Genomic DNA, 114,768 nt, shown 5'->3' with positions numbered 1-114,768 from the left:
ACGCCTACGTCGCGGCGTACGCGAGCGCCTACCGCAGCCGCGACACGCAGGACTTCCGCCGCTCACTGGCCGCCCGTCTCGCGTCCGAGCCGCGACTGGACCGGTACTGGGAACTCACCGCCGTCGTCCTGACCCGGCCGGGCAGCCGCCCACAGCCCACCCCGGGCTCCACGGACGCCTGGCTGCGCGCGGCACTGAGACGGGACAACGCCCGGGCGGCGTGAGCCGGGGCGCCGAACGGGGGCCGGACGACCGGGCCCCGGGACCGGGCAGGGCCGGCAGGCGGTAGCCCCCGCCTGCGCAAGACCGCTGAAGCCGGTATCCCGTAGTCTCCCGGCCATGAACGACGGGGAATCCGGCAGACGGGTCGTAGACGGGCGCTTCGAACTGCAGGCGCGACTCGGTGGCGGTGGCATGGGCCTGGTGTGGCGCGCTCGCGACCTCATCCTCGACCGGGCAGTGGCGCTCAAAGAGGTACGGCCGTCCGACCCCGGCCTCGCCGAATACGATCCGCAGGCCGCGGCGATGCTGCGGGCCCGGGTGCTGCGCGAGGCACGGGCCCTCGCACGCGTCGACCACCCCAACGTGGTGACGATCCACCACGTGGTGGACGGCGAGGAACACGCCTACCCGTGGCTCGTCATGGAGTTGGTGACCGGCGGATCGCTCCAGGACCGACTGGACAAGGGGCCGCTGGCACCCGTCGAGGCGGCCAAAATCGGCCGCGAGGTGCTGACCGCGCTGCGCGCCGCGCACGACGTCGGCATCCAGCACCGGGACGTGAAACCCGCCAACGTTCTGATGAGGCCCGACGGGCGTCCCGTCCTCACCGACTTCGGCATCGCGGCCATCAGGGAGTCGACCGTCCTGACCGCGACCGGCTCCCTCATCGGCACACCCGACTACATGGCCCCGGAGCGCATATCCGGGGGTGAGGGAGGTCCGGGCTCCGACCTGTGGTCGCTGGCGATGATGCTGTACGTCGCCGTCGAAGGGCATCATCCGCTGCGCAGGGGCACCACCCTCGCCACGCTGGCGGCCCTCCTGAGCGAGGAGCTGCCGCCGCCCGCCCGGGCCGGAGTGCTGACCGGCTTCCTGAACGCCGTGCTGGTCAAAGACCCGGCCGAGCGGGCGGACGTGGCAAGCGCCGACCGGATGCTCGCGGACGCGGCCGACGGCCGTGACGGGGCTCCGAGCGTTTCCGACGGGGCGGGCGCGGCGACCTCGTATCCGCTGGCGCCTCCGCTGCGGCCGACTCCCGCACCGGCCGGGTCCGGACCGCCGTCGAGCGTCGGACCGCCGAGCGGCTTCGGACCGCCGACGGGCTTCGGACCCTCGACCGGCGTCGGACCGACGGCACCGCACGACGCCGTGCCCGGTCCCGCCGGATCGCCCACCCCGTACCCGGCAGGCCCCACCTACCCGGCACGCCCCACGCAGCCGGCAGGCTTCACGCGGCCGGTGCCGCCGCGACCGACAGGCCGCGCGAAGAGCCGCGTCGCGATCGCCTCGTCCGTCGTCGCGACGGTGCTGGCAGGCATCCTGATGTGGACGCTGCTACCGCACGGGGGCGACGACAGGAAGGCAGCCGATTCACCCGGCTCGGCCACGACGAAGACGAAGGAAACGGCTTCGGCACCGCCGAGAGCCACACCATCGGCATCGGAATCCCGAGCCGGCACGAAGGCCGACCTGCTCACCCCGGACGGCCTGCGGGCGGCGGTGAAGGAGCTCAAGGCCGCCACCGGCACCGACCGCGCCTGCGACCTCACGATCTACCCGGGCTATGTGTCCGCGAACATCATGGTCGAGGGAAGTGCCACCAAGTACGACAGCTACACCTACCGCTCGGACCAGGGCGTCGAGAAGGGCATCATCAGCAACTCGATCATCGGCGGCAAACGCCCCTTCAGCCTGGACGACTTCGACTGGGACGTTCTTCCCCCGTTGCTGGAACGGGCGGAGAAGGACCTGAACGTCAAGCGCCCGACCACGCGTTACGTCCTGGTCCGCCCCGCGGATGACACGTTCGACACCCCGCTGGGACTGGCCGTCTACCTCGGCGACGGCCACGCCACCGGCTATCTCGAGGCCGACCTGAAAGGCAGGGTGACCCGGGTGATGCCGGCCCGGGACTGACGGCCTGCCGACAGGACTGGGTAGCGTCCCTCTGGTGAATGTCCATCTCATCGACGACCTACCCGGTGGCCTGACTCGACGGGCTCGATCGTTCGTAGGCGTGCACGGCGTCAAGGTCGACGTACGGCCGGTCGAGGATCACAGGCAGTGGTGGCTCGAGCGAGACGTCCCCGCCACGGTGATCGACCGGATGGCGGCCTACCAGAAGCGATGGGGTGGTCTGCTCCTGCCCCCCGCGTCGCAGTACGACGGAGGCCCGAAATACCTCGATCCGGACTCACCCGAGTCGGACTCCGCAGGATGGTGGTTCGAAGCGGGAACGCAGCGGACCGCGGTTCCCTACTCGTTCATGATCAGCCCGTCCGGTGAGTTCGGTATTCACGCGGGCAGGTGGGCCCCGCTCCACGCGACCGTCGAGGGCTGGGTGGAATCGCTGGCACTGGCCCACCACGCGTCGATGTGGGCCAGGCGGGTCACCAAACTGGTCGGTGATGAGGTCGACGACATCGAGTGGGACGGCTACGAGCCGGTCCGCGAGGTGAGGGGCCTGGCGGACACCTGGTGGAGGGGGCCCGACTCGCTGGTGGCGCTCCATACGGGCGAGGCCACGGCACTCGACGCCCCGAGGGCCCGTGTCGCGTTGATCTACTCCCGGCTGGACGAGTGGGGCCTGCGAGGAGGCGTCGAAGCCGGGGACGGCTGAACTCGAGGAGGCCCCGAAGGGAGCGCCCGGAGTCGTGTGGACGAGCTGCTTGTTGGCGTTGCACATCCTGGCCTTGATGCCGCGGGACTGGTTGTTGTACCAGGAGCCACCGGCCTGGCCGCGATCGGCTGGGCTCCCTCGCCTTCAGCAGCGACGGCGCCATCCTCACCGTCCGCGGGGACCACACCCCACCGCGCACCTGTCCCGTCGCCGTTCCGCGCTCGTCCGGCCGCCGCCGGTCCTGGTTCCAAGGTCAGCGTTCCGTGACCCAGCCCTCCAGGGACTCCATGAACGCGTCGAAGAAGCCGAACCAGACGCAGTGGCCCGCTCCCGGTACGGACCGTACGGTGAACCCCTGTGCCAGCATCTTCGCCACCACGTCGGACGTCACGTACTGGCTCGGATGGGCTCGCACCACGAGCGACGGTATGCCGGTCGTGGGAGTGAGATCCCTCCCCGCTGACGACAGGCACAGGCTGACGGCTGTCGTCACATCGAACGCCTTGACCGCCTCCACCTCCACGGTCATGTCCTGTTCGCTCCACCAGGACCGCTCCCGCAGCAGGTACTCGAGGGTGCGCTCGTTCTTCGCCGTCGTGTACCACCGCGTCAGCGCGGCCCGGTCCGGATCGGAGTCGCCCTCGAAGGTGGTGTCGACGTACACCGCACGCTCGGGCCGCAGCCGGTCCGCCGCAGCCGCGAGGATCACGCCGCCCATGGAGTGGCCGATGGCCAGTGCGGGCGCGGCGGGAACCGAGTGCACAAGCGCCGCCACGAAGGACTCCACGGTCGCGTCGGCACAACGCGGGGACGCTCCGTGGCCGGGCAGGTCGACCGCGATCACCCGATAGCCGCGTGCGGCCAACGCGGGGCCGACACGCCACCACGCCCGCGAATCGGCCATCATGCCGTGCAGCAGCACGGCGACGCGGCCGCCCGTTCCCCACGCACGGGTATGGAGCTCGACGCCGTCCACCGGATCCATGATCGCCCTTCGTCTGCCGCACCCCACCCCGTCCAGGGAGTGGAGAAAGCGCTGGGAGCGAGACGTGAGCCCCACTCGGCGCCTTGGTCAGTCTTGCGTCACTCGGATGATCGTCTTGCCCGGGCCCCGCCGCCCGGGCGCGAAGGCGGCGGGCGCTTCGTCGAGCGCTCGCACCTCTCCGATGATCGGCTGGAGCCGCCCGTCCCTCAGGCGCCGGGCCAAGTCCACGAGCCGCCCGCGATCGGGTTCGACCACGAAGAAGACGGCCCGGCCGTTCCCGGGCTGGATCCGAGGTGGCTCGGCGATGGTCACGAGGGTGCCGCCGGCGCGCACCAGTGCGGTCGAGCGGTCGAGAATCTCACCGCCGAGCACATCGAAGACGAGATCAACTTCGCCGAGGTCCTCCAGCCGGTCGTTCTGCAGGTCGAGGAACTCGTGTACGCCCAGCCCGAGTGCCGTCTCCTTGGCCGCTGCCCTGCCGGTGCCGATCACTCGGGCTCCGGCCTCACGGGCGAGCTGCACGGCGATCGACCCGACTCCGCCCGCCGCGCCGTGGATCAGGACGGTCTGCCCCGTCCCGAGATGACCGTGGTCGAACAGGCCCTGCCACGCTGTGAGTCCGGAGATCGGCAGTGCGGCCGCCACCGTGTGGTCCAGGTCCGCCGGGAGGGGGGCGAGGTTGCGTGCCTCCACGGCGACGTACTCGGCAAGTGAGCCGTCGCGGGCCCAGTCGCTCAGCCCGAACACCCGCTGACCCACGGTGATTCCGGTCGTGCCGTAGCCCAGTTCCACGACCACGCCCGACAATTCGTGCCCGGGGACACTCGGCGTACGGTCACGGCCGGCACGGTCGGTCCAGGTCGCCGGCCAGTCGAGCTCACCAGGTGTGAAGCCGGCGGCGTGCACCCGCACGATGACGTCGTTCTCGGCTGCGTGGGGGTACGGAAGATCCGTCAGGGACAGTCCGGCCGCTCCGGCGGCACGGTCTCGAACGACGATGGCCTGCATGGCGCTTCCTCACCTCGGTCATGACATGTCCCCTTGGCCTTACCGTCCCTGCCTGCCCACGCCGGATTCCCCTCCCATGCTCCTCCTCGTCAAGGTGCCGCGCACCATCGAGGCGGCCGAACGCCGGAACGCCAAGGGACGGCCTGGCCGACGAGGACGACGCATGCGGTCGCGTTAGGCTGCGGCGGTGCGCACGGTCGAGCTGTTGTTAGACGAGGCGACAGAGCGAGCGGTCGAGGAGGCCTGGCGGCGGCTCGCGGACGCGGGGCTGCCCAGTCAGGCGCGACACAGCTCACCGACCAACAGGCCCCATCTCACGCTCGCCGCCTGCCCTGAGCTGACCGCCCCGATCCGCTGGGAGCTCGCCGAGGTGGCCGCTGCCCTTCCGCTGCCGGTGCGGTGCACCGGTGTGATCCGCTTCGAGCGGCCCACCTCGGTGCTGGCCTGGGCGCTGGACCTCGACTCCGCGCTGGCCGCACTGCACCGGCGGGTGTGGGAAGCGGTGGCCTCGGACAGCCCGCATGAGTCCCTCAACCCTTTCCACCGGCCTGGGCGCTGGGCCCCGCACATCACCCTCGGCCGGACCCGCCGTGCCGGCGCCTTCGCCGACCGGCGCATCCCTGACCTGCTCCCGGCCCCGCCGCAGAGCGCCCGACTGACGACCCTGCGCAGCTACGACACCGAGACCGGCTCCTTGGAGACCTTTCAGGGACCTGACCTGCCGCGATGACCGGGACGCCCACAGCCGGCCACGTGGCCGACAATGAGCCCATGGATGTCACCGAGCTGCTCGAATCGGCTTCCCTCCTGGTCCCGGAAAGGATCGCCACCGAGCACGACATCACCGTGCGAGACGTCTGGGACTACCTCGCCCACGACGAATGGCAGGTCGCCCTGAGCCTGCTGGAGGAGCTGGGGGATGGTCAGCCGCTGCCCTTGACGTTCTGGGAGCGGCTTGCCGAGGCAGCTGAGCAGCTCCACCTCGAACGGAGCGCGGCGTGGTGCCACTGGCGGTGTTCCGAACTCCGCAACGGCATGATCCGGGCGGATCTGACCCTCCATCCGGAGGCGCGGCGCAGGACGCCCATCTCCGGGCACGGTGTGCTGCGACCCATGTGGGACATCGGGAACCTCTCACCCACGGGTGCTGTTGCGGTCAGCATCGCCGGGCTCTGGGTCGAGGACATGCCCTTCCTGGAACCCGGTGGCCGGGCCACCGTCCGCCTCGTTCCCCTCACGCCCTCTCACTGGACGCATGTCGAAGCCGGCCAACGGATCCGCATGCACGAAGACCGGAGCGTGGCCGGTACCGCGCTCGTGCTGGAGGTGCACCTCCCCGCCGGACTCATGTCACGAGGTGGCGCCGACCGCCGGTCCTGACGGTCAGGCAGGTGCGGGCTGCGTCCGGTCGCGGGTGGGTTCGAGGCGGACGACGATGCCCTTCGACGTGGGCTGGTTGCTGATGTCGGCGACGCTGTCCAGCGGCACCAGGACGTTCGTCTCCGGATAGTAGGCGGCGGCCGAGCCCTTGGCGGCCGGGTAGGGCACGATCTCGAAGTTCTCCGCCCGGCGCTCGGTGCCGTCCGCCCAGACGCTCACCAGGTCGACGCGATCACCTTGGGCGAGACCGAGTTCGTTCAGATCGGCCGGATTGACGAGTACGACCTGACGGCTGCCGTGGATGCCCCGGTAGCGGTCGTTGTCGGTGTAGGGGACGGTGTTCCACTGGTCGTGCGAGCGCAGCGTCTGCAGCAGCAGGTGCCCCTCGGGTGCCCGGGGGACCACGAGCTCGTTGCGGGTGAACAGGGCCTTGCCGACCTTGTTGTTGAACACGCCCTCGTTGACCGGGTTGGGCAGTTGGAAGCCTCCGGGGCGGGTCACGCGTGCGTTGAAGTCGTGAAAGCCCGGCACGATGCGGGAGATGCGGTCCCGGATGGTGCCGTAGTCGCCCTCGAACGTGTCCCAGGGGATGTCCGCCTTGCCGTCCAGGGTGCGGCGGGCGAGCCGGCACAGGATGGCGACTTCGCTCAACAGCAGCGGTGAGGCCGGTTCCAGGCGGCCCTGGGAGGTGTGCACCTCGCTCATGGAGTTCTCGACGGTGACGAACTGCTCGCCGTCGGCCTGCACGTCACGCTCGGTGCGCCCCAGGGTCGGCAGGATCAGCGCGGTGTCGCCGCAGACGGTGTGCGAACGGTTGAGCTTGGTGGAGATGTGGGCGGTCAGCCGGCACGAACGCATCGCCTTCTCGGTGACCTCGCTGTCGGGAGCGGCGCGTACGAAGTTCCCGGCCAGGGCGAGGAAGACCTTGACGCGGCCCTCCAGCATCGCCTTGATGGAGTTCACCGAGTCCAGACCGTGCGGGCGCGGCGGGTCGAAGCCGAACTCCGTGCGCAGGGCGTCGAGGAAGGTGTCCGGCATCTGCTCCCAGATGCCCATGGTGCGGTCGCCCTGGACGTTGCTGTGGCCGCGCACCGGGCAGGCGCCCGTGCCGGCGCGGCCCAGATTGCCGCGCAGCATCAGGAAGTTGACGATCTCCCGGACGGTGGGCACACCATGCTTGTGCTGGGTGATGCCCATCGCCCAGCAGACGATGACGCGTTCGCTGTTCAGGACCTCGTCGCGGACCTTCTCGATCTCCTCGCGGGTCAGTCCGGTCGCCGTGCGCACATCGTCCCAGTCGACGGTGCGGGCGTGCCGGGCGAACTCCTCGAAGCCGGTGGTGTGGGCGTCGATGAAGTCGTGGTCCAGTACGGTGCCGGGCCGGGCGTCCTCCGCCTCCAGCAGCAGGCGGTTGAGGGCCTGGAACAGGGCGAGGTCGCCGCCGGGCTTGATGTGCAGGAAGCGGTCGGCGATCTGGGTGCCGCGTCCGACGAGCCCACGTGCCTTCTGCGGGTTCTTGAAGCGGCGCAGCCCGGCCTCCGGCAGCGGATTGACCGCCACGATCCGGCCGCCGTTGCGCTTGGCCTCCTCCAGGGCGGAGAGCTGGCGCGGGTGGTTGCTGCCCGGGTTCTGCCCGACCAGGAAGATCAGGTCGGCGTGGTGGAGGTCGTCGAGGCTGACGGTGCCCTTGCCGGTGCCCAGGGTCTCGCTCAGGGCGAAGCCGCTGGACTCGTGGCACATGTTGCTGCAGTCGGGCAGGTTGTTGGTGCCGAAGGCGCGGGCGAAGAGCTGCAGGACGAACGCGGCCTCGTTGCTGGCGCGGCCGGAGGTGTAGAAGACGGCCTCGTCGGGGGAGTCCAGCGTCTGGAGTTCCCGCGCGAGGACGCCCAGGGCGTCGTTCCAGCCGATGGGCTCGTAGTGGTCGGAGCCGGGCCGCTTGATCACCGGTTCGGTGAGCCGGCCCTGCTGGTTGAGCCACATGTCGGAGCGGGCCGCGAGGTCGCGGACGCTGTGCTCACGGAAGAAGTCAGCGGTGATCCGGCGCGTGGTGGCCTCGTCGTTGATGTGCTTGGCACCGTTCTCGCAGTACTCGTTGCGATGGCGCCGGCCCGGGGCGGGATCCGCCCACGCGCAGCCGGGGCAGTCGACCCCACCCACCTGGTTGATGGTCAGCAGGTCCACCCCTGTCTTGCGCGGGGAGGTCTGCTCCAGGGAGTACTCCAGCGCGTGCACGACGGCGGGGACTCCGGCCGCCCACTTCTTCGGCGGTGTCACGGACAGAGCGGTCTCCCGCTCCTCGTCGGGCGGGTTCTGCATCGGTTCGCCTTTCTCTTGCCGTGTCCGGCACGCGGGTCAGCCGACGGGCCACTGGGCCACGCGGCTCCTGGGCGGTTCCGGGTGATCGGGCTGCACCCGGCCGTTGCGGATGGTGCCGCGCCAGGCCCCGCCCTCCTGCCCTATCCCCTCGATGAACTGCTTGAAGTTCATGAGGTCGCCGCGCACCAGCCGGGCGGTGAGCCGTGCGGCCCCGGACGAGCGGGTGAGGATCCTCGTGGCTCCCCGCGGTGTGAGGAGTATCCGGACGGTGATCGCGGTGCCGCCGGACCCGTTCGGCCTGAACTCGACCTCGCCCCGGTGGGAGGGGTGCTGCTCCACGCCGCGCCAGGCCAGGTAGGCGTCGGGGTCCTGCTCCACGATCTCGACCGCGAAGCGGCGGCGGAGGGGCCCGTAGCCCATACTCCATTCGATCACGGTGGGCCTGACCTGCTCGACGCCCCGCACCACCGTCGAGAAGCGCGGGAAGGTCTTGAACTGCGTCCACTGGTTGTACGCCGTGCTCACCGGCACCGCGACCTCGACCGTCTCCTCGACGTGCCGCTCCGGCAAGGGACGGCGGCGCGTGACGCCGTCGCCGTCCCTGTGCGTCCCCGGCGCGGCCGGCGCGGGCTGCTGAGCCTGGGCGTGGTCTTCGTGCGCCATCGTGGTCTTCCTTCCGGTGAGGGAGCCGGGCGGGCGGACCCCTCGCCTCCCCTCGTACGTCAGGGTTTCTCTTCCGGTTCCCCCATCGTGCGCTTCGAGTCGCCTCGGCGCCTCCGCGTCCCGCGCGACCCGGTTACGGCAGGGGCGAGGTGGCCGTCGGGGCCACGTGAGGCCACTGAGGCGGTCGGCGGTGGCCGTGCGGGCGGTGCGACGCGCCGGTCAGGCCGGCTGGAGTTCGTCGAAGAAGGCCAGGGCGGTGGCGGGATCCGGGCTGACAAGGCGTTCCAGACCGGAGGTCGTGATCTTCGCCCACCTGCCGGCCCGTGTCCACATCTGTTCCTCGAAGGCGCGGACCGCCGCGTCCCAGTCTCCCGGGCAGGTGGCGAGGGACTCGGCGAGTTCGGCACCTTCCAGCATCGCGAGGTTCGCGCCCGCGCCCAGGGGAGGCATCAGATGGGCGGCGTCACCCAGGAGCGTCACCCCGGGCACGTGGGTCCAGGTGTGGGCCATGGGCAGGACGAAGAGAGGGCGATGGACGAAAGCCGTGCCGTGGCCGAGGAGGTCCAGGACGGGAGGGGCCCAGCCGTGGAACAGCGCCAGCAGGCTCGATCGCACGGCCCCGGCGTCGGCCAGGTCCAGGTCCGTGTGCCAGTCCAGCGGCGCGCGGAACTGGGCGTACACCTTGACGTGGCCTCCGCTGTTGCGCTGGGCGACGAGCGCGCGGTTCACGCCGTACACGGCCACGGAGCCCTCGCCGATCAACCGGGCGAGGTCGGGATGGCGGGTGTCCACGTCGTCGAGTGAGGTCTCGACGGTGGTGACGCCGGTGTAGTGCGGTGTCACCGACGAGACGGCCGCGCGGGTCCGTGACCAGGCGCCGTCCGCGCCGACCACGAGGTCGAACGTCTCCCGTCGCCCGTCCGCGAAGTGGACCTGTACGCCGTCCCCGCTCCCCGGCACCACGTGCGTCACGCCCCGGCCCCACTGGACGTCGAGGGGGCCGAGCAGCAGGTCCCGGAGCTGTCCGCGGTCGATCTCGGGATTGGCTCGCTCGTCCGGATGGGGCCGCCAGTCACGCAGAACGGCTCCGTCCGTGTCCAGGATCCGCATGGCCTGCCCCTCGGGGCGGGACAGTGCCTGGAACTCCTCCAGCAGCCCGGCCTTGTCCAGCGCCCGCTGTCCGAGTCCTTCCTGCAGGTCCAGCGTGCCGCCCTGAGCGCGCGCGTCGGGGGCGGGATCGCGTTCGAAGACGGCGGCGGGGTAGCCATGGCGGTGCAGGACACGGGCGAAGGTGAGGCCGGCGGGACCGCTTCCGATCACGGCGATACGATGTCTCAGGCCGATACACCGTATTGACGCCCTACCATGTAGCGCAACAGGAGGGTGTGACCATGACCGTGTGGGACCGGCCGGAGCCGTCGGCTCGCCCCGTGCCGCTCGACCGCGATCGGATCGTCGCCGCCGCCGTCGCGTTGGCCGACGAGGGCGGGCTTGAGGCGGTGTCCTTGCGCAAAGTCGCCGCCCGGCTGAACGCCGGCCCCATGCGGCTGTACGGATACATCGCCACCAAGGACGAGCTGTTCGACCTCATGGTCGACGAGGTCCAGGCCGAGATCCTCCCCGAGGAACAGCCCGGCGACTGGCGGGACGCCCTGCGCGCCCTCGCCCACCGCACCCGGCAGGCCGCCCTCCGTCACCCATGGCTGGCCGACCTGCTCGGTGGCCGCCCCACCCTGGGCCCGAACGGCCTCGCCGTGACGGAGGCCAAGCTGGCCGCCCTCGACGGCCTCGCCGACGTCGACACCGTCATGCGCGCCGTGGAGACCGTCAGCGCCTACTGCACCGGCGCGATCAGGCGGGAGATCGCGAACCTGCGGGCCGAGCGCGCCACGGGCCTGTCGAAGCGGGACTGGCAGCGCGCCTCCGGCCCGCATGTGACCAAGATGCTGGCCACCGGCCGCTTCCCGGCGCTGGCCAAGGCTGTCCACGACGGCACGGACCTGGACGCCGAGACATCCTTCGCGACCGGCCTGGACTGGGTCCTTGACGCCGTGGCCGCCAAACTCACCCCGCCGTCGACATGACACATGCCCCTGGGACGCCAGCCCCTGATCTCGGGTGCGGTCCCGGGCGGGCCGCAGGCCGCCTCCGCCGATCGCCTCTGTGCTTCAGGGGCTCGGCATCCAGCGGCCTGCGGCAGGAGCGGGCGGGGACGGTCAGTGCTCGCAGAGGGAGAACTCCCGCTCGTAGAGCTGCTCGTTGTGTTCGTCGACGAAGAACTTGCGCTCCTGCATGAGTTGTTCGCGGTAGTTCTTGGCCTGTTCGAGCGTCATGGTCGAGGTGTCGGACCAGGGCTGCTGCGGTGGCACGTCGGACGTCGAGACGAGCGTTTCCGACGGGTCGACCAGGAAGAACGCGAGAATCTTGCGGTGCCCCGGGCGGGTGGGGTCCGTGAGGCGGAACGAGCCGACACGGTGTTGCAGGACGTTCGGGAAGGCCAGGCAGCGGCCCGCCGGGGTCGACGCCGATCCCAGCGTCTGGTTCAGTGCGTCCTCGTCCTCCAGGCCGTAGACCTCGCGCACACCGTTGTCATCGTTCTGTTCGTAGCTGGGGTCGTCGAGCGCCGCCCGGAAACTCAACCGGCTCTCGGTGATGTTCTCGCTGTCCCAGTAGTAGAGGGCGGTGGAGACGATCCGCTCGTTCAGCATCCCCTCGACATGCCAGGAACCACCGGCGTACTCGGGCTTGTCCGGGGTGAGGTGGATGGTGGCGAGCTTGACGATGACCTGAAGACGGCGGCCGCGCAGGTCGAACCGGGCGGATTCACCGGGCCGCTCGGGCGGGGTGAAGACCGGAGCGTCCGGGATCACCGGGCGGCGGTTCTCCCACCAGGCGTCGTGGGCCACTTCCCACGCAGTTCGGGCCTCGGCGTAGGACTCGTCGTCGCTGTAGTCGGACCTGTTCGGATATTCCGGCTCCGAGTCGTACCACCCATAGGGATCGGCCTCGATCCGCAGGGGCCGCGGATGGAGCAGATCGGTGAGGACGTTCTCCAGCAGCGGGCGCATACGGGCGAACAAGTCCGGCAGGACGGAGGCCAGTTCGCGATGCGTTTCGGGATGGACGTTGTTGACGTACGAGCGGAAGACGACTTTGCCGTCCTCGGTGACGTCGACATCGGTGGGAAGCCACTGGAACTTCTCCGAGAACTCGTACTTGGAGTAGTGGTTCGTCGGGTTCTGCCAAGCCCGCTCGGGCCCGCCGCTCACCTCTCGCACCAGGCAGAACAGAGAAGGATGCACCAGATCGAGGACCTGACCGCCGGATCCGGGATGCCAGTCCTGTACCGCTTCAGGAACCTGCTCCAGAACGCGAACCGCGCTCCGCAGCCTCGATCTGAGCTCGTCGTCGACCAGTGCGTCCGACTGCCACACTCCGTCGACGGCGGACACCTCGATGCCGGTTCGCTCGTCCCGCAGCGCGGCATAGTGCTCGAGTTCGGCGAGGACGTAACGAACTTGCGCTTCGGTGAGGCCCTGCGCGACCGCTTCTTGCGTCCACTTCGCGACGATGTCGGGAGCCTTCATCTTCTCGACCCACCCGGGCTTCGCCCGAATCTGAGCGCTGCACTGCATCATCTGCAGTTCCCGAAGCGTTCGGGGCGTCGCGAACGCCAGGGAACGGGAGGCGTGAAAGGGCAGAGGGAAAGCAGGCGAACTGGTCAATTCCGTTGATCCTCGCAGTGGGTGAGCGGTGGCGGGAAGGATACTTCAGCCGACTGACACCGCAGCCTTGGTCGCGATGATGCGCACCCCGGACGGTCACGGCAGGCTGGAACTGACGGAGTTCCACGCCCCCGCGGCGATCGTCGCCGAACCGCTCGACCCGGCCCCCAACACCCGGGGCCTGCACCGTGTCATGTTCGCCGTCGACGACATCGAGGACACGATCACCCGCCTGCGGCGGCACGGCGCCGAGCTCCTCGGCGAGGTGGTGCGGTACGAGAACGCCTACCGGCTCTGCGATCTGCGCGGCCCCTCGGGAATCATCGTCGCCCTGGCCGAACGGATCGGCTGAAGACCGAACCGGAGATCGTCGACGACCGGGTCGGCGTCCCTCCGCACGGCCCGGGGCGCCGCCCCCGCCTTCGTACCCGGCGGCTCCCTGTGCGCCGCGGGCGACCGGCCCGGCCACCCTCTCGGACGGCCGCGAGCGGGGAGGGAGCCGACAACGGGGGAGTGGTCGCGGCGAGGTACGGCAGGCGGGCCGGTGCACGTTGAGTGGCCGCCTCGGGGGGAAGCGGGGAGGCTGGATACAGACGGTGATCCGTGTGCCCCGGCAGTCGTGCCGGGTCCCCGTGAGAGCGGGAACGCACCGGGTGCGCAGCGGATGGGAGAGGGCCCATGAAGGTCGGAGTGCTGACCGGCGGCGGTGACTGCCCCGGCCTCAACGCCGTGATCCGCAGTGTCGTCCGCAAAGGCGTCCAGACCTATGGATTCGACTTCGCCGGAGTGCGGGACGGCTGGCTCGGTCTGCTCAAGAACGACGTCGTTCCCCTGGATATCTCCAGCGTGCGGGGGATCCTCCCCCGCGGCGGGACCATCCTCGGATCCTCCCGTACGAACCCGTTCAAGCACGATGACGGACTGCAACGGGTACGGGACACTCTCGCCTCGCACGACATCGACGCGCTCGTCGTGATCGGCGGAGAGGACACCCTGGGAGTTGCCACGGAGCTCAGCCGGCAGGGAATCAACCTGGTGGGTGTGCCGAAGACCATCGACAACGACGTCTCGGGCACCGACTTCACCTTCGGCTTCGACACCGCCGTCGGCATCGCGACGGAAGCCATCGACCGCCTCCACACCACCGCCGAGTCACACATGCGGGCTCTCGTGGTGGAGGTGATGGGGCGCCACTCGGGGTGGATCGCCCTGCACGCCGGCGTCGCGGGTGGCGCCAACGTGATCCTCATCCCGGAGCGTCCGTTCGACATCGATCAGGTCTGTGAGCTGGTGAAGCGCCGGTTCGAGATCAACTACGCGCCGATCGTCGTCGTGGCCGAGGGGGCTGTGCCCAAGGAGGGTCAGATGATCCTCAAGGACCAGTCGCTCGACGAGTACGGGCATGTGCGGCTGTCCGGCATCGGTGAATGGCTGGCCCAGGAGATCTCGGCGCGGACCGAGAAGGACGCGCGCACCACGGTCCTCGGTCACATCCAGCGCGGCGGCACGCCCAGCGCCTTCGACCGGTGGCTGGCCACCCGTTTCGGTCTGCACGCCATCGACGCCGTCCACGACGGGGACTTCGGCAGCATGGTCGCCCTGCGCGGTACACGGATCATCCGGATCCCACTCGCGGACGCCACCGCGGAGAACAAGGTGGTGGACCCGTCGCTGTACGACGAGTTCGAGGCGTTCTACGGCTGAGCCGTCACCGCCCGTGCGGTACGACCGCCACCGGACAGCGGACGTGGTGCAGCACGGCGTGCGCGACCGGCCCCAGCCGGCCGTCTGCCGTCTGCCGCTCGGTGCGACGCCCCACGACGAGCAGCTCCGCGTCCCGGGAGGCGTTCAGGAGCGCCTCGGCGGGGTGAAGCAGCATGGAGTCGCTGCCGACCGTCACCCCGGGATACTTCTCCCGCCACGGACGCAGCAGGTCGGACAGTCGCAGGACCTCCTGGTCCTCCCAGCCCGCCCGGTCCTCCTCGGTCACCACCAAGGTCCGTGAGGAGACGGACTCGGCGGGCAGAGCCCAGGCGTGCACCACGTGCAGACGCGCCGCCCGGGCCTCGGCGGCCGCGAACGCGAAGTCGGCCACGTCACCGGCCGGCCGGTGCGCGTCGAATCCCAGGACGACCCGGCCGGCGCTGTGCCGTGCGGCCACCCCGTTCGCGAAGACGCCGGGGCGGTGGGGGACGAGCACGGTGGGGCAGGGAGCCGCTGCCGCCGCCCGCAGGGCCACCGAGCCGACCGCCAGCCCCTCGAATCCTCCGGTCCCACGGGTGCCGACGACAAGGATGTCCGCTTCGCGTGCTGCGTCGAGGAGGGCCCCGGGCGGGGAGTCGTCCGTCTGCGCCCCCTCCACTCCGAGGTCGGGATGGCGGTCGGCCAGGTCCGCGACCGTCCGCCGGAGCAACTGTGCGCCCATGTCACGCAATCGCTCCGCTGCGAAATCCGGGACGCCGGAACCGGGAAGTCGCGGAGAGGCGTGGAGCAGCCGCAGCGGAACACCGCGCAGCGCCGCCTCACAGGCCGCCCACTCGGCTGCCGCAGCCGCGTTCCCGGACCCGTCGACGCCCGCCAGCACAGGGGAACGCATCGCGGCCTCCTTCCTCCGGCCCGCGACCTCACGGGGCCGGGGCCCGTGCTTTCCTCCACTGTTCCACGGCGGAACCGCTCCGGCGCTCGGACCGGAGCCGCACCCCCACAGGCCTACGGATTCCCGGCCCGTCCGGTCGGGAGGGGCCGAGGGAGGCGGTCAGGGGCAGTCGTACGTGAAACCGGCGGTGGCCGTGCGCTCGGCGGGGGACAGGAGGCGCAGTTCGGCGCGGGCCGCCTGGTGCCCCGGGCCCTCGAAGGTCCAGCGCAGATGGAGGCGTGCCTGCTTCTGTCCCCGGACCATCGGTTCTTCCAGGACACCCGAGGCGGACCCGTCACTTCTGACCCAGCGGTAGGACAAGGTGCCCGGGCGGCCGTTCGTGGTGACCAGGGCGACGATGTGCGCGGTGCCGTCGCAGTGGAGTACCGCCGGCCGGGCCGTGACCGTGGCCGAGCGGACGGCGAGCGGTGGTCCCAGGCGCTGCCAGGCGAGGAGCGCGAGGACGCCGAGCACGACGAGCGCGGGCAGCGTGTGTCTGCGCAGCCGCCGACGCGGGGGTGGGAGTGGTGGTACGGCGGCGGGCATCCGGTCGGTGCGCGGCGCGACGGTGGCGGTCACGCCCGGGCCGAAACGCAGCACGGTGCCCTCGACCCGGTCGGGTGGCTCCGGCCATCTCTCCGCATCGCGCTCGACGAGGGTCTCGTCCTGTCCGGGGCGCCGGATCCAGTGGCTGGCCAGCGCGGTGGCGCTGTACTCGGCGTCGGCCGAGCTCGGCGCGTCGCCCGGGGGCCTGCCGTCGGGGGGTCGCAGGTCGCGCGTGGCGGTCGGCAGTTCTCCGGTGGGCACGCCCGTGGCAGCCGGAGCTTTCTTGACCTCGTGGGCCGACGAGGATTTGTCGGCGTCGTGATGTGCGGTCATCGGAGGTCGCACCGCCTGGTCAGGAGCTGCTGTGTGGCGCCTCCGCCGACCGCGGCCGGGGCGGTGGTGGCCTGAACGGCCCAGTAGCAGCCGAGGCCTTGGAAGGCGTGGTCGACGGTGAGCGTGTACTCGGTGGCGCCGCTGCGTTCGAAGGTCTGGGGCGCACCGTCCGCCGTGCCCGGCTGTCCCGCCGTACCGCCCGTGAACCAGGAGACCGTGACGGAGATCGGCCCGGTGCCGTCCGTGGTGATGCCGACGGTGGCCGTGGCGGTCGTGGGGCCCGTCTGCCGGAACGCCGACACCACGATGTCCTTGACCGTGGGGGCGGCGGGCGGAGCGGGCGCCGTGGTCGTGGCGGTCGCGGCGGTGACCGGGCCGCCGGGGGTGGTGGTCTCCGGGTCGGCGGCCGGGGTGGCCGGGACCGGGGGGTCACCCGACTCGCCGGCCGCCGGGCCCGAGGGCGGCATGGTGGGTGACGGTGACGGACCGGCCGACTCGGTGGGCGTGGCCGACGCGGACGGGGCGGAGGCTGCGGGTGCGGGTGGAGCGGCCGTCCCCTGGCCGGACCGCACACGGGTGGTGGCCAAGGCCTGCGCCTCCCGGTGTGCCGCGGTTCCCGGGTCGAAGGGGATCCCGGAGACGAGGAGGGCCGCGAGCAGGGCGGCGGCGCAGACGAGCAGTCCGGGCCGGCCGGGCAGCCAGGACTGCGCCCGCCCGCGTCCCGGCCGCCGGTGCAGAACCGTGCGGGCCGTGTCCGTGGCGCTGTGCGGCGCCTCATGACACGAGGGCAGGAACAGCGGCAGCAGGGCCACCAGCGCGGCGAGCCGGCTTCGGCCGCGTTCCTCCCAGCCGGGGCCGTAGGCGGTGCCTGCGGCGGCTTCCAGCTCCACCACGAGATCCTCGGCCCGTGCGGGCCGCTCCCCGGGGTTCTTGGCCAGACCTCGGCGCACCAGGTCCCGCACCGGCTCGGGGGCCTCGTCGGCCGGCACGGGCGCGTCGACGTGCTGGAGGGCGAGTTCCGCGAGGTTGTCACCGCGGTACGGCTTGTGCCCCGTCAGGCACTCGAAGAACGTGGCGGTGGCCGCGTACACGTCGGCGGCGGGGGAGGCGGGAGCACCGGTCCACTGCTCCGGGGACATGTAGGAGGGGGTTCCGGCCACACCCGCGCTGGTGCCCGCGTCCACCGCGATGCCGAAGTCAGCTTGGAGCGTCCGTCCGGTGTGACGAGGACGTTCTCCGGCTTGTAGTCACGGTGGACGACGCCGACCCGGTGCGCGTCGGCCAGACCGAGCAACGATCCCTTGAGGATGACGAGCGCGGCCTCCGGTTCGAGCGGGCCCTGCCGCTTCAGCAGTGCGCGCAGTGAGGCGCCGTCGACCAGTTCCATCACGATCGCGGCGCCCTCCGGGCTCTCCACGTACTCGTACAACCCGGCGACGTGCGGGCTCTCCAGTCCGCCCAGCAGACGCGCCTCCGCTCGGAACTCGTGCACGAAACCCGGCCGGGTGCGCAGGGACTCACTGAGGTACTTCACCGCGACCTCGACGCCGGTCTCCTCGTGGACGGCCAGGACGACCCGCCCGCTCGCCCCTGCCCCGAGTTCCAGCGACCCGGTGTACCCGGGCACTTCCCACGTGCTCATCGCATCCCCCCTGGGCCGCCGTTCGACAGCGGCGGGCCCCCGCGCTCGAAGACACATCTTTCGGCCACCGCGGTTGCGTGGCCAGAAGGAGACGCCGGACGTGCCCGGACCGTGACAGATCGCGGAGGAACGGGCTGCCTCCCCGGCGGGCCCTACTGCGCCGTGCCCGGCAGGCCGAGCAGGAGCAGCGTCACGTCGTCGTCGTGGGCGGCCGTGTCCGGGACGAGGGTCCTGAGCAGCCGCCCCGCGGCCCGGTCCAGCGTCTCCGGGTCCGCGGGAGCGTCCTTCAGCACGAGCCCGAGCGTGTGGACCAGGACGTCGATCTGGGCCTCGATGTCGGTGCCGGGACGTTCCACCAGCCCGTCCGTGTACAGCGCGAGTGAGGAGCCGGGCGGCAGCGGATGACTGGCGTCCTCGAACGGCAGCGACAGACCGGACAGGTCGTTGACCCCCAGGGGCACGCCGACCGGCGCTCCCAGCCGGCGGGCCGGTCCGCCGGGCGGCAGCGCGATGACCGGGAGGTGCCCCGCCGAACACAGGGTGACCTTGTTCGCCTCCTGGTCGATCACCAGATAGACGCAGGTGACCAACTGGTCCGCCAGATCGCTCACGAACGCGTCAAGTCCGGTCATGAGGACATCGGGCGCGGCGCCCGTACGGGCCAGGGCGTGGGAGGCGGCGCGCAGCTGTCCCATGACGGCGGCGGCCTCCAGACCCCGGCCCATCACGTCACCGACCAGGACGCCTGTGCGGTGCTCGTCGAGGGGGATGACGTCGAACCAGTCGCCGCCGACCCCGGGACCCTGGACGGATGCCAGGTACCGGTGGGCGCTGGGCAGGTGCGCGAGGCGGGGCGGCTCACCCATGAGGCTGTGCTGCAAGGTGTAGGCGATCCGGCGCTGCTGCTCGTAGCGCTCCGCGCGGTCGCTCTCCAGCCGCCTTCGCTCGGTGATGTCCCGGACGGTCAGCACCACGAGGGTCTCCCGCTCGGACTCGAGGCTGCTGACGCTCACCTCGACGGGGAACTCGGAGCCGTCGCCGCGCACGCCGTACAGGTCCCGGTCCAGGACCACGGGCCTCGGATCACGCAGACGGAGGTAGGCGCCGAGGAGAGCACCGTGCCGCCGGCGCCGCGGGCCGGGCGCCAAGTGGACCACATCGGTACCGACGAGCTCGCCCGGCGCCCGGCCGAAAAGCCGCTTGACCTGCGTGTTGGCCATGACGACGCGGCCGTCGCCGTCCGTGATCACAGTGGCGTCGGGCGCGGACTCCAGCAGCGCCCGGAACCTCCGGTGGGACCGCTGGGCCTCACGCTGTGCCGCGACGCGTTCGGTGATGTCGGTGACCACCCCGCAGACGGCGTAGGGCCTGCCGGAGGCATGGGTGAGCGGGAACAGAGTGGACAGGAACTCCCGCGGACCCCCCGGCAGGGCGAGCCGTTCCTGGCGTTGCACCGGTTTGCCCTCCGCCAGCATGGCGAGATCGGCGGCCCGGGCCGAACGCGCGAGAGCGGACGGCAGGACGTCCTGGTCCCTGCGGCCGAGAACCTGCTCGCGACGCAGGCCCAGGCTCTGCTCGAACGTCGTGTTCACCGCCAGGAAACGGCCGTCCAGGTCCTTGATGAACACCACCGCGGGCGTGTGGTCCATGAAGGCCTGCAACAGTTCGTTCTGGCGCACCTGCGACTCCAGCCGCGCGTGGGCCACTTCCACGCGGCGGCCCACCGCCAGGGTCGCGAAGATCACCGAAGTGAACACGGCCACATGAGCGCACACCAGCAGCGCGGTTCCCAGCCGCGGCCCGAACGCGTCCGCGTCCTCACCCGCGAGGACGGCCCAGCCCAGCAGTGGAGGCACCACCGCGACCGTGACGAACAGCCATCGTCCCAGTGCTCCCGTCGTGCCCGCGTTCCACAGCAGCCCGGCGGGATCCTCGTCCGGACGCGCCAGGAAAAGCGCCGTGCCCAGCAGCACCAGAGCCAGAGCGGTGTGCAGGGCCATGCCCGTATAGGCACCGAATCGCTCCAGTTCGGGCACCGCGTAGGCGGACCCGTACAGCCGCAGCATGCCCAGGGCCGCCACGACCAGACCCGGGATCTGACTCACCCACGCGGGGATCCGGGCCACCCCGGCGCACAGGGCGCCCGCCGCAGCGAGCGTCAACGCCGCGGCCGTGTTCGGGGCCATCCGCCCCGGGGTTCCCGTCCCCACCCCGGCGGTGTCGTCCCGGAAGAGCAACTCGTCGATGCCCAGGCGCGCCCCGGCCGCATACTCCGCGAGGGTCAGCACACCGAGCAGTGCCGCTACGACCGCCGCCGCCCGGGCCGCTGCGATCGCCCGCGGGCGGGCCGCGCCGCGGGTGATCACCCACAGGGAGAAGCCGAGCGCCATGAGGGCCACTGCGGTGTTGGGTTTCATGGACACCGACACACCCGGCAGCACGCTCTTCAGCGTGTCGCTGCCGGAGGCCCATCCGGCCAGGCTCACCAGCCCGAGCAGGCCACCCGCCGCAGCCGCGGCCCTGGCCAGGGTGCGTACGGCGCCGAGAGCAGGGGGGTGGAACGGCAGGCCGTCGGCCCGCTCCGCGTGACGCGCGCCGGGCAGCCCCGGCGTCCGCTGCTCCCTTGTCACCGCATTCTCATCCCTGCCCGGGGTGACCGCCCAAAGCGTATGAATCAGCCTGAGTAATAGAAAAGGGTATGACACCGGCCGTTATCCGACGTAAGGGAAACGTTCGGGGAGGGCCCGCGGCGTGCCCGTGCTAGCGTTTCCTGTTTGCTGTGTGCCGCTGTGCCGGGCTCCGCTGGAGTCCCGGGCCGTGGCCGCGTCCCCGCCGCGCCTTCCTCGGTACGGTTCCCTCGGAGGAAGGCCTTCTGTGAGCGACTCAGTACGTGGCGATGCCCGGCCGCGCGATGCGGTGTCCGGGGCCTCGGATGCCGCTTCGGCGCAGCCCGCGGTGACGTCCTTCGCACAACTGGGCCTGCCGGCCGCGGTGCTGCGGACGCTGGACGAACGCGGCGTCACGGTCCCCTTCCCCATCCAGTCGGCGGCGCTGCCCGACGCGCTCGCCGGCCGGGACGTCCTGGGCCGGGGCCGCACCGGATCCGGCAAGACGCTCGCCTTCGGCCTGGGCCTGCTCGCCCGGACGGCCGGACGGCGCGCACAGCCCAAGGAACCCCTGGCGCTCGTCCTGGTGCCGACGCGGGAGCTGGCACAACAGGTCGGTGAGGCGCTCACCCCGTACGCCGAGGCGCTGCGGCTGAGGCTCGCGACGGTGGTGGGCGGAATGTCCATCGGACGGCAGATCGCCGCCCTGCGGGACGGCGCCGAGATCGTCGTCGCCACCCCCGGCCGGCTGCACGACATCATCGAGCGCAAGGGCTGCCGCCTGGGACAGGTGCGCATCACGGTCCTGGACGAGGCCGACCAGATGTGCGACCTGGGGTTCCTGCCCCAGGTCAGCGAGATCTTGGACCAGGTGCGTTCCGACGGGCAGCGGATGCTGTTCTCCGCCACCCTCGACCACGACGTCGACCAGCTGGTGCGGCGGTACCTGCGCGACCCCGCCGTCCACTCCGTGGACCCCTCGTCCAACGCGGTCACCGCGATCGACCACCACGTCTTCGTCGTGCACGGTCCGGACCGGTACGCCGTCACCACGGAGATCGCCGCCCGGGACGGCCGCGTCCTGCTGTTCCTCGACACCAAGCACGGCGTCGACCTCCTCACGCGGCATCTGCGGGCCAACGGGGTGGCCGCGGCCGCCCTGCACAGCGGCAAGTCCCAGCCGCAGCGCACCCGGACCCTGGCCCAGTTCAAGGACGGGCAGGTCACCGCGCTCGTGGCGACGAACGTCGCCGCACGCGGCCTGCACGTGGACGACCTCGACCTCGTGGTCAACGTCGACCCGGCCACCGACCCCAAGGACTATCTGCACCGCGCGGGCCGCACCGCCCGGGCCGGCGGCTCCGGCACCGTCGTGACCCTCGCACTGTCGGGTCAGCGCCGCGAGACGAGCCAGGTCATGGCGGACGCCGACGTGGCCTGCAAGGTCACCACCGTGCGCTCCGGCGAGGCGGAACTCAGCCGGATCACCGGCGCCAGGACCCCCTCCGGCAAGCCCCTCGACGGCGAGCCGGCCGCATCGCGCCCCAAGAACCACAACGCCCCGTTCCGCGGTCTGGGCAGCACCAAGGACCCGAAGAGCGGCTCCGGAGGCAGGCCGTCCCGCAAGACCGGCGAGGCCCGCAAGCTCGCGGAGGCCCGCAAGGCGGCCCGGGTACGACGCGGCGGCTGAGCCCGGCTCCGGGGCGGCGGCCGGACAGCTCACCGTCGTCCGCCGGGCGCTCATCCCAGCACGACGAACACCGCCAAGGCCCCCACCAGGGAGTCGACACGGTCGAGCAGCCCCCCGGCTCCCGCCAGCCACTGGCCCGAGTCCTTGATCCCGGCGCCGCGTTTGACGAGCGATTCCAGCAGGTCGCCTGCCGGTCCGCCCACCGCCACCGCGGCCGCCGCCGGCCAGCTCCACGCCGAGAGCAGCGCGAGCACGGCGAGGCCGGCCGCGGCACCGCACAGCGTCCCGCTCCACCGCTTCGCCGGGGACAGGCGCGACAAGCGGGGCCCGCCCAGCTGCCGGCCCGCCACATAGGCCACCACGTCGGCGATCGACACCGCGGCGAACAGCGCCAGGCCGAGCGTCCCCAGCGGCGCCAGCACGGCCAGCACACCCAGCCACACCAAGCCGAGCAGAGCGGTGGCGAGCCGCCCCAGGCCGTCCTCGGCACGGCCCGCCGTCATCGCCACGGCGGCCAGGACGAGGGCCCCGACGGCACCCACCCGCCACACCTGCTCCGGCATCCACGCGGCGGCGACGACCAGCCCCGTCACGGCGGCGGCCAGCACCGCCCGATCGATGCGAGGCAGCCGGGTCATCGCGCCGAACTCCAGTACCACGACCACCGCGACGACGACGGCGAGCACGGCGATCCCCGGCCGCCCCCACCAGAACGCGGCGGTCACCACCGGCACGCCCACCGCCCACGCACACCAGCGGACCATGATCTCCCGCCGCCGCGCCGCTCCCGCCACGACACCGCTCAGCAGCAGCGCGCCGCCCAGCCACGGCGCCAGCCCGGCAACCGAGGTCACTGCGCCACCCCGAGACCCGACAACACGACGGAGTCCGCGCGCAGTTCCGCCAGTGCGGCCCGGTAGGCGCCCACGATGCGCGCGTTCTCGTCGGGGGCCCGCACGGCCACACGCACGGTCCGGCCCTCGTACGACGTCGAAAGCGGTGACAGGTCCCGCAGGTACACCCCGTGGCCTCGGCACTCCGCGACCAGCGACGCGGCGCTCGGCCCGCCCGGCGGCAGCGTGAGCGTCAGGAAGTTGGCCACCGACTCCTCGACCGCGACCGAGGCGTCCACGGCCGCCAGGTCGGTGGCGAGCCTGCGGCGCAGCTCGTGCGTGCGCCGCAGCATGCCGGTGTAGTACGCCGGGTCGCGCAGTGCCGCCACCGCCGCCAGCTGGGCCGGCAGTCCGAGGGCCCACGGCGGCGTCCATCGGCGCAGCTCCGCCGCCGTGTCCGGCGCGGCCACCAGGTACGCGGCCCGCACTCCGGAGAGCGCGTATGTCTTCGACATCGAGGTGCAGACCACCACGCGCGGGTCCCGCGCGGCGAACGGGGCGAGCGACTCCGCGGGATCGACGTAGCCGAGGTATGCCTCGTCGATCCACCACCGGGTGCGGGCCGGGGAGGCGGCGATGACCGCGCGCAGCTCGGCGGCCGGTGCGTGGCGGCCCGTCGGGTTGTTCGGGTTGACCACCACCACGAGGTCGTAGGCCCCGTCGGCGACCACCGCCGACAACCGGGCCGCATCGATGCGCCAGCCCTCCTCGCGCCGCAGCCGGAACCGGTCCACGCGGCAGCCGATCACCCGCTCCGTGACATGGGCGTACTCGCCGTATCCGGGGTCCATCAGCAGGACCCGGCTCGCCGACGTCAGCCACCGTCCGAAGGCCCGGAAGATCAGGTCGGAGGAGCCGGCGCCGACCGCGAGCGTCTCCGGGGGCAGGCCGCGGACGGCGGCCAGTTCGGCGAGCAACCCCTCCGCACCGGTCGGGGGTGAGGTGCGGGCGACCCACCCGGCATCCTCGGCGAGCACGGCCCGGGCCCCGGGGGCCGGCGGGAACCAGGCGTCGAGCACATCGGCCGCGACGACCTCATGACGTCGATCCAGCGTGCGGAAGTCCGCGCCGATCGCGGTGAACGAGGCCCCGCCGTGCTCGCAGCCGTCCGGCCGGGGAGCGAACGACGCGTCCAGCCGCCAGTCCACACCGGCCGCCAGCCGGGCGAGGGTCGAAGCATGCCGCCCCGCCGCCCCTCCCGACAGCTCCGCCACCTCCCCGGTCAGCACTTCGAAGTCGACCGCTCCGCTGCGGACGGTACTGCCCACGGGACGCAGGCCCGCCGCCCGGTACATGCCGACCAGGTCGGAGCGGCCCATCGCCACCACCCGCCGCCCGCCCCGGGACGCGATCCAGCGCAGCGCCGCGTACATCAACAACGCGCCAGCGGCGCCGGACCGCGCCTCGGGCGCGACGGTGAGCAGCCGCACCTCGAAGACGTCGGCCTCGTCCAGGAGCGGAAGCTGATCCCGGGTCAGGTACTTGTCCAGCCCGTACCGGCCCACCCACGGAGGCGTCACACTCACGAACCCCACACGGTCCGCACCCCGCGCGGCGACCAGGTAGACGTTGTCGCCGTCCAGCCCGTCGGCCAGCCGCCCCTGCGCATTGGGCGTGTGCTGGCCCAGCTCCTCGGCGTAGACACGGTGGCGCAGTTCATGGATCCAGGCCATGTCATCGGCGACGGCGGAACGCAGGGTGAGCGGACGGTTCATCAAAACCTCTTCGTACGGGATCAAGGCGGCCAGTGTGGCGGCCTTCGGTCGGTGGGAGCAGGGGCGGACAGCTCGGGGTGCCTGAGTACGCGTACTCAGGCGGTTCCGGTCGCCGGAGTCCAGGCTGTTGCGGTCCCGTGTCCTTGGGCCCGGGCCCTGTCACCTGTGGGCATTGCCCGCGACAACTCCCGTGTAGCCGCCCGCCTCGTCCAGATCTCGCACGGACCCGAGGAAGACTCCGCGGGACGCACACAGGACGAGTGCGCTGTCGCAGCAGGCGTGCACGTCCTCCATGAGGTGGGTGGCCAGGACGACGGTCGTGGTGGCGCTCAACTGCCGGAGCAGGGCGTGGAAGCGGTCCCGTTCGGCCGGGTCGAGGCCGGTGGTGGGTTCGTCGAGCAGAAGCAGTTGAGGGGTGTTCACCAGAGCTTGGGCGATGCCGACCCGGCGTCGCATTCCGCCGGAGAGGGTGCGGTACTTGGCGTCCATCCGGGTGGTCAGGCCGACCTGCTCGACGGCGCGTTCCACCGCGTCGAGGGCGCCCCGGTTCGGCATGTCCTTCAGCCACGCGGCGTACGCGACGCACTCCCGTACCGTGAAGCCGCGGAACATGCCGAACGTCTGGGGCAGGTAGCCGAGTCGGCGGCGGATCTCCAGGCGTTCGGCGGGACGCCGCGGATCGCGCCCCAGCAGCGTCAGTTGCCCCTCCACCGCCGCCGCGGCCGTGGCCAGGACGCGCAACAGATCGACCGGCAGGACACTCCCTCTCGGGCCGCTGTCGTCGCGACCCAGCCGGCGTCGTCGCGTGCCTCCGCCCCGCCCTGCCACCCGGCGAGCAGCACCGCACATCCCACTCCCACGGTTCGCACGGCCAGTTGGCGCATCTCCTCGATGTGCACCCAGCCGGTCTCCCTCCACATGCCCCGGGCGTAGAGCCCGTCCCAGGTCACGGCCACGAGGACACCGGCCATCACGAGCGCGACCAGCGGGCCGGCCTGACGCCGCAGGTTCGCCCGGAGCACGATGACGAACGGTGTCCGACGCCACAGGGACATGCCTGTAGGAAGACGTGCGCAGGCGTACGGTTCCTGATGCCCAGGGGTGTGAAGGGGCAGCGGGGAGCGCGTGGGGCGCACGGGCGGTGCAGAGCACCGAAGGACCGCACTCCGAGGGTCCGGGGTACGGTCCTCTAGGGGGCGCGGGTCAGGGGACCGCTAACCCCCGGACGGGGCGCCGGAGGTGCGGGACCCGGAGCCGCCCGGCTTCGGCGGCACCCACGTGGGCTTGGCCGTCGCCTCGGCCGGGTCCGGCTCGGCGAGGGTGAGGCCCCAGGAGTCGTCCTCGCCGATGCGCGCCTCGATCTCCTTGATCTGGCCGCTCTTGGCGAAGTACAGGACCACGACCTGCCGCACGGAACCCTCGTCGTAGAAGTCCGCCGTCACGTCCCCCTTGGCGGCTGCGCCGAAGGCCTTGACCCAGTTGCGGGCCGTGGCCCGAGCGTGCGTGTCGTCGACGGCGAGCGAGGCCAGCCCGTCGGTGTCACGGTCGGCGAGCCGCCACACGGCCTTCTGCACCGTTTCGAGACTTCCCGCGGAGGGGTAGCCGACGGCCCGCAGGGGCCGGTGGTTGCTGTAGTCGGTCTGATAGCCCAGGGATTTGTCGTCCGACGCGCAGCCCGTCACAAACCCGCTGCCGACGACGACGGCGGCGGCCAGCGCGAAGCGGGTGGGCCTTGTCTCCTGTGCCATGGTCAGGACCTCGCCTTCGGGCGGAGGATGGTGACCCGCTCGATGTAGTCGGGCGCCGGAGCGAGTTCCTCGACCGGCAGGCCGTCCGCGTCGAGCGCGATCGGCTCGTGAACGGGCGGTGCTGTGTGCATGGTGTGCATTCGCCCCTTGGTCAGATGGTCATGAAGCGATGAAGAAGTCGTCAAGCTAATGCCTGGCTGGTGTGCGCACATCATCGAGACGGATGTTTTGCCCACCTATGATCATGAACGGGCCGCGGTGGGCTTTGTCACGGAGAAGTGAGGGAACCCCGACCTCTGTCTCACGCTCACTCCGGCGTCGACACCGTCGATCCGGGAACAGCGAACGTCCCCGTCTCCCGGAGGTCAGGACAGACAACGGCTGGGCTACTTGACCAGCCGGAAGGCGGGGTGCCCGGCCCAGGCCCGCAGGAACTCCGCCGTTCCCAGTGCCATCCGGTCGTCGTCCGCGATCCCCCACACCCCTGGAAGGCCGGCGACGACCGACGCCTGCCCGTCCAGCAGCTCAGCCTTGGCGACGCCCCCGATGACGTCCATGACAGCGGCGGTCAGCAGGGCCGTGGCCAGGTGGTCGATCTCGCGATTGCAGCAGGCGCCGACATTGACCGCATGGGTGGGCCTGAAGCCGAGGACGGTCTCCACCCCGGGCTCATCCGCGTGCTCGGCCTCGAAGATGCCTTCATCGCCGATCCCCGGCCCCATCAAGTAGACCAGGAAGGGCCGACGCCGGTCCTCGCGCCGCGGATCGAACCCCACGAGGGTCCTGAGCTCCTCGTCCCCGGAGGCGCTGCCGGCCAGCGGAAGCGGGAACGACTTTCGCCGGTCTCCCTCTCGTCTGTCCTCGACGCCCAGTCGCTCCACGGGCACGCTGACGTCGAAGGACCCGGGCCGCTCCTCGGAGAAGTGGGAGGAGAGCCCCACCATCAACGCGCGGAACTCCCGTAGCCCGTCCGGGGAGAGCGGCTCCGCCAACTCGATCACCAACGTCGGACCAGACATGGCGGGAGCTTAGTCCGATCAGCTCGGCGACCGCTCGAATCGTCCCCGTACCGTGGCGGGTGTTGGCCGGCCGCAGGACCGGTTTCGGGAGGGCGTACTTTCCCGAATGATTCGTAAGGTCTCCGAGTGGACCCGCGTTGCAGCGCGGGTCGGGAAGGCACGCCCGTGCTCAGCGTAGGCACCGACGACGGCTCCACCCAGTCCGGCTCCCTGATCGACGAGATCGTGCGGGAGGGCGCCCGCCGAATGCCGGCCGCCGCACGGGCAGCGGAAGTCGACCAGTGCATGGCCGAGTCGGTGGCCGAAACCGACGGGTACGGCCGGTGTCTGGTTGTCCGCAACGTCCACCACCGGCCCCGGACGGTGATCACGGCCGCCGGGCCGGTCGAGGTTGGCAGCCCGGCGGCCGCCCTCGCGATGGTGGTGTCCCTGGCCCGCGCCGGTACACGGTTCGAGAACGGCGTCCTGGCCGAGCGCGAGGAGCAGGCAGCATGAACGTCCACGACATCCCGCAGAACCCGGACGAGCACGTCCGCTTCGCGGCCTACCTCGACAAGCTGGCGCACGTCGGCGACCCGGACGAGGTCGACCTGGTCAGCCGCGTGCTCACTGATCCGGACCGGACGATGGCCCAAGCCGCCGTGCTGCGGCACCTGGACCGTCGAGCCGCCAGCCTCTGCCTAGGTCCCTCCTACGAGGAGTGGGCGCAGACGATGTCCCAGGCCACGATCGACCGCCCCTTCCTGGTCCAGCGCCTGCGGGAGTGGTCGCTCTTCCGCGCCATCACGCTCGAGCTGCCCTGGCAGCCGGACGACCTGCTCGCGTCATCCAACTGGCTCCAGCTCAAGACGGCCGCCGGGACGAACCCCGAGGCCGTCGAGATCCTCGCCGAAGCCGGCCGCACCAAACGGATCCGCAACACCGCCAGGACCAGCCTCAACCACCGCCGCGAGAGCTGAAACCAGCTCACCCACACCTCTCGACTAGTGTTCCCGTCCGGCCGCCGGATCGCCGTCTCCCAGACCGAGCCACCAGTGTCCGCCGTCCTTGACGAACAGCAGCGTCTGCCGCTGACCTGTCTCCTCGTACACCACAGTCGCCTGGTTGAAGTAGTCGACGGACCCCTCCAGCACGGTGACCTCGACGTGCCCGGCCGCTGCTTCGCGGTAGTCGCGCACAAGCCTGGCCGCGGTCGGTCCAGGCTGCTCGTAGGCGGGCCCGGCGAGCTCGGTGAGACCCCGGGCATCGCCCGCTGCGAGCCGCTGTACATACACGCGGACGAGGGTGTCGACGTCCTCAGCCGTCTCCCGGACGTCCGGGTACACGGACTTCTCCGCGCGCACCGTCACGTCCACCTTGGGAGCATCGGCCAGGGCATAGGGGGGTCGCAGCCAGTTCCACCACACGGTGACGGCGATCCCGGCCACGACGAGTACGCCGCCGCACAGGAGCACGCCTCGCTTCTTCATGCGCACCTTCCCCTCAGCATTCATTGCGCTGACGTGAAAGGCCGAGTGGTCGGTTCCCTGTCGGTCTCATCCCGTCCCCCAGACGTGGTCGCCCCTCTGCGGCGGACTGCTCACAGAGATGCCTGCCGTCGTTGTGGGGCAGGGGGACAGCCGGGCGTGACAGAAAGTCTCTGATTTGTATGATCCTTCCTCATCGCGAGGAAGCAGGGTGAGCAGTGACGCGGAACGGTCAGCGCCGGAAGACGAACGAGGACAGCGAGGATGAGGGCTGCTGCGCCGCCACGCTCGACACGCTGACCCACCCGTGCTGCTGCGGTGGCGTGTGGTCACAGGCGGCCGCCTTGTGGCTCGCGCTGCTGCGCCCCTCGCTGACCACCGGTCACGGAGCCGACCCGGCCGCACCCCCGCCACGGGGCCGGTTGGCCATCGCGATGTACCGGTCCGTGCGCCATTACCGCGTCGCGATCAGCCCGACCCGGCCACCCTGTTGCCCGTACACCCCGAGCTGCTCCACGTACGCCGTCCAGGCACTTCACCATCACGGCGCCCTCCGCGGCGGCCGGCTGATCCTGGCGCGCCTGCTGCGCTGCCGCCCCGGCGCGGCCCGCCGCCGCTCCTACCGGGACCCGGTACCCGCGCCCCGCCGCTGACGGACACCAGGACTCCGGCGGGTCGTAGGCACTGGAGACACGTGATCCGTGAGCCCCATGAAGGACCAAGCACGGCCGGTGCTGCTCACACGCGCCGTGTCCCCGGTGCCTGCAACAACCGCGGCCTTCCCGGCCTGCTCCCGCCCACCCTCACAGTCCCGCGATCTGATTCCACCGCTTGCCGAACTCCACACGCTCATTCGAGGTGATGTCCCGTGCGACGGCGAGCCGGCTGCGCAGCTCCTTGTCGGGGAAGATCAACGGGTTCTCGGCGAGGGCGGCACTCTCCTCGTCACCGGCGGAGGCCAGGACGTCCCGGGCGGCCGGTACCGGGCAGACGTAGTTGACCCAGGCGGCCAGCTCGGCGGCGACCTCGGGATCGTAGTAGTAGTCGATGAGCCGCTCCGCATTCGCCTTGTGGCGGGCGAGGTTGGGAATCATCAGCGACTCGGCCCACAGCTCGGCGCCCTCCTCGGGTACGACGAACCGGATGTCCGGGTCGTCGGCCTGGAGCTGGATCACATCTCCCGAATACGCCTGGCAGGCCAGGACGTCACCACTGGACAGGTCCTTGATGTAGTCGTTGCCCGTGAAGCGCCGGATCTGTCCCTTCTTCACCTGCTCCTCCACCTGGTCGCAGACGGTGTGGAAGTCGTCGGCCGTCCACCGGGTGATGTCGACGCCTTTGCCCTGCATCAGCAGTGCGAACGCCTCGTCCAGACCGGACAGCAGGGTGATCCGGCCCTTCAGGTCGCTCGCCCACAGATCCGAGACCTGCCGTATCTCCCGGCCGGTCCTGCGCCGGTTGTACGCGATGCCGGTGATGCCGGACTGCCACGGCACCGTACAGGTGCGGCCGGGGTCGAACGCGGGCGACCGCAACTGCGGGTCGAGGTACCGGGTCACGTTCGGCTGCCGGGTTCGATCCATCTCCTGCACCCAGCCGAGCCGGACGAACCGCGCGCTCATCCAGTCACTGACGACGATCAGATCGCGGCCTGTGGGTTGATGGTTCATCAGCGCAGGGCTGATCTTGCCGAAGAACTCGTCGTTGTCGTTGACCTCCTCGACGTACTCGACCGAGATCCCCGTGCGCTTCTCGAAGGCCTCCAAAGTGGGCCGCCGTGAGGGGCGATCGTCATCGGTGTCGATGTACAGCGGCCAGTTCGCCCAGTTCAGCCTCCGTTCGGTGGAGGACAGGTCGGCGGCGGCGCGGTCGCCGGGCCGTACATACGCGGCCGGGACACCACACCCGGCGAGTCCGCCGAGCACCGCGCCGGAGCCCAGTGCGCGCAGGAGGGTGCGGCGGGGGAGCGGAGGGGTCGTGTTCAGGGGCATGGGGGCAGCATGCCGAGTCCGTCAGCCGCCGGGCAATGGACGACGGCACCCCCTGCTGGAGCGGCGGGAGGTCGTCGCCGCAGAAGCGGGCGTTGTCGGCACCGTGGCGCTGAATTCGTTCACGAAGGGTTCCGAGGGACCGGCCGTAGGCCGCTGCCGACGGACGTGGTGCAGCGGAGTCCGTCGCCGTTCTCCCGGTCCCTGCCGACGAGACATGAGCGCGCTACGGAGCCTCATCTTCCGTATATGGGGTCACTTGTGGCGGCATGCCGCATCACCCCCGGGGAAATCGAAACGTCCCAGAGGCACACTCCCACATCCCGGAGGACAGGGCGATGACCTCACACAACACGCCGCAGCAATCGGAACTGGGGAGGCTCGAACCCGGGACCAGACAGCGCGCCCAATTACCCGGCCGTATCGCCGATATCGCTTGGACCTCACTGTGGGTCCTCGTCGCCCTGTGGGCCGTCTGGGCCTCCGTCGGCGTCGTGCGCGGGGTGACGGCGTGGGGTTACTGCGTCGGAGCCTGGACGCTGCTGGCCGTCGCACTGGCCATGCGGGTCGTGGTCATCCGCCGCCGCACCCGGATGTAGGCCAGGAGCCGCTCATGGAACGCATGAATTCCTACCTCGGCAAACACCTGTGGCTTCAAGTCCTTCTGTCCCTCCTCGCCGCGTGCGTGGCGGTCCCGCTGTTGTACCCGGAGCGCTCGCTCGTCGAGGCCGTGCCCCGCATCGGCGGCGCGGCCCTCGCCGGTGTCGCGGTGCTGCTGGCCGTGCGCAGGAAGGAGAAGCGCGCCACCGGTGGCTCGGTGGACGACCTGGTGTCACTGGACCGGATGCTGCGCCGGGGCGAGGTGCCCGACCAGCCGCACGCCCGCGAGGCCATGCGGGAACTGGTCGATCACCGTCTGCACCGCACCCGCCACCGCGTCGCGGCCCTGGTCGGGCTCACCGTCATGTGGTCCGCCATCGTGGTTTTCATGGCTCTGACCACAGGCCTGCGCCAGACCCTCGGCATGACCGTGCTCGCGGCGGCCTTCCTGACCTGGCTCGTCCTCTACGGCAACCTGCAGCACCGACGCCTGCGCACCATGCGCGAGGAACTCCGGGCACGCGACTGATGCGCCACGCCTGCTGTGCACAGACATGGCACGGCGGGCTGGGGCGCACCCAGGCGCGATCTTGGCGGTGGTCGCGTCCGACAAGCGTGACCGGTGATGAGTACCGAACAGTCGGGTACCCGGCGCCGGATCTCATGGCACCCCCATGACATGGCCGCGCTGGCCGTGGCCGGTCGAACGCGGAGGAACGATAACGATGAGCCAGCCCAATCCCCTCAAGCGGGCGGCGGACAAGGTCACCGGAGCCATCCAGGGCACCGGCACGGGACCGGAGGAAGGAATTCCAGGCAAGCCGGCCCCGGAATCCCCCGGTGTCGCGGAGCCGACGGAACCGCGCGAGCCCCTGCCGCCGAAGCCCGACCAGAGCGGTCCGGACACGATGTCACCTACGGGGCAGGCCACCGGCGCGACCCAGGCACACATGGCCCAATCGGGTGCCTACCTCACCGATGCCCAGGGCACACGGCTGTACGACACCGACCACTCGCTCAAGGCGGGCCCGCGCGGACCGGTGCTCCTTCAGGACCACCACCTGCGCGAGAAGATCATGCACTTCGACCACGAGCGCATCCCGGAGCGGGTCGTCCACGCACGTGGCGCGGCGGCGCACGGCGTCTTCAAGAGCTACGGCACCGCGGCCGCCGTGACGAAGGCGGCGTTCCTCGCCCCGGGCGCCGAGACTCCGGTGTTCGTGCGCTTCTCCACCGTGCTGGGCTCCCGAGGCTCCTCCGACACGGTGCGGGACACCCGCGGGTTCGCGACCAAGTTCTACACCGAGGAGGGCGTCTTCGACCTGGTCGGCAACAACATCCCGGTCTTCTTCATCCAGGACGCCATCAAGTTCCCGGACATCATCCACGCCGGCAAACCGCACCCGGACCGGGAGATTCCCCAGGCCCAGAGCGCGCACGACACCTTCTGGGACTTCGTCACGCTGCACACCGAGGCCGCCCACCACACCTTGTGGAACATGTCCGACCGAGGCATCCCGCGCTCGTACCGGATGATGGAGGGCTTCGGCGTCCACACCTTCCGCCTGGTGGCCGCCGACGGATCCACCACGCTGGTGAAGTTCCACTGGAAGCCCAAGCTCGGTGTGCACTCCCTGGTGTGGGAAGAGGCGCAGATCGCAGGAGGCGTCGACCCCGACTTCCACCGCCGTGACCTCGCCGACGCCATCGAGGCGGGCGCCTACCCGGAGTGGGAGCTGGGCATCCAGACCTTCCCCGACACCCCCGAGCAGACCTTCGAAGGCATCGACCTGCTCGACGCGACCAACCTCGTCCCCGAGGAACTCGCCCCCGTCCAGCCGATCGGCCTGCTGACACTGAACCGGAACCCCTCGAACTACTTCGCCGAGACCGAGCAGGTCGCCTTCCACGTCGGTCACCTCGTACCCGGCATCGACATCACCGACGACCCGCTCCTCGCCGGGCGGCTGTTCTCCTACCTGGACACCCAGATCACCCGGCTGGCCGGCCCGAACTTCTCGCAGATCCCCATCAACCGGCCGCACTCGCCGGTGAACGACATGCAGCGGGACGGCTTCCATCAGGACGCCGTCCACCGGGGCGTCGCACCGTACCGGCCCAACTCGCTCGACGGCGGCTGCCCGTTCCTGGCCGGTGCGGACACCGGGGCGTACATCGAGACGCCGGTGCGGGTGCCCGAGGCGAGGAAGGTCCGTGAGGCGCCCGAGTCGTTCTCGGACCACTTCAGCCAGCCGCGCCGGTTCTGGCTGAGCATGAGCCCGGTGGAGCGGGAACACATCATCTCCGCCTACACCTTCGAGCTCGGCAAGTGCTACGAACAGGCCATCAAGGAGCGGGCCCTGAACGTACTGGCCAACATCGACGGCGAGTTGTGCGCACGCGTCGCCGAGGGCCTGGGCCTGCCGGCGCCCGAACCGACGGTCCCGCTCTCCGACGTCGAACCGAGCCCGGCGCTGTCCCAGGTCGGGCAGGCCTGGCCCACGGACGGCCGCCTCATCGGCATCGTCACCGGTCCGGACGGGGACCTGGACGGCGTGCGGGCGGTGCGCGAGGCGGTGCTCGGCGCGGGCATGGTGCCGTTGGTCATCGCCCCCACGGGCGGCAAACTGGGCACAGGTGACGACGCGGTCACCGTCCAGCGGACCTTCCTGACCGCCCGGTCCATCGAGTTCGACGCACTGCTGGTGGCAGGGGCTTCCGCCGCCGGCAGCGACGCCTACGGCTCCCGCGACGCCAAGGCGCGGCCCGCCGGTGCGCCCGTGGCGATCGACCCGAGGGTGAGTTTGCTCCTGTCGGAGGCGTACCGCCACGGCAAGGCGATCGGCGCCTGGGCGGGCGGCGACGCGGCCCTGGAAGCGGTCGGGATCCCCGCCGACGGACCCGGCATCGTCGTCGGCCACACCGGTACCTCGGTACTGGAGCAGCTCCAGGAACTGATGACCTCCCACCGCGTATGGGAACGGTTCATCACGACCGCCTGAACCCGCGAAACACCGCCCCGCGGGGCGGCCCGGCTGCTGCCCCACGGCGGGCAGCAGCCGTACGCCACGTTGCGGATGTGGCAGGACCGGCGACGACGACTCACCGACGTCGCCGACCCTTCCCGAGCGCCCAGGCGGCACCGCCTGCCAGCAGGCCGCTGAGCGATCAGCCGCGCTATGGCGTCGCGGTCCTCATGAGGTCCGTAGCTCGCTCACGGTGGAGATCCCTGGCTTTCACAAGCTGTGCGGGCGTTAGAGTGACTCGGCGGAGAGGCCGGAGGAGTGCGTGGAGATGAGTCGCGCGGACGCCGTCGCGCTTGTGGAGCGGATCATGCAAGCGGATTTCGCCTCAGGCGAAGAGATGGACAGCTGGCTGGACAGGCTCGACAGAGCGCTGGCGTGCCCGTCCGGTCATGTCAGCGACTTGATCTTCTGGCCGCCGGAGAGGGAACTCTCCGCTGATGAGGTAGTCGATCAGGCCTTGTCGTACCGGCCAACTGCTCTGTGAACAGGGGTTCAACTCCGAAGTATCCGACCACGACCACCTGCGTCGATGGCTCCGCCGCCGGGGCATCCGCCACCGCATCGCCCGCAAGGACGTCGAGACATCGCAGCGGCCGGCCCGCCCTCGCTGGATGGTCGAGAAACCGTGTTTCGGCTTGCCGCTGCCGGCCTGCTCACGGCCTGAGCAGGTCCTGCTGCACGTCGAAGCAGGCCATCCCCATGGACTCCGCCACGATTGCTGCGCAGGCCGAAGCCTCCTCGGCCATGCTCCACCGCAGGAGGAAGTAGATCAGCGGACCGCGGGCCTCATCGATCACAAGGCCTTCTGGCCTGGTCTGTGCCCTGATGGGCGTTGTGATGACGACAGGGTCGGCCCCTGTCGTCGACACGCCCCCGTGATCGAAGCGGAAAGGTCGGATAATCGGCGGCCGACGGGGTAGAACGGTTCGCGGGTGCCTTCCGGTCTCGGACGGCGCCCGCCAATAGACCAGCCGGGACCCCTCGGCAATATCGAAGGACAAGCAGCATGGCCAGCGGCACCGTTAAGTGGTTCAACGCCGAAAAGGGCTTCGGGTTCATCGCCCAGGACGGCGGAGGCCCCGACGTCTTCGCTCACTACTCCAACATCACCGGCAACGGCTACCGGGAACTGGTCGAGGGCGAACCGGTCACCTTCGACGTGACCCAGGGCCAGAAGGGGCCGCAGGCCGAGAACATCGTCCGCGGCTGACGAAGGAAAGGCGTATCGCCCCGCGTGAGCCGCTGCCCACGGTGGCACCTGGCCCGCGGGGCGGAGCAGCTCAGTAGCCTGCTGGGCTCATTACTCAGAGGCCGCAGGTTCACAACCTGTCTCGCTGCGAGAACGAGGGGCCCGGCTGATGCCAGGCCCCTCGTCCTGTCTCGGTAACCCCACCACACAGACGTGAGGGAGGCGGTGGCTTCCCGCCTCCCCGCCTTCCCGGCTCCGGCCCCGGCTCCGGTCCCGGCTCCGGAACGCGCATCAGTCGATGCAGAACTCGTTGCCCTCGATGTCCAGCATCGGGATGCACGACTCGTTTTCCTCATCGGCGTACAGCGTCCGCACATGGGTCGCGCCGAGCGCCACCAGCCGTGCGCACTCGGCCTCCAGCGCGGCGAGGCGCTCGTCCCCGACCAGCCCGGTGCCGACCCGGACATCGAGATGCACCCGATTCTTGACGGCCTTGCCCTCGGGGACGCGCTGGAAGTACAGGCGCGGTCCCTCACCTGAGGGGTCACTGCAGGCGAACCACGAGTCGCGCTGCTCTGGAGGCAAGGTGCTGTTGTAATCGTCCCAGGTGGCGAACCCCTCCGGCGGCGGCGGTGCGACGTAGCCCAACACTTCGCACCAGAAGCGAGCGAGACGCTCAGGCTCCGCGCAGTCAAAGGTGACTTGGAACTTCCTGATCACTGACATCGGCGCACCTTATCGCGTACCAGGGGAACCCTGCCGCTCATTTCCCCAGGCCGATCCGCCTGCCACTCGTGCACCCCGGGCCCACCGGCGTGGGGCTCGGCCGACGGCGGCTCCGGACCGTCCGCTGACCGGAAAGCGCGGGTCCAGGCGATGCGGGTCCCTACGATGCCCTGCGTGGTCACAAATTGACGGACCGTCATACGTCGGCGACAGGCTCGATGGGCTGGAGGACACGTGAACGCTCGGGACACGCAAGCCGGCGCCGCGGCGTCGGAGAGGGCGCAGCACCCCGCGCCGAACCCGGCACATCAGCTCAGGGCCACCGCAGTCGGCGCCGGAGCCGTACTGCTGTGGGCGTCGCTGGCCCTCTTCACCACCCTCACCGGGAACATTCCGCCGTTCCAGCTCACCGCGATGGCGTTCGCGGTGGGCGGCGTCCTCGGACTGCCCCGGGCGCTGCGCGGCGGCACAGCGCTGGTCCGCGCAGTACCGCGCGGGGCGTGGATCCTGGGCGTCGGAGGCCTCTTCGGCTACCACTTCTTCTACTTCGTGGCCCTGCGCAACGCGCCCGCGGTCGACGCCGGCCTCATCGCCTACCTGTGGCCGCTGCTGATCGTCGTGTTCTCCGCACTGCTGCCGGGCGAACGACTGCGCTGGTGGCACGCGGCGGGCGCGGTACTCGGACTCGGCGGCACTCTCCTCCTGGTCACGGGCGGGCACGGCGTCCAGCTCCGTGGGGAGTACCTGCCCGGGTACGCGGCAGCCGCCGTCTGTGCGGTGGTGTGGTCGGCGTACTCGGTGGCCAACCGGCGGTATCCGAAGGTCCCGACGGACATGGTGGCGTTCTTCTGCCTGGCCACCGCCGCGCTCGCAGCCGTCTGCCATCTGCTGTTCGAGGACACGGTCCGTCCCGACGCCGGCCAGTGGCTGGCGGTGCTCGCTCTGGGACTCGGTCCGGTCGGCGGCGCGTTCTACCTGTGGGACCACGGCACCAAGCACGGCGACATCCGACTCCTGGGCACCCTGTCGTACTTCGCCCCGCTGCTGTCCACCGCCCTGCTGATCGCGACGGGACGGGCCGACGCGAGCTGGCCCGTCGCCGCCGCCTGCGTACTGATCACCGGTGGCGCCATGCTCGCCTCGGCGGACGCGCTGCGTGCGGCGCGCCGCCGAGGCTGAGCCGGTCGCGACCGCGTCGCGGACCCGTCAGGCGTCCACGGGCCAGGTCCCGCGGCGGACCATTTCGGTCACCTTGTCGGCGCCGTTGGCCCGCACCAGGAGCTCCAGCCGCATGCGTTCGATGTCCTCCGCGCTCCACCTGTCCGTGGCCATGGTCGCCTTCTCGTGCGACCAGCCGTTGTCGTAGTGCCGTACGACGTAGTCCTTCTGGAAGTCCCACATCTTGGTGCCCGGCAGCGGGGTGACGATGAAGGGGTTGGCGTACGCCATGCCGTGACCCATGAGCGTGACCGCGTAGTCGATGGTCTTCTCGATCTGCTCCAGTGACTCGATGTACGGCTCGCCCCCGGGCCGTTCGGGCGGGTTGACGAAACCGAGCATGAATCCGCCGGTGACCTGGATGCCGTACTCCGTGAACATCTCCACGATCTCGCCGGTGGCCTTCTGGAAGGCGTTGAGCCGGGGCTTGCCGGACTGCTCGAGGCTGTCCTCGTTGGCGCTCTCCACGGCGAGGTAGACGCTGTAGCAACCGCCGTCGGCCATGGCCCTGATGAGGTCGCGGCACGTCAGTCCGGAACGCATCGCGGCGAGGATGTTGCGGAAGTTGGGGTTGCGCCGCTCGGCGTCGTCCATGCCGTTGGCGAACTCCTCACCGAGGTGGAGGAGGACGAGGTTGAACAGGCTCAGGCCGCCCTCCTCCACCCACGGAAGATCGTGCTTGCGCAGCAGTTCGAAGACACGCATCGCGTACAGCGGGTCGTGCAGCAGATGGTCGTCCTCGATGAGCACCTCGGTCACACCCTGTTTGGTGATCTCGGCGAGGTGCAGGTCGAACCAGTCGGTGCCGAGCGCCCGCCAAGGACCGTTCACCATCGGGATGTAGCAGAAGTCGCAGCCCACGTTGCAACCGATGGTCGAGAAGATCTGCGCCCAGGAACCGTGCTCACGCACCCGCTTCCCCGACGAGTGGTACGCCTGTTCGTACATGCGCATGTCCAGCATCCCGAAGTCGGGCAGCGGCATCATGCCCAGCCGCTGGTCCAGCCCCTGCCGCTTCGGCAGGATGCGCATGTACGGCGACTTGGCGGTGGTCCGCACCACGGCGAGGTCGGCCCGCCGATAGGCGACGCCGGGCACCGCGTCGATGTCACCGCCCTCCTCGGTCAGCGCCTGAAGCAGCGCCGTGAAGGTCTGGTCGGCCTCGTTGATGACGACGTGGTCGAAGGGGGAGTCCGGTACGGCGTACTGCCAGTCCCCACTGGGATGGGCGCCGCCCGTGACCGTCACGATCGCCGGGTCGATGTCCTTGACCAGGTCGGCCAGGGCACGAGCGTTGCCCCACTGCACCGTGTAGATGCACTGGACGCCGACCACGTCCGGCTCGAAATCCTCGATGATCGCGCGCAGTTGTGAGTCGTCGAGTCCGTAGCGGACGAGGCTGCTGCCGGAGCCGAGGTCGACGAGCCGGCGTTCCTGCTCCCAGCCGGCGAAGGGCGAGTCGACGATACGGACGTCGAAGCCGGCGAGGCGGGCGTTGGCCGCGATGCGCAGCAGCCCGATCGGAGTGCCGGCGCGCTTCATGACCTCGAAGGTGTCCAGGCCGAGCGCCCGGAAACTGCTGCGCTCGGGGGAGGGTTCCACCACCCGCGTGTAGGAGGGGACGACGAGCAGCACGCGGGGCGCCTCACCACGGGCGCGCCGCCGGGTGCCGGAGACCGAGGTGCGCAGGGAGGGCTTGCCCAGGTGCCGCAGGTGCGGACGCTGGGGGGCGCTGGAGAACTTGACGACGGGTTTCTCGACGACCACGGGTAAGGGAGGTACGGCTTGAGTCACGAGCGCTCCTTCTGACCGGTTGACCAACGGACCGATGCGAACGGGAGTTCGCTGGCTATCGTGGCGCTCCTCACACTGCTGTGAGCGCCATATCCTCAGAAATGGCGTGATGCGGACCCTCGGTCGTGGTCGGTGATCTGTCGTCTACGAGGCTGTCCTGGCCCATGAGCGCTCGGGTGTTGTCAGTGGGGCAGGGCATGCTGGCGGCATGAGCGCCTCTGCGTCCACCGAAGCCGACGGATCCCACACCGCCTCTGTCTGGGTGGAGTCGATGGGCGGTCCGTTGATCGTCGTCCCCGCCTCCGCCCTGGCCGCATGGCACGGATGCACGGAGAGCGGGGTCATGGCGGGAGACGCCACCGCTCCGGACGACTACGACCGGGCCTGTGAGGTGGAGGATCTGGCAGGTGTGATCACCGTCGGCCACACCGGTGCGCAGGCACTGGTGCTGGCGGACGAGCCGGCCACGACCTGCTATCTGCCCCGGCACCGAGCGTTCCTGCGGTGGCTTGCCGCCGGCTCCGAGGCCGCGCTGAAGGCCGCGGCGGAGACTGTCCTCGCCGACCCGGCCACGCCGTGGGAGGAGTGCGGCACCTGGGTGTCGGAGGGCCCGGCCGTCCTCATGGACTCCGCCGAAGCGGGCTCCGACCTGGGCATCGAATATCCGGGTGGAGGGATGCCGGCGGAGGCGCCGGTCCCGCTGCCCGCCGGCCGCTGGAGGGTTCGCGCGGTCCACACCAAGGTCGACGAGGAGCGGGTCGGCCTGGTCCAACTCCTGGCCACTGAATCCTGACCGGGCACTGCACGCAGCCCAGAGCCAGGAGACGGCGGGGGAGCGCACGCCTCAGCCAGTCGAATATGTGTACCGGGCCCGTGGGTCGAGGTAGGGGCGCAGGTACCGTACCTCCGGGTCGGATGGCGGCGACATCGCAACCGACGTACGGCTGGGCGCCTCATGTGCGCTGGGATGGGGGTGGAATGCGCGTCGCGACGACGACGGTCCGTGCGGTGAACGGGTTGACCGCACGGTGGGCGGGTGTCTCTGAGGACGGCACGGTGTTCTCGGCGGCGGGGGTGTGGCCGCTGCTGGCCCACCTGGCCGACGGGGCGGTCGGCCAGGCGCGAGCCGAGTTGGCGGAGGCGCTCGGGCTCCCCGCCGACCAAGCGTCGTACGCCGCAAGTGAGTTGCTCGCCGGCATGGGCGCCATGCGAGGACTGGAAACGGCAGTGGGGCTGTGGACGAAGCGCACTCTGGAGCTGAAGGAGGAGTGGGAGGCGGGGCTGCCGGCCGACGCCCACGGGGTGCTCACCGGGGACTTCGCGGCCGACCACCAAGCGCTGGACACCTGGGCGGTGAAGCGGACCGGAGGACTGATCGACCGTATGCCGGTCAGGCTGACCAAGGACACGGAGATGGTGCTGGCGAGCGCGCTGACCCTGCGCACGCAGTGGCTGAGCCCGTTCCACGAGGTGGGGTTGGAGACGGCGTACGAGCCCTGGGCGACGAAGCCGCGTCTGGGCCTGTGGCGCTCCAGTGTCGTACTGGACCGGGTCGCGGTGGCGGACACACCCGGCGGATACGTCACCGAGTTGAAGGTGCTGGGCGACAACGCGCTGGACGTGCACCTGCTGCTCGGTGAGGAGGACATGAAGCCGGGGCAAGTGCTGAGCGCCGGGGTCGACATCCTCGCCGGCCGGTACGCGGTCGTGCCGGGACCGCGGCTGCCCTACGGGAACGTGGGCCCCGGCCTGCGGGTGGAGAAGGTGCGCTCCACGCGGCCCCGACCACCGTCGTTGGAGGTGACGACCGCGGCGTACGACATGAGCGCGAGCCACGATCTGCTGAAGCAGCACCGGTTGTTCGGACTCACGACGGCACGGGACGCCTCGCGCGGGCACTTCCCCGGCATCAGCGACTCCCCGCTCGCCATCGGGTCGGCCGCGCAGAACACCATGGCGAAGTTCGGCGCGCTGGGCTTCGAGGCCGCCGCGGTGACGGCGTTCGGCGCAGCCGGCGCCGGCCTGCCCGACCTCCGCTACATCACCACAAGGATCAACGCCACCTTCGACCGCCCCTTCGGCTTCCTCGCCCTGCATCGTCACACGCGGCTCGTACTGGCGGCGGGCTGGGTCACGGACCCGTTGCCGTTTCCCGAGTACGACTTCGAGGACGAGTGGTGAGGGCACCATCGCAGGGCTCATTCACTGAAGCACGTGATGCTCTGAGAGGCGTGGTTTCGACGTATTACACGCTGGGCCTCATTTTCCTGACCTGCTGACATGCGCCACTGACAGACAGGGGAGCGCCGCCGCGGCCTTACTTGTGCGCCCTGGGTCGGCACCCTGAGTACCGGGCGACCAGGTCGCCGGAGCAGGTCACCGTGGAGCATTCGTTCCGTTATGAGGCATCCAGAAACCGGCGGAGGGAGTCCCTCAGGTTGGTGACGAAGGTGTCGCGGGTCAGGTCGTCGAGGAGGTTCAGGGACAGGTACGGGTTGAGGTCTTCCAGCTCGACCAGGAGGAGATCGCCGTCCTGGGTGCGGCAGGCGTCGACGCGCTGGATCCCGTGGTCGAGGGTGTTCCAGTCGATGAAACGGCGGGCGAAGTCGAGGTCGGCCTCCGTGGGCAGGTAGGGCGCGAGGGCCCAGCGCCGATCGGGATCGGGTGCGTGGAGTGCGTACTGGAAGGCGTCGTCGACGAAGTAGAACGACACCTCGTAGCGGAAGTCGATCCGGGGCTGGATCAGGATGTCGTCGCGGGTGAGGGTGTCCAGTTGCCGGCGGGAGACGAAGGTGAGGCCGATGGAGTCCGCGCCCGCTCGGGGCTTGACCACGTAGGCGTCGGACTGGGGCAGCGAGCCGAGGTCCTGGGACCGGTCCACGGTGGGGATCACCGGCTGGCCGGCAGCCGTCAAGTCGAGCAAGTACTGCTTGCCGGCCATGTCGGCCCGACCGGACAGCGGGTTGAAGACCTTGGTACCGCGGGCCTGGGCCTGGCACCGGAAGGCGTCGTACGCCTCCTGGTAGTGGAGCACGGGGCCGCTGTTGCGGATCATGACCGCCTCGAAGGCGTCCATGAGAGCGGCGGTATCGAGCGGATGGCACATAGCCACGTCGAAGTCGTTCCGCAGCCGCGACGACAGGAAGATGTCCTCATCGCAGTAGCGCCGCCCCCGGGCCTGGTAGGCGAGATCGGTCACGAACAGAAGGCTGGGGCGGCTGGGCACGGGGGTCTCCTGGGTCGGTGGCCACCAATCTACTGACGCGGCGTGCACCTGAGCCCCCGCCCGCCTCCACGTCTCTCGTGCTGTGACCGCATTGGTTCGCCGGGTTGCCCGTGCGCCGGTCGTCATCCTGGATGGGAGGTCCGGCTGTCAGCCGGCGAGCCCGGCGTTGACGATCGCCTTGATGTACGGGAGGTCATTGCCGACCCCCGTCGGGTTCAGGGAGTACACCACGCGGTGTCGGAGGTCGCGGGTGGCGAAGAAGCCGTTGTCCCAGCCGGGGCGGGAACCGGTCTTGCCCCACGCGTACTCGCCACTTGGGAGCTGGTAGCGCAGGAGTCCGCCGATGCTGTAGCAGGCCGCCTGGCCGACGCAGTTCCTGTTGTCGGTGGCGCTCTCCACGTTCGGTACCTCGAATACCAGCTTCTGCTGGGCGGGTGGGAGCAGGCTGCCCCGGAACAGTGCGGTGATGAAGCGGTCCAGGTCGGCGGCGGTGGAGATCATGCCTCCCTCGGCCCACGGGTACGGGCTCTGCTCGGTCACGTCCTGCCCATCCAGGTACACCTCCGCGTGGGGCGAGGGGATCGTCGGGTCGTCGGCGGCGGGCAGGCTCGTGTGCCTCAGATGCAGCGGCCGGATGATCCTGCGCCGCAGTTCGTCGGTGAAGGAGTGGCCGGTGACTTTCTCGACGATCAGGCCGAGGACGAAAGAGTTGAGTCCGTTGTACTGCTGCTCGGAGCCGGGTGCGGGCGGCGCGTCGGTGGCTGCGGCGAACGAGTCACGCAAGAAGTCTTCGGGCGTCACGGATTTGAGCTGCCACCCGGGTCCGTCGGCAGGGACAGGGGTCGGGGCCGGCTTGGGCAGGCCGCTCGTATGGTCGAGGAGCTGGCGCACGGTGACGCGGTTGTACGCCTCGGGCAGCACTTGGGGGACGTACCTTCGCGCCGGTGTGTCCAGGCCGATCCGGTGCTCGGCGACGAGTTGGAGAATCACCATGTTGGTGAACACTTTGGTGACACTGCCGATCCGAGCATAGGCGTCAGCGGTGACGGGGCCGGCGGTGGCGCCCACGCCGTCCCGTCTGACGAGCGCACCCGCAACGACGTCGTCGGGCAAGTGGTCGAGGATCTCCTGAACGGTGAGGTCCGCGGACGCCGGGGCGCTGGAAGCAGGCGTGGCGGCAGCCGTGGGCAGGGCCGCGCCGGCGGTGAAAGCGGTGGCCAGGGCGAGGGTGGTGACGGCAAGGCGGATGTGCATCGAAGCTTCTCTCCACGGTGCTGATGGGACTTGTCGGCAACGCCAACTCTGCTGCGTGGAGTCGCAGTCGCCCATTAGTGATCACCCTGATCACAACCCTGAACTGCCCCTGACAGATGCGACCTGGTGCCTGCCACCTCATCAGTTCGCCGGGTTGGTCAGGCTGCGGTTGCGAGGGGGCGCCCGCCCCAGCGGATGCCTTCTCGCTGCGGATGCGGGGCCCGTTCCTGCGGTGCGGCGAGTAAGTCGGGGCGGCGCGGATCGGTTTTGCGGATCCACCAGTGGGTGACTGGCTGGCCGATCTGGTGGGGGAGTGGTGGCCGTCGGCCGACGAAGCGCTGTGGCCTATCAGCCCCGCGGTGCGACGCGGATACGGTTCCCGTCGGGATCGGCTGCGAGGAAGGTCAGGCCGAACCCCGCATCATGGGGCTCGTGCAGGATCGTGACGCCCTTGGACTGCCACTGCTTGTAGATCGCGTCGATCTCGTCGGGCCCACCGTCGATGGCCAGGCAAACCTCACTGGTTCGCGGGACGTCCGGTGACAGATCCTCGAACTGGCCGGACCACAGAGCGAGGTCAGCGCCTGGCCCGAGGTCGAAGGTGATGTATCCCGGAGTCTCGAACGAGGGGCTCATGCCGAGGAGGCCACCGTAGAAAAGAGCGGCGGTGGGCGCGTCGTTGACATAGACGATGGACACGACGGATCTGGTCATGGTTGTTCCTTCTCGCAGGCGGTAGGTACGCAGCCACCAGCCTGATCGGAATATGCGCCGTATCGTGTCGTCATTCCTGAAAAACTTGGGGTGTGACCCCAGACCGCTTCTTCTCCCTGATGCTGCTCCTCGATTCGAGGGATGCAGTGACCACACAGGAACTTGCCTCGGCGCTCGGGGTGTCCCTTCGAACCATCACCCGGGACCTGAACTGGCTGCGCGACGCCGGTCTGCCGGTGACCGCACACCGGGGCCGCCTCGGAGGCGTGACCATGCTGCCTGGATCCGGGCTCGATCTCACGCGACTCACGCCGAGCGAGCGTGATCATCTGTCGCTCACCGGGCTGGACGAGAAGCAACGCGCGGAGCTCAACGCATCGGTCGAAAGCCGGCGGGCGCTCTCCAAGATCGTCGCTACACAGTCACCTCGGGGTCATGAGCTCCTGCCGCTCACCGAGGTAGTGCACGTGGACAGCCGCCCCTGGCTCCAGACACGAGCTTCCGGCACGACTCCGGCTTCGCTGATCGGCCCAGTGCGGCGAGGCCGCCGGCTACGGATCGACTACGACAGCCCACGCGAGTCATGCCCACGCGACCTGGTCGTGGACCCCTACGGGCTGTTCGCCAAGGCCGGCATCTGGTATCTCGTCGCCGACTGTGCCCAAGTGCCACGGATGTACCGACTCGAACGGATCACGACGTGGAAAGAAGTCGACCAGCCACGACGGATCCGCGAGAACCAGCCCCTGGCCACCGTCGCTGCGGCCCTCGTTGATCAGTGGGAACACAACCACGCGATAGAGGTCAGCGCCACCATCGACCAGACCCAGATCGAGCGGGCGCGACGGACCTTTGGCCAACGACTCGTCCGGGACGACCATGAGGCATCCGCCACCGGCCACAAGGTGACGATCCGCTTCCTGCGCCTGGAGGACGTGCGAGCACTACTGCCGTTCGGGAGCGCCATCACTGTGCACGGCCCCACCGAAGCCAGGGCTCACCTCCGCGACCTCGCCACCGACCTTGCCCACCACTATGCGCCGTCACCAACCTCCTGACCGCAACAGCCGGCCCACGAAGCGACATCACCGCACATCCAACCGTCGCGCCTGCCGACCCGGCGAACCTACGAGGGCACCACTAGCCGTCCGCGACCAACGCCAGAGCCTCGGTCAAGTGGTGCTCGGCGATGCCCCGCATGAAGTCCCGGTCAGGGAAGTCGCCTTCGAGCAGCCGGAGTGGCCCCGCGGTCAGCGACAGACGCTGAGTGAGGGTATAGAGCGCGAGCCGGCCTTCGTCGAGGCCCTCGACCGCCAGCCGCCGATGGTGCTCCTCCGCGTGCCGGAGCCGGAGGAAGGCGTGCTCCCACTCGACGTCGAAGTACTTGAGGTCCTCGATGTCGATCAGGACGGGGTTGCCGTCCGGATCCACCAGGACGTGGTCGAGTCCCAACTCGCCGTGGACGACCGAGTACGCGGCCCGTGGCCGTACCGCTGCGGTGAGCTCCCGAAGGCGTTCCTCCAGCCGCCCGCGGGCGTCCGCGATCCTCCGGTCGCGCGCAGCCGCCTCCGCCAGGCAGACCATGGCGAAGTCGTGAGCGGCGTTCTCGCACGACTTTGCCCGCGAGGTTCCGCCCCGGTCGATCAGGGCGACCTTGCCGAACGAGGGCGCCCGGTGGCCCCTCATCGCCGCCATGGCCTCCGCGAGACGCGCCATCGTCGGCTCTGCCGCGCGCGGGTCGCGGTGCAGCAGGGTCATCAGGTTCTCACCGGGGAAGTCCTCCACGATGGCGAGGTCGGCCGGGTGGTGGGTCCGGCTCCGGTCGACCAGGTAGACGTCGGGAACCCGCAGGCCCAACGCGTCCAGCCGCCGGTGGGCAGCCTCGAACAGGTCGAGTCCGACACCGGGCGAGAACACGTCCGTGAGGTCACCGTCCGCTTCGGCCGTCGGCCAGTAGTTCTCGGACTCCTCCCAGACGTAGGCGACAGCCGTCGTGAGGTCGTCCATCGTCAGGCGGTACACGCCCTTCCGGCTGCCACCCGCGAGCCGTTCCACCGACTCCAGCCGCCGTCCACCCCCGAGCGCGGCCCGTGCCGCTCCCGCCACCTGCTCCCGCGTCATGATCCGGGGCGCCATGGCCGTGACCCGCCTTTCCGTCCGGTTCGACAACCGGAGCACCCTACGTGAGGCGCCGCCCCCCGGCCGAGCGCATTGTCGGCTCGTGAACCGGCCGTGGCGTGCGGACGCGTCCTCGTTCGGCGTAAGCGGTCTTGGCGCGTCGCCCTCGTGAGCGGTAGCTGTACCGGCATGAAACACGGATCAGTCAGGCTGCTCGGGGTCGTTGCGGGTGTGGTGGCGCTCCTCCTGGGCGGTGTCGACCCGGGACACGCCGTGGCGCGTGAGGGCGGTCGTCCGGCCGTCTCGGCGCAGGACACCTACAGCGGCCAGGCCACGTACTACGACGTCGGCCTCGGCGCCTGCGGCTCCATCCACGAGAACACCGACTTCGTCGCGGCTCTCAACATGGCGCAGTACAGCGGAGACTTGTGTGGCCGCACGCTCCGTGTCACCGGCCCCGACGGCCAGGTGGACGTCACCGTCGCCGACAGCTGTCCGGGCTGTGGCCACGGCGATCTCGACCTGTCACCGGCCGCGTTCCGGAAGATCGCTCCCCTCAGTGCGGGACGGGTCGCCGTGAGGTGGACGTTCCTCTGACGCAGGCACCTGTTCCCGCGCCCACGGCATGTATGGCGGAACCAGGGGTACTGGCACGCCAGACGGGGAGTGAGGGCGAGGCCAGTGGGTTGTGCTGTTGACGGGGACGGATGTACGGCGCCCGAGGGGCATCTGACACGTGTGGGTATCGCCTTGGGAGGCGACGACGGCTGTATCGCGGACGCCCGCCAGCACGCCGTCGCGTTCCTCGACCAGGCCGGTGACGACTACGGCCTGCGGGTGCCGGCGCGCGCGAGGGACCTCACTCAGCTGGTGGTGAGCGAGCTGGTGACCAACTCCTGCAAGTACGCCGACGGTCCCGTGCTGGTGGAATTCGGTCTGACCGTCCGCGCGGTGGAGGTCGTCGTGAGGGACAGCGACCCCGTACTCCCCGCGGCTCGGGCCGCCGATCCCGGCCGGATCGGGGGCCACGGTCTGGAGATCGTCAAGGCGGTGACCGAGGGCCTGTCCGTCGACCGGGAGGCGGCGGGCAAACGCATCACGGCCCGCATCGGCCTGGCCGACGGCCCTGAGACCGTCCTCGCCGGTCGCTCACCGCTGTACAGCTAGCGAGGCGGGCGGCCTCCCGGCGACTGCCGGCGGTGAGGGAGGTCGTACCGCGACAACCCCCTCATGATTCGTCCAGTCGGCGCATGTCCTTCTCCGTCCACGTCCTGGTGTCGCGTGGCTGGGTGTAGGGCTCCTTGTCCGGTCGCAGGCCGCCGGCGATCGCCCGCTGCCGGACGATCTCCGCGTCGAACTCCAGGCCGAGCAGGATCGCCAGATTGCTGATCCACAGCCAGATCAGGAAGACGATGACACCGGCCATGGTGCCGTAAGTCCTGTTGTACGAGGCGAAGTGCGCCACGTAGAGGGCGAAGGCGCCGGACGCGATCATCCAGATCACCAGGGCGAGGAAGCTGCCCGGCGTGATCCACCGGAACCCCTTCACCCTGGCGTTCGGACTGGCCCAGAAGAGCAGCGCGATCGTGAGCGTGACCAGGACCACCAGGACGGGCCACTTGGCGATGGACCACACCGTCAGCGCCGTGTCGCCGATCCCGAGGGCCTTGCCGACCTGGCGGGCCAGCGCGCCGGTGAAGACGACGATCAGGGCGTCGGCCACGGCGAGCACCATCAGGACGACCGTCAGCCCGACCCGCACGGGAAGGACCTTCCAGACCGGGCGGCCCTCCGGCATGTCGTAGACACGGTTGGCGGCGCGGATGAAAGCGGCCACGTATCCGGAGGCGGACCACACCGCAAGGACGATGCCGACGAGCGCCATGACGGACCCGACGCCTGCGCTGCTGCGCAACTGGGTCACGGCCGCGGTGATGATGTCGCGGGCGGAGCCGGGCGTGAACTGCTTGAGGTTGTCCAGCACCGCGTCCGTGGTGGACCGGCCCGTGAGGCCGAGCAGCGACACCAGGACCAGCAGAGCCGGGAACAGCGACAACAGTCCGTAGTAGGTCAGCGCGGCGGCCCGGTCGGTCAGCTCGTCGTCCTGGAACTCACGCAGGCTGCCCTTCAGCACCGCCGTCCACGCCGTCCTCGGCAGCTGCGTCGGCGTGTCCGGTGCGCGCCGCTCCACGGCGGGCCCGGGGCCTACTTCCTCAGGCGGCGGGATCGCGCGTTCCGATGCTTTGTCGCTGCCGTCGTGCTCGCTCCGCCTGGGAAGATGCGGCTTCATACCCGCCGAGTACCCGCGGGCCTCCGCTCAATCAAGCCGGTGAGGGCGGCTTCACGCCGCCTGACCGCGTCGCGGGCAGCCTCACGCCGCCTCACCGCGTCGCGCGGAATGCCGGGCCCGGCCGCGGTCGGGCCCGGCGGGGCCGGTGTTGTGGACCAGCCGCAGATGACGTTTGCGTGCGTGGCGGGCCGTCGACGGGCCGGCCGACAAGCGGTCCTCGACACGGTCCATGAAGTACAGCAGTACACCTATGGCCGGCAGCAGCAGCACGGCGACAATGATCACGGCCCAGTTCCCTCCCGGTCGGTCTCACCCGGGTGCCCTCCTGGCTCCGTTCGCAACGGGTGGGTGTGAAGGTCCGGTGACCGTACGGTGCAGGGGGCGCGAGGCTCGCGGATCGGTGCGCCGGGCGCGCATGGAACGCGGCCGCGGAAGCATCCGAGAGGGATGGAATGCGCGATCTACCGAGAGCGGACGGGCGAGTGCGAGCAGCTCGAGTTCCGGCCGCAGGACGAAGGATGCAAGGTCACCCTCGACCGCCTGGCCGAGCTGGAGCCGGACGAGTTCGCCTGGATCCGGCTGGACGATCCCGACCAGGATGAGGTGCAGCGGCTGGGGGACCACCTGAAGCTGCATCCCCTGGCGATCGAGGACGCCGTCCATGCGCACCAGCGACCGAAACAGGAGCGCTACGGCGATGTGCTGGCGGTCGCGGTGAAGACACTGTGGTTCGTCGAGGAGAGCGCGGATGTGGAGACCGGCGAGGTGATGATCTTCGTCGGGCCGTCCTTCGCCCTCACGGTCCGGCACGGCGCACTCGACCCGACGGTGGAAGCGGCCGGCCGGCTTGAGGCCGCCCCGCAGATGGCGGGGCTCGGGCCGGTGAGCGTCCTGCACGCGGTCACCGATGTGGTCGTCGACGCCTACGCCCGGGCCGCGGCCCAGGTGCGCACGGACCTCACCGATCTGGAGCGGTGCGTGTTCTCACCCGCCCGCGACGACCTCACGGAGCAGATCTACTCGCTCAAGCGGGAGGTGGTGGAGTTCCGCGACGCCGTCCAGCCCCTGGTTCCGGTGGTGCACGACTTCACCTCGCCCCGGGACGGCTGGCCGCGGGAGGTCGTGCCGTACTTCCGCGACGTCGCCGACCACCTCAACCGCACCGACACCGAAGTACGCGCCCTGGACGACTTGCTCGCCTCCGTCCTGGACGCCCATCTGGCGAAGGTGAGCACCTGGCAGAACGACGACATGCGCCGCATCAGCGCGTGGGCGGCCATCCTGGCCATCCCCACCCTGGTCGCCGGGATCTACGGCATGAACTTCGCCGACATGCCCGAACTGGACTGGCGCTACGGCTATCCCTGCGCGCTGGCCGTCATGGCCGTCGGGGCCGGGCTGCTGTACCGGGCCTTCCGCCGCAACGGCTGGCTCTGACGCCGACGGTGTGCGGGGCGCGATCCCGGCGGACGGTGCCGTCGGGAGGGACAGCGGACCGGTGCCTCAATGGGATGGAAGGCTAGTCATCACGTTAGGCCTTGCCTGCACATTTCTCCGTCCTCCCGTGACCTGGCATATTCAGAGGGGTTGTGCTGATGTCACGGGAGCGTCGCGCCCCAGTGCCTTCACATGACTGTCCGGGAGTAATTGTGGGTAACGCTGCGGTTTGGGTGCTGATCGTCAGTGCGTCGGTGTGCGTCTTCGGCTCACTGTTCGTGGCCGATCCCCGCCGGGGGATGCACCGGGCCGACGTCACCGAAATGTTCCGGCGCCATCGCATGGTGGAGGTTCTGCGGGCCAACACCCGGCCGACCGGGCGTCACGGCCGCGCACGGTGAGGGGCGCCGCGCCCCGGCGCGGGACGGTTCAGCTCGCACAACGTGCGGTACAACCCTGCGGGCGGGTGGTGAGTCTTCTCAATGATCACGTTGTGATCGGAGCTACGAGGAGACCATCATCAACCCCATACGCAAGACCCTGACCGCCACCGCCGTCGTCGGTGCAGTCCTCGCGGGCGCGGCTGCCTGCGGAACGGTGGAGCAGCTGTCCGCCGGCAAGAAGCTGGACCAAGCCTTCGAGAAGCTCGGCAAGAAGAAGACCCTCTCCTTCGAGCTCGATCTGAACACCGACGCCGCGTCCTTGAAGGCGCTGGACGCCAAGTCGGACCCCGCGCCCGGTGAGGAGATCCCGGACGAGGTGGCCGGACTGCTCAGCGACGCGAAGATCACGCTGACCGTGCAGTCGAGGAAGCCGCTCGACGAGTCCGGTGAGAAGGACCTCGTCGGCACGGCCATGAAGATCAGCACCCCGGACGGCGAGCTCGTCGAGTACCGGGTGCTCGGCGACTCCACCTACCTCCGTGCCGACGTGAAGGCCATGGGCAAGATGATGGGAGCCCCTCTGCCCGGCGCCGACCAGCTGCCCCCGGAGGCCGGGGCGCTGAAGGACGTCATCGAGGGCAAGTGGGTGAAGTTCAGCACCAAGGAGATGGACAAGGTCGTCTCCGAGGGCCAGGAGGACGAGGGCGGCCCGGCGCCCGCGCCGTCTCTGGACGCCAAGACGCAGAAGAAGCTCGTGAAGGCGCTCCGCGAAGTCGTCGCCCGTGATGTGAAGTTCAAGACGGCCGGTGGCGCCGAGGGAACCGAGCACGTCACCGCCACCGCCCCCTTCCGCACGCTGATCACCGACCTCTTCGGCGAGATCCGCCCGCTGGTGAAGGACCTGCCGCCGGGCGTGGACCTGCCGACGGACAAGGACCTGAAGGAGGCTCCTCAGGCCAAGGTGACGGCGGACTTCACGCTCAAGAACGGCGAGCTCTCCCAAGTGGACCTGGACCTCGCCAAGTTGGCCGAGAGCGCCAAGGTCAAGAAGCTGGGCCTGACGCTCCGGCTGCGTGAGGGGGCCAAGCCCACCGCTCCGGCCGGCGCCACGACGCTGGACTTGAAGGACCTCATGAGCGGCTTCCTCGGCGGCCCGTCGCCGAGCGACAGCGAGTTCAGCGCGAGCGGCCTCCCCGACGAGGACTTCCCGCTGGACTAGGTCCTGTCGTGTGGATCGCCGGGCTGTGAGGCCCGGCTCCTTTCGGCCGACCCGGCGCCGGGATGATCCGAACGGACCCTGTGAGTGAGGCCCCTGCCGACCGTCGACGGTCGGCAGGGGCCCCTTCGGTTCGGGCATCGGTCAGCCCTCGGATTCCGACGACGGGATGGAACGCCGGACGAGAGTCAACCAGCCCCCCGAGGGGACGAGCGGGGTCGCGGCGCATGCAGGCGGGTGAAGCCTGAGCCGCTGTCATCTTCCCGGGGCATGCATGAGGATCTCCGCCGTATCCGGCTGGGTCGGCGGCATCGATGCGCTGGAGGCGAGAGTGATGAACGAACGAGCCGGACGGACGGGCCCCGACACCATCGACGTCCCGGTCCTCATCGTGGGCGGCTCCCTGGTCGGCCTGTCGACCTCGTTGTTCCTGGGACGGCTGGGAGTACCGCACGTGCTGGTGGAGCGCCACGCAGGCACCTCCATCCACCCGCGAGGCCGAGGCAACAACGTCCGCACCATGGAACTGTTCCGGGTGGCGGGGGTCGAGAAGGCGATCCAGGAGGCGGCCGCCACCCTGGCCGTCAACCACGGCATCCTCCAGACGCCCACGCTGGTCGGCGACGCGGGCGAGTGGCTGTTCCGGGACATCGACCCGGGCGGCGGCCTGGCCCGCTTCAGCCCCAGCGCCTGGTGCCTGTGCAGCCAGAACGACCTCGAACCGGTCCTGCTCGACCATGCCCGCCGGCACGGGGGCGACCTGCGGTTCTCCACCGAGCTGACGTCGTTCGACAGCGACCCCGCCGGTGTCACCGCGGTGGTCAAGAGCCGCGAGACGGGGGAGCACACCACCATCCGCGCGCAGTATCTCGTCGCCGCGGACGGCCCGCGCAGCCCCGTGCGTGAACAGCTCGGCATCGGGCAGAGCGGGCCCGGCGACCTGTTCCACAACGTCAGCCTCACCTTCCGCTCCCGCAAGCTCGCCGACGTCGTGGGCGACCGCCACTTCATCGTCTGCTACCTGACGAACCCGGAGGCCGACGGCGCCCTGCTGCCGGTGGACAACCGTGAGAACTGGGTCTTCCACGCTCCCTGGCACCCCGAGGACGGGCAGTCCCTGGACGAATTCACCGACGAGCGGTGCGCCGAGCACATCCGCCGGGCGGTCGGGGTCGACGACCTCGATGTGGAGATCACCGGCAAGGCGCCCTGGCACGCCGCGCAGCGGGTCGCCCGCAGCTACCGCGCCGGACGGGTGTTCCTGGCCGGTGACTCGGCCCACGAGATGTCCCCCACGGGCGCCTTCGGGTCCAACACCGGTATCCAGGACGCGCACAACCTCGCCTGGAAGCTGGCCGCCGTGCTCGACGGCTGGGCGGGAGAGGACCTGCTGGACACCTACGACGCGGAGCGCCGCCCCGTCGCCGAGGCCACCAGCGCGCGGGCCGCGGCCCGGTCGGCCGAGCACAGCCATCCCGGATTCGCCGCGCCGCCCGCGGCGGGCGGCGGTGGCCCTCAGAGGGGCATCCTCAACGTGGCGCTCGGCTACCGCTACCCGCAAGGTGCCGTCGTCGGCGCCGATCCCGAGGTCCCGGTGGTGCCGGAGCGCCTCGACCTGACGGGCACACCCGGCAGCCGGGCTCCCCATCTGTGGGTGCGCCGCGGGGACGAACGGATCTCGACGCTCGACCTCTACGAGCGGTCCCTGGTGCTGCTCAGTGACGCCGCTGAGCCGAACGAGTGGCACGAGGCCGCCCTCCGCCTCGCCGACAAGCTGTCCCTCCCGCTCAGGTCGTACCGGGTGGGCGCCGGGGCCGGTGCCGACCTGGTGCCGGAGGACGCCGTCGACTGGGCCGAGCGTCATGGCACGGGCCCCGGCGGCGCGGTGCTCGTCCGGCCCGACGGGTTCGTCGTATGGCGGTCGCAGGGGCCGGACGCCGACGCCGAAGCGGTGCTGCACCAAGTGCTGAGGACCGCGCTGGCCGTCGCCCGACCCTGACGGGCCCCACCGCGACATTGCCCCCACCGCGACATTGCCCCCACCGCGACATCGCCCCCACCGCGACATCGCCCGCGCGGCGAGGTCGTGCGACGGGCCGGGGCGAGCCGGCCGGCACCGGTCGGCCGCCCCGCCGAGAGGGAGCACCGAGGCGCGCGCCGCGATCGGTGTACGGCGAAAGCACCGGGTGAGCGGACGAACGCCGTCACCTGTGCGGGGGAGTGCGACCGGCAGGCCGGGACAGCACCGATCACCTCCCCCGTCTGCGGTCTTCTCGCCCCGGCCGCCCCGGGCCGTGTCACTCCCGTACGTCGTCCAAGTCGCGCGATGTGCCAGGGCGGCAACAAGATCGAGGAACGCTGACGTCGCATCCCTGCGACCGGCGCTCACTTTCCCCTCCGCGAAGGAGATGTGCGCAGGATGACCACCACGTCCGAACGGGTGGCAGGTTCGCGGGCGCGCCAGGCGTCGCACCATGTCTCCCAGTCCGTGTTCGACGGTTCCCGGCTCCGAGTCGTCCTCCTGGTCGACGTTCACGACGGCGCCCAGCAGGAGTTCCTCGAGGCGTACGAACAGCTCTGCAACCAGGTCGCTTCGGTGCCCGGGCATGTCAGCGACCAACTGTGCCAGTCCATCGAGAACCCCTCCCAGTGGCTCATCACCAGCGAGTGGGAGAGCGCCCCGCCGTTCCTCGCCTGGGTCAACAGCGAGGAGCACGTGCGGATGGTGGAGCCGCTGCACAGCTGTGTGCGCGACACCCGGTCGCTGCGCTTCCACGTCGTCCGCGAGACCGGCGGCCCCGCGGCGTCCGCCGACCAGACCGACCGCCGGCTCCAGGCGGCACCCCGGATCGGCGACGGGGTGATCCGGCACGCGCTCACCTTCACCGTCAAGCCGGGCAGCGAGGAGATCGTCGCCAAGATCCTCGCCGACTACGAGTCGCCCGAGCCGAAGGTCGACGACACCACCCGGCTGTGCCGCACCTCGCTGTTCATGCACGGCAACCGGGTGGTGCGTGCCGTCGAAGTGCGGGGCGACCTGCTGGCCGCGCTGCGTCACGTCGCCCGGCAGCCCGAGGTGCGGGCCGTCGAGGAGGCCATCAACCCCCACTTGGAGCAGGACCGGGACCTGGGCGACCCCGAGTCCGCCCGGGTCTTCTTCACCAGGGCCGCGCTGCCCGCCGTCCACCACGTGACGGCAGGACAGCAGAACGAGCAGGCCGAGCGGTACGCCCTGTACTACCCGGCGCGTCCGGAGCGCGGCATGCAGCTGGCCGAGCTGCTGGCCCACCGGGACGAGACGGCGGCGGACGACCCGCGCAGCCCCGTCCTGCGCAGCACGATCTTCCAGCGCGACGACGTCGTCGTACGGCTGATCGACGTCCAGGGCGGACTCGAGGACGCCGACCCCGGGCTTCTCCTCGGTCTGTCCGACTCGGCGCAGGTCACCGAGCTGACCACGCTCCTGGACGACGCCGCGGACCTGGGCGCGCCCACGTCGAGGGACGGCAGCCTCGCACGCCTCCTCGACAAGGCGCGCATGGACCTTGTCACCGACCGCCGGTCGCCCGACGCCTGACTCGTCATCCGGTGGGAGAGGCGACGCATGCCTCTCCCACATGGGTTCAGCACCTCAACGGAGGAACGCGTGATCACATCTCGTCCCAACATCGTGAACCTGAGCGACGTCGAGCCCAACCGCCGGCGAGGCGGTGACCTGCGCGCCATGCTCACCCCGGCCACGGTCGGCTCCACCAGTGGGTTCATGGGCGTTGCCCTCATCGAGCCCGGTGACCGCATCGGCGAGCACTACCACCCGTACTCCGAGGAGTTCGTGTACGTGGTGTGCGGGCAGCTCGAGGTGGACCTGGACGGAGAGCCGCACCCGCTCCAGCCCGAGCAGGGGCTGCTGATCCCCCTCAACGTGCGCCACCGCTTCCGCAACGTCGGCAAGGTGCAGGCCCGCATGGTCTTCCACCTCGGCCCCCTGGCCCCCAGCCCGCCGCTGGGCCACGTCGACACCGAGGAGACCGGTGCCGAGTCCGCGGTGGTGGGGGCGGAGGCGGCCGACCTGCGTCAGGTCCGGTCATGACCAGACGCGTGGCGGTCACCGGCATAGGCATCGTCGCTCCCGGCGGCATAGGAATCCCCGCCTTCTGGAACCTCCTGGCGGCCGGGCGCACGGCGACCCGTGCCATCACCTTCTTCGACCCGTCCGGTCTGCGTTCGCGGATCGCCGCCGAGTGCGACTTCGACCCGGCGGCCCACGGCCTGGACGCACGGGACGTGGAACGGTGCGACCGCTACATCCAGTTCGCCCTGGTCGCGGGGGACGAAGCGGTGCGGGACGCCGGTCTCGACCTCGGCGCCGAGGACCCCTGGCGCGTCGGTGTCTCGCTGGGCACCGCGGTCGGCGGCACCACCCGGCTGGAGCACGACTACGTCCTGGTCAGCCACGGCGGGCAGCGCTGGGACGTGGACCACCGCGAGGCGGGCCCGCACCTGCACCGCGCCTTCACGCCGGCCACCCTCGCCTCGACGGTGGCGGAGCGGTTCGGGGCGCGCGGCCCGGTGCAGACCGTCTCCACGGGCTGCACGTCCGGGCTCGACGCGGTCGGGTACGCCTTCCACACCGTGCAGGAGGGCCGCGCCGACGTCTGCATCGCCGGCGCCTCGGACTCGCCCATCTCCCCCATCACCATGGCCTGCTTCGACGCGATCAAGGCGACCTCCTCGAACAACGACGACCCCGCCCACGCCTCGCGACCCTTCGACGCGGACCGCGACGGATTCGTCATGGGGGAGGGCGGTGCCGTACTCGTGCTGGAGGAACTCGAGCACGCCCGGGCCCGGGGCGCCCATGTGTACTGCGAGATCGGCGGCTACGCCACGTTCGGCAACGCCTACCACATGACCGGTCTCACCAGCGAGGGCGTGGAGATGGCCCGCGCCATCGAGGACGCCCTGGACCACGCACGGCTCGACCCCACCGCGATCGACTACGTCAACGCACACGGCTCGGGCACCAAGCAGAACGACCGCCATGAGACCGCCGCGGTGAAACGGGTGCTGGGCAGCCACGCCTACAAGACCCCCATGAGTTCCATCAAGTCGATGGTGGGCCACTCCCTGGGCGCCATCGGGGCGATCGAACTCGTCGCCTGCGTGCTGGCCCTGACCCACCAGGTGGTACCGCCGACCGCGAACTACGAGACCCCGGACCCCGAGTGCGACCTGGACTACGTCCCGCGCGTCGCCCGTGAGCGCAAGCTCGACAGCGTGCTCTCGGTGGGCAGCGGATTCGGCGGCTTCCAGTCCGCGGTGGTCATGAACCGGCCGAGGGAGAAGACACGATGAGCGAACCTCGTCCACGGCGCGCGGCCATCACGGGAATCGGTGTGATCGCGCCCAACGGAGCCGGCACGGAGACCTTCTGGAAGTCCACCAGCGAAGGCATCAGCGTCCTGGACCGGGTCACGCGGGAGGGCTGCGAGCACCTCCCGCTGCGGGTGGCAGGCCAGGTGCGCGACTTCGACCCGTCGGCGGCGATCGAGGAACGCTTCCTCGTCCAGACCGACCGGTTCACCCACTTCGCGATGGGCGCGGCCGACCTCGCGCTGGACGACGCCCGGCTCCACCGGAGCGAGACCGACGGCGCGCCGTTCTCCGTGGGCGTGGTCACCGCTGCCGGTTCCGGCGGCGGCGAGTTCGGGCAGCGCGAGCTCCAGCAACTGTGGGGCAAGGGCAGCCGTTTCGTCGGCCCGTACCAGTCCATCGCCTGGTTCTACGCCGCCAGCACCGGCCAGATCTCCATCCGCCGCGGCTTCAAGGGTCCCTGCTCCGTCGTCGCCGCCGACGAGGCAGGGGGCCTGGACGCCCTCGCCCACGCGGCGCGGGCCGTGCGGCGCGGCACCGACGTGATCGTGGCCGGGGCGACCGAGGCGCCGATCGCGCCGTACTCGGTGGTCTGCCAACTCGGCTACGAGGAACTCAGCACGGTCGACGACCCGACCCGCGCCTACCGCCCGTTCACGTCAGCGGCCTGCGGGTTCGTGCCCGCGGAAGGCGGCGCCATGGTCGTCGTGGAAGCGGAGGGCACGGCCCGGGAACGTGGCGCGCGGGTGCGGGCCCACCTGGCCGGGCACGCGGCGACCTTCACGGGGGCCGGCCGCTGGGAGGAGTCCCGGGAAGGGCTCGCCCAAGCCGTCCGCGGGGCTCTGGCCGAGGCGAACTGCGCCCCCGAGGAGATCGACGTGGTCTTCGCCGACGCCCTCGGCGTACCGGCGGCGGACCGCGCCGAGGCCCTGGCCATCGCCGACGCCCTGGGCGCCCACGGCACCCGGGTGCCCGTCACCGCGCCGAAGACCGGGATCGGCCGGGGCTATTGCGCGGCGCCGCTGATGGACGCGGCGGCGGCGGTGCTGGCGATGGAGCACGGGCTCATCCCGCCCACCCCCAACGTCTTCGACATCTGCCACGACCTCGACCTCGTCACCGGCCGGGCCCGTACCGCCGAGGTACGCACGGCCCTTGTTCTGAGCCGGGGGCTCATGGGGTCGAACTCGGCGCTGGTGCTGCGGCACGGCGCCACCGACGCCTCGTAGCGGGGCGTCGCGAAGCAGGAGAGAAAGGGAACGGCATGACTGACCGCATCACTGTGGAAGAGCTGGCCGAACTGATGAAGAAGTGTGCCGGTGCCACCGTCACACCGGAGGAACTCCGCCGCGACGGAGCGGTCTTCGAATCGATGGGCGTCGACTCGCTCGGCCTGCTGGGCATCGTGGGCGAACTGGAGAACCGCTACGGCACCCCCATGCCGCCGGACGCCGAACGCTCCAAGTCGCCCCGGCAGTTCCTCGACCTCGTCAACAGTGCCCTCATGGCAGGAGCGTGACATGGCGGGACACACGCAGAACGAGATCACCATCGCGGCGCCCCTGGACCTCGTCTGGGAGGTGACCAACGACCTGGAGAACTGGCCGCGGTTGTTCAGCGAGTACGCCTCCGTCGAGATCCTCTCCCGCGAGGGCGACAGGACGACCTTCCGGCTGACCATGCACCCGGACGACAACGGCACCGTGTGGAGCTGGGTCTCCGAGCGCGAGCCGGACCGTGACACGCTCACCGTCAAGGCCCGCCGGGTCGAGACGGGGCCGTTCGCCCACATGGACATCCACTGGCGGTACGAGGAGGTACCGGCCGGCACGCGGATGGTCTGGACGCAGGACTTCGCGATGAAGCCGGACGCGCCCGTCGACGACGAGTGGATGACGGACAACATCAACCGCAACTCGAAGGTGCAGATGGGCCTGATCCGCGACCGCATCGAGAAGATCGCCGCGGAACGCGGTGCGAGTGCCGGTCTGACCGACTGAGCCGGACGGAGAACCCCCATGCACCAAGCCCTGATCGTCGCCCGGATGGCCCCGGGATCGGCACCCGACATCGCCAAGGTGTTCGAGGAGTCCGACCGCGGGGAGCTGCCGCACCTGGTCGGCGTGACCCGGCGCAGCCTCTTCCAGTTCGGCGATGTGTACATGCACCTGATCGAGGCCGAGCGCGAGCCCGGGCCGGCCATCGCCCGGATCACCGGCCATCCCGAGTTCCGGGACGTCAGTGAGCGGCTGTCCGCGTACGTCAGCGCGTACGACCCGGACACCTGGCGTTCCCCGAAGGACGCCATGGCGCAGCGCTTCTACCTCTGGGAGCGCGACGCGGCCGGCTGATCACCGCCGGCCTTCGACGGTCGCCGGGTCCGCAGCGTCGCGGACCCGGCGACCGTCGTTGTACGCCCCGGCGGGAGTTCCGGGATCACCGGGTCCCGCCGGGGCGGCCGGTTCAGCCGGGGATGTGGCAGTCGAACGCGTGCAGATAGGGATTGACCGGACTGATGTCGTCGATGATCAGGCCGGCTTCGGTGAGGCGGTCCCGCATGCTCCGGGTGGTGTGCTTCGCGCCGCCCACGTTGAGGAGCAGCAGCAGGTCCATCGCGGTGCTGAACCGCATCGAGGGCGAGTCGTCGACGAGGTTCTCGATGACCACCACCCGGGCCCCGGGGCCGCCGGCCTCGCGGACGTTGCGCAGCGTGCGGGTGGTGCTCTCGTCGTCCCACTCCAGGATGTTCTTGATGACGTAGACGTCGGCCTTCACCGGTACGGCCGTGCGGACGTCGCCCGGCACCACGTCGGCGCGGTCCGCGAGGTCACCGCCCGCGCGCAGCCGCGGCACGGCGTTCTCCACCACCCGGGGAAGGTCGAGCAGCGTCCCGCGCATCTCGGGGTACTTGTCCAGCAGGCTCGCCACCACGTGCCCCTGGCCGCCCCCGATGTCGGCGACCGACGCGCACCCCGTGAGGTCGAGGAACTGCGCGACGTCGCGCGCCGACTGCACGCTGGAGGTCGTCATGGCGCGGTTGAAGACGTCCGCCGACTCCGGGGCGTCCTCGTTGAGGTAGGGGAAGAACTCCTTGCCGTACAGGTCCTCCACCACGTTGCGTCCGGTGCGCACGGCCTCGTCGAGCTTGGGCCAGACGTCCCAGGTCCACGGCTCGGTGCACCACAGCGTGATGGCGCGCAGGCTGTTGGGGTCGTCCTCGCGCAGCAGCCGGGAGACGTCCGTGTGCGCGAACGTCCCGTCCGGGCGCTCGGTGAAGACGCCGTAGCAGGACAGGGCCCGAAGGAGCCGTCGCAGCGGGCCGGGTTCGGTCTTCACCGTGGCCGCGATGTCCTCCACGGCCAGGGGGTCGTCACCGAGGGCGTCGGGGACGCCGAGCCGGGCGGCCGCGCGCAGGGCGGCGGCACACGCCGCCCCGAATGCGAGTTCCCGCAGCCGCATGGACGGAGGTGGAGCGGGCTGAGTGGTCGTCATGTGCCGCCTTCCTGTGGGGTTCCAGCCGGGTGTTGTGCAGCGCGGGGGCCCCTGGACAGCCGTGGGGCTCCCGGGTTCGCGAGGCTCGGCGGTGTGCGGTCAGCACAGTCCGGCGGGCTTGGACGACAGGCAGGAGTTGCCCTGGAACGTGTTGCCCTTGCCGGGGTCCGTGTTGACCAGGTCCGCCGGGGAGTTGCCGCTCAGCAGGTTGTCGCTGATCCGGTTGCGCTCGCTGGTCGTGCCGACGAAGCTCTTGAAGACGACGATGCCGCCCGAGAGCGGGGAGTTGCCGCTGTTGTCCCTGATCACGTTGTGGGTGATCAGGTTGTCCTCGGTGCCCGTCAGGACGATGCCTGATCCCTGGAGGGCGTCCAGCCGGGCGGTCTTCGGACAGGACTTGTTGTTGCGCTCGATGCGGTTGTCGCGCACGGTCACGAGGCCGGCCTTCGGCTTGTTCTCGTCGCCGACGACGAAGACTCCCGCGCAGTTGCCGGTGAGCCGGTTGCCCGCGACGGTCAGGTTGCGCAGCCGGCGGACGGTGACGCCGATCCGGTTGCCTTCCAGCCGGTTGCCCACGACCACCGTGCCGCCGGTGTCCGTGGCCCCTTCCTCCTCCGTCACCGTGTTGGCGAGGAAGAGACCCGCGTCGCCGTTGTCCCGGGCCGTGTTGCCGCGGAACACACTGCGGTCCGAACGCTCCGTGGCGATGCCCCACACGCCGTTGCCGACCGCGGTGACGTTCCGCACGGTCAGCCCGTCGGCCTCCCGGGCGTAGACGCCGGTCTTGCCGAAGCCGGTCACCGTCAGGGAGGCGACGGTGACGCCGTCGACGGCGTGGTCCTTCGTGCCGGTGACGCAGATGCCGTTGCCGGCGGCGGCACAACTGCCCGCGGCCTTCTCGACGCCCGACCGGCTTCCGGCACCCGAGGCGGCGGTGGCGGTGTTCGCCCGCGGTACGAGCACCGTGCCGTGGCCCATGCCACGCAGGGTGAGTCCGGGCGTGGTCACGTCGACGCTTCCGTGGTGGGTGCCGTAGGCCAGCAGCACGGTGTCGCCCGGCCGGGCGTTGTCCACCGCCTTCTGGATCGATTCCCCCGGCTTCACCAGATGGAGCGTGTGAGCGGCGCTCGACGGGGCGGCCCCGAGGCTCGTCCCGAGCAGCGCCGCCGTGCACGACAGATACGCGATATGGCATTTGTTCATACCGCGCAGGTTATGTCCACAAAGGCCCGGAAACGGTGCGATGCGCCATCCGGCGGCGTGGCCCTGCGGACACGTCATCCCCGCGGTGTGGAGTCGGGCCGAGCCGTGTGGTCGGGGTGCCCGCCGGTGCGCCGTTCCTCCTTGAGTTCGGCCTCGTACAGGTGGTCCCTGCCGTCGGCCAGTTCCTGGCGCGCTTCCCGTTCCGTGGCTTTGAACGGCTCGTAGTACGTGGCGTTGTAGGCCTCGACGATCTGGAACGTCCAGTGCCCCGGAATGACGTTGCGGCCGATGACGTCGCGCCGGATCCGTTCCGCCCACTCGGGGTGCCCGGCTTCCCGCATCAGCCTGGTCGCACGGTCCAGCTCGAAGTCGGCCCCGCCCGTCAGCTGATGGAAGGCATAGAGGTGACCTCGCGCGCGCTCGGTCGTCTCCAGGGCCTTGGACAGGGCGCCCAGGGCCTGGACGGTGGTGTCCGTCATGCCGGGCGGTCGGCGATGGGCCGCGTCGGGTCCGTCGTGGTGATCATTCATGTAGGACTGCATGCCCGGTCGGCGCGTGCTCGGATCGCCGTCATTCGGGCGGTGCGCACCCGTGCGCCGGACCTCGGCCGCACAGGGGGTGCATCCGGCACACGGAGTCGCGTCGAAGAGGGAACAAGGGTTCGGGACGGTGTCCCGTTCGAGTGCCCGCCGCACGAGGGATACGGGAGGCGGCGCACTCCCGGGCCCCCTGGCGCGGCGGCGCCGGGGGCCCGGTCCGAGGCGCCTCGCGGCACGCGCTGGTGACGCCGGTCCGCCTCAGCGGCGTTGCCCGCCGAGCAGGGTGCACACCGCGTTCTCCTCGATCGTGCGCAGCCGCTCCAGCAGATCGGGGTTGAGTGTCTTGTTCACCTGCGTGGTGAGCGAGAAGGTGAGGGACGCGCGGCCGTCGGGGGTCGCGGCGATCAGCTGGGTGTAGCCCGGGAAGTTGCCGGTGTGTCCGAGTACGACCCCGCAGCGGGTCTCGTAGCGGAAGATGCCGAGCCCCGCCTTGTTGCGGCCGGGGCCGGCCGGTTCGGAGGCTCCCTCGACCCAGCGGCGCTGCTCGCGCAGCACGTCCGGCGAGGTCAGGCGTCCGGAGGCGTAGGCACGGACGAAGCGCGTCATGTCCGCCGGAGTGGAGACGATCCCGCCCGAGGCCCAGACGCCGGACGCGCTGAGCACCTCGCTGACGTCCTCGGGCGGCTGGGGCGGTTCGATGACGTAACCGTGCATGTACGGCTCGGGCATCTCGTAGCCCTGGGGGAGGCTGGTGTCGCGCAGCCGGAGCGGCCGGTAGACGATCCGCTCCAGCAGTTCCTCGTACGGCCTGTGGGTCACGGCCTCCGCCATCAGCGCGACGGCGATGTTGTCCGAGTTGGAGTACCGGTACCGGGAGCCGGGGCGGAAGCGCAGCGGTTCGTCCGCGACGAAGTCCAGCAGGCGGCGGGGGTCGAAGGTGCGGCGCGGGTCCGACTGCAGCAGCTCCGCGAACTCGGGGTCCTCGGTGTAGTCGGGCAGGCCGCTGGTGTGGTTCAGCAGCTGGCGCAGGGTGACCGACCGCCAGGCGCGCGGCAGCTGCGGCAGGGTGCTGCCGATGGTGCTGCCGAGGCCGAGCGCGCCTTCCTGGACCAGACGCAGGGCCACGGCACCGCTGAACGCCTTGGCGGTACTGGCGATCCGCATGTGGTCGGTCGGTTCGATGGGGCGGCCCGTCTCCAGGTCGGCGACACCGGCGCGCAGAACACGCGGGGTGCCGTCCCGGCGCAGCACGACGATCACGCCCGGGGGTCCTCCGGGCGTGGTGACGAGCTCTTCGAGCTGTTCTCGCAGGGCGCGTTCACCGCCGCCGGAGTGGGTGCCGGGGCCGTCGGGGATGCCACCGTCGGTGGAGCTCGCCGCCGGGGCCAGGAGCAGGCCACCGAGGAAGGAGGCGCCGAGCAGGGCGACGACGGACAGGCGCCGCAGGCGGGCGCGAGGATCGGCACCGGTGCGGACACGGGTGCGCGGGCGGGGGAGGGCAGTGTTCGGCATGGAGGTCCCGGGAGGATCGGAGGGCTTGAGCACCTCAGCATCGGCCGGGACCATGCGCACGCGCTCGGCGAGCTTGCTCTGTCCGGCCGTGCGGCGTCCCCCGCGGGCAGGGGCCGGTCAGCCCTTCCGACGCTCAGAAGGCGTAACGCACGCGCAGCCACGGAGCGTGGCGCTCGATGAGGGTGCGCAGGCCCTGCACCGCCTCCCTCTTGACGGTGTTGCGGTAGCGGAGGTTCATGGCGCCGTTCTCGGACCGCTTGGCCTGCTGGAGTTCCGGTCGCCACAGGACCTCCTCGGCCCGGGGGTGCCAGCCGAGGTTGACATCATGGAGCTCCCGGTTGTGGGTCAGCATGATCACCTCTGCGGCGGCCTGCTGTTTCACCCGCCGGGGCAGCACGTCGTCGAGGTGGATCAGCAGCTCGGCCCAGGCTTCTTCCCAGCCCGGGCGGATGACCACGGGGGAGAGGTTGAAGTGGACCTCGTACCCGGCGTCCAGGAAGTCCGCCGCGGCGCCGATGCGCTCGGCTACCGGCGAGGTGCGCACATCGAGCAGCCGGGCGTCGTCCGGCGGCATCAGCGAGAAACGGACACGGGTGCGGCCACGCGGGTCGAGGGCCAGCAGGTCGGGGTTGACGAACTTGGTGGCGAAGGACGCCTTGGCGGTGGGCCACTGCCGGAAGGCATGCACCAGATCCGCGGTGTTGTCGCAGATCAGCGCGTCCACCGAGCAGTCGCCGTTCTCCCCGATGTCGTACACCCACGCCCGGTCGTCGCACTGGTTCGGCTCGGGCTTGGGCCCCTGCCGCGCCACGTGCCGGGCGAGGTGGGCGATCACGCGGTCGATGTTGGTGAAGACGGTGATGGGGTTGGCGTACCCCTTGCGCCGGGGCACGTAGCAGTAGGCGCAGGCCATGGCACAGCCGTTGGAGGTGCCGGGGGCGATCCAGTCGGCCGACCGGCCGTTGGGGCGTGTGGTGAGGGTCTTCTTCTCGCCCAGTACCAGCGTCTCTCCCTTGATCCGCACCCAGCGCTCGATGTTGCCCTCGTTGCCGTGCAGCCCGGGGATGCGCCAGTGGGACTCCACCGTCGTCACCCGGGCGTCGGGGAACCGGGCGCTGATCTGCCGCCCGCGGGGGGACGCGGCCGCCGCGGGCTCGGCGTAGATCTCCCGCACGGGCAGCAGCCTGCGGGCCGCGGCCGAGGTGCGGAAGGAGGGCCGGTGGTCGGCGGGGGCGGGGGCAGGAGTGAGGGCGTCGAGCCCGAACAGAGCGCCGGAGTCGTCGTCCGGGCCGCCGGACGGGTGGTGCATGGGTGCTCCCGTGCGGTTCGGTGCGAAGGGACGAAGCAGGTCCCCGTCACTTAACTGTACGGGGCACACATCGTCGGCGCGTCCCGCCCGAGTCGCGGGACGGCCGGGCGCGACCAGCCGCCGGGAGCGTGCGGAGCCGCGCTGCTCAGCCGAGGTGCGGCGGGCTCCACTCGTGATGCCGGAGGATCATGCGCACGGCGGCGCGGGAGGGCGTCAGCCGCATCGCAGTGTTGCGCAGGGCGACGGGCACCGGGTGGGCGAGCCGGTGACCCAGCCGTCCGGCCTGCCGGGCGGCGCGTGCGACGGCTTGACTGCGGGGCCGGCGCACGGCGTCGTACCGGGCGAGCGCGGCTTCCGTGGAGGGCTCGGAGGCGAGCGCGGCGACCAGCGAGACCGCGTCCTCCAGCGCCTGGCAGGCCCCCTGTCCCAGGTTCGGGGTCATCGCGTGCGCCGCGTCCCCGAGCAGCGCGATCCGGCCGACCGCGTACGAGGGAAGCGGTGTGCGCAGTTCGTTGACGTCGTGGTGCAGGACGGCCTCGGGCCGGGTCGCGTCGAGCAGGGCGGGGATCGGGTCGTGCCAGTGGCCGAACCGCCGGCGCAGTTCGGCCAGGGGGTCGCAGAACCGCGTTCCCGCCGGAAGGGTCAGGACCGCGTGCCACTCGGCGCGCCCGTCCCGGAAGGCGATGTGCCCGAACTCGGCGCCGCGCCCCCAGGTCAGCTCGAAGTCGGTATCCAGGTCGACGGCCTGTTCCGTCACGGCGCGCAGTACGGTCGAGCCGCTGTACACCGGGCCGGGATGGGAGGGGAAGAGGCGCTCGCGGACCTTGCTGCCGATGCCGTCGGCCGCCACCACCAGGTCGGCCTCCAGGACGGCTTCGCCGCACCCGACGCGAACCACCCCGGGCCCGACCTGCCGGACCGACCCGGCCTCGGAGCCGATCAGCAGGGTCTCGGCGGGCAGGGCCTCGCGCAGCAGCCGGTGCAAGTTGGCGCGGGGTATGCCCATGATGGGCGTGCCGACCGCCTTCTCCAGGGCCGCACCGTCCATCCGGGCCAGCCAACCGCCCCGCGGTGTGCGGGTGCCGCCGCTGTACTGGCCCCGTGACGCCTCGCGCACGGCCTTGCCGACGCCGAGCGCGTCCAGCGCTCGCAGGCCGTTGGCCGCCAGTGAGATGCCGGCCCCCACGTCGTCGAGCACGGACGCGCGCTCGACGACCGTCGCCTCCCAGCCGACGCGGCGCAGACCGATCGCGGCGGCCAGCCCACCGATGCCGCCTCCGATGATCACCGCTGTGTCGCCCATCGCGAACCCCCACTTCTCCTTCTACACCTGTAGAAGGAGGACCCTATCCGAAGCTCTACAGGTGTAGAAAGGAACCATGGCTACCGAACGGCGCACCCTCCTCGCGGACGCGGCTCTCGACGTACTCGCCGACGAAGGGATCCGCGGCCTGACCCACCGCGCGGTGGACCGCCGGGCCGCCATGCCCCCCGGTACCACCTCAGCCTACTTCCGCACCCGTGCCGCGCTGCTCACCGCGCTCGTGACGCGCCTGGTCCAACTCGACCAGCGGGAACTGCACACGACGGCCGAGCGGCTCCCGCCCCTGAGCACCCCCGAGGACCTGGTGAACGGCCTGACGCTGCTGGTACGACAGCGGCTCACCGGCGAGGGCCGCCGCCGCTCACTGGCCCGCTACGCCTGCGCCGTCGAGAGTGTGCGCGACCCGGAACTGCGGGAGATCCTCACCCCCCGCGAGAACGCCGGGCGCGCAGCCGTCCGCTCGTTCCTCGCCGAGCGCGGCGTGACGGACGTCGAGAGCCGCACGCACACGCTGCTGTCCTGCGTCGACGGGCTGGTCTTCGACCGGCTCGTGAGGGGGGGCGAGGTGCCGCGCGAGGCCCTCGAAGGCCTGGTGGCCGCGGCCCTGCGGTAGGCGGAGCAACCGGGCGGGGGCGCCGGCCCTCCCTTAGCACCTGCGGTCCCCGCCTTACCGCTCGCCGGTGGCGAAGACGTGGGTGACCGGACAAGAGGACGGAGCACACGTCCGTCATGGGTCATTCCGGTACCGGCCGCATCTCCACGACACGCAGTCCCAGTGACTGGCAGCGGGCCAGCAGCCCGTACAGGTGCGCTTCGTCCACGACGGGGCCGAACAGGACCGTCTGACCGGCCATCACCACATGGCCCAGCTCCGGAAACGCTTCGGCCAGAGTCTCCGACAGGCGTCCCTCGACGCGGATCTCGTAGCGCACGAACTTGTCCTCCCACGGCTGACCGGGACAGGCGGACGGCGCCCTCACCGCTATCGTCCGCTTCCGTGCCGGTCCGAACCTCACCCGGAGCAGGTGACCCCGGTGGCCCGCTCGGTGGCGGACGCCGGATCAGTGCTTCAGTACGATCTTGAAGGCGATGATGAGCAGGCCGAGCAGCAGGTTGACCGAAGCGGTGACGACCATGAGCCGCGGCGAGGCACCGGCGCGGCGGGCCGCCGCCAAGGACCAGCCGACCTGGCCGGCCACGGCGACACACAGAGCCAGCCAGCCGGCCCCTCGCACATCCAGCCCCAGGAGCGGGCTGACGGCCACCGCGACGGCCGGTGGGACGGCGGCCTTGACGATGGGCCACTCGTCACGGCACACGTGCAGGACGAGGTGGCGGTCCGGAGTCTGCTGCGCCAGGCGTGCCCCGAACAGTTGGGCATGGACGTGCGCGATCCAGAACACCACTCCGGTGAGCAGCAACAGCACCACCAGCTCGGTGCGAGGGAACGAGCCCAGGGTGCCGGCGCCGATCACCACGGAGGCGGCCAGCATGGAACCGTAGACGCCGCCCGTGTAGTCCGCCCTGGCGCGTCGTTCCGCCCGGCGCTTGCTGCGGCTCGCCGTGGCGGTGGTCTTGGACATGATCGGCTCCATGTGCCTCAGGGAGTCGGGGCGTTCGCTCCGGGCGGAGCGTCAGCGCCCTGCTCCGGCGAGCGGCTGCGGCCGGGGGCGGTGAGCGGGTGCGGGGTGACGACGAAACCGGCCGGCGTGAAGCCACCGGTGTCCAGGATCGCGGCCTTGACGAGACGACGGCCTCTGCACCGGCGCGGCTCACAGCATGCGAAGGTCACGCGCGCGGCGTACCGCTTCGCTTCGCCGGTTCACCGCCAGCTTCCGGTAGACGCTCTTGAGATGGGTCTTCACGGTGTTCACCGACAGGTACAGATCGGCGGCGATCTCCTCCGTCGACATCATCCGGGCGACGCGCTCCAAGACGTCGTGTTCGCGTGCGCTCAGCTCCCCGACCACGAGTGGAGCGGCCGGTGATGGTGGTCCGGGCCGCTCACCTCGGCGCGAAGCGGTGGGCGTCAGCCAACCCGCCGCGAGTTCGTGCAGTGAGGCCGAGGCCAGATGAGGCCGGATCCACGCTCCCGCGTCCAGGAACGGACGCCGCAGTCGCTCGCGCCGGGCGTCGAGGAGCGCCCGTGCCAGAAGCTTGCGGGCAGCCGCCGTGTCTCCCGCCGCGTCGGCGGCCCGGGCCCTCACCAGCGCCGCCCGCACGGTGACGGCGGGGCCGGTCCGTTCCTCGGCATGGACGCTGTCGAGCAGTGCGAAAGCCGCCGCGGTACGCCGTGCGGCCAGCTGGATCGAAGCGGCCTCCACGGCACACACGGGCTGGTCGCCGGAGACCGCCCGGAGCACCTCGGCCGCTTGGTCCGGCCGTCCCCGGGCCAGGTGGGCGGCCGAGGTGACGAGCGCTTCCTGACTCGTCGCCCACGGCGAGGGCACGGCGGCCGGAACGGCCGGGTCCGCCGCCTCCACCGCGGCCCGGATCTTCCCTCTGGCCATCAGGAGGCGAGCCGCGGCGTGGGCCCGCCCCGCCGCCATCACCGGATCGCGCGTGGCGAAGGGGAGATCGGCCGTTGCGTCGAGGAGGGCCTCTGCCCGGTCGAGTTCATCGCGGTCGACAGCCACCGCCGCCAGGACCAGCCGTCCGATCTCCGAGCCGGACGGCCGGGGCGGACGGGTCCGATCCGCCTCGGACACCGCCGCCAGTGCCTTGTGCTCCGCCCGGCCGGGCCATCCGTCGAGGTAGTCGAGCAGGGCCAGGTGTCCCAGCGCCTCCTTACGGGGCGCCTCGGAGGACGCCCCGACGGCAGCCGCGGCCACGGTGGTCAGGACGGCGCGCGCGTCCTCGAAACGCCCGGCCCACAGGAGTGTTGAGCCCACATGGGTCAGCAGGAGGGCGGTGAGTTCGGGATGCCTGTCGAGCAGGTGGGATGGTACTTCCTGCCGCAGTTCCGCGGCTGACTCGGCGGCCTGCTCCACCTGTGGGGTACTCCCGGTCAGCCGGGCGGCCGTGGCCTCCAGCAGCGCGCAGCTCAGCCGGGCGGCCGCCAGATCGCGGCTGCCGTCGGCGAGCTGCTCCTCGGCGTGGCGCAGGCTGGCCAGGCCATGGTCCAGGTCGTGGCGGGACAGGTCGCGGGCGGCACGCACGAGGTCCGTGGCCGGGCTTGTCGCCTCGGGGCCCATACGGGAGAACAACCGCGCCAGGTCGTGCGCGTCGGGGCCGGTGAAGAGCCGTCCGATCGCGAGGTCGCCGACGAGGGCATCGGCGGCGAGGTCCCAGTCGTCCGCGGCCGCGGAGTGGGCGAGTGTCTCCGGCAGGTGGCCGTGACGCCGCAGCCATCGCGCGGCCCGCCGGTGGAGTTCCGGCTCCAGCCCGGGCAGGCGGACGCGCAGGTGCGCGCGCAGTATCTCCCTGAACAGCGGGTGGAGCTGGTAGGACGAGTGCCCGAGGCGTTCGACGAACGCGTTGTCGCGGTGCAGGCGGGCGAGGATGGGCTCGGCATCGACGCGGCGGGTCAGCGCGTTGGCCAGATCGGGACAGAATCGCTCCAGCACGCTGACGCGCAGCAGGAGGTCCTGCGTCTGTCGCGACCGCCCCTTGAGGACCTCGGCCAGCAGGAAATCCGCGACCGAGCTGCGGTCGGCTTCGAACTCCTTCAGATAGAGCTCGGGGTCGGGGGTCTCCCTGGCGGCCAGGGCGGACAGGCTCAGCCCCGCGGCCCAGCCCCGCGTGCGCTCGACCAGGTTCCGCACCGCCTGGAGCGGAACATCCACACCGTGCAGATCCAGCAGTGCGCCGGCCTCTTGGGGAGTGAAGGCCAGTTCGGCGGAGCGGATCTCCGTCAGTTCGCCGACCGCCCGGTAGCGGTGCAACGGCAGCAGTGGTTCGGTTCGTGTGACCAGCACGAGGCGCAGCCCTTGGCCGGCGTGGCGCAGGACGAACTCCAGTTGCTCCGCGACCTTCGTGTCGGCCACGCGGTCGTACTCGTCGAGCACGAGGAGCACGGGCCGGTCGCGGTCGTTCAGCTCGGCGGCGAGTGCCGACAGCAGTCTGCGGCTCACCCTGGAGGCCTGGGCAGGTGTCCCGACCGCCTCGGACACCGGGGCACCACAGGTGCGCAGGGCTTGCAGGACATACGCCCAGAACATGCCGGGGCGGCGGTCTCCGCTGCTGAACGAGAGCCAGGCGACCGGCGGGCTCACCCCGGAGCCCCACTCGGCGGCCAGCAGGGTCTTGCCCGCTCCGGCCGGGCCGTTGAGCAGCGTCAACGGTGTCCTGCGGGCCTGGTCGAGGTGGTCGACGAGCCGCTGCCGCCGCAGATACGTGCGAGGCCTCGCGGGCGGAGCGAACCTGGCACGCAGAAACGGATCGCCCAGCGGGTCGGTGTGCGGCAGGGCCACGCCGAGGGGAATCGCCGATCCTTGAGCGTTCTCACCGACTTCCGCCACGGCGCTCCTCACCCCTGTCCGTCAGGGCCACGTCACGGGCAGCGCTTCCTCCCTCAGCATCCCAGCCCTCCTGGCCATGCGCGCGACAGACCGGGCCCCACCCCGCTGACCTGCATCGGAAGGCGGATCAGAGGCGGGCCGAACCTGGTGGGGCGTCGGGCTGGAACGTGTGGAGCACATCATGGCCCGGCTGGATGACGCCGTAGGTGCCCTCCGGGACTTCGTTCCAGGCGCCCGGGAGATCGCCCAGGGGCTCGGAGACGACGAGACGGGTCTCTTCGGAGATGTCCCGCAGAAACTCGGCGTCCGGGTGCAGCGCGCGCAGCGTTTCCACCCTCGTGCTGAAGTACAGGGACCGCGCACGGCCTTCACTGGCGTAGCGGAAGGCCCACACGCGCTCGCCGTCGGCCACGGCGACGGTCATCTGGAGGGGGTGCTGGACGCCGTGGGCCCGGCCCGTGCTCTCGATCATCCCCACCATGCGTGCCACCGCGCCGGGCGGATCCTCCTCCAGACCGTACGTGAGCGCCAGATAGAACATGAGCTCGGAGTCGGTGGAACCCTCGATGTCGGCGTAGAGCGCCGGGTCGACGGCCATCGCCAGGTCACGCCGCATGAGCCGGAAATCCTTGATCATGCCGTTGTGCATCCACAGCCGGCGCCCGTGGCGGAACGGGTGGCAGTTGGACTGCTGCACGGCCGTTCCGGTCGCCGCCCTGATGTGGGCGAAGAACAGACCCGAGCGGACGTGGTGCGCGACCTCCCGGAGATTGCGGTTGTTCCACGCGGGGTCCACGTCACGGACGACACCCGGGGCGGCGACCGTGTCCGGGGCGTACCAGCCGATACCGAAGCCGTCCCCGTTGGTGGTCTCCACCCCCAGGCGTGAGTGCAGACTCTGGTCGATCAACGAGTGCGCCGGATCGAACAGCACCCGGCTCAGCAGGACGGGTGTACCCGAGTAGGCGATCCAGCGGCACATCTCCGCCTCCGCTGCTGTGGTGTCGTGCCTGGTCGTGGAAGGTCCGGTCGTCCGATCAGCGAGGAGGGCGGGGCGAGGCCGTGGGGCGGTACACCTCGTCGCGTTCGCGCCAAGCCCCTTCCTCCGACGGCTCGAGGAGGTTCTCGCGCGGCACTACGCACAGAGCCCAGATGATGAAGCCCGACAGCGCGATCATGATGATCGACCAGACCGGGTACTGAGGCAGGGACAGGAAATTGGCGACGATGATGAGCCCCGCGATGGCCACGCCGACGACACGGGCCCACATCGCCGTCCTGAGCAGCCCGAGACTCACGATCACGGCGAGCACACCCAGGGCGAGGTGGATCCAGCCCCAGCCGGTCAGGTCGTATTCGAACACGTAGTTGCGGGTCGTGACGAAGATGTCGTCCTCGGCGATGGCCATGATGCCGCGGAAGATGTCGAGCAGGCCGACCAGGAAGAGCATCACTGCCGCGAAGGCGGTCAGGCCGGTGGCCCATTCGTTCCGCGCCCGATGTGATGGTTGGGTGTGTGTCGAGCTCATCGTGCGCCTCGTTTTCGATGCGGAGCCTGGACGTTCCACGGCGAAGGCTCCTCCAGGGAACGGTTCGGTGTCCGCACCAGCGTGCGCACGGCAGAAGCCGAGTGGCTTCACCCGGCGCGGGTGAGTGCGCGACGGCCGACGGAGAAGCTGAGCGTCCTGGACTCGGGGGTGTCTTGGCATGCGGCCGCGGTGCGTGCGATGCCGAGGGCAGAGTGCACCGCCGGGGACCGGCGGACGCGGCCTGGTGGCACGCAGTCGGTGCCGGCCGCTGCGAAGTGTCGAAGCCGCGCCGGCGTCACTGCTCGGACTGACCGTTCCCTTGCGCCCCGGCCGCTGCTTACAGTGGGCGGTGCGACCCCTGCCGGGCCTGTGGTGCCGTGGTGCCGCAGCCACCTGCCGGCCTGGTCGGCAGCAAGCAGAGGTGTGCCATGCCGTGTGACCGTCCTTTCTCCCACGCCGGAGCCGACCGGCCGAACGCCGCACGCGCGTGGCTGCGCGAGGCCGCCTGCGTGGGTGTGGATCCCGAGCTCTTCTTCCCGCTGGTCGAGCGGGACGGTGACCCCCAGGTCACCGAAGCCCTCGCCGTGTGCCGCTGCTGCCCGGTCCTGCTTCCCTGCCGCGTCTGGGCCATCGAGCAGGGGGAGGACGCGGGCATCTGGGGCGCCACGACCGCCGCGCAACGTCGGGCCATCCGCCGGGCCCTGCTCGCCGGAGGGCCGTAGCGGGCGGGTCGGCGCAGCGCAGTCGGCCACCGACTCGGGCCGTCAGGCGACTTCAGCTCGTGGTCGACGGCGGGCCCGGGCCGCCCGACGGCTTCAGCTCGCGGCCGATCTCCGATCCGGGCACCCGGGGGCTTCACCGTCGCAGCGGATGGGCGACCGGCTCCGGCTCCGGCTCGCGGTCGGTCGCTGCTCGGGGCGCCCGGCGGCTTCAGCTCGCGGCCGATCGCCGACTCCCGGCGCGTCTCCGGTGGCCCGCCCGGGCCGCGTCTGCGCGGTGGGCCACCAGGAACTGGCCCCGGGCCTCGGGGGGGGCTTCACCGTCGTAGCCGATGGTCCATCGGCTCCAGCTCGTTGCCGATCGCAGGCAAAGGCCGCCCGACGGCTTCACTCGCGGACGGTCGCCGGCCCGGACCCCGTGGCGTCGGCGTCGCAGCCCATCACCGCCCCGGGCCGACGGCTTCAGCCCCGCCGCCGATCACCGGCCCCGCCCCGACGGCCTCAGCCCCGCGCGCCGAGGGTCTCCCCGACCAGCCCGCGTACAACCTCCAGCGCCTCGGCCCGGTCCGCCGGGACCAGTCCGATGCGTGTGCGCCGGTCGAGCAGGTCCGCCTCGTCCAGGGCGCCCTCGTGCCGCAGGGCCCAGAGCACTTCGGCGCCGGTGACGGGGTGGCCCGGGACGACGGGCTCGCCCAGTCGTGGGTCCCGCACGGCCAGGGCGTGCACCGCCGGTGCCTCGGTGCCGTAGCGCTGGACGAGGCGGCGGGGTGCCCGCAGCCCGGCCAGGGTCCGGGGGGCCGCGGCGCCCACCAGTGGGAGTGTGGCCGTGGGGGAGGGGCCGACGGCCAGTCCGCGGGCGCCGACCGCGGCGTCCACGGCGTCCTCGGCCATCCGGCGGTACGTGGTCAGCTTGCCGCCGACCACGCTGACCACGCCCTCCGATGAGGTCAGTACCGCGTGCCGGCGCGAGATGTCGGCCGTGCGCGAGGCCGCGCCGGGCTGCGCCCCCGCAGTGGTGTCCAGCAGGGGGCGCAGCCCGGCGAACGCGCCGACGACGTCGCCGCGGTGGACGGGGACGTCGAGGACGGAGCCGAGGACGTCCAGCAGGAAGCCGATGTCGGTCTCCGGGACGTCGGGCACGTCGGGGACGGGCCCGTCCAGGGGTTCGTCGGTGAGCCCGACGTAGACACGGCCGTCGTCCTGGGGCAGGACGAGGACGAAGCGGTTGGTCTCGCCGGGGATGGGGATGTGTAGGCCCGCGGGGAGTGGGCCGATGTGTTCCGAGCGCAGGACTAGGTGGGTGCCGCGGGAGGGCCGGATGCGGATGCCGTCGACGAGGTCTCCGGCCCACACCCCGGACGCGTTGATCACCGCCCGGGCCCGGATCTCGCCTTCCTCACCGGTGAGTTCGTCGCGTACGCGGGCGCCGGACCCGGTGAGTTCCAAGGCGCGGGTCCGGGTCAGGACGCGGGCGCCGTGCGCGGCGGCGGTGCGGGCGAGGGCGGTGACGAGGCGGGCGTCGTCGGTGAGCCGTCCGTCCCAGGACAGCAGGCCGCCGCGCAGTCCCTCGGGGCGCAGTGCGGGGGCCAGGTGCCGGGTCTCGACAGGGGAGAGCCGGCGCGGGCCCGGCAGGGTGGCGCGGGCCGTGCGGACCGACAGCCGAAGGGCGTCGCCGGCCCGGAACCCGGCCCAGGCCAGCGCGGCCTGCCCGCGCGAGACCAGTCCCGTCAAGGGGAGGACGAACGGCTGGGGGCGCACCAGGTGGGGAGCCGTCCGCTCCATCAGCACCCCGCGTTCGACGGCGCTCTCGTGGGCGACGTCGAACTGCGCCGAGGCCAGGTAGCGCAGCCCGCCGTGGATGAGCTTGGAGCTCCAGCGCGAGGTGCCGAAGGCCAGGTCGTGGGCGTCGACGGCGACGACGTCGAGGCCGCGCGCGGCGGCGTCCAGGGCCGCTCCCGCACCGGTCGCGCCGAGGCCGACGACCAGCAGGTCCACCACGCGGCCGTCGGTCGCTTCGGTCAGCTCACGGATGCGCCGGGCAGCGGACAGGGAGGCCCCGTCGGCCGGGACGGTGGTCTGGCTCATGGGGTGAGGGTCCTCTCCAGGACGGTGCGCAGTTCGGCGAGAAACGCCGCGGTGGTGAGCTCTTCGTCGTCCTCGTCGGTCATGGTGCGCAGGGACAGGGCGAAGGACTGCAGGATCAGCAGGACCGTCCGCGCCTGGCGTTCGGCGGGGGCCTCGCGCACCGAACCGTCCGCGTGCCCCTCGCGCAGCGCCCCGGCGAGCAGCTCCAGGAGGGCTTCCTGGCTGGCGCCGCGCCGGTCCAGCACGTAGGGCAGGAGCAGTTCGGGGTCCACGTCGACGATCTTCTGGAAGAGCGGGTGGGCGCGGAAGGCCGTCACGCCCGCGACCAGGCCGTCGATCATCGGGGGCCGTGTGCCCAGTTCCGGCCGGCTCTCCGGCATGGCTCCCATGGCGACCGCGATCCATTCGCGCGTCATCAGGTCACCGACGAGTGAGCGGACGTCGGGCCAGCGCCGGTAGAGCGTCATGCGCGAGACGCCCGCACGGCGGGCGACGTCGGTCATGGTCGTCCGGCGCACCCCGACCGCGAGGACGCAGTCGCGGACGGCGTCGAGCACCACATCGCTGTCGGAGGACTTCTGCTGGGCCGAGGCGTTGTGACGATTAGGCGTCATGTGTAACAGTGTAACGGTCAGAGCCGCTCCAGCGGCACCCCCCGACGACGGCGAGGACGACAGGCATGGACATGCTGTGGAACGGCTGGGGCGACCCGGCCAGGGCGACGCCGCTGCCCGACACCGTCACAGGGCTGCTGCGCGACTGGCTCGGCGTCAAGCCGCAGCCCACGGCATCCGCCCGGCTGGAGGAGATCGCGATCCCCACGCCCGCCCTCGGGGACGCCGTCCTTCACGCCCTGCGCGCCGCACTCGGCGACCGGGCGGAGGGCGTCCGCACGGACACCGAGAGCCGCATCCGGCACACCCGGGGCAAGTCCACCCCGGACCTGCTGCGCATCCGCGCCGCCGACACCACCGACGCCCCCGCGGCCGTCGTCCTTCCGCGCAGCCACGACGAGGTGCTCGCCGTGCTCGGTGTCTGCGCCGAACACCGCCTCGCCCTCGTCCCGTTCGGCGGCGGCACCTCCGTCGTCGGAGGACTCGCACCCACCGGCCGCGTTCCCTTCGTCGCCCTCGACCTGCGGCAGATGAACCGCCTGCTCGACATCGACCCCGTCTCCCGGACCGCCACCCTCCAGCCCGGTCTGCGCGCACCCGAGGCCGAGGCACTCCTGGCCGGACACGGCTTCACCCTGGGCCACTTCCCCCAGTCCTACGAGTGGGCCACCATCGGCGGTTTCGCCGCGACCCGCTCCAGCGGGCAGGCCTCCGCCGGCTACGGCCGCTTCGACGAGATGGTCCTCGGCCTCACCCTCGCCACGCCCGAGGGCACCCTCGACACCGGCCGCGCGCCCCGTTCGGCCGCCGGACCCGACCTGCGGCAGCTGCTGCTGGGTTCGGAGGGCGCCTTCGGCGTCATCACCTCCGTGACCGTCCGCATCAGGCCCGTTCCCCGGTCGCGCCGCTACGAGGGCTGGCGCTTCGCCTCCTTCGACCAGGGCGCCGCCGCCCTGCGCCGGCTCGCCCAGGACGGCCCCCGCCCCACTGTCCTCAGGCTCTCCGACGAGACCGAGACACTCATCGGCCTGGCCCAGCCCGACGCCATCGGCTCGGCCGCCGAGCAGCAGCACAGCGCCGGATGTCTCGCCGTGGTCGGCTTCGAAGGAACCGAGGAGGACACCGCACAGCGGCGGACGGCGGTAGCGGCCGTACTCACCGACTGCGGGGGCGAGTTCGCGGGCGACGAGCCAGGACAGCGCTGGACCCACGGCCGCTACTCGGCTCCGTACCTGCGCGACTCGCTCCTCGAAGCGGGCGCGTTCGCCGAGACGCTGGAGACCGCCGCCTACTGGTCGAGGCTGCCGGGCCTGTACGCGGCCGTCCGCGAGGCGCTGACCACCACGCTCACCGAGAACGGCACCCCGCCCCTGGTCATGTGCCACATCTCGCACGTCTACGAGAACGGCGCCTCGCTGTACTTCACCGTCGTCTCGGCACAGGGCGAGGACCCGGTGGCGCACTGGACGCGCGCCAAGCACGCCGCGAACGAGGCGATCCTCGCGGCGGGCGGCACGATCACCCACCACCACGCGGTCGGCACCGACCACCGCGACTGGTACGTACGGGAGGCCACCGACCTCGGCGTGGCGGCGCTCCGGGCCGTCAAACGACGCCTGGACCCGCACGGCCTGCTGAACCCCGGCGTCCTGCTGCCGACCGACTGACCCACAGCGCCGCTCCCCGCACGCGCGCGCAACACCCCCTGACCAGACGACAGCCCGGCACCACCCGCCGGCCCGGAGGCACATCGATGCGACAGTTCACCGCCGTCGTCAACCCCACCGCGGGCGGAGCCACCAGCGCTGCGGCGCTGCACAAGGTGGCCCGTCTGCTCCGGGAGGCGGGTGCCGAGCTGGAGACCGAGTACAGCCGCAGCCTCGCCCACGCCCGCGAACTCGCCCGGCACGCCGGGGAGCGCGGCCGAGTGGTGCTCGCCGTCGGCGGCGACGGCATCACCGGCAGCATCGGCGGGGCCCTCAGCGGCACGGGCGCACTGTTCGGCCTGGTCCCGGCCGGACGCGGCAACGACTTCGCCCGGGCCCTCGGCCTGCCGGGCAACCCCGACGGCGTGGCCCGGGTCCTGCTGCACGGCACCCCGCGTGCCGTGGACACCATCGAAGTCACCTCGTCCGTCCACGCCGGCACCGTCGTGCTCGGCAGCGTCTACGCGGGCGTGGACGCCCTGGCCAACCTCCACGCCAACCGCTCCCGCGTGCTGCGCGGTTCGGCCTCCTACTACGCGGGTGCCCTGCGCGCGATCAGCACCTGGCGCCCCGTCCGCTACCGGATCACCGTCGACGGTCAGGAGCACGCCTTCACCGGCTACACCGTGGTGGCCGCCAACTCCAGCTACTACGGCTCCGCGCGCCGCATCGCCCCCGAGGCCCGGCTGGACGACGGTCTCCTCGACGTCGTGACGATCAGCGACGCGCCACGCCGCCTGTTCTTCACGCTGATGAGGGAACTCGACACGGGCGCCCATGTCCACCGTCCCCAGGTGCGGGTGATACGCGGCCGTGAGCTGCGCATCGAGGCGGACAGGGACCTCCCCTACGGCGCGGACGGCGAGATCGAGGCCACCCTCCCGGTCACGGCCAGGGTGCTGCCCGGCGCCCTGCGAGTGCTGTGCTGAAGCGGGCCTTTCACGAAGACGGCCCGGGCGTCGGCAGGACTTCTTCGAACGGGGCGTCGTCGATGGCGTCCCGCATGGCGTCGTCGAGGGCCTTCTCGGCGTCCTCGCTCGCCAGGTACTCCTTGATCGCCTCACCCGCGAGGCGCTTCAACGTCCTGTCGTCGATGCCCGCGCACTCCGAGGGCTTCCGCGTCCGGGGGGTGTCGTCGCCGGCGGCGACCGTGTCCCGGTACTGCTCGTAGACGGCCTTCTTGCAGGCCTGCGGATCCGCCTCGGCCTCGGTGCCCGCGCAGGCGGTGAGTGCGGCGAGCAGCAGCGCGAAGGCTGCGGTGAGTGTCGTACGAGTGCGCATGATTCCCCCAGGGTGCCTCTGCCCGAAGGGGCATCATGCGCCCCGCGAAGGCCGCCCGCGCCCGATGTGGCCGTGTTGTGATCTTCTACGTGTCGGCGCTCCGCAGCCCCATGCGCGCCAGGTAGGGGCCGAGATCCCGGGGGTTGTCCGTGGCCAGGCCGATGTGCTGGTCGGGGCGGATCAGGAACAGCCCGGTGCCCAGTTCCTCGGCGAGCGGCCCGGCGGTCACCTGATGGGTGCGGACGCCCGGTGTGACGCGGGGCGGTGCGCAGTTCACCGCGAGCAGGGTGAAGTCCGGGCCTCTCAGCAGGTCGAAGAGATGGCTGCGCGGCCCGTCGGCGGTGACACACGCGAGGTCGGGCACGCGGTCACCGGCCCGGACACCGGCCGGCGAACGGTCCGCGCGGACGTCGGTCGAGAGCTCGCTGTCGCGGTAATGCACCGTCAGCAGGTGGCAGACCCGGCCCCGGTAGCGTGCCTGCTTGCCGTCCTCGGGCTTGCGGCCGGCCCGGTACAGCCGGGTGCTGAGGTCCAGGACACCCGACGCGGCGGGCCGGCGCTCGGCCTCGTAGCTGTCCAGCAGCGCGTCCGGGGCGCGGTGGCCGATGACCTGGCCGAGTTTCCAGCCGAGGTTGTAGGCGTCCTGCACGCCGATGTTCAGCCCCTGGCCGCCGCCGGGCGGGTGCACATGAGCGGCGTCCCCGACGAGCAGGACGCGTCTCTCGCGGAAGCGTTCGGCCATCGCCGTACGCGGCCGGTAGAACGAGCTCCACCGCACCTGCCTGACGGCGTCCGAGGGCAGGTGGGTCCGGTCGGCGAGCAGGCCGCGCACGGTCTCGGGCGTCGCCGTGAACTCATCGCCCGTGATCTTGGCGTTCAGCTGGAAGTCGGCGGTGCCGGGCAGGGGACACAGCAGCAGTTCACCCGGCGGGTCGTCGGGCCAGATGTGCCAGTGATCGCGGTCCAGGCCTTCGACGCGTACGTCCGCCACCACCGCCGAGCGCAGGCCGCGGTCCTCACCCTTCATGGCGATGCCCAAAGTCTCACGTACCGTGCTGTGGCTGCCGTCCGCGCCCACCAGGTAAGGCACCGTCATCACCTGACGGCCGCCGTCGGACCGCGCCACCTCGGCCGTCACGCACGCGTCCGTCTGCGACAGGGCCACCAGCCGCGCACCGCACTCCAGCGTTCCGCCCAGTTCCAGCAGCCGATCGCGCAGGATCTGCTGCGTGCGCCACTGGGGGATCAGCCACTGCTGCGGCTGCTGCGACACCGGCGCCTCGGGGTCCGGCTCGATCAGCCACCACTCGCCCTGGCGCTCACCGTCGCGCCAGGTCTGCATCGGCGGGAAGGGAGAGCCGAAGGCCTTCAGCGCCTCGGTGACGCCCAGGTCGTCGAACGTCTCCAGCGTGCGCGCCTGAAGGCTCTTTCCGCGTGAACCGGCGGGGAGTTCCTCGGCCGCCTCGATGACATGGACCCGCACGCCCCGCCTGGCCAGGTCGCAGGCCAGGGTGAGGCCGGTGGGGCCGCCGCCGACGACCAGCACGTCCACGGTCGGCCGCTGGGGGGTTCGAAGGGTGGGATCGGACACGTCTTCCCGCTTTCTGCCGTCTGCCCCTGCACTGGATGCACGGAGCGGCGCTCTGCCGCACTATGCGAAATGTCCCCCACGGGCCGGGCGGCCGAGGCCCGCGCCCACCGGTTCCGCCCACATGGCCGCATCGCCGTACGAGCTCGGGAGTACACATGGCCCATGCCACCGCCTGCCCCTTCGACTTCAGCGAGCACCTCGCCTTCGACCCGTCCCTCGCACAGCTCATGGCCGACGGCCCGGTCAGCCGCATCCGACTGCCCTACGGCGAAGCCGAGGCGTGGCTGGTCACCACCTTCGACGGCGTACGCCAGGTGACGACCGACCCGAGATTCAGCAGGGCCGCCATCGTCGGCCGTGACTACCCCCGGATGACTCCCGAGCCGATCATCTCCCCGGAGTCGCTCAACGTCATGGACCCGCCGCGCGGCACCCGGCTGCGTCATGCCGCCGCCCGGGCCTTCACCCAGAGCAGCGTCAAGCGCATGACACCGGCCATCGAGGAGGTGGCCCACCGGCTGGTGGACGAGATGACCGAGCACGGGCCGCCCGCCGACCTGGCCCGGGGCCTGTCCGTACCGCTGCCCAACCACACCATCTGCGCCCTGATGGACGTACCCGCGGCGGACCGGCCCCTCATGCTGCGCCTCACCCAGCAGATGCTCGCCACGGCCCCCGACGCCCGGCAGGCGGCGGCCGAAGCAAAGCGGCACCTGCGCGCGTACTTCACCACCCTGGTCGCCGAACGCCGCAAAGACGGGGGCAGCGACCTCATCAACACCATGGCGGCCTGCGACCAGGGGGAGGACCCCCTGACCGACGACGAACTGGCCGTCCTGGCACTGACACTCATCCTCAGCGGCAACGACACGGCCACCTGCGAGATCAGCAACATCGCCTACACCCTGCTCACCCGCCCCGACCTCCTCGCCCTGCTGCGCCGCAGTCCCGAACGACTGCCCCGGCTCCTGGACGAACTCCTGCGGCACATCCCCTTCCGCAAGGGCGTCGGCATTCCGCGCGTCGCCCTGGAGGACGTGAAACTGGAAGGAGTACTGATCCGCGCCGGGGACTACGTCCACGTCTCCTACCTCGCGGCCAACCGTGACCCGGCGGTGTTCGAGGACCCTGACACCCTCGACGCCGACCGTCCGTCCCGTCCCCACATGACGTTCGGCTGGGGCGGCCATCACTGCGTCGCCAGCACGCTCGCCATCGCCGAACTCAAGACCGCGATCGAGGTCCTGTTCACCCGCCTTCCCGACCTGCGCCTGGCGGTACCCGCGCAGGACGTGCGCTGGGACACCGAGACCATCCGCCGCTTCCCGCTGGAACTGCCCGTGACGTGGTGAAGGCACGAAGGGGGGGCCAGGAGGCGGGGAACACCAGCGGACATGACGCCGCCGGGCGGCGGTACGAGACTCCGGTCAGTCCAGTCGGGTGAGCCGGTCGGCGAACGTGGGCTCCGCGAGCCGGCTGCGGAGGCTCACCGGGACCGACGGGGCCTGCGGCCCGCTGCCCACCGTCAGTGTGCCGACCACGGTCCCGGCCGCGGCGGAACGGGGAAGCACCTCGCTGTCGTGCCTCAGGACGGCGTCCAGCTTCTGACCGGGTACACCGACCACGTGCAGGTCTTCGTTGGCCACGACGGGCGTGCGGCGGCCGAACCCGTCGTACACGTGCCCGACGACCTGTCCCTCGGACACGACTTTCCGCACCTGAAGCCCCGCGCGGACGGCCGCGACGACCTTCTCGCTGTTGGACTTCACCAACGCGAGGCTCTTGGTGGCGTTGGGGTCGGGCCCGTCGACCCGCTGGCCCATCATCGAACCGAGGATGAGCGGCGTACGCGAGCCGACCGTCTTGTACGCGGCCCACACCAGCGTGCCACCCGCCGGCGTGCTGGAACCGGTCTTGATGCCCTTGATGCTCAACCCGGCGAGCAGCAGGCTGTCGTTGTTGTTGTACAGCGGCTCGGCCAGCCCCTCGATGGAGGCGTTCGGCATGGCGACGATCGCCCGGAACACGTCGAACTTCATGACCGCCTCCGCCAGCTTCAGCTGGTCCACGGCCGTGCTCACCGTCCTGGAGTCCAGCCCGCTGGGGTCGGTGTAGGTGGTGTCGTGCATCCCGAGGTCCCGGGCCGCGGCGTTCATCTTCGCCACGAAGGGCGCCGTGGAGCTGCCCCCGCCGTCCCACCGGGCCAGCAGCCGGGCCGCGTTGTTGCCCGACGGGATCATCAGCATCTTCAGCATGTCCTGCTGACTGAACGAGGCCCCTGCCGTCAGGCCCTCGATCCGCGATTCGTGCTTGGCCTTCCCCTCTTCCACGGCCTTGGCGTCCACCGTGATCCGCGGTCCCTCCTCGCCCTTCTTCAGAGGGTGCTCCTTGAGGATGACGTACGCCGTCATGATCTTCGCGACACTGGCCGTCGGCGCCGGCTTCTGCCGGCCGAACACGGCGACCTGGCCGCTACCGGGGATGCGCACCGCTCCCTGTCCGTGGTCCGGCCAGGGAATCTCGAAGCGGCCCGGCAGCGCGTACGAGGTCTTGGTGCCGTCCAACGTCTGTTCCGGCAGTGGCCGCAGTGCCTGTACGCCGGTGAACACCACGGCCAGCAACAGGAACACCGGGGTCCAGAGCTTGAGGCGCCGTGCCAGGGTCCGGGCCGGGGTCTCGGTCGGCGGGGGAGTGTTGGTGAGCCGCGCGAGCAGATCGAGCGGGGGCAGCGGAGTTTCCCGCGTGTGCTCCGGGGCGGGGGTGTCTTCCGGGGCGGGGGCGGGAGGGGGCCCCGACAGGCGCAGGGGGACGGTCTTCTGCGGGTCGGATATGGGGTGTGGGGCGGGTTGGGGGTGGTCTTGCTGAGGCTCGGGGTCCGGCTTGGGTTCGGGGTCGGGATCCGGCTCGGGCTCGGGATCCGGCTCGGGCTCCGGGTCGGGCTCGGGCTCCGGGTCGGGCTCGGGCTCCGGGTCGGGCTCGGGTTCGGGCTCCAGTTCTGGTCCCGGCTTCGGTTCCGGCGTGGGATCTGGTTCCTGCTCCTGCTTCGGGTCCGGCGTGTGTTCCTGCTCCTTCTCCTGCTCCCGCTCCGCTTCCGGCTTCGACGAGGGAGCCACCTCGTCCTCGTCCGATGCATCGGCGGAACTCCCGTCGACGTCCGGCACGGCCGTGACCTCGGGCTCGGCAGCAGGTACCGCTTCCGCTTCCGGGTCCTGCTCTGGCCCTGACTCGGGCTCCGGCTCCGGTTCCGGTTCCGGAGTCGCGTCTGCTCGGGGAGCGGGGACGGACTCCGTTTCACGCGCTGGTTCCTGCTGCGGTTCCGTGTCCGGTCCGGCCTCGGCGGATCCCGGCTCGGCGCCGGTGTCAGGCTCGTCCGCGGGCGCGACACCCGCCTGTTCACCGGCGCCGGCGCCGGTACCGGTGTCTTCGCCGATGGCTTCGGAAGCCTCCGCCCGCGCCTCTTGCCCGTCGTCCCGGGCCTGCTCGCGCTCCGGCTCTTGGGCGGACGTCTCGTCGACCGGTACCGCGTTCATCGTTCGGCCCTCTTACCTGCGTTGTGACGATGTCGCGTACACAGATGATCGAGGTGGCGGGAAAGTTGCCCACCAGTGATTCTGTTGCCGTTCAGTCACATTCCCCCGACCCGGACCCCCACCGCGACCGGGGGCGACGGCCCCGCTCCTCGCGGCGCAGCGGCGTCACCGCCGCGCCGCGAGGAGCACATGCCCTTGGAGGAACCCGCGCGCTAGAAGGTGAGGTTCCAGGCGTCGATACGCCCTGTGTCCTGGGTCGCGATGTCCCGGACACGCAGCTTCCACGTACCGGACGCGGTCTCAGAAGAGGCGTCGACCGTGTAGGTCTTCACCACGTCGTCCGCGCTGTCGCTGTCGGCGAAGTCTTCCAAGGGGTAGACCGAGCCGTCAGGGGCGACGAGGGACAGCACCAGGTCCCCGCGGTAGGTGTGCTTGACGTCCACCCCCGCCTTCAGCGCGGCCGGGGCGTTGCCCGCCACACCCGTGACCGTGATCGGCGACTCCACGGTGGCGTTGTCGGCGACGGCGACGTCGGCGGCGTTCTCGAAGTAGCGGCCCGACGGCGGGGTGGTGCCGCTGACGGCCTTCAACGCGTCGACCTGGCCCTCTCCGAAGAAGGCGTTCTTCGCCGTGGTGCCGGTGCAGCGGCTGTCGGACGGGCACGCCGTGTCCGTGGCCTGGGTTCCCAGCCGGGCGCGGAGGTCGGCGGGGGTGGCGGACGGATCCGCGCTCTTCAGCAGTGCGGCGACACCGGCCACGTGCGGCGAGGCCATCGAAGTGCCGTTCATGTTGCCGTACTTGCCGCCGGGAAGGGTGGAGTAGACGCCGTAGGACCCGTCGCCGCCCGGCGCCGCGACGTCGATGACGTCCCGGCCGAAGTTGGAGTAGGACGCCTTGATGTTCCCGTTGCCCATCGCCGCGACGGTCACGACGCCCGGCAGTTCCGTCGGGATGTCGACACAGGCGTTGGTGATGGTGCGGTTGACGGGGGTGGAGTCGTTCGGGCTGGAGTCGTCGGTGCGCTTGTTCGCCAGGTCGTAGTTGGAGTTGCCCGCCGCCGCGACCTGGAGCGAACCCTTGCCCTCCGCGTACTCCTGCGCCCGGCGCACCCCTTCGATGATCGCTGCCTGATCGGGGTCGTCGGGGCAGTTGAACATCCACGGGTCCGTGTAATAGCTGTTGTTGGTGACGTCGAAACCGTGGTCACCGGCCCACATGAAGCCGCAGATGGTGTTCTCGGCGAAGAACATGCTGGTACTCGGCTCCGCGATGCGCACGGAGGCGATCTTCACGCCCGGGGCGACGCCGACCACTCCCTTGCCGTTCTTCGCGGCGGCGACGGTGCCCGCCACGTGCGTACCGTGGGTGCCGACGTCCCGCCAGGCACCGGCTCGGGTGTCGGCCTTGCCGTAGGCGCAGGAGACGGAGTCCGCCGCGTCGAAGTTGGGCGCGATTTCCTGGTGCCGGTCGTCCACTCCGGTGTCGAGGACACCCACCGTGACGGACGGCGAGCCGGTGTTGACGGCCCAGGCCTTGTCGGCGTTGATCCTCGTCATGTCCCACCGTGCGGTCTCGGTGAGCGTGGTCGACGACTGGGCGGGAGCCCCCGGCACAGTGGGGGAGTAGGCGTCCGCGGGGACGTCCGACGTGCGGGTCGCGCCCACCTTCTGCACCCCCGTGACCGAGCGCATCGCGGCGGCGAAACCGGCCGAGGAGGAGTGCGCGACCACGACGCCGATCGAGTCGTAGGAGGCGAAGACCGAACCGCCGTTCGCCGCGACGGCGTTGCGGGCGGACGACGTGTCGCCCGGAGCGGTGATGACGAGGTAGGAGCGGGTTCCGGCGGCCCATCCGGCAGCGGTCTGGGCGGCCGTGGCGGCACGGGCGGAGGCCGGACCCGGCGGAAGGCCGGTGCCCGCGCAGGCCGCGCCGGCGGGCGTGGCGAGTGCGAGGGCCGCTCCGGCGGCGGCCACGGACAGCAGCGACCGTCTGAGACGGCGCCGGGATATACGGGGGGTGGTCACGGCATCCTCCGAGGGCCCGGGGCAAGGGATGGCGCCGGCCGGGCCGTGGGTCGATTGGGTCGACGCAAGATTTCAGAAGAGGGCATGACAAGGGAAGAGGCTGTGGCGCATTGATCACCGGGGTGGACAAGTGGTTGACCCCGCTCCGGATCGCTCCTGACCGTTCCGGGGTTCCCGAACGGGTCTGTGTACATGGGGAGTCGGGACTTGTGGGTGTCACCGGCGATCGGTCTGGGGCATCCTGTGAGGGGCAATCAGGTGCCCGAAGGCAGGCGGACGGAACGGTCTTGGGGGAGAGGCTCCGGTCGCCCGGTCGGAGGTTCGGTCGGCACGAGGCCGCCGTGGCCGCGCGGGCTCGGACCGTCGAAGTGGCGGGCGGTGCCCCGGGGGTGGGTCTCTTGAGCGGTGGAACGCGGTGGCTGGTGGCGGGTTCGGTGACGATGGCGGCCTTCGGTGTGCCGACCCTCTTCTGCGGGCTCTGGGCGCTGCCGGCCCTGGTGCATGACGCGGGCGCGCGGTGGGGCGTCGCCTCGGCGCTGGGCGCGGCGCTGGCCGCCGTAGCGGTGCTGTGGGGGCAGGGCTACGCCTCGCGTCCGGCGGGAGGGGGCGCTGCCGGCGGCGGACAGGTGCGGGGCGTTCACGCGGCCGGGGAGAGGGCCGTCGCGGTGGGAGGGCCGGTGAAGGGCGACATCTCCACGGGTGACAGTGGCGTACGGCGGACGGGCCCGGCAGCACGGGGGCGGACCTCCGGCGCCGCCGCGGCGCCTTCACCGGGCCCCCTCGCCCCGTCGGCGTCACCGGGGTCGGTGACCGCCTCGGGGAGCGATCGGTGAGTCTGGGCGACGCGGTGGAGGGCGACATCGCCACGGGTGATCGCCTGTCCGACGGAGACCGGCCGTGAAGAGGTCGCGCGGGGCCCCGGACGAGCCGGACGGGCGTGCTCCGGCCTCCGTCGTCACCGCCGGCGCACGATCGATCGCCATCGACACGCGGGGCGCCCCCCTCCTCGGTGTGGTGAACACCGGCGACCACACCACGATCGTGCACATTCCACCGCAAGAGCTGCGCCCGCCCGCGGCCGTGGACGCTCCACCCGGACTGGAGAACCTGCCCGGCCTGCACGCTTCGTTCGTCGGACGGGCCCGTGAACTGGCTCTGCTGGATGCCGCACTGAGCGATTCCGGCGCGGCGGTGGTGCAGGCTCTGCACGGTCTGGGCGGAGTCGGCAAGAGCACCCTGGCGACTCACTGGGCCGCCACCCGCAAGGACGCGGTCCATCCGATCCGGTGGATCACCGCCGACTCCCCGGGCACCTTGTCCGCCGGGCTTGCGGCGCTGGCCGCAGCACTTCAGCCCGCGCTCGACCGGCTGCCCGAGGAGCGTCTGAAAGAGCGGGCCCTGCAGTGGCTGGCCACCCACGAGGGATGGCTGCTCATCCTGGACAACGTCACCGACCCTGACGACGTGCGGCCGCTGCTGCCCCTCGCCGACAAGGGCCGGATCCTGATCACCCCGACACACTCGCGACCCGCGGCAACCTCGCCGGCACCTGGGCCTCGACGGATCCCGGCCGGTGCGTCGAGTTGTACGAGCGCCTCCTCGCGGACCAGGAGCGGGTGCTGGGCCCGGACCATCCGGCCACCCTCACCACGCTCAGCGGCCTGGCCCGGGCCTGGATGCTGAAGAGGGACCTGCGACGCGCCATCGACCTGTACGAGCGCAGCCTGCGAGCACGACAGAGGACCCTCGGCGCCGAGCACCCCGACACGCTCCTGTCGCGCAGCAGCCTCGGCCTGGCGCTCTCCGCGGCCGGTGACCTCTCCCGAGCGCTCCCGCTGCTGGAGCAGGTTCTGCACGAATGTCTGGCCCGTCTGGGAGCCGATCATCCGGACACTCTCAACGCCCGCGGCAAGCTGGCCGAAGCCCACACCAGGGCGGGCGACATGGCACAGGCGATCCGGTCGCACCGCCGGTGTTTGGCCGAGACCGAACGCGTGCTGGGTGCGGACCATCCGGACACGGCGACAACACGCCACAACCTCGGCGTCGCCTACTCCCTGGCGGGCAACGCGGCCCGGGCCGCCGCACTCTTCCAGCAGACGCTGACCGACCGCACACGGATCTGGGGTGCCGATCACCCCGGAACGAGGAGTGTCCGCGTCACCCTCGCCCGGACCTATGCGGACGCACGCGACCACAGCCGGGCCGTCCCGCTGTTCGGGGAGGCACTGACGGCAGCCGAGCGGGCGCTGGGGAAGGACCACCCGGACACTCTCGGCAGGCTCCGCGACCTCGCTGCCGTTCACCTGCGGGCGGGCGACGCGGTGCGAGCCATCCCCCTGTACGAACGTGCGCTGAACGATTCCGTCCGTCTTCTCGGCGACGATCACCTCAGCACGCTCCGGATCCGCAGCAATCTCGCCACAGCACACCAGGCGGAGGGGAACCGGCGCAAAGCCCTCGACGGGCACCGGCGCGCGGCTGCCGCATGCCGACGCGTGCTCGGCCCCGACCACCCCGACACCCTGGGCGCCCTCAACAATCTCGCCGACGCCCATGCCGAAACCGGCGATCTGGGCACAGCCGTCGAATCTGCCTAGGTCTGGCTTGGAGGTCTTGACGCTCGCCTTCGGCGTGACCAGGTGCTCTTGGCTCGCCAGGAGACGAAGACGAGGATCGCGAGAATGCTCAGCAGCGTGCTGAAGTTCAGGATGTAGAGGTAGAAGAGGTGCACGCGTTGCCCTTGTGTGACCCTCCATGAGAGCAGGCCGGACAAAAGCAGCACAACGAGGCCACCACCCAGCATGGCGAACATGAGCACCCTTGAGGCGACGTGACTCTGCTGAACCGGATCCCGAGATCGTCAGGCCGTGCGGCAGAGCGCCGCTGTCCCGACCGAGGCGGAGCCACGAGCCAAAGGCGAGCAGGGAAGGGCAGCGGGGGCGGTGCCCTCGCTCCGTGCATGGTGCCGCGCGAAGACGACAAGGCGCAGGACCGCGAACCGCGCGAGCCCCGCCAGTGCCGAGGCGCACAGGTAGACGATCAGTTCCAGCGTCGCACCGGGCTGCGCCACCAGGTGGTGCAGGAGGCCCAACGCCCCACAGGTACCCGCGTACGCGATCGCCGCGGACCCAGCCGACTGTATGTGCTGACGCCAGCTCGCATGCCGGCCCGCTCCGAAAGTGAAGCGGGCGTGCAACTCGGTGGCGAGGAGCGTGGACACGGTGGTGATCAGGGCGTTGGCCACCGTCCAAGGCATCCAGGAGGCGAGGGCCACGACGGCGAAGCCGGAGGCGAACCCCACGCCACCTCCGCAGAGTACGAAACGGGCGAAGGCGGTGAGGGCGCCGGGTGCCGCCTGCCGCTGTCTCGGCGCTGTCTCCATGATTCCCCCTCGGCCCCGCGCTCCGCTAACCCCCACCTGTGTTTCCGCAGGTGGAAACGCTACGTCGCTTGAGTGGGTCCGGGCAATGGAATTATTGCGGAGAATCTTTATATGTGCAGGTCAGAGCTTCCAAATCGTTGCAACGGCCTGCCGTAACGCAATGACCCGGAGATACCCTGTTGCAATGGAAGGGAGTGAAAGCTATGGCGTGGCTGTGATGCAGTGTTCTGACGCCGAACATGCTGTTGGCCCCGGGTGTCCCCGGGGCCAACCAGCAGGCTGCTGTCTCGTGGGCTACCAGCGATACCAGCGGCCCTTGCGGCCACCTGTGTCCGCACTGCGCATCACGAAGCCCAGCAGCCAGACGACCAGCACGATGACGGCGATCCACCACAGCGCCTTCAGGGCGAACCCCGCGCCGAAGAGGACCAGGGCCAGAAGCAGAACGAGAAGCAGGGGAACCATAGTTATCGACCTCCTTCGCTCCTCGTGCCCGGCAACCTGAAGAACATACGGACGATCTACCTGGTTTCTTTACCAATCCTGCGGGAATCGGGCTCAGTTTCCCCAGTCGCCTCAACTTCAGCGGACCGGCCGCGACCGTGCCACCCGGAGGCACCTGCCCTCTGTCCCTCCCCACGCCACGATGGTCTGTTGTGACACTGGTGACAAGACAGTGACGCAACAGCCCACAACCGTCCGTGTGCCTCCCGGGTCTCACCTTGCGTGGGCGGCGACGACCAGCCGTCCTCAGCGCATCGACCACGATCACCACTGGGGGAACACCATGAAGTCGACCCGTCGCAAGGCAGCCACCGCCACCGCTCTGGCCGTCCTTGCCCTGGGCGGCACGCTCGCCGCGACCACACCGGCGTCCGCGGCCACGCCCACCCGCTACAACGGCGCCTGCGGCACCGGCTACGAGGTCATCAGGGCCACACCGGTCCACTCGTCGCAGTCCACGATCCCGGCCACCACGTTCGTCACCTTCAACCGCAGTGCCGCAAAGGTCTGCGCGGTCACCGTGCGCACCGACCCGGGTGCCCGCGTCTTCATGGAGGTCACGCTGGACACCTGGCCCTACAGCAGCGGCGAGGCCAAGGACTCCGGCTCCTACACCGGCTACGCGGGCCCGGTCTACAAGGACGCCCCCGACGACGGTCAGTGCCTGACGTGGAGCGGCTCCTTCGACATCTACTACAACTCGGACAACGGCCTCTGCACCTGACGGAGCACTGCCCGGTGACCGGCCCTCGGGCCGGCCGCCGCGCATCGGCCGGGGCCGGTCACCGCTTCTTGCGGCGGTGCACTCCGAATGCCAACGCCCCGAAGGCGACAACGACGATGAGCATTTGCACCCACATGGGCACGAAGTCGGGTGCTCGCCCTCCCGCCGCCGTCACCCTCAACTCTCCGTCGGTCATGTCATCTCCCCGTCGGTAGGCGCCAGATGATGGACGCGTAACAGGGCCCGGATACCCTGAGGTCACTCGGGCATGGCCATGCGCCCGCAGCTCCGGGCCGTCAAGGCCGCACCCTGCGAGAGCAGGCCAGGCTCCTTCGAGGCAAGCCCCGGCTGGAACGCGCACCGAACCGCTGCCGATCCAGCCCCTGGAACTGACGATCGGCACCACGTGACCAACGTTCCCTCCGCCGCCGACGAATTGGCCAAGACGCTCGCGGCCCGGGCCGACCCTGACATGGCGGTACGCGTGCAGCGGTACTTCCCGCACGAGATCCGGGCCCTCGGCGTCAGTAACGCCGCCGTGGTCCAGATCGCCACCGGCTACTTCCGCGAGCGGCCCGAGATCCCGGCGGCGACGCGGCTGCTCCTGGCGGAGGAGGTACTGGCGCGCGCCGAGTACCACGAGGAGGTGCTGCTGGGTTTCGCGGTCCTGCACAGGGTCGCCAGGACCGGGCTCGGCGGCGCACTGCTCGACCGTTGCGAGTACTGGCTCGAGACGTACGTGTCCAACTGGGCGCAGTGCGACGACCTGTGCCTGAAGCTGCTGTACCCCTTCTTCCTCGGGCACCTCGACCTGATCCCGCGCACTCGTGACTGGGTCGGTTCGGTCTCTCCCTGGGCCCGGCGCGCTGCGAATGTGGCCGTCGTGAAATTCGTGCGGCGCAAGGTGGGCCGCACGGTCTTCGAGCTGCCGACGTCGCACGTCTTCGACAACTGTGTCCGGCTGATGCACGACGACGACACCTACGTGCGGAAGGGCTCGGGCTGGCTGCTCAAGGCCACCGCCGAGGTCCACCCCGACGAGGTGGCCGAGTTCCTGCGCACCTGGCACAAGGAGATGCCCCGCGAGACGTTCCGGTACGCCGTGGAGAAGATGGACCCGCGGCTGCGCCGGGCATTGATGGACTTGGGCCGGAGGTGACGTTCATGTCATCGGCGAAGCGGGCGAGGGATCATGCAGCGCTGATGCACCGCTTCCTGGACCTGTCGAGCTGACCCAAACACCCTGCTCGACCCGTTCCCCCTCCTCGTGCCGTCGGCGAACCATTCTCCGTTGAACAGGCAACGTCACCGTTGAACCGGCAAATGGATGCTACCCGGGGCGACTTGCCGCCCGGTTCTCAGCAGCGGAAACTGGAATCGATGACGTAGAGCCCACCGACCGGCCGACTCTGCGCCGCCCCGACGAGCACGAGCAAGAGGGGCTGAACCGGTGGAGAACGAACTGCACATCCTCCTCACCGAGGAAGACGCCGAAGCCGAACGTGTCGCCGAGCTGACCGGCTACCTGCGCGAGGAACTGCTCGATCTCGACGTCGACGATGTCACAGCGCTGCCCGGCGGGGAGGTCCCGCCCGGGGCACGGGCCGTGGACGTCACGCAGATCGGTGCCCTGCTGGTGACCCTGGGCAGTTCCGCAACCGCCCTGAACCAGGTGATGACCGTCATCCGGTCCTGGGTCGGCCGCCGCCACGACGCCCACCCGTCCCTGCACCTGCAGATGGGCGACGACGTCCTGGAAGTGTCCCAGGCGACCGACGAGCAGGTCGCGGAAGCGTTCAAGGTCTTCGTCCAGCGCCATTCTCCCGCTGGAGCCGAGCCATGACGGACTCCAGACACGCGCTGATCATCGCCAACGACACCTACGCCGACCAGGGACTCAGGAAGCTCAAGGCGCCGGCCCAGGACGCCGAGGCGCTCGAAAGGGTGCTGCACGATCCGCAGATCGGCGACTTCGACGTGGAGGTCGTGCACAACGCCACGGCCGACCTCATGCGCAGACGGATCGAGGGCTTCTTTCACGACCGCCGCCGCTCCGACACACTCCTGCTGCACTTCTCCTGCCACGGCCTCAAGAGCGAATCGGGCGAGCTGTACTTCGCCGCGAGTGACACCGAGCCGCCGCTGCTGGCCGCCACGGCCGTCGCCTCCCAGTTCGTCCGCGGTTGCATGTCCGGCACCCGGGCCGGCCGCACCGTGCTGTTCCTCGACTGCTGTTACGGCGGCGCCTTTTCCCGGGGCTCGGCTTCCGTGCGGGCCTCCGGAGAGGTCAACGTCCTCGACTCGTTCGCGAAGGACGAGCCGGCCAGCGGGCGGGGCTGGGCCGTCATCACCGCGTCCGACTCCATGGAGTACTCCTTCGAGGGCGACGAACTCGCCGAGCACACCGCTCCACGGCCCTCGCTGTTCACCCACGCGGTGGTCGAGGGCCTCGAGACCGGTGAGGCCGACCTCGACGCGGACGGCCATGTGTCCCTCGACGACCTGTACGAGTACGTCTTCCGACATGTGCGGGAACGCAACCCCCACCAGACACCCAAAAAGGCGGCGGAGCTGCAAGGCGAGCTGCACCTGGCTCACAGCAGGCGGGGCCGTATCAAGATCGCGGCCCGTCCCTCGCCGCCCTCCCTGCGGAGCGCCCTGAGCAGCGACCAGGTCCTGACACGGCAGGGCGCCGTCATGGAGTTGCACAAACGACTGCTGCACGCGGAGCTGCCCTTAGCGGAAGGGGCGCGGCAGGACCTGGAGGAGGTCGCGCGCAACGACATCCAGCAGATCGCCGAGCTGGCGGCCGACGCCCTGGGTGAGATCCGCCTGGCGCCGTCCCCGGACCACCTGAACTTCGGCCCGGTCCCCAGGGGTTCACCCCCACAGAAGCAGGCAGTGACCCTGCACGGCCCACCGCTGGCCCGGCACTGCGTGGCCCAGCCCAAGCAGTCGTGGCTGCGGGTCGACCCCACCCCGTCCGGTCTGGAAGTCCATGTCGACACGGCCGTCGAGGGACACCTGTCCGGCGACATCGTGCTGAAGGGAGTGGCCGACGAGTCGGTGATCCACGTCGAGGCGGAAGTGCGACCGGCGCGAGAGCCCCCGCACCCCGAGCCCCGCCCCGCGGACCCGTCGCACGGCCCCTCCGAGCCCACGCATCGACCGGGCGCGGAGCCGGAGACGGTGGTCGTCAAGCCCTCCGGTGTCCCGCCGCCACCCCCGACACCGCCGCCCGCCCCGCCGCCCCGTGCACACGGCGCGAGCACGAATGCGGACACCGGCCGGCCGACCGCCTCACGGCACGCTCAGGCATTCGCTGGTGCCGCCCTCACCCTGGCGGTCGGGGCGGTCGTCTCGCTCATCCTCAGCATCCAGATGGGGGTGGGTGCCGTCCTGGACCGCGTCGACGCGGGACTGAGCGGCCGGCTCGAGGACAACGTCCGCGAGCGCGGAGCCCTCACACCGCTGATCGTGTGCCTGATCACCGGCGGGGTGGCACTGGTGGCCGGCGCCTTCGCCCGGCATGAAGCGCGAGCACGGCGGGAGCACTACACGAGGCGGGCGGCGAACAGTACGCGCGCCCTGACCTCGATCGCGAAGACCCTGGCGATCCCGGCGCTGATCATCGCCGTTCTCATCGGCATCGCCTATCTGGTGGGCAGCCGGCACTGGTGACCGACCGGGCGGCCCGGACCTTTCTTCTCCCAGGGCGGGCCCGAGCCCGGGAAGGATCCCGGCCCACCAGGCTCGCCCTCGATCGAACAGGTGCCGCGACACCGCGACGCCCGCGACGCGCCACGATGTCCGCCGGTCAGCGGCCGGCGAGCAGCTCCAGCGTGTCGATCACGCGGTTCGAGAAGCCCCACTCGTTGTCGTACCAGGCGACCACCTTCACAGCCAGGGGGCGTCCGAGATGTCGATGTCGTAGCGGAGCGTGCGCTGTCCGTCCGCGTCCAGGTCCCAGATTCGGCTCCAGGTGGCGCCGCCGTCGGTGGACCGGAAGAGGAGGCAGTCGGGCCACCACTTGACCTGGGTGGACACCATCAGGGTGTCCGGGTTCTGCCGGTCGATGGTCAGACCGCTGTAACCGTAGGCGTTCTCGTCGCTGGTGGAGGGGACCGGGCTGATACGGGTCCAGGTGTCGGTGGCGGTGTCCAGCTTCCACACGTCGCCCTTGGAGCCGTCGTACGGTCCTGCGGTGTCGCTGGTGGCGAGGTACAGGTAGCCGCCTTCGTGGTCGAACGCGGCGTGGTGCGGGATGAAGCCGGTGGGCTGCCCGGGGACGCGTTCCCAGGACCTTCCCGCGTCGGTCGACCGGTACAGGATGTTGTCCTTGTCGGCGACGGTGACGTAGAGGGTCCGGGTGGCTCTGCCCGGTCTGCCGGTGCGCTTGTCGAAGACGACTTGCAGCACGCCGAGGTTGTCGCCGTTGTAGCCGTCGGGGTCGCTGGGGTCGGGGACGAAGTTGCCGGCGTTGGGGAAGCTCGTCACCTTCGCGAAGGTCTTGCCGTGGTCGGTGCTGCGCCACAGCCCGTGGCCGCCGCGCACTCCCAGGTAGAGGATCTTGTTGCGGTTGGGGTCGACCACGAGGCGTTCGCCGATGCCGCGGCCGGGCATGTTGCCGCCCAGACGGAACGGCAGCGGAGTGGTCTTCCAGGTGCGGCCGCGGTCGGCCGAGCGCAGGATCGCCGCCATGTCCGGGTCCCAGTCGGGCAGGGTGTAGGTACCCGCCGCCAGATAGACCCGGTCGGGGTCGGCCTCGTCGGTGGCGATGCTGATGATGCCGGTGTGTCCGTACCTGTCCCAGCCGATCCAGTCGGTGAGGGGGATCCACCGTCTCGACTTCGTGTCCAGGCGGTAGGCGCCGCCGATGTCGGTGCGGGCGTACACCAGTCCGGGCTCGCGCTGGTTGAAGACGATGCCGGTGACGAAGCCGCCGCCGACTATCTCCGCGTTGCGGAAGCGGTACGGCGCTTTGGCCCTTCCGGTGCCGGCGGCGGACGCCGCGTAAGGGGCGAGCGCCGGGAGCGCCGCGGCCGCCGCGCCGGCGGCCAGCAGTCCGCGCCGCGAGAGGTGCGGGGTGGGAGGCATGGACGGTCCTGCCTTTCTGGTGGGTGTCTTGGCTTCAGGGCCTGGCCGGTGTGCGCACGAGAAGTGGGCCCGGGGCGTCGTCAGGCCAGGTGTTCCGCCAGGCCGGACCCCTCCCGCACGAAGACCGGGATGCGTTCCAAGGGGGCTTCGGCGTCAAGCGTCGTGCCGCCCTTCAGCACGGCTTTGGTGGCGGGGTCGAGCCAGCCGGTCCCGGACGGCAGGTACACCCGGCGGGCCCGGGCGCCCGCCTCGTACACGGGCGCGACCAGGACATCGGGGCCCAGCAGGAACTGGTCGTCCACGTCCCAGGCGCCCGGGTCCTCGGGGAAGTCGAAGAACAGCGGGCGCATGGGCGGGGCGCCGGTGCGGTGGGCGTCCTCGGCGAGGCGGTGCAGGTAGGGGCGCAGGCGTTCACGCAGCAGCAGATGCTGGCGCAGGATGTCGTACGCCTCCTGCCCGTACGACCAGACCTCGTTCGGTCCGGCGGTCATGTCGGTGGAGAAGGTGGGGTGGTTCGGCTCGCGGTCCCCGTGCAGCCGCATGACCGGACCGAAGGTGCCGTACTGGAACCAGCGGATGAGCAGTTCACGGTAGGCGGGGTCGTCGGGGTCGCCGCCGGCGAAGCCACCGATGTCGGTGTTCCACCAGGGGATGCCGCTCATCGCGACGTTCAGGCCGGCCCTGATCTGGCGCGCCAGGGAGTCGAACGTGGTGGGGATGTCGCCGGACCACAGCAGGGCCCCGTGCCGCTGGCTGCCCGCCCAGGCCGACCGGATCAGTGACAAGGGGCGGTCCTCGCCCGTCGCGCGCAGACCGTCGGCCACCGCGCGGGCGTGTTGCAGCGGGTAGAGGTTGGCGGCTTGGGCGGCGGGCCCGGCCGCGTACACCGCGCGTTCGGCGAACTCCGGGGGCATGTCGGGCTCGCAGGCGTCCAGCCAGAAGCAACTGACGCCCAGGGAACGGTAGTTGTCGTTCAGGCGCTGCCACAGTGCCGCGCGGGCGCCGGGGTGCGTGGGGTCGTAGTACGCCATCGGGCGGGTCAGCGTGTCGCCGCCGTGGCGGGAGGGCCACGGGAAGGTGAGCAGGCCGCCGTCGGCGTCCCTGACGAGATGCCCGGCCGCGCGCAGTTCGTCGTAGGTGTCGCTGTCGGGTTCGACCGTCGGCCAGACCGAGACGGCGAGTTTCACCCCGAGCCGTCCCAGCTCTTGCGTCATGGCGGTGGGGTCGGGCCACTCGGCGGGCTCGAAACGCCAGTCGCCCATGCGCGGCCAGTGGAAGAAGTCACAGACGATGACGGACAGCGGCAGGCCGCGTTCCTTGTACTGCCGTGCCACCGCCAGGAGTTCGTCCTGAGTGCGGTAGCGCAGTTTCGACTGCCAGAAGCCGGACGCCCACTCCGGCAGCAGGGGCGGCCGGCCGGTGGCCTGTGTGTAGGCGTCGAGGATCTGGGCCGGGGTGTCGCCCGCGGTGATCCAGTAGTCGATGCGTCCGCCGGCGTCCGCGGTCCAGCGGGTGGCGTCCGCGCCCAGCTCGACCCGGCCGGTGGCGGGGTTGTTCCACAGCAGCCCGTAACCCCGCGAGGAGTGCAGGAAGGGGACGGCCGCCACGGTGTTGCTCTGGACGAGATCGATCACGCAGCCCTTCTGGTCGAGGCGTCCGTGCAGATGCTGCCCGAGGCCGTGGAGCCGTTCGCCGTCGTAGGCGTCGAAGGACTGCTGGGTGCGGCCGCCGGCCGCGAGGACGCGGGAGCCGGTGTGATGGGAGCGCGGGTCACGCTCGGCGAGGAGTACGCGACCCGAGTCGACGTGACGGAACGTCAGCCAGCCGTCCGCCGACGCCTCCACGGCCAGCCGGCCGTTGACCAGACGGGCACTGCCGTCGTCCGATGCGGACAGGGCGTCGGGGGTGGCGGGCGCCGGGGTCTCCAGCGCGCCGGGGGCGGCGGAGTCGAGGGTCCCGGCCGTGGCCCGTACGCGTATGGCGTGCGGGCCCCAGGGCTCGATGCGGAGCATCTCCGCCGCGGTGTGGCGCTCCAGGCCGCCCGCACGGATGCTGTAGGACACGGTGTCTCCCTTTGATCGTCTGGGACGCGGCCCACGTCTATGAGGTCTCCCGGCCGCGGCAGGGGCCGCGGCGCCGGGAGCAGGAGGGGGCACAGACATCGCACAAACCTGCTTTGCGCTGATGGGCGCGGTGAACGCTCAGTCGTCCGCCGGGGACGAGTGGAAGCGGAACGCGGCGAGGCGCAAGCGCCCGCGCAGGATCAAGGTCAGGTCGTGCGGGCCGGGTTCGACGCCGGTCAGCTCGGCGGCTACCTCGGTCCATGCGTACCGGTCGCCGGTGACCGGTACCACGATCCGGCCCAGGCTCCGCTCGCCCGCCCGCACTTCCACGCTTGCCTCGCCCTCGCCCTCTGCCTCCTCCTCGCGGGCGACCTCGGCCGCGAAGCGGACGGCGCCGGTCAGATCGGCCGAGCGGAACAGCAGCGTCGTGGGGCGGGACGGATCGAAGGGGGCGACGGCGTCGCCCGCGGCCCGGGTGGCGTCGACCAGGACGGCGCGCGTGTGGTCGTCGAAGTCGCAGGCGCGCGTGCGGCGGCCGACGACCGTCCGGGGCACGGGTGGTGGCCCGGTCACACGGAGCCCCGCGCCGGCGACGACGTCCCCGGCGGAGCGTGCCACCAGCACGTCGTAGTCGCCGGGGTCGACGGTGAAGGTTCCGGCCCCCACGTCCCAGTGGGCGAACTGCTCGGCCGGGAGCCGGAAGTCGAGCCGCCTCGTCTCGCCGGGTTCGAGCCGGACCTTGCGGAAGTCGGCGAGGCGCAGCCGGGGCGCCTGGTAACGGGCGTGACGGGGGCGGACGTAGAGCTGAACGACCTCGCTGCCGGGCCGGGATCCGGAGTTGACCGTCGTCACCGAGACGTCCAAGGTGCCGTCCTGGGCCATGGTGTGCGCGGAGAGCCGCAGGTCACGATAGGTGACATCCGCGTACGACAGGCCGTGCCCGAACGGGTATAGCGGCGCGGCGTGGTGGTACTGGTAGGTCCAGCCGGCCTTGATGATGTCGTAGTCGAGCAGGTCCGGCAGCTCGTCGTCGCCGCGGTACCAGGTCTGCGGCAGCCGTCCCCCGGGATCGGCCTCGCCGAGCAGTACGGCCGCCAGCGCATGGCCGGTCTCCTGGCCGCCGTGGGAGGTCCACAGCACCGCCGGCAGATGCGTGTCGGCCCAGTCGACGGCGTAGGGGTAGCTGCTCATGACGACGAGCGCGGTCTCGGGACGGACCGCGGCGACCGTCCGCAGCAACGCCTCCTGGGCCTCGGGCAGGGCGATTCCCGAACGGTCCTCGGTCTCACGGCCGTTGATCATCGGGTGGTTGCCGAGGACGACGATGGCCGCGTCGGCCGACGCGGCGGCGGCCCGCGCCTCGGCCGTCCCGTCGTGCAGCAGCTCCCGCTGCCAGCGCTCGGCCGTCGCGAGGCCGTCGGCGGTGACGTGCACGCTGCCGTCCGCGGGATCGACGGCGGCGTAGCGGCCGGTGCGCACATGCCGGAGCACCAAGAAGTCGTCCTCGTCGTCCGGGGCGGGCTCCAGGTGGAACGTCTCGTCGACGAACCAGTTCTTGAGCGACGTCCGTTCGGCGACGAGTGAACCGTCGTCGCCGCAGCGGAGATAGCGGCCGGTATCGGCCTCGCACAGGGTGACAACGCCGTCGCCCCACTCCTGAACGTCGAAGGCGCTCTTGCCCAGGGGATCGCCCGTGGTACGGGAGCGCAGCGCGATCCGGTCGGTGCCCGGCACGCACACCACCTCGCCGCCCAGGGGCGCGAGCGCCGCCCGCAGAGCGGTCGCGATGCCGACCTGGTACGGCAGAGTGCCGCTGTACCAGTCCTCGTACAGCGCGTCCGCGTGCGGGCCGATGACCGCGATCCGCGCGGCACGGGCCGGGGTGAGCGGCAGCAGTCCGTCGTTCTTGAGCAGTACGACGGACTCCGTCGCCGCACGGCGGGCGAGGGCGCGGTGCTCGGGGCAGTCGACCACCTCGGGCCCGATGCCCGCGTACGGGTCCAGGTCAGGGTCGAACTCGCCCAATCGGAAGCGGAGTTGCAGCTGTCGGCGGACCGCGCGGTTTACGTCCTGTTCGTCGATCAGGCCGCGCTCCAGAGCCGCGCGCAGTCGGCCGATCACGGTCGCGCTGTCCTCGCGGAGGTCGGTGAAGTTGTCGATGCCCGCCTTCAGGGCCGCGGCGTGGCCCTCGGCGTGGTCGTCGAAGTAGTGCTCCGGTGTGACGAGGTTGGTCGGCGCGCCCTCGTCGCTGACCACGAACAGCTCGTGGCCCGTGGGCCTCGCCCAGGCCCGCAGCTCTCGCTCGAGCAGCGGACTGACGTGGCAGGGACGGCCGTTGACGAGGTTGTAGGCGGCCATGGCGCCGGTGGCCGCGCCGGAGGCGACGACCGGGCGGAAGGCGGCCAGGTCGTACTCGTGCAGTACGCGCGGGCGCAGGCCGGAGGAGGTGACGCTGCGGTCGGTCTCGTTGTTGTTGGCGAGGAAGTGCTTGAGTACGGGAGCGGTCCGCAGGTAGGCGGGGTGATCACCGGTCAGTCCTCGGCAGTACGCGGTGGCGACGCGCGAGGTGTGCAGCGGGTCCTCCGAGTAGCCCTCCTCGTTGCGGCCCCACCTCGGATCGCGCAGCAGGTTCACCACGGGCGACCAGACCTGCAGCCCGTTGGGGCCGGGCCCGGTCGGGGCGGGCCGATGCCGGTGCAACGCGCGCAGTTCGGCGGAGACGGCTTCGCCGACGGCGTGCACGAGTTCCTCGTCCCAGGTGGCGCCGAGCCCCACGGCCTGGGGGAAGACGGTCGCCCTGCCGAGGCCGGCGACACCGTGCAGCGCCTCCGTTCCGGTGCGGAACGCGGCGATGCCCAGGCGGGGGACTGCGGGCACGTACTGGTGCAGCATGGCGAGCCGCTCGTCGAGCGTGAGCCGTTCCAGCAGGTCGTCGACGCGCTCGTGCAGCGTGAGCGCGGAGTCGCGGAAGGGGGGCGTGGCTGCGGATGCGGACGCAGAAGTCACGTGAGGGATCCCTCGGCAGACGGGGGTCGAGTGGTGGAGAGCTTTGTCGAAGCGCTTCGACGCTGACATTTCCCCTCCGTTTCTGTCAATGGTTCGAACCGAGGGAGTTTCCCGGGAGTTGCCACGTCAGTCTCCCTCTTTCCCTCTTGTCCCGAAGAATTGACTCGGTTAGCTTCACTGTTTTAGTGAAGCGCTTCGATTTAGATATCCCGCGACTGGCTTCCCCACCTCCGTACAACGGACACCAAAGGACACCATGGACAACGAACAGCGGGACTTCCGCTGGGGTCACAGCGCCCTGCGACTCGACTTCACCGTCGGCGACGACGACCGCGTCCGCCTTGCGCGTATGGGCCGCCCCGGCGACGTGGGCGGCGATGACGGCGCGTCCCTGCCTCTGGTGGAGGTGACGGCGACGGGCCACGGCCGGGGCTGGTCGGGCAGCCGCCTGATCGGGACCGCTCTCGGCGCCCGGTTGCGCTACCGAGGGCACCGGGCGGGCCGGGACGGAGACTGGCACACCCTGACCGTGGACCTGCACGACCCGGAGACCGGGCTCGCCGTCGAGATGGCCTACCGGTCGCCGGACGGCGTCCCCGTGCTCCGCGGCGAGGCGACCCTGCGCAATGAGGGGCCGGACACGCTGCACCTGGAATCGGTCAGTTCGCTCGTCGTGGGCTGTCTCACCCCGCGGGACCCGGCAGCGATCGACGCGGCCGACGTGTGGTGGGCGGACAACGACTGGCTGGCCGAGTGCCGTTGGCGGTCGCAGCCGATGCGCCGGACCACGCCCGCGGTGAGCGGCCGTGTGCCGTACGGGCACGGCAAGGCCGGACACGCACTGACCGGCCAGGGCGTCTGGTCCAGTTGCGGGCACCTGCCGATGGGCGGCCTGACGGACCGTCACTCCGGCCGTGCGTGGGTGTGGCAGATCGAGCACAACGGCGGCGGCTGGCGCTGGGAGTGTCAGGAGCACGACGGGGCGGCGTACGTCGCCTTGTTCGGCCCCACCGACACCCATCACGGATGGCGGCACCGACTGGAGCCGGGCGCCGCCTTTCCCACCGTGCCCGTGGCCCTGTCGGTCGCTGCCGGCGCGGGCCCGGACGACGCGTTCGCCGCGCTGACCCGCTACCGGCGCGCCCAGCGCCGTCCGCACGCCGACCACCTGCGTCTGCCCGTCGTCTTCAACGACTACATGAACTGCCTGATGGGCGACCCCACCACCGAGAAGCTGCTGCCGCTGATCGACGCGGCGGCGGACGCGGGCGCCGAGTACTTCGTCATCGACGCCGGCTGGTACGACGACAGCGACGGCTGGTGGACCAGCGTCGGCGCCTGGGAACCGTCCGTCTCCCGTTTCCCGGGCGCGCGCGGCATCCACGAGGTCCTCGACCGCATCCGCGCACGCGGCATGACACCCGGCCTGTGGCTGGAGCCGGAAGTCGTCGGCGTGCACAGTCCCGTGGCCAAGTCCCTGCCCGACGAGGCGTTCTTCCGCCGTGACGGCGTACGTGTCACCGAGTCCGGCCGACACCACCTGGACCTGCGTCATCCAGCCGCCCGCGCCCACCTCGACCAGGTCGTGGACCGCCTGGTCGGCGCGTGGGGCGTCGGTTACCTCAAGTTGGATCACAACATCGACCCTGGTTCCGGTACCAGCGCCCACCCCGGCGAGAGCCCGGGCGCCGGTCTGCTCGGCCACAACCGCGCCCACCTCGACTGGCTCGACGGCATCCTGGACCGCCACCCGCATCTGGTGGTGGAGAACTGCGCCTCGGGCGGCATGCGCTGGGATCACGCCCTGCTGTCCCGGTTGCAGCTGCAGTCCACCAGCGACCAGCAGAACCTCGTTCATTACGCGCCCATCGCGGCCTCCGCGCCCACCGCCGTCACCCCCGAACAGGGCGCCGTGTGGGCCTATCCTCAGCCCGGAGACTCCCTTGACGAAGTCGCCTTCACGATGACGAGCGCACTTCTGGGCCGCATCCACCTCTCCGGCCGTCTGCCGGAGCTGGGGCCCGAAGCCCGCGGACTGGTCCATGAGGCGATCGCCGTGTACCGGGCCGTCCGCGCCGATCTGCCGCAGGCCGTGCCGTCCTGGCCGCTCGGGCTCCCCGCCTGGGACGCCCCGTGGGCCGCCCTCGCCCTGCACACGCCCGCCACCACCTACCTCACGCTCTGGCGCCGCCCGGGCGGGCAGGACACGGTGTCCGTCCGTCTGCCGCAGCAGGCGGGCGCCGCAGCCCACGCCGACGTGCTGTACCCCGCCGCACGCGGGGCGAGCGCCGCCTGGAACCCGGACAGCACCGAACTCACCGTGACCCTGCCCACCGCGCCCTCGGCGGCACTGCTCCGCATCACCCGCACGACGCCGGACGCCTGAGCGCCGCCCCGGCTCCCCGGACGTACCCCCACGTGGTGGTCACCGGTGAGTCTGTCGATGACGGGCAGCACCGGCCCGTCGGGCGGCGGACACCCTGGTGGAAGAGCGCAGTGCGCGGCGGGGCCGGCGATCGCGTCATCCGTGATCGCCGGCCCCGTCATGGCGCCTTCCCCCGCCCTGTTCCTCGGCGTCACCCCTTGATGGCGCCCGTGAGCATGCCCTTCTTGAAGTGCCGTTGGACGAACGGGGAGACGACGGCGACAGGGATCAACGCGAGGACCATGACGGCCATCTGCAGCCCCAGCGCCGAGAGCTGGCCGGTGTGGACCGCCTGCTGGAGACCCGTCGGTGCCTCCGTGTTCTTCTGGACCAGCTGGATGAGCACGTTCTGCAGCGGCATCATCTGCTGGTCGGACAGGTAGATGGAGGCGTTGAACCAGGCGCTCCAGTAGCCGACCGCGTAGAACAGGGCGATGACGGCCAGCACCGCCCGGGACAGCGGAAGGACGATGGTCAGCAGGATGCGCAGGTCACCGGCGCCGTCGATGCGGGCGGACTCGGTGAGTTCGGGGGAGATCCCCATGAAGAAGGCCCGCAGCACCAGGATGTTGAAGACGCTGACGGCGCTCGGCAGGATCAGTGACAGGTAGGTGTCCGTGAGGCCGAGTGTCTGCACGAGCAGATACGTGGGGATCAGCCCGGCTCCGAAGAACATGGTGGCCATCATGGCCGTCAGGGAGAACCGGTGTCCCAGGCTGCCGGGCCGGGACAGGCCGTAGGCGGCGAGCACCGACACCGTCATGGAGAACAGGGTGCCGACGAGGGTGACGCCGACCGAGACCATGATCGCCCGGCTGACCTGGCCGCCGCTGAGCAGTTCGGTGTAGTTGACGAAGGTGATCCCTCTGGGGACCACGACGAGACCGCCGGCCTGGTCGATCACGGGTTTGGGGGAGAGGCTGGTGACGATCACGATCCACAGCGGTGCGAGCACTGCCAGGCAGCACAGCAGGAGGAAGCCGCTCTTGGCGGTGATGCCGGCCTTGCCCGGCGGCTCCTCCCACACGGGACGTGCGGGCGCCTGGAGACTGCGGATCAGCTGGGTGTTGAGGCTCATTTTTTGTACACCCCCTGCTCGCCGAGCAGGTGCGCGAACTTGTTCGCGCCCAGGACGAGCGCGACTCCGATGAGACCCTTGACCAGGCCGACCGCGGCCGCGTAGCTGAAGTCGCCGTTCTGGATGCCCATGTTCCACACGTAGGTGTCCAGGACCTCGGCGGCTCCGACCCCGACCGCGTCACGCTGGAGCAGGTACTGCTCGAATCCCACGCTGAGCGCGTCGCCGACCCGGAGCACGAGGAGCAGCGCGATCACTGGGCGCAGCGCGGGCAGTGTGACGTGCCACATGCGCCGCCAGCGTCCCGCACCGTCCATGGCGGCGGCCTCGTACAGGTCGGTGGAGACGGCGGACAGGGCTGCCAGGAAGACGATGATTCCCCAGCCGGCGTCCTTCCACACGGCTTGCGCCACGACCATGTACTTGAACAGGCTCGCGTTCGTCATCAGGTCGAAGCCGCTCCACCCGTGGTTCTGCACAATCTGGGCGATGATGCCCGCCCCGCCGAAGACTTGCTGGAAGACGGTGACCACGAGGACCCACGAGAAGAAGTGCGGCAGATACATGATCGCTTGTGCCACGGCCCGCACCCGGGGCCGGATCACGCTGTTGATGACCAGCGCGAGCACGATGGGGACGGGGAAGAACAGCACCAGTTGGAGCAGGAACAGCACGATGGTGTTGCGTACGGAGTCCCAGAACGGCGGGTCGTGGAGCATCCGCGCGAACTGTTCCATGCCGACCCAGGGGCTGTGGAAGACGGCTGTGACGCCGTTGCCCGCGGCGTACGGGTCGTAGTCCTGGAAGGCGATGACGTTGGCGAGCAGCGGAACGTAGTTGAAGACCAGGAGAAGGACGAGGACGGGCAGCGTCATCAGGATCAGCGTGCGGTCGCGGCGCAGCCGGACCCGGAAGGGCACCCTGCCGGTCCGGCGGGCCTTGCCCGGCACGTGTCGGGTGAGGACGGCAGTGCCGGCCGCGGCCACCGGCTCCTCGACGGCCGCGGGGGGACGCGTCCCGTCCGGCCTGCTCCCCGCTGTGAGGGACATCAGCGACCACTGCCGTTCTTCTCCAGCAGCTTCTTGTACCAGTCGCGCAGTTTGTCGCCGCCGGATGTCTTCCACGTCGAGATGGCCTGCTGAACGTCGGACAGCTTCCTGTTGCCGCGCACGAAGTCGATCTCGAGCTGCTCGAACGGGGTGGAGATGTTGGCGTAGCGGCGCGGTTCGAGGATGTTCATGCCGTACGTGGACGTCTTCTTGACGAAGGCGCCCTGGCGCTGCTGCCACTCGACCTGCTTGCGGGTGATGTCCGGGTAGTCGGGGTGGGCGAGGTAGGGCGCCGGGGTCGCGAGCATCCCCCAGGCGTTGTTCACCTCCTGGATTCCCCGGTCGTTCTTGACCGGGACGCCGTCCTTGATGGTGTAGTGGGTGCCTTCGACGCCGTAGTCGACGTACATCCGCTCCTTGGTGCCGTACGGGGCTGCCGCGAAGTTGGCGGCGGCCAGTGCGTTCTCGACCGTCTCCTTGGAGGCGCCCTTGCGGATCATCGACCAGGTGCCGGCGGGCTGACCGGCGTACAGGGTCGGGTCGCCGCCGTCGGCGGCGAAGTAGTCCATGCCGTCGATCTCGAAGTCCGGGTTGGCCTTGGCCTGTTCCGCGGTCTTGCCGTACCAGGCGGACATGTCGCCGTTGAAGACCAGGATCTGCCCGGCGGTGAACCGCTGGGTCGGGTCACCGGTGTTGGCCTTGTCGTCGGGGTGGACGACGCCCGCTGCGAACAACTTGCGCACCCACTCCAGGTGTTCGAGGTACTCGGGGTGCTCGATGCGGTACGTCAGCTTGCCATCGCCGCTCATGTTCCAGCCGAGCGTGCCGGCCGGCTGGAGACCGAAGATGGCCGCCGCGGCCCACCGCATGTCGGCGCAGGCCCACACCTTGGCCTTGGCGCTGGTGGCCTCCTTGGCCCAACTGAGGAACTCCTCGGCCGACTTGGGGACGGTGTAGCCCCTCTTGTCGAAGATGTCCTTGCGGTAGTACGGAACGATGCCGGGCACGGGGGCGCCGGGTATCGGGATGCCGCGCAGTGCGCCGCCGAAGATGCTCATGCGCCAGGAGTCGGTCGGGATCGCGGCGAGGTTGGGGTACTTCTTGACCTTGTCGCCCGCCAGGTAGGGGCCGAGGTCCATGAACTTCGCGATGACGGCGTTGGGGATCTTGCCGGTCAGCTCCCAGCCGGGCACGACCACCACGTCCGGTATGGAGCTGGAGGCGAGGACGGCGCCGAGTTTCTGGCCGTAGGTGTTGCCGTCCTGGTTCTGCCAGGTGATCTTGGTGCCGGCCGCCTTGTCGAGTTCCGTGTAGTAGGCGCAGTCCGGCTTCGGCGGGGTCCCCCAGAGCGGAGCCATGACCTTGAAGGGGGCGCCGGTCCCGAGCTTGTCGGGGACCGAGGCGGCGAGATCGGCGAGGTCGATCTTGCCGGTGTACCCGGCCGCCGAGCCGTTCCTCGACGGCAGGTCCGGCCGCGCGGTCGTGCTGGCGACGTACATCGGGAGCAGCTTGGCTGCGTTCTTGCCTGATGTGGTGCCCTCGCCTGAATCGTCGCTCGAACCGCTACAGGCGGTCAGGAGCGGCATCCCGCCGGCCATCGCGGCGGTGGCGACGGCCGTGGAGGTGAGGAAATTCCTGCGGCTCATTCCGGCTGGGGAGACGGTGTTCGGTGTCATTGCTTCAACCCTTCGTTGTGCACCTGGACACCCGGCGGTGGGCCGTCGGCTGCGGTGTCGGGAGAACTGGCCGAGCTGAGAGCGGCGCGTCGGCACGGCTGCGCGAGGACGCTGTCGAAGCGCTTCGATTTGGCCGTGAGATTAAGTGACGTCCTCCGGGGTGCACAAGAGATTTCGCCTTAGTTTCTTCGAAAAGGCAGAAACGGCGATGCGTATGGGATGGGTTTCTATTGACGGCATAAAAAGCGGCGCCTCGTCGCATTAGGCCGTTATCGAAGCGCTTCGACAAAGCATGGAATTGTGGCATGAGCGTGCCTGCGCGGAAGGTGGCGCAGAGTCGGAGTGCGCGTGAAGGCGCACCCGACGACTTCACTCAGCCTGAAGCGACCCTGGCGGCGCCTGCTCCGGGGCCGGCCGCCGCTGTCCGTGGTCGTCGCGCCGGTGTCGGGGCGTGGCCCAGGACGTATCTCTGGATGACGGTGGCCGCCGCGCCGCGGGCCCAGTGGGCGAAGTTGTTGTGGCGGACCTCCACGTCGACAGGGGCGGCACCCGGGACCCGGTCGGCCCGGATGCCCTCATCCATGGCGGGACGGGCGGCTTCCGCCAGACGCACGGCTTCGCCGGTGACCACGATCTTCTGCACCAGCGCGAAGTTGGCGACCGCGGCCAGCAGGCGGCCGAGGGCGCGACCGGAGGCGGTGACCACGGCTGTGGCGACGGGGTCGCCGCCGGCTGCGAGGTCGAGGCACTCGTCGTAGGTCACCGGACGGCGCAGTCCCACGGAGATGGCGGAGCGGATGGAGGCGACGGAGAGCATCGCCGTGGCGCAGCCTCGGTGCCCCCGCGGGCAGAGCGGGCCCATCGGGTCGAGGGGGTGGTGCCCGAGCAGCCCGGCACCGACGTCAGGGATGTCGACGACGGTGTCGTGCATGACCAGGCCGTAGCCGACGCCCTCGCCGATGGCGACGACCGCGAAACGGTCATGACCGCGTGCCGCGCCGAACCAGTGCTCGGCCCGGGTGAGCGCCAGAAGGTCGTTGTCGACGGTGACGCAACCGTCGAACGCGTCCTGGAGGAGGCCCCCGAGGGGAACGCCTGTGGTCCATCCCAGAAACGGCGCGTCGGTCACCGTCGTATGGTCGACGACTCGCCCTCCGAGACTCACCCCCAGTCCACTCACCTGCGCATGCCTGGGGGTGAGCTCCTGTGTCAGCTCGTTGACGGTCGCCACGACGGAGGCGGGGTCCCGGCCGGTCAGAGGTCTGCGGCTGGAGGCCACCACCTCGGCGCGCATCGTGGTGAGGACGGCGTGGACGGCGTCGCCGGTCACCTTGGCGCCGATGAAGTGGTGGGCGGTGGGGTTGACGTCGAGCGGCCGAGTCCGGCGCAGGGTCCCGGACTCGGGGCCACCGTTGGTGTCCACCTCCACGAGTAGACCGCTGTCGACCAGCGGCTTGGCCAGCCGGGTGAGGCTGCCGGCCGACAGGTCGAGGCGACGGGCGATCTCGCTGCGGGGCAGGGGGCCGCTCAGCAGCACTTCCAGGGCGACCGCGCGGGTCGACGGAGCGGTGGTGGCGTCCACGGGTGGCCCTCCCCAGGGTCGGCATGCGCGGCAGGTGCTCGGCTAGCAGGGGTCAGCATTCCACGCAACCGCGATTACTTCCATGGCGGAAGCATGATTGCCTGAATTTTGCGAGCAGGCTCTAGAAGTTGGGGTGGCTTCGAGGAGCTGCGGCCTCGACTCTTTCGTTGTGGAAGTGTCGGTGGCTCAAGATGCCCATCCTGTTCGGTCGACGCCATGTCAACGTTCGGTGCGACGGGCCTTGCCGGGCGTCCCCGTACAGGCGGGTCCGCCCGCCCAGCCGTCCGGCTCACGCCACCAGACCCTCCAGCGAGCCGCGACCTGGCTCACCGCCCACAACGGACGCCCCGTGCCCTGCCACCGGGGCTCGTACTGGCGTGACGGCTACCGGCAGGACTGCTCCGGCTTCGCCTCCATGGCGCTCGGCCTGCCCGCGCCCGGCACCAGGCCACCCGGCCCCATCGCGCGGGGACGATACGTCCGTGGTGCAAGCGGCGGATGGGTGGGTACTTGCGTCCGGCGGCCCGTCGACGGCGGGCCTGCGAACGGTGCGAGTGTACGGAGTGGGGAGATCAGGGTGGGGTTGCGTGAGGAGCGGGGCGCCTGGATACGGCGGGGCAACGCCCGGATCCTGGCGGGCCGCTACCGTCTGGACGCGCTGATCGGTTCCGGCGGCGCGGCTGACGTGTACCGCGGACACGACCTGCGGCTGCGGCGACCGGTGGCGGTGAAGCTGTTCCGCGCCGGCACCGGGTTCGACACGGAGGACGCTTTGCGCGGCGAGGCGGTGATCCTGGCCCGTTTGCAGCACCCGGGCCTGGTGACCGCCTTCGACGCCGGACACCACGACGGTGACGCCTTCCTGGTCATGCAACTGATCGAGGGGCACACCCTGAAGTCACGCATCGCCGAGGGTCCTCTGTCCTGCGAGGACGCCGCCGCGCTGGGCGCGGAGCTGGCGGAAGCTCTGGCGCACGCCCACGAGGCGGGGATCGTCCACCGGGACGTCAAACCGTCCAACATCCTTCTCGACCGCTCCGGTCATCCCCACCTGACGGACTTCGGCATCTCCCGCCTGCTGGACGCGACCACCCGCACCGCCACCGGCACCCTGACCGGCACAGCGGCGTATCTCTCCCCGGAACAGGTGCTGGGCCGATCCGTGGGCCGCCCCGCTGACATCTACGCCCTCGGCCTGGTCCTCCTGGAGAGCCTCACCGGTCGACTCGAATACGACGGCGGCCCTCTGGAGTCCGCCATCGCGCGCCTGCACCGCCCGCCGGACCTCCCGGACTTCCTGCCCGAAGCCTTCGCCGCCCTCCTTCGGGACATGACCAACCTGGACGAACAGGCTCGCCCCGGCGCGAGCGACTGCGCCCAGGCCTTGACCCGTCTCGCCGGAACGAGCACGACGCACCCTGCTGCGTCCGTCCCACGGCCGGTGCTCAGCGCCGTACCTCACACGGCCGCGGTTCCCACCGACAGCACGCACCGGAGTGTGGCACTCGCCGCGAACGCGCCGGACACCTCAAACCCCTCGACGGGTTCCCTCAAGGGGACCTCTCGGGCCGCCTCCCCACGCCGCCGTCCGGGAACCCGGGGAGCGGCGGCGGCCGCACTGGCCGCCCTGGTCGCAGGAGGCCTGATCCTCACCGACGGCTTCTCCCACCACGACGCCACCGGCGAGGCAGCACCGTCCGCCTCTGATCCGTCCGCCCCTTCCGCGGCCCCGGACTCCGCAGCCCACGACGATGACACCCCCTCGACATCGGCGACCCCACCTTCGCGCAGCCCCTCGACATCAGCCCGGACACTGACCGACCCCGCCACAACGCCGAAGGCCTGGCCGTCCATGGAGAAGGCGGAGCCCGCTGACCACCCCGACTCTCCGCCCGGCACTTCCGAGCAGAAGGTGGCCAAGGCAGCGGCCAAGGGCAGGGCGGATGCCCCCGTGCAGCCGCCGGGGCAAGAGCGGAAGCACCAGCAGGGCAAGAAGAAGGCAGCACATGCCAAGTAGGAGCGGCGGACGCACTTGACGGCAGCCGGCTGCCGGACCGGCTGGCCACGCACTAGGACACAGGCTCCGGCAAGCCCGACGGTTCCATGCCGCTGTGGGCCGCGTCGCTGTTTCCGGCGCTGATCTGGACGGTGGCGGCGACGCTTCTGGGGCTGGCGTGGTGGCGAGCCCGCGTCACTTCGAGCGGCGCGGCGCCGGGGTGGATCGGCGCGACGCCGGGGTTCGGGGGTGTGGCGCTGCTGGGCGGGCAATTGTCCGTGATACGGGCGAATCTGGACCACGCGGACTGGCGCGGGGTGGACTCGGTCACGGGCCCGGTCGTCGTGACCCTCCTGGTGGCTGTCGCTGTGGCCGGGGCCGCTTTGATGGCCGGTCGCCGGTCGAGCGGGGCCGCAGCTCTGACAGCGGAACCGCGAGCAGAGGCGGATCCGGCGACCACGGCTAATTCCGAAGAGGGCCCTCGTCAGGCCGGTCTCCGGGACGGCGTTTCGCCGCGTGGCGAACCGAGGTGAAGCAGACGGTGTTTTCGGGCACTCCGATGTGTTCGGTGCCGTCCTCGTCGCGGTAGTGCCACGCGAAGGGCAGGCCGTGAGCGGTCTCGGGGTCGGAATCGCTCATGAGCTGGAAATGCACATGGGGCTCGGAGGAGTTGCCCGAGTTGCCGCACTCGGCCAGCGGCTGACCCGCGGTGACCCGATCGCCGACAGCCACACGGAGGGAGCCGCGCTTCAGATGCGCCAGCCCTGCGTACACCCCCTCGTCGAGCTTGACGATGATGTGGTTGCCCCAGAGATGGCGAGGCCGGCCCAGGCTGCGAACGAAGCCCTCGAGAAAGAGATAGAGGAGCGCGGGCAGCGAGTTGCGGGACAAGTGATCGCGCTGGCGGTCGACGCTCATCACGACCTCGCCGTCGCCGGGAGCCAGAACGGGAGCACCGAACGCGGGGTAACGGTGCGGACGGCTTGCGAGCGGCCAGAACCAGTGGAACGCCGGCGTGGGCTCTGCCGCCGGGTGGTGTGTCAGATCGATGGCGAAGGTCTGCGCATGGCTGTGTGTGTGGCTGGGGACCTTCGTGGCAGGACTGTTCAGAGCACGCCAGCGTCCGGTGACGGGCACGTCGACCAGGATCGGCGTCTGCTCCTGCGGCGGATGCTGATGGCGCCACAGTCCCCAGCGCATCGACATGCCGAGCAGGAGAAGAACGACCCCCGTGTACCACAGCGGGCTCAGGCCCTGACGGTTGACCAGGATGCAGAGTGCTCCGGCAGCGAAGAACAGGCCGTGGCGTTTCGACAGGGACGTCAGCAAGAGCGAACCTCGTTCATGGAGTGCCGGCTGCTTTCTGCCCGGCAACGTGGCCCGGCCCGGGCCCCGTTCCTCGTGAGGACCGGGGCCCGGGCCGGGCGGTGTACCTGCGGCTGTGCGTCAGGACGCGGGGTCAGACGCGGGTGAGGCGCACCGCCACCGTCTCGCCGACCGTCACCGGCAGGTCGTAGTCCGGGTCCGTCGCCGTCGCCCGGCCCTCGACCTCGACGTCACCCTTCTGGAAGGGGACCGAGCCGGTGGGAACGGCCGTGCCCTTCCAGGCGACCGGGGCGCCGGGGGTGCAGGACAGCGATGTGGAGAAGGAACCGCGGATGAGGTCCCGCTTCTTCACCTGCGTGACGTCGCCCGCCACGGTCACCTGCACCGGCTTGTTGCAGCTCACGGTGCCATGGACGGTGGCCTTGCCGTTCAGGGAGCTGGCGGTGCCGGCCAGGGCGATGTCGAGTCCGAGTCCGAGCTCGGCCGGCGGGGCCGGGTTCTCGACGTGGATCTCGCCGCGCGCGGCCGCAGTGCCTCCCTCGCAGTGCTGCACGAAGGTGGCGTCGAGCTTCTTCACGTACCCCTGGGGGCCGAACTCCACCGCGGAGACGGTGAACTCGCCGGTGAGCTGGTTGCAGCCGCGGCCGTTGCCGCTGAGCGACAGGCCCGGCTCGGTGCCTTCGTTGAACGGGTAGCGGGTGGCCCCCGTGTAGGTCCCCGGCGCCAGGGCCTTGCCGGAGGGCGCCGCGAGATTCAGGGTCCACCAGTCGCCGTTCGCCCCGTCGACGGAGACGGTGACCACCCTGTTGTCGGTGTTGCCGGAGACGTTCAAACGGTCCTGGGACGCTGTCTGGTAGGCGTAGGACCGACCGCCGCTGATGTAGTCGTCCTCGTCCCCGCTGAAGCTGAAGGAGCCGTCGGTGACCGGCAGGGCGTGCGCTTCGGTACCGGAGAGCAGGCCGGTGGTGCCGGTGGCCATGGCCAGCGCCAGCGCGAGGGTAGCGGTGGCACGGGCCAGGGTGCGTCTGGGAAGGCTGAGGTTCATGGTTGTTCCCCCTGGTGAGATGGCATGAGTCCCGTCCGCCGACGGAATACTTCGGTACGCGCGCTCGTACGCATGTGCGTATGTTCCGTCGGCGAGGTGAGTCTGCCAACCAGAGTGATGGCCGACAACTGTGTTTCTGCTGAGATGAGTTGATGTTTCAGCCAACACCTGGTGTCAGGGGGCTCGTGCGTACGCGTCGTCGTCGCGACCTTTCAGGCAGGCGTCACGACTTGCGGCTGTTCATGGTCGCAGCTGTCGTCTGTGCCGTAGGTGTCCCAGGCCGGGAACGGGTCGTCGAGCGGCAGACTCTCGCCGTGGGAGAGGAGGCAGTCGGTGAGCGCGTCGCGGAGCGCATCGGCCCGCAGATGCGTGCCGATGAAGACCAGCTCCTGGCCCGCCGGGCTGTCGCTGTCGCGGGTGGCGGAGGGCTCGAAGCGGGCGACCGAGCCGGCCTGTGACCACAACCCGGTCACCCGCGGACGGCTGGCCAGGGTGAAGAACCCCTTGGAGCGCAGCACCTGCCCGTAGCGGCCGCTGTCCATCTCCTCGGTCACGAAGCGCCACAACCGAGTGGGATGGAAGGGGCGTTCGGAGCGGAAGACGGTGGAGGAGATGCCGTACTCCTCGGTCTCCGGGACGTGGTCCCCGTTGAGTTCCATGACCCAGCCGGGAGCCTGCTGGGCCCGTTCCAAGTCGAACAGCCGCGTACCCAGGACCTGTTCGAGTTCCACGCGTCCGTGGACCGCCGGCACGATCCGGGCCACCGGGTTGAGGCGTGTGAGCGTCGCCCGCAGCCGTTCGGCGGTGTGGTCGTCGACCAGGTCGAGTTTGTTGAGCATGATGACGTCGGCGAACTCGATCTGGTCCATCAGCAGGTCGCTCACCGTGCGCTCGTCGTCCTCGTACTGGTCGAGGCCGCGCTCTACGAGCTCGTCGCCACTCGCCAGTTCCGGCAGGAAGTTGGCGGCGTCGACGACGGTGACCATGGTGTCCAGACGGGCCAGATCACCGAGGCCGGCACCGTCGTCGCGGGCGAAGGCGAAGGTGGCTGCGACCGGCATGGGCTCGGAGATGCCGCTGGACTCGATGAGGAGGTAGTCGAAGCGACCCTCCCGGGCCAGCCGCTCCAC

101 protein-coding genes and 3 pseudogenes (2 of these 104 cut by a window edge) are annotated in these 114,768 nt (G+C 70.7%); 47 read left to right on the top strand and 57 right to left on the bottom strand.

The window, feature by feature from the left end; translation table 11 throughout:
* The 3 genes from AC0665_RS31910 to AC0665_RS31900 all read left to right on the top strand — a co-directional run.
* Positions 1-224: the 3' portion of a helix-turn-helix domain-containing protein gene (locus AC0665_RS31910; RefSeq protein ID WP_478608891.1), read on the top strand. Its footprint begins 721 nt before the window's first position; only the last 224 of its 945 coding nucleotides appear in the window; its start codon lies off the left edge, out of view; it ends in the stop codon at positions 222-224.
* A 115-nt stretch (positions 225-339) separates the two neighbouring features.
* A complete protein-coding gene (locus AC0665_RS31905; RefSeq protein ID WP_478706359.1) occupies positions 340-2,139 on the top strand; it encodes a serine/threonine-protein kinase in 1,800 nt (599 codons plus the stop codon).
* Between the two features lie 100 nt (positions 2,140-2,239).
* Positions 2,240-2,842: a hypothetical protein gene (locus AC0665_RS31900; protein WP_478706358.1), complete on the top strand. Its 603-nt coding sequence runs from the start codon at positions 2,240-2,242 to the stop codon at positions 2,840-2,842.
* 253 nt (positions 2,843-3,095) lie between these two features.
* On the opposite strand, the gene AC0665_RS31895 is transcribed toward AC0665_RS31900, so the two are convergent.
* The gene (locus tag AC0665_RS31895) at positions 3,096-3,827 is read right to left on the bottom strand and encodes an alpha/beta fold hydrolase (RefSeq protein WP_478706357.1); all 732 of its coding nucleotides are present in this window, start codon (positions 3,825-3,827) and stop codon (positions 3,096-3,098) included.
* A gap of 87 nt (positions 3,828-3,914) precedes the next feature.
* Positions 3,915-4,835: an NADP-dependent oxidoreductase gene (locus AC0665_RS31890; protein WP_478706356.1), complete on the bottom strand. Its 921-nt coding sequence runs from the start codon at positions 4,833-4,835 to the stop codon at positions 3,915-3,917.
* 187 nt (positions 4,836-5,022) lie between these two features.
* Between AC0665_RS31890 and AC0665_RS31885 the strand changes: the two genes are divergently transcribed.
* Positions 5,023-5,565, top strand: a complete 543-nt coding sequence (locus AC0665_RS31885; protein WP_478706355.1) for a 2'-5' RNA ligase family protein — start codon at positions 5,023-5,025, stop codon at positions 5,563-5,565.
* 41 nt (positions 5,566-5,606) lie between these two features.
* Complete coding sequence (locus AC0665_RS31880; RefSeq protein WP_478608649.1) at positions 5,607-6,215, top strand: hypothetical protein; 609 nt, start codon at positions 5,607-5,609, stop codon at positions 6,213-6,215.
* Positions 6,216-6,218: 3 nt separating this feature from the next.
* On the opposite strand, the gene AC0665_RS31875 is transcribed toward AC0665_RS31880, so the two are convergent.
* The 3 genes from AC0665_RS31875 to AC0665_RS31865 all read right to left on the bottom strand — a co-directional run bounded on the left by AC0665_RS31875 (position 6,219) and on the right by AC0665_RS31865 (position 10,532).
* Positions 6,219-8,531, bottom strand: coding sequence for an FdhF/YdeP family oxidoreductase (locus AC0665_RS31875; RefSeq protein WP_478608652.1), 2,313 nt, complete (start codon positions 8,529-8,531; stop codon positions 6,219-6,221).
* Between the two features lie 36 nt (positions 8,532-8,567).
* Positions 8,568-9,194: an SRPBCC family protein gene (locus tag AC0665_RS31870; protein WP_478706354.1), complete on the bottom strand. Its 627-nt coding sequence runs from the start codon at positions 9,192-9,194 to the stop codon at positions 8,568-8,570.
* 219 nt (positions 9,195-9,413) lie between these two features.
* Entirely contained in the window at positions 9,414-10,532 is a 1,119-nt protein-coding gene (locus tag AC0665_RS31865) for an FAD-dependent oxidoreductase (RefSeq protein WP_478706421.1), read from the bottom strand.
* A 53-nt stretch (positions 10,533-10,585) separates the two neighbouring features.
* Between AC0665_RS31865 and AC0665_RS31860 the strand changes: the two genes are divergently transcribed.
* On the top strand, positions 10,586-11,278 hold the full coding sequence (locus AC0665_RS31860) for a TetR/AcrR family transcriptional regulator (protein WP_468638890.1): 693 nt from the start codon (positions 10,586-10,588) through the stop codon (positions 11,276-11,278).
* Between the two features lie 132 nt (positions 11,279-11,410).
* Here the strand turns inward: AC0665_RS31860 and AC0665_RS31855 are convergent, their stop codons facing one another.
* Positions 11,411-12,919 carry a DUF4246 domain-containing protein gene (locus AC0665_RS31855; RefSeq protein ID WP_478706353.1) on the bottom strand — a complete coding sequence of 503 codons (1,509 nt, stop codon included), beginning with the start codon at positions 12,917-12,919 and terminating at the stop codon, positions 11,411-11,413.
* A gap of 70 nt (positions 12,920-12,989) precedes the next feature.
* Here AC0665_RS31855 and AC0665_RS31850 point away from each other — a divergent pair.
* Both AC0665_RS31850 and AC0665_RS31845 read left to right on the top strand, forming a co-directional pair.
* Positions 12,990-13,271, top strand: a pseudogene (locus AC0665_RS31850) (VOC family protein); the annotation flags it as partial.
* A 326-nt stretch (positions 13,272-13,597) separates the two neighbouring features.
* Positions 13,598-14,623 (top strand): 6-phosphofructokinase, encoded by a 1,026-nt coding sequence (locus AC0665_RS31845; RefSeq protein WP_468412338.1) that lies wholly within the window; start codon positions 13,598-13,600, stop codon positions 14,621-14,623.
* Between the two features lie 4 nt (positions 14,624-14,627).
* On the opposite strand, the gene AC0665_RS31840 is transcribed toward AC0665_RS31845, so the two are convergent.
* The 4 genes and pseudogenes from AC0665_RS31840 to AC0665_RS31825 all read right to left on the bottom strand — a co-directional run bounded on the left by AC0665_RS31840 (position 14,628) and on the right by AC0665_RS31825 (position 20,705).
* Positions 14,628-15,515, bottom strand: a complete 888-nt coding sequence (locus AC0665_RS31840) for a universal stress protein (RefSeq protein ID WP_478608665.1) — start codon at positions 15,513-15,515, stop codon at positions 14,628-14,630.
* 159 nt (positions 15,516-15,674) lie between these two features.
* Positions 15,675-16,433 (bottom strand): hypothetical protein, encoded by a 759-nt coding sequence (locus tag AC0665_RS31835; protein WP_478706352.1) that lies wholly within the window; start codon positions 16,431-16,433, stop codon positions 15,675-15,677.
* A pseudogene (locus AC0665_RS31830) lies at positions 16,430-18,075 on the bottom strand (serine/threonine-protein kinase). Before AC0665_RS31830 ends, AC0665_RS31835 begins: the two are co-directional and overlap by 4 nt.
* A 152-nt stretch (positions 18,076-18,227) precedes the next feature.
* Positions 18,228-20,705, bottom strand: coding sequence for a PAS domain S-box protein (locus tag AC0665_RS31825; RefSeq protein ID WP_478706351.1), 2,478 nt, complete (start codon positions 20,703-20,705; stop codon positions 18,228-18,230).
* Positions 20,706-20,949: 244 nt separating this feature from the next.
* On the opposite strand from AC0665_RS31825, the gene AC0665_RS31820 reads away from it, so the two are divergent.
* Positions 20,950-22,371 (top strand): DEAD/DEAH box helicase, encoded by a 1,422-nt coding sequence (locus AC0665_RS31820; protein ID WP_478706350.1) that lies wholly within the window; start codon positions 20,950-20,952, stop codon positions 22,369-22,371.
* Between the two features lie 50 nt (positions 22,372-22,421).
* On the opposite strand, the gene AC0665_RS31815 is transcribed toward AC0665_RS31820, so the two are convergent.
* From AC0665_RS31815 to AC0665_RS31785, 7 genes are all read right to left on the bottom strand, one after another.
* Positions 22,422-23,225: a phosphatidate cytidylyltransferase gene (locus AC0665_RS31815; protein WP_478706349.1), complete on the bottom strand. Its 804-nt coding sequence runs from the start codon at positions 23,223-23,225 to the stop codon at positions 22,422-22,424.
* The gene (locus AC0665_RS31810) at positions 23,222-24,979 is read right to left on the bottom strand and encodes an aminotransferase class I/II-fold pyridoxal phosphate-dependent enzyme (RefSeq protein ID WP_478706348.1); all 1,758 of its coding nucleotides are present in this window, start codon (positions 24,977-24,979) and stop codon (positions 23,222-23,224) included. The genes AC0665_RS31815 and AC0665_RS31810 overlap by 4 nt, the downstream gene beginning before the upstream one ends.
* 159 nt (positions 24,980-25,138) lie before the next feature.
* Positions 25,139-25,720 (bottom strand): ATP-binding cassette domain-containing protein, encoded by a 582-nt coding sequence (locus AC0665_RS31805; RefSeq protein ID WP_478706347.1) that lies wholly within the window; start codon positions 25,718-25,720, stop codon positions 25,139-25,141.
* Positions 25,675-26,034: a hypothetical protein gene (locus AC0665_RS31800; protein WP_478706346.1), complete on the bottom strand. Its 360-nt coding sequence runs from the start codon at positions 26,032-26,034 to the stop codon at positions 25,675-25,677. Before AC0665_RS31800 ends, AC0665_RS31805 begins: the two co-directional genes overlap by 46 nt.
* Positions 26,035-26,193: 159 nt before the next feature.
* On the bottom strand, positions 26,194-26,727 hold the full coding sequence (locus AC0665_RS31795; RefSeq protein WP_478706345.1) for a hypothetical protein: 534 nt from the start codon (positions 26,725-26,727) through the stop codon (positions 26,194-26,196).
* Positions 26,728-26,729: 2 nt separating this feature from the next.
* Entirely contained in the window at positions 26,730-26,858 is a 129-nt protein-coding gene (locus tag AC0665_RS31790) for a hypothetical protein (protein ID WP_468638904.1), read from the bottom strand.
* A gap of 255 nt (positions 26,859-27,113) precedes the next feature.
* The gene (locus tag AC0665_RS31785) at positions 27,114-27,746 is read right to left on the bottom strand and encodes a DUF6368 family protein (RefSeq protein WP_478608686.1); all 633 of its coding nucleotides are present in this window, start codon (positions 27,744-27,746) and stop codon (positions 27,114-27,116) included.
* 165 nt (positions 27,747-27,911) lie between these two features.
* Here AC0665_RS31785 and AC0665_RS31780 point away from each other — a divergent pair.
* Positions 27,912-28,149, top strand: a pseudogene (locus AC0665_RS31780) (IS256 family transposase); the annotation flags it as partial.
* 88 nt (positions 28,150-28,237) lie between these two features.
* A complete protein-coding gene (locus AC0665_RS31775; protein ID WP_478608688.1) occupies positions 28,238-28,705 on the top strand; it encodes a hypothetical protein in 468 nt (155 codons plus the stop codon).
* A 24-nt stretch (positions 28,706-28,729) separates the two neighbouring features.
* Here the strand turns inward: AC0665_RS31775 and AC0665_RS31770 are convergent, their stop codons facing one another.
* Positions 28,730-29,215 (bottom strand): hypothetical protein, encoded by a 486-nt coding sequence (locus AC0665_RS31770; RefSeq protein ID WP_468638906.1) that lies wholly within the window; start codon positions 29,213-29,215, stop codon positions 28,730-28,732.
* Between the two features lie 215 nt (positions 29,216-29,430).
* Between AC0665_RS31770 and yidD the strand changes: the two genes are divergently transcribed.
* On the top strand, positions 29,431-29,865 hold the full coding sequence (gene yidD / locus AC0665_RS31765) for a membrane protein insertion efficiency factor YidD (RefSeq protein WP_468412311.1): 435 nt from the start codon (positions 29,431-29,433) through the stop codon (positions 29,863-29,865).
* Positions 29,866-30,015: 150 nt separating this feature from the next.
* Here the strand turns inward: yidD and AC0665_RS31760 are convergent, their stop codons facing one another.
* Positions 30,016-31,203, bottom strand: a complete 1,188-nt coding sequence (locus tag AC0665_RS31760) for an ABC transporter substrate-binding protein (protein ID WP_478706344.1) — start codon at positions 31,201-31,203, stop codon at positions 30,016-30,018.
* A gap of 335 nt (positions 31,204-31,538) precedes the next feature.
* On the opposite strand from AC0665_RS31760, the gene AC0665_RS31755 reads away from it, so the two are divergent.
* From AC0665_RS31755 to AC0665_RS31740, 4 genes are all read left to right on the top strand, one after another.
* Entirely contained in the window at positions 31,539-31,799 is a 261-nt protein-coding gene (locus AC0665_RS31755; RefSeq protein WP_478706343.1) for a hypothetical protein, read from the top strand.
* Between the two features lie 14 nt (positions 31,800-31,813).
* Positions 31,814-32,329 (top strand): hypothetical protein, encoded by a 516-nt coding sequence (locus AC0665_RS31750; RefSeq protein ID WP_478706342.1) that lies wholly within the window; start codon positions 31,814-31,816, stop codon positions 32,327-32,329.
* A gap of 196 nt (positions 32,330-32,525) precedes the next feature.
* Positions 32,526-34,802, top strand: coding sequence for a catalase (locus AC0665_RS31745; protein ID WP_478706341.1), 2,277 nt, complete (start codon positions 32,526-32,528; stop codon positions 34,800-34,802).
* Between the two features lie 292 nt (positions 34,803-35,094).
* Positions 35,095-35,310 (top strand): e9imm peptide, encoded by a 216-nt coding sequence (locus AC0665_RS31740; protein WP_478608700.1) that lies wholly within the window; start codon positions 35,095-35,097, stop codon positions 35,308-35,310.
* A gap of 169 nt (positions 35,311-35,479) precedes the next feature.
* On the opposite strand, the gene AC0665_RS31735 is transcribed toward AC0665_RS31740, so the two are convergent.
* The gene (locus tag AC0665_RS31735) at positions 35,480-35,623 is read right to left on the bottom strand and encodes a hypothetical protein (protein WP_478608703.1); all 144 of its coding nucleotides are present in this window, start codon (positions 35,621-35,623) and stop codon (positions 35,480-35,482) included.
* 209 nt (positions 35,624-35,832) lie between these two features.
* Here AC0665_RS31735 and AC0665_RS31730 point away from each other — a divergent pair, with 209 nt between their 5' ends.
* Positions 35,833-36,036, top strand: coding sequence for a cold-shock protein (locus AC0665_RS31730; protein ID WP_030850640.1), 204 nt, complete (start codon positions 35,833-35,835; stop codon positions 36,034-36,036).
* Between the two features lie 270 nt (positions 36,037-36,306).
* Here the strand turns inward: AC0665_RS31730 and AC0665_RS31725 are convergent, their stop codons facing one another.
* Positions 36,307-36,741 (bottom strand): VOC family protein, encoded by a 435-nt coding sequence (locus AC0665_RS31725; RefSeq protein ID WP_478608706.1) that lies wholly within the window; start codon positions 36,739-36,741, stop codon positions 36,307-36,309.
* A gap of 234 nt (positions 36,742-36,975) precedes the next feature.
* Between AC0665_RS31725 and yddG the strand changes: the two genes are divergently transcribed.
* Entirely contained in the window at positions 36,976-37,920 is a 945-nt protein-coding gene (yddG, locus tag AC0665_RS31720) for an aromatic amino acid exporter YddG (protein ID WP_478608709.1), read from the top strand.
* A gap of 27 nt (positions 37,921-37,947) precedes the next feature.
* Here yddG and AC0665_RS31715 read toward each other — a convergent pair whose 3' ends face one another.
* Entirely contained in the window at positions 37,948-39,753 is a 1,806-nt protein-coding gene (locus AC0665_RS31715) for a B12-binding domain-containing radical SAM protein (protein WP_478608712.1), read from the bottom strand.
* A gap of 208 nt (positions 39,754-39,961) precedes the next feature.
* On the opposite strand from AC0665_RS31715, the gene AC0665_RS31710 reads away from it, so the two are divergent.
* Together AC0665_RS31710 and AC0665_RS31705 are read left to right on the top strand one after the other, a co-directional pair.
* Positions 39,962-40,546 (top strand): Imm21 family immunity protein, encoded by a 585-nt coding sequence (locus AC0665_RS31710; RefSeq protein ID WP_478608714.1) that lies wholly within the window; start codon positions 39,962-39,964, stop codon positions 40,544-40,546.
* Between the two features lie 185 nt (positions 40,547-40,731).
* Positions 40,732-41,934 (top strand): serpin family protein, encoded by a 1,203-nt coding sequence (locus tag AC0665_RS31705; protein WP_478706340.1) that lies wholly within the window; start codon positions 40,732-40,734, stop codon positions 41,932-41,934.
* 217 nt (positions 41,935-42,151) lie between these two features.
* Here the strand turns inward: AC0665_RS31705 and AC0665_RS31700 are convergent, their stop codons facing one another.
* From AC0665_RS31700 to AC0665_RS31690, 3 genes are all read right to left on the bottom strand, one after another.
* The gene (locus AC0665_RS31700) at positions 42,152-42,979 is read right to left on the bottom strand and encodes an ATP-grasp domain-containing protein (protein ID WP_478706339.1); all 828 of its coding nucleotides are present in this window, start codon (positions 42,977-42,979) and stop codon (positions 42,152-42,154) included.
* Positions 42,980-43,126: 147 nt separating this feature from the next.
* Positions 43,127-44,233: a serine hydrolase domain-containing protein gene (locus AC0665_RS31695; RefSeq protein WP_478706338.1), complete on the bottom strand. Its 1,107-nt coding sequence runs from the start codon at positions 44,231-44,233 to the stop codon at positions 43,127-43,129.
* A 348-nt stretch (positions 44,234-44,581) separates the two neighbouring features.
* Positions 44,582-44,947, bottom strand: coding sequence for a VOC family protein (locus AC0665_RS31690; protein WP_478608723.1), 366 nt, complete (start codon positions 44,945-44,947; stop codon positions 44,582-44,584).
* A 92-nt stretch (positions 44,948-45,039) separates the two neighbouring features.
* Here AC0665_RS31690 and AC0665_RS31685 point away from each other — a divergent pair, with 92 nt between their 5' ends.
* Positions 45,040-46,005 (top strand): helix-turn-helix transcriptional regulator, encoded by a 966-nt coding sequence (locus AC0665_RS31685; protein ID WP_478706337.1) that lies wholly within the window; start codon positions 45,040-45,042, stop codon positions 46,003-46,005.
* An 82-nt stretch (positions 46,006-46,087) separates the two neighbouring features.
* Here AC0665_RS31685 and AC0665_RS31680 read toward each other — a convergent pair whose 3' ends face one another.
* The gene (locus AC0665_RS31680; RefSeq protein WP_478706336.1) at positions 46,088-47,083 is read right to left on the bottom strand and encodes a phosphotransferase family protein; all 996 of its coding nucleotides are present in this window, start codon (positions 47,081-47,083) and stop codon (positions 46,088-46,090) included.
* Positions 47,084-47,254: 171 nt separating this feature from the next.
* Here AC0665_RS31680 and AC0665_RS31675 point away from each other — a divergent pair, with 171 nt between their 5' ends.
* Positions 47,255-47,662 carry an RlpA-like double-psi beta-barrel domain-containing protein gene (locus AC0665_RS31675; protein WP_478706335.1) on the top strand — a complete coding sequence of 136 codons (408 nt, stop codon included), beginning with the start codon at positions 47,255-47,257 and terminating at the stop codon, positions 47,660-47,662.
* A 141-nt stretch (positions 47,663-47,803) separates the two neighbouring features.
* The gene (locus tag AC0665_RS31670) at positions 47,804-48,232 is read left to right on the top strand and encodes an ATP-binding protein (RefSeq protein WP_478510587.1); all 429 of its coding nucleotides are present in this window, start codon (positions 47,804-47,806) and stop codon (positions 48,230-48,232) included.
* A 61-nt stretch (positions 48,233-48,293) separates the two neighbouring features.
* Here the strand turns inward: AC0665_RS31670 and AC0665_RS31665 are convergent, their stop codons facing one another.
* Entirely contained in the window at positions 48,294-49,355 is a 1,062-nt protein-coding gene (locus AC0665_RS31665) for a YihY/virulence factor BrkB family protein (protein ID WP_478608730.1), read from the bottom strand.
* Between the two features lie 81 nt (positions 49,356-49,436).
* A complete protein-coding gene (locus tag AC0665_RS31660; RefSeq protein ID WP_478608733.1) occupies positions 49,437-49,640 on the bottom strand; it encodes a hypothetical protein in 204 nt (67 codons plus the stop codon).
* 162 nt (positions 49,641-49,802) lie between these two features.
* Between AC0665_RS31660 and AC0665_RS31655 the strand changes: the two genes are divergently transcribed.
* The 10 genes from AC0665_RS31655 to AC0665_RS31610 all read left to right on the top strand — a co-directional run bounded on the left by AC0665_RS31655 (position 49,803) and on the right by AC0665_RS31610 (position 60,115).
* Positions 49,803-50,792, top strand: a complete 990-nt coding sequence (locus AC0665_RS31655) for a magnesium and cobalt transport protein CorA (RefSeq protein ID WP_478510583.1) — start codon at positions 49,803-49,805, stop codon at positions 50,790-50,792.
* A 597-nt stretch (positions 50,793-51,389) separates the two neighbouring features.
* A complete protein-coding gene (locus AC0665_RS31650) occupies positions 51,390-52,394 on the top strand; it encodes a hypothetical protein (RefSeq protein WP_478608736.1) in 1,005 nt (334 codons plus the stop codon).
* 331 nt (positions 52,395-52,725) lie between these two features.
* Positions 52,726-54,390 carry an FAD-dependent oxidoreductase gene (locus AC0665_RS31645; RefSeq protein ID WP_478608739.1) on the top strand — a complete coding sequence of 555 codons (1,665 nt, stop codon included), beginning with the start codon at positions 52,726-52,728 and terminating at the stop codon, positions 54,388-54,390.
* Between the two features lie 420 nt (positions 54,391-54,810).
* Positions 54,811-55,968 (top strand): SchA/CurD-like domain-containing protein, encoded by a 1,158-nt coding sequence (locus AC0665_RS31640; RefSeq protein ID WP_478706334.1) that lies wholly within the window; start codon positions 54,811-54,813, stop codon positions 55,966-55,968.
* A gap of 69 nt (positions 55,969-56,037) precedes the next feature.
* Entirely contained in the window at positions 56,038-56,481 is a 444-nt protein-coding gene (locus AC0665_RS31635) for a cupin domain-containing protein (protein ID WP_468412271.1), read from the top strand.
* Positions 56,478-57,746, top strand: a complete 1,269-nt coding sequence (locus tag AC0665_RS31630; RefSeq protein ID WP_468412269.1) for a beta-ketoacyl-[acyl-carrier-protein] synthase family protein — start codon at positions 56,478-56,480, stop codon at positions 57,744-57,746. The genes AC0665_RS31635 and AC0665_RS31630 overlap by 4 nt, the downstream gene beginning before the upstream one ends.
* The gene (locus AC0665_RS31625) at positions 57,743-58,993 is read left to right on the top strand and encodes a ketosynthase chain-length factor (protein ID WP_478608745.1); all 1,251 of its coding nucleotides are present in this window, start codon (positions 57,743-57,745) and stop codon (positions 58,991-58,993) included. The genes AC0665_RS31630 and AC0665_RS31625 overlap by 4 nt, the downstream gene beginning before the upstream one ends.
* Positions 58,994-59,028: 35 nt before the next feature.
* On the top strand, positions 59,029-59,283 hold the full coding sequence (locus AC0665_RS31620) for an acyl carrier protein (protein WP_363119550.1): 255 nt from the start codon (positions 59,029-59,031) through the stop codon (positions 59,281-59,283).
* Position 59,284: 1 nt separating this feature from the next.
* Complete coding sequence (locus AC0665_RS31615) at positions 59,285-59,764, top strand: SRPBCC family protein (RefSeq protein WP_468412265.1); 480 nt, start codon at positions 59,285-59,287, stop codon at positions 59,762-59,764.
* 18 nt (positions 59,765-59,782) lie between these two features.
* Positions 59,783-60,115: a TcmI family type II polyketide cyclase gene (locus AC0665_RS31610; RefSeq protein ID WP_363119548.1), complete on the top strand. Its 333-nt coding sequence runs from the start codon at positions 59,783-59,785 to the stop codon at positions 60,113-60,115.
* A gap of 112 nt (positions 60,116-60,227) precedes the next feature.
* Here the strand turns inward: AC0665_RS31610 and AC0665_RS31605 are convergent, their stop codons facing one another.
* The 6 genes from AC0665_RS31605 to AC0665_RS31580 form a co-directional block, all read right to left on the bottom strand.
* Positions 60,228-61,256: a methyltransferase gene (locus AC0665_RS31605; RefSeq protein ID WP_468638933.1), complete on the bottom strand. Its 1,029-nt coding sequence runs from the start codon at positions 61,254-61,256 to the stop codon at positions 60,228-60,230.
* A 99-nt stretch (positions 61,257-61,355) separates the two neighbouring features.
* A complete protein-coding gene (locus tag AC0665_RS31600; protein ID WP_478706333.1) occupies positions 61,356-62,459 on the bottom strand; it encodes a right-handed parallel beta-helix repeat-containing protein in 1,104 nt (367 codons plus the stop codon).
* Positions 62,460-62,533: 74 nt separating this feature from the next.
* Positions 62,534-62,989: a hypothetical protein gene (locus AC0665_RS31595; RefSeq protein WP_468638937.1), complete on the bottom strand. Its 456-nt coding sequence runs from the start codon at positions 62,987-62,989 to the stop codon at positions 62,534-62,536.
* Positions 62,990-63,256: 267 nt separating this feature from the next.
* The gene (locus tag AC0665_RS31590; protein ID WP_478706332.1) at positions 63,257-64,510 is read right to left on the bottom strand and encodes a serine hydrolase domain-containing protein; all 1,254 of its coding nucleotides are present in this window, start codon (positions 64,508-64,510) and stop codon (positions 63,257-63,259) included.
* A 133-nt stretch (positions 64,511-64,643) separates the two neighbouring features.
* Entirely contained in the window at positions 64,644-65,819 is a 1,176-nt protein-coding gene (locus AC0665_RS31585; RefSeq protein ID WP_468638940.1) for a spore photoproduct lyase family protein, read from the bottom strand.
* Positions 65,820-65,964: 145 nt separating this feature from the next.
* Entirely contained in the window at positions 65,965-67,122 is a 1,158-nt protein-coding gene (locus AC0665_RS31580) for an FAD-dependent monooxygenase (RefSeq protein ID WP_478706331.1), read from the bottom strand.
* Between the two features lie 76 nt (positions 67,123-67,198).
* On the opposite strand from AC0665_RS31580, the gene AC0665_RS31575 reads away from it, so the two are divergent.
* Positions 67,199-67,756, top strand: coding sequence for a TetR/AcrR family transcriptional regulator (locus AC0665_RS31575; RefSeq protein WP_478706330.1), 558 nt, complete (start codon positions 67,199-67,201; stop codon positions 67,754-67,756).
* Positions 67,757-67,877: 121 nt separating this feature from the next.
* Here the strand turns inward: AC0665_RS31575 and AC0665_RS31570 are convergent, their stop codons facing one another.
* The 5 genes from AC0665_RS31570 to AC0665_RS31550 form a co-directional block, all read right to left on the bottom strand.
* Entirely contained in the window at positions 67,878-68,075 is a 198-nt protein-coding gene (locus tag AC0665_RS31570) for a hypothetical protein (protein ID WP_363119540.1), read from the bottom strand.
* A gap of 129 nt (positions 68,076-68,204) precedes the next feature.
* Positions 68,205-68,726 (bottom strand): hypothetical protein, encoded by a 522-nt coding sequence (locus AC0665_RS31565; RefSeq protein ID WP_478706329.1) that lies wholly within the window; start codon positions 68,724-68,726, stop codon positions 68,205-68,207.
* 189 nt (positions 68,727-68,915) lie between these two features.
* On the bottom strand, positions 68,916-71,603 hold the full coding sequence (locus AC0665_RS31560; RefSeq protein ID WP_478706328.1) for a winged helix-turn-helix domain-containing protein: 2,688 nt from the start codon (positions 71,601-71,603) through the stop codon (positions 68,916-68,918).
* Between the two features lie 127 nt (positions 71,604-71,730).
* Complete coding sequence (locus tag AC0665_RS31555; protein WP_478706327.1) at positions 71,731-72,585, bottom strand: class II glutamine amidotransferase; 855 nt, start codon at positions 72,583-72,585, stop codon at positions 71,731-71,733.
* Positions 72,586-72,640: 55 nt separating this feature from the next.
* Positions 72,641-73,132 (bottom strand): DUF7144 family membrane protein, encoded by a 492-nt coding sequence (locus AC0665_RS31550; protein WP_478510565.1) that lies wholly within the window; start codon positions 73,130-73,132, stop codon positions 72,641-72,643.
* A 428-nt stretch (positions 73,133-73,560) separates the two neighbouring features.
* On the opposite strand from AC0665_RS31550, the gene AC0665_RS31545 reads away from it, so the two are divergent.
* Positions 73,561-73,854 (top strand): WhiB family transcriptional regulator, encoded by a 294-nt coding sequence (locus tag AC0665_RS31545; protein WP_366051463.1) that lies wholly within the window; start codon positions 73,561-73,563, stop codon positions 73,852-73,854.
* Between the two features lie 498 nt (positions 73,855-74,352).
* On the opposite strand, the gene AC0665_RS31540 is transcribed toward AC0665_RS31545, so the two are convergent.
* Complete coding sequence (locus AC0665_RS31540) at positions 74,353-75,936, bottom strand: glycerol-3-phosphate dehydrogenase/oxidase (RefSeq protein WP_478706326.1); 1,584 nt, start codon at positions 75,934-75,936, stop codon at positions 74,353-74,355.
* Positions 75,933-76,550: a TetR/AcrR family transcriptional regulator gene (locus tag AC0665_RS31535; protein ID WP_478706325.1), complete on the bottom strand. Its 618-nt coding sequence runs from the start codon at positions 76,548-76,550 to the stop codon at positions 75,933-75,935. Before AC0665_RS31535 ends, AC0665_RS31540 begins: the two co-directional genes overlap by 4 nt.
* 65 nt (positions 76,551-76,615) lie before the next feature.
* Between AC0665_RS31535 and AC0665_RS31530 the strand changes: the two genes are divergently transcribed.
* Both AC0665_RS31530 and AC0665_RS31525 read left to right on the top strand, forming a co-directional pair.
* Positions 76,616-78,217, top strand: coding sequence for an FAD-binding oxidoreductase (locus tag AC0665_RS31530; protein WP_478706324.1), 1,602 nt, complete (start codon positions 76,616-76,618; stop codon positions 78,215-78,217).
* 86 nt (positions 78,218-78,303) lie between these two features.
* The gene (locus tag AC0665_RS31525) at positions 78,304-79,185 is read left to right on the top strand and encodes a diacylglycerol/lipid kinase family protein (RefSeq protein ID WP_478706323.1); all 882 of its coding nucleotides are present in this window, start codon (positions 78,304-78,306) and stop codon (positions 79,183-79,185) included.
* Positions 79,186-79,195: 10 nt separating this feature from the next.
* On the opposite strand, the gene AC0665_RS31520 is transcribed toward AC0665_RS31525, so the two are convergent.
* Both AC0665_RS31520 and AC0665_RS31515 read right to left on the bottom strand, forming a co-directional pair.
* Positions 79,196-79,537, bottom strand: coding sequence for a hypothetical protein (locus AC0665_RS31520; RefSeq protein WP_478608772.1), 342 nt, complete (start codon positions 79,535-79,537; stop codon positions 79,196-79,198).
* Positions 79,538-79,622: 85 nt separating this feature from the next.
* Positions 79,623-81,128, bottom strand: a complete 1,506-nt coding sequence (locus AC0665_RS31515) for an FAD-dependent oxidoreductase (RefSeq protein ID WP_478706322.1) — start codon at positions 81,126-81,128, stop codon at positions 79,623-79,625.
* Between the two features lie 155 nt (positions 81,129-81,283).
* On the opposite strand from AC0665_RS31515, the gene AC0665_RS31510 reads away from it, so the two are divergent.
* Positions 81,284-82,480 carry a cytochrome P450 gene (locus tag AC0665_RS31510; protein WP_478608776.1) on the top strand — a complete coding sequence of 399 codons (1,197 nt, stop codon included), beginning with the start codon at positions 81,284-81,286 and terminating at the stop codon, positions 82,478-82,480.
* 75 nt (positions 82,481-82,555) lie between these two features.
* On the opposite strand, the gene AC0665_RS31505 is transcribed toward AC0665_RS31510, so the two are convergent.
* Together AC0665_RS31505 and AC0665_RS31500 are read right to left on the bottom strand one after the other, a co-directional pair.
* On the bottom strand, positions 82,556-84,658 hold the full coding sequence (locus AC0665_RS31505; RefSeq protein ID WP_478706321.1) for a serine hydrolase: 2,103 nt from the start codon (positions 84,656-84,658) through the stop codon (positions 82,556-82,558).
* A 212-nt stretch (positions 84,659-84,870) separates the two neighbouring features.
* The gene (locus tag AC0665_RS31500) at positions 84,871-86,682 is read right to left on the bottom strand and encodes a S8 family serine peptidase (protein WP_478706320.1); all 1,812 of its coding nucleotides are present in this window, start codon (positions 86,680-86,682) and stop codon (positions 84,871-84,873) included.
* 398 nt (positions 86,683-87,080) lie between these two features.
* On the opposite strand from AC0665_RS31500, the gene AC0665_RS31495 reads away from it, so the two are divergent.
* The 3 genes from AC0665_RS31495 (at position 87,081) to AC0665_RS31485 (ending at position 89,282) form a co-directional block, all read left to right on the top strand.
* Positions 87,081-87,515, top strand: coding sequence for a hypothetical protein (locus AC0665_RS31495; protein WP_478706319.1), 435 nt, complete (start codon positions 87,081-87,083; stop codon positions 87,513-87,515).
* Positions 87,516-87,579: 64 nt separating this feature from the next.
* A complete protein-coding gene (locus AC0665_RS31490; protein WP_478706318.1) occupies positions 87,580-88,365 on the top strand; it encodes a hypothetical protein in 786 nt (261 codons plus the stop codon).
* Positions 88,266-89,282 (top strand): tetratricopeptide repeat protein, encoded by a 1,017-nt coding sequence (locus tag AC0665_RS31485; RefSeq protein WP_478706317.1) that lies wholly within the window; start codon positions 88,266-88,268, stop codon positions 89,280-89,282. The genes AC0665_RS31490 and AC0665_RS31485 overlap by 100 nt, the downstream gene beginning before the upstream one ends.
* A 263-nt stretch (positions 89,283-89,545) precedes the next feature.
* Here AC0665_RS31485 and AC0665_RS31480 read toward each other — a convergent pair whose 3' ends face one another.
* A complete protein-coding gene (locus AC0665_RS31480) occupies positions 89,546-90,067 on the bottom strand; it encodes a GtrA family protein (RefSeq protein ID WP_478706316.1) in 522 nt (173 codons plus the stop codon).
* 294 nt (positions 90,068-90,361) lie between these two features.
* Complete coding sequence (locus AC0665_RS31475) at positions 90,362-90,532, bottom strand: DUF5670 family protein (protein WP_102911389.1); 171 nt, start codon at positions 90,530-90,532, stop codon at positions 90,362-90,364.
* Between the two features lie 322 nt (positions 90,533-90,854).
* Between AC0665_RS31475 and AC0665_RS31470 the strand changes: the two genes are divergently transcribed.
* The 4 genes from AC0665_RS31470 to AC0665_RS31455 all read left to right on the top strand — a co-directional run bounded on the left by AC0665_RS31470 (position 90,855) and on the right by AC0665_RS31455 (position 94,976).
* Positions 90,855-91,295, top strand: a complete 441-nt coding sequence (locus tag AC0665_RS31470; RefSeq protein ID WP_363119525.1) for a hypothetical protein — start codon at positions 90,855-90,857, stop codon at positions 91,293-91,295.
* 406 nt (positions 91,296-91,701) lie between these two features.
* Positions 91,702-92,454 carry a DNA alkylation repair protein gene (locus AC0665_RS31465; protein WP_478608793.1) on the top strand — a complete coding sequence of 251 codons (753 nt, stop codon included), beginning with the start codon at positions 91,702-91,704 and terminating at the stop codon, positions 92,452-92,454.
* A gap of 291 nt (positions 92,455-92,745) precedes the next feature.
* Positions 92,746-93,138, top strand: a complete 393-nt coding sequence (locus AC0665_RS31460) for a hypothetical protein (RefSeq protein ID WP_468412220.1) — start codon at positions 92,746-92,748, stop codon at positions 93,136-93,138.
* Positions 93,135-94,976 carry a caspase family protein gene (locus AC0665_RS31455; RefSeq protein ID WP_478706315.1) on the top strand — a complete coding sequence of 614 codons (1,842 nt, stop codon included), beginning with the start codon at positions 93,135-93,137 and terminating at the stop codon, positions 94,974-94,976. Before AC0665_RS31460 ends, AC0665_RS31455 begins: the two co-directional genes overlap by 4 nt.
* Before the next feature lie 216 nt (positions 94,977-95,192).
* On the opposite strand, the gene AC0665_RS31450 is transcribed toward AC0665_RS31455, so the two are convergent.
* The 3 genes from AC0665_RS31450 to AC0665_RS31440 form a co-directional block, all read right to left on the bottom strand.
* Complete coding sequence (locus AC0665_RS31450; protein WP_478706314.1) at positions 95,193-96,392, bottom strand: WD40/YVTN/BNR-like repeat-containing protein; 1,200 nt, start codon at positions 96,390-96,392, stop codon at positions 95,193-95,195.
* A gap of 80 nt (positions 96,393-96,472) precedes the next feature.
* The gene (locus AC0665_RS31445; protein WP_478706313.1) at positions 96,473-98,455 is read right to left on the bottom strand and encodes a glycoside hydrolase family 31 protein; all 1,983 of its coding nucleotides are present in this window, start codon (positions 98,453-98,455) and stop codon (positions 96,473-96,475) included.
* Between the two features lie 138 nt (positions 98,456-98,593).
* Positions 98,594-101,461: a glycoside hydrolase family 3 C-terminal domain-containing protein gene (locus AC0665_RS31440; RefSeq protein WP_478706312.1), complete on the bottom strand. Its 2,868-nt coding sequence runs from the start codon at positions 101,459-101,461 to the stop codon at positions 98,594-98,596.
* Positions 101,462-101,717: 256 nt separating this feature from the next.
* On the opposite strand from AC0665_RS31440, the gene AC0665_RS31435 reads away from it, so the two are divergent.
* Positions 101,718-103,847 (top strand): alpha-galactosidase, encoded by a 2,130-nt coding sequence (locus AC0665_RS31435; RefSeq protein WP_478706311.1) that lies wholly within the window; start codon positions 101,718-101,720, stop codon positions 103,845-103,847.
* 190 nt (positions 103,848-104,037) lie between these two features.
* On the opposite strand, the gene AC0665_RS31430 is transcribed toward AC0665_RS31435, so the two are convergent.
* From AC0665_RS31430 to AC0665_RS31415, 4 genes are all read right to left on the bottom strand, one after another.
* Entirely contained in the window at positions 104,038-104,964 is a 927-nt protein-coding gene (locus tag AC0665_RS31430; RefSeq protein WP_478706310.1) for a carbohydrate ABC transporter permease, read from the bottom strand.
* Positions 104,961-106,013 carry an ABC transporter permease gene (locus AC0665_RS31425; protein WP_478510540.1) on the bottom strand — a complete coding sequence of 351 codons (1,053 nt, stop codon included), beginning with the start codon at positions 106,011-106,013 and terminating at the stop codon, positions 104,961-104,963. Before AC0665_RS31425 ends, AC0665_RS31430 begins: the two co-directional genes overlap by 4 nt.
* Complete coding sequence (locus tag AC0665_RS31420; protein ID WP_478706309.1) at positions 106,013-107,689, bottom strand: substrate-binding domain-containing protein; 1,677 nt, start codon at positions 107,687-107,689, stop codon at positions 106,013-106,015. Before AC0665_RS31420 ends, AC0665_RS31425 begins: the two co-directional genes overlap by 1 nt.
* A gap of 373 nt (positions 107,690-108,062) precedes the next feature.
* Positions 108,063-109,271 carry an ROK family transcriptional regulator gene (locus tag AC0665_RS31415; RefSeq protein ID WP_478608822.1) on the bottom strand — a complete coding sequence of 403 codons (1,209 nt, stop codon included), beginning with the start codon at positions 109,269-109,271 and terminating at the stop codon, positions 108,063-108,065.
* A gap of 577 nt (positions 109,272-109,848) precedes the next feature.
* Between AC0665_RS31415 and AC0665_RS31410 the strand changes: the two genes are divergently transcribed.
* Positions 109,849-111,288, top strand: coding sequence for a serine/threonine-protein kinase (locus tag AC0665_RS31410; protein WP_478706308.1), 1,440 nt, complete (start codon positions 109,849-109,851; stop codon positions 111,286-111,288).
* Between the two features lie 441 nt (positions 111,289-111,729).
* On the opposite strand, the gene AC0665_RS31405 is transcribed toward AC0665_RS31410, so the two are convergent.
* The 3 genes from AC0665_RS31405 to AC0665_RS31395 all read right to left on the bottom strand — a co-directional run.
* Positions 111,730-112,596, bottom strand: coding sequence for a M23 family metallopeptidase (locus AC0665_RS31405; protein WP_478608827.1), 867 nt, complete (start codon positions 112,594-112,596; stop codon positions 111,730-111,732).
* A gap of 130 nt (positions 112,597-112,726) precedes the next feature.
* Complete coding sequence (locus AC0665_RS31400; protein WP_478706307.1) at positions 112,727-113,638, bottom strand: hypothetical protein; 912 nt, start codon at positions 113,636-113,638, stop codon at positions 112,727-112,729.
* A gap of 212 nt (positions 113,639-113,850) precedes the next feature.
* Positions 113,851-114,768 carry the 3' portion of a GTP-binding protein gene (locus AC0665_RS31395; RefSeq protein WP_478706306.1) on the bottom strand. The gene runs 255 nt beyond the window's last position, so only the last 918 of its 1,173 coding nucleotides appear in the window; its start codon lies off the right edge, out of view; it ends in the stop codon at positions 113,851-113,853.

Source organism: Streptomyces sp. NPDC043685, from assembly GCF_056436585.1.
This window is presented reverse-complemented; position numbering and strand designations above follow the sequence as displayed.

Coding starts and splice junctions, on each gene's coding strand:
- AC0665_RS31905 (WP_478706359.1), top strand. CDS start 340: ATGAACGACGGGGAATCCGGCAGACGGGTCGTAGACGGGCGCTTCGAA.
- AC0665_RS31895 (WP_478706357.1), bottom strand. CDS start 3,827: ATGGATCCGGTGGACGGCGTCGAGCTCCATACCCGTGCGTGGGGAACG.
- AC0665_RS31890 (WP_478706356.1), bottom strand. CDS start 4,835: ATGCAGGCCATCGTCGTTCGAGACCGTGCCGCCGGAGCGGCCGGACTG.
- AC0665_RS31880 (WP_478608649.1), top strand. CDS start 5,607: ATGGATGTCACCGAGCTGCTCGAATCGGCTTCCCTCCTGGTCCCGGAA.
- AC0665_RS31875 (WP_478608652.1), bottom strand. CDS start 8,531: ATGCAGAACCCGCCCGACGAGGAGCGGGAGACCGCTCTGTCCGTGACA.
- AC0665_RS31870 (WP_478706354.1), bottom strand. CDS start 9,194: ATGGCGCACGAAGACCACGCCCAGGCTCAGCAGCCCGCGCCGGCCGCG.
- AC0665_RS31860 (WP_468638890.1), top strand. CDS start 10,586: ATGACCGTGTGGGACCGGCCGGAGCCGTCGGCTCGCCCCGTGCCGCTC.
- AC0665_RS31845 (WP_468412338.1), top strand. CDS start 13,598: ATGAAGGTCGGAGTGCTGACCGGCGGCGGTGACTGCCCCGGCCTCAAC.
- AC0665_RS31840 (WP_478608665.1), bottom strand. CDS start 15,515: ATGCGTTCCCCTGTGCTGGCGGGCGTCGACGGGTCCGGGAACGCGGCT.
- AC0665_RS31835 (WP_478706352.1), bottom strand. CDS start 16,433: ATGACCGCACATCACGACGCCGACAAATCCTCGTCGGCCCACGAGGTC.
- AC0665_RS31810 (WP_478706348.1), bottom strand. CDS start 24,979: ATGAACCGTCCGCTCACCCTGCGTTCCGCCGTCGCCGATGACATGGCC.
- AC0665_RS31800 (WP_478706346.1), bottom strand. CDS start 26,034: ATGTCCCTGTGGCGTCGGACACCGTTCGTCATCGTGCTCCGGGCGAAC.
- AC0665_RS31795 (WP_478706345.1), bottom strand. CDS start 26,727: ATGGCACAGGAGACAAGGCCCACCCGCTTCGCGCTGGCCGCCGCCGTC.
- AC0665_RS31790 (WP_468638904.1), bottom strand. CDS start 26,858: ATGCACACAGCACCGCCCGTTCACGAGCCGATCGCGCTCGACGCGGAC.
- AC0665_RS31785 (WP_478608686.1), bottom strand. CDS start 27,746: ATGTCTGGTCCGACGTTGGTGATCGAGTTGGCGGAGCCGCTCTCCCCG.
- AC0665_RS31775 (WP_478608688.1), top strand. CDS start 28,238: ATGAACGTCCACGACATCCCGCAGAACCCGGACGAGCACGTCCGCTTC.
- AC0665_RS31770 (WP_468638906.1), bottom strand. CDS start 29,215: ATGAAGAAGCGAGGCGTGCTCCTGTGCGGCGGCGTACTCGTCGTGGCC.
- AC0665_RS31760 (WP_478706344.1), bottom strand. CDS start 31,203: ATGCCCCTGAACACGACCCCTCCGCTCCCCCGCCGCACCCTCCTGCGC.
- AC0665_RS31755 (WP_478706343.1), top strand. CDS start 31,539: ATGACCTCACACAACACGCCGCAGCAATCGGAACTGGGGAGGCTCGAA.
- AC0665_RS31750 (WP_478706342.1), top strand. CDS start 31,814: ATGGAACGCATGAATTCCTACCTCGGCAAACACCTGTGGCTTCAAGTC.
- AC0665_RS31745 (WP_478706341.1), top strand. CDS start 32,526: ATGAGCCAGCCCAATCCCCTCAAGCGGGCGGCGGACAAGGTCACCGGA.
- AC0665_RS31740 (WP_478608700.1), top strand. CDS start 35,095: ATGAGTCGCGCGGACGCCGTCGCGCTTGTGGAGCGGATCATGCAAGCG.
- AC0665_RS31730 (WP_030850640.1), top strand. CDS start 35,833: ATGGCCAGCGGCACCGTTAAGTGGTTCAACGCCGAAAAGGGCTTCGGG.
- AC0665_RS31725 (WP_478608706.1), bottom strand. CDS start 36,741: ATGTCAGTGATCAGGAAGTTCCAAGTCACCTTTGACTGCGCGGAGCCT.
- AC0665_RS31710 (WP_478608714.1), top strand. CDS start 39,962: ATGAGCGCCTCTGCGTCCACCGAAGCCGACGGATCCCACACCGCCTCT.
- AC0665_RS31705 (WP_478706340.1), top strand. CDS start 40,732: ATGCGCGTCGCGACGACGACGGTCCGTGCGGTGAACGGGTTGACCGCA.
- AC0665_RS31695 (WP_478706338.1), bottom strand. CDS start 44,233: ATGCACATCCGCCTTGCCGTCACCACCCTCGCCCTGGCCACCGCTTTC.
- AC0665_RS31690 (WP_478608723.1), bottom strand. CDS start 44,947: ATGACCAGATCCGTCGTGTCCATCGTCTATGTCAACGACGCGCCCACC.
- AC0665_RS31680 (WP_478706336.1), bottom strand. CDS start 47,083: ATGGCGCCCCGGATCATGACGCGGGAGCAGGTGGCGGGAGCGGCACGG.
- AC0665_RS31675 (WP_478706335.1), top strand. CDS start 47,255: ATGAAACACGGATCAGTCAGGCTGCTCGGGGTCGTTGCGGGTGTGGTG.
- AC0665_RS31665 (WP_478608730.1), bottom strand. CDS start 49,355: ATGAAGCCGCATCTTCCCAGGCGGAGCGAGCACGACGGCAGCGACAAA.
- AC0665_RS31655 (WP_478510583.1), top strand. CDS start 49,803: ATGGAATGCGCGATCTACCGAGAGCGGACGGGCGAGTGCGAGCAGCTC.
- AC0665_RS31645 (WP_478608739.1), top strand. CDS start 52,726: ATGAACGAACGAGCCGGACGGACGGGCCCCGACACCATCGACGTCCCG.
- AC0665_RS31640 (WP_478706334.1), top strand. CDS start 54,811: ATGACCACCACGTCCGAACGGGTGGCAGGTTCGCGGGCGCGCCAGGCG.
- AC0665_RS31630 (WP_468412269.1), top strand. CDS start 56,478: ATGACCAGACGCGTGGCGGTCACCGGCATAGGCATCGTCGCTCCCGGC.
- AC0665_RS31625 (WP_478608745.1), top strand. CDS start 57,743: ATGAGCGAACCTCGTCCACGGCGCGCGGCCATCACGGGAATCGGTGTG.
- AC0665_RS31620 (WP_363119550.1), top strand. CDS start 59,029: ATGACTGACCGCATCACTGTGGAAGAGCTGGCCGAACTGATGAAGAAG.
- AC0665_RS31615 (WP_468412265.1), top strand. CDS start 59,285: ATGGCGGGACACACGCAGAACGAGATCACCATCGCGGCGCCCCTGGAC.
- AC0665_RS31610 (WP_363119548.1), top strand. CDS start 59,783: ATGCACCAAGCCCTGATCGTCGCCCGGATGGCCCCGGGATCGGCACCC.
- AC0665_RS31605 (WP_468638933.1), bottom strand. CDS start 61,256: ATGACGACCACTCAGCCCGCTCCACCTCCGTCCATGCGGCTGCGGGAA.
- AC0665_RS31600 (WP_478706333.1), bottom strand. CDS start 62,459: ATGAACAAATGCCATATCGCGTATCTGTCGTGCACGGCGGCGCTGCTC.
- AC0665_RS31595 (WP_468638937.1), bottom strand. CDS start 62,989: ATGAATGATCACCACGACGGACCCGACGCGGCCCATCGCCGACCGCCC.
- AC0665_RS31590 (WP_478706332.1), bottom strand. CDS start 64,510: ATGCCGAACACTGCCCTCCCCCGCCCGCGCACCCGTGTCCGCACCGGT.
- AC0665_RS31585 (WP_468638940.1), bottom strand. CDS start 65,819: ATGCACCACCCGTCCGGCGGCCCGGACGACGACTCCGGCGCTCTGTTC.
- AC0665_RS31580 (WP_478706331.1), bottom strand. CDS start 67,122: ATGGGCGACACAGCGGTGATCATCGGAGGCGGCATCGGTGGGCTGGCC.
- AC0665_RS31575 (WP_478706330.1), top strand. CDS start 67,199: ATGGCTACCGAACGGCGCACCCTCCTCGCGGACGCGGCTCTCGACGTA.
- AC0665_RS31565 (WP_478706329.1), bottom strand. CDS start 68,726: ATGTCCAAGACCACCGCCACGGCGAGCCGCAGCAAGCGCCGGGCGGAA.
- AC0665_RS31555 (WP_478706327.1), bottom strand. CDS start 72,585: ATGTGCCGCTGGATCGCCTACTCGGGTACACCCGTCCTGCTGAGCCGG.
- AC0665_RS31550 (WP_478510565.1), bottom strand. CDS start 73,132: ATGAGCTCGACACACACCCAACCATCACATCGGGCGCGGAACGAATGG.
- AC0665_RS31545 (WP_366051463.1), top strand. CDS start 73,561: ATGCCGTGTGACCGTCCTTTCTCCCACGCCGGAGCCGACCGGCCGAAC.
- AC0665_RS31540 (WP_478706326.1), bottom strand. CDS start 75,936: ATGAGCCAGACCACCGTCCCGGCCGACGGGGCCTCCCTGTCCGCTGCC.
- AC0665_RS31535 (WP_478706325.1), bottom strand. CDS start 76,550: ATGACGCCTAATCGTCACAACGCCTCGGCCCAGCAGAAGTCCTCCGAC.
- AC0665_RS31530 (WP_478706324.1), top strand. CDS start 76,616: ATGGACATGCTGTGGAACGGCTGGGGCGACCCGGCCAGGGCGACGCCG.
- AC0665_RS31525 (WP_478706323.1), top strand. CDS start 78,304: ATGCGACAGTTCACCGCCGTCGTCAACCCCACCGCGGGCGGAGCCACC.
- AC0665_RS31520 (WP_478608772.1), bottom strand. CDS start 79,537: ATGCGCACTCGTACGACACTCACCGCAGCCTTCGCGCTGCTGCTCGCC.
- AC0665_RS31510 (WP_478608776.1), top strand. CDS start 81,284: ATGGCCCATGCCACCGCCTGCCCCTTCGACTTCAGCGAGCACCTCGCC.
- AC0665_RS31505 (WP_478706321.1), bottom strand. CDS start 84,658: ATGAACGCGGTACCGGTCGACGAGACGTCCGCCCAAGAGCCGGAGCGC.
- AC0665_RS31480 (WP_478706316.1), bottom strand. CDS start 90,067: ATGGAGACAGCGCCGAGACAGCGGCAGGCGGCACCCGGCGCCCTCACC.
- AC0665_RS31475 (WP_102911389.1), bottom strand. CDS start 90,532: ATGGTTCCCCTGCTTCTCGTTCTGCTTCTGGCCCTGGTCCTCTTCGGC.
- AC0665_RS31470 (WP_363119525.1), top strand. CDS start 90,855: ATGAAGTCGACCCGTCGCAAGGCAGCCACCGCCACCGCTCTGGCCGTC.
- AC0665_RS31455 (WP_478706315.1), top strand. CDS start 93,135: ATGACGGACTCCAGACACGCGCTGATCATCGCCAACGACACCTACGCC.
- AC0665_RS31450 (WP_478706314.1), bottom strand. CDS start 96,392: ATGCCTCCCACCCCGCACCTCTCGCGGCGCGGACTGCTGGCCGCCGGC.
- AC0665_RS31435 (WP_478706311.1), top strand. CDS start 101,718: ATGGACAACGAACAGCGGGACTTCCGCTGGGGTCACAGCGCCCTGCGA.
- AC0665_RS31430 (WP_478706310.1), bottom strand. CDS start 104,964: ATGAGCCTCAACACCCAGCTGATCCGCAGTCTCCAGGCGCCCGCACGT.
- AC0665_RS31425 (WP_478510540.1), bottom strand. CDS start 106,013: ATGTCCCTCACAGCGGGGAGCAGGCCGGACGGGACGCGTCCCCCCGCG.
- AC0665_RS31420 (WP_478706309.1), bottom strand. CDS start 107,689: ATGACACCGAACACCGTCTCCCCAGCCGGAATGAGCCGCAGGAATTTC.
- AC0665_RS31400 (WP_478706307.1), bottom strand. CDS start 113,638: ATGAACCTCAGCCTTCCCAGACGCACCCTGGCCCGTGCCACCGCTACC.